Origin of the sequence: Trichococcus collinsii, assembly GCF_900107505.1 — a bacterium.
In the GTDB taxonomy this organism is placed as follows: domain Bacteria; phylum Bacillota; class Bacilli; order Lactobacillales; family Aerococcaceae; genus Trichococcus; species Trichococcus collinsii.
In genome coordinates, this window is record NZ_FNQH01000001.1 from 230687 (window position 1) to 346029 (window position 115343).

The 115343-nt window shown below is 45.6% G+C and carries 108 protein-coding genes (2 of these 108 running past the window's edge); 98 read left to right on the forward strand and 10 right to left on the reverse strand.

Translation table 11 applies throughout. The features are described 5' to 3' along the window. From citX to cls, 5 genes are all read left to right on the forward strand, one after another. Nucleotides 1–121, forward strand: partial view of a citrate lyase holo-[acyl-carrier protein] synthase gene (citX, locus tag BLV66_RS01165; protein ID WP_176974083.1) — the 3' portion only. Its footprint begins 443 nt before the window's first position; 121 of the gene's 564 nt are visible here — the last part of the coding sequence; its start codon lies beyond the left edge, outside the window; the stop codon is at nt 119–121. A gap of 224 nt (nt 122–345) precedes the next feature. Then, nucleotides 346–1386, forward strand: a complete 1041-nt coding sequence (locus tag BLV66_RS01170; RefSeq protein ID WP_086985323.1) for an aspartate-semialdehyde dehydrogenase — start codon at nt 346–348, stop codon at nt 1384–1386. Nucleotides 1387–2049: 663 nt separating this feature from the next. After that, entirely contained in the window at nt 2050–3729 is a 1680-nt protein-coding gene (locus BLV66_RS01175) for a ribonuclease J (RefSeq protein ID WP_086985322.1), read from the forward strand. Nucleotides 3730–3789: 60 nt separating this feature from the next. Then, on the forward strand, nt 3790–4392 hold the full coding sequence (locus BLV66_RS01180; RefSeq protein WP_086985321.1) for an energy-coupled thiamine transporter ThiT: 603 nt from the start codon (nt 3790–3792) through the stop codon (nt 4390–4392). 120 nt (nt 4393–4512) lie between these two features. Next, entirely contained in the window at nt 4513–5961 is a 1449-nt protein-coding gene (gene cls / locus BLV66_RS01185) for a cardiolipin synthase (RefSeq protein WP_086985320.1), read from the forward strand. A gap of 105 nt (nt 5962–6066) precedes the next feature. Here the strand turns inward: cls and BLV66_RS01190 are convergent, their stop codons facing one another. Then, nucleotides 6067–6411, reverse strand: coding sequence for a hypothetical protein (locus tag BLV66_RS01190; RefSeq protein WP_086985319.1), 345 nt, complete (start codon nt 6409–6411; stop codon nt 6067–6069). 538 nt (nt 6412–6949) lie between these two features. Between BLV66_RS01190 and BLV66_RS01200 the strand changes: the two genes are divergently transcribed. The 19 genes from BLV66_RS01200 to BLV66_RS01290 all read left to right on the forward strand — a co-directional run bounded on the left by BLV66_RS01200 (nt 6950) and on the right by BLV66_RS01290 (nt 26593). Further along, a complete protein-coding gene (locus BLV66_RS01200; RefSeq protein WP_086985317.1) occupies nt 6950–7270 on the forward strand; it encodes a hypothetical protein in 321 nt (106 codons plus the stop codon). Further along, the gene (locus BLV66_RS01205) at nt 7257–9221 is read left to right on the forward strand and encodes a V-type ATP synthase subunit I (protein ID WP_086985316.1); all 1965 of its coding nucleotides are present in this window, start codon (nt 7257–7259) and stop codon (nt 9219–9221) included. The genes BLV66_RS01200 and BLV66_RS01205 overlap by 14 nt, the downstream gene beginning before the upstream one ends. Before the next feature lie 28 nt (nt 9222–9249). Beyond that, on the forward strand, nt 9250–9726 hold the full coding sequence (locus BLV66_RS01210; protein WP_407701483.1) for a V-type ATP synthase subunit K: 477 nt from the start codon (nt 9250–9252) through the stop codon (nt 9724–9726). A 50-nt stretch (nt 9727–9776) separates the two neighbouring features. Then, nucleotides 9777–10367: a V-type ATP synthase subunit E gene (locus BLV66_RS01215; RefSeq protein WP_086985314.1), complete on the forward strand. Its 591-nt coding sequence runs from the start codon at nt 9777–9779 to the stop codon at nt 10365–10367. A gap of 12 nt (nt 10368–10379) precedes the next feature. Further along, nucleotides 10380–11387: a V-type ATPase subunit gene (locus BLV66_RS01220; protein WP_086985313.1), complete on the forward strand. Its 1008-nt coding sequence runs from the start codon at nt 10380–10382 to the stop codon at nt 11385–11387. Further along, a complete protein-coding gene (locus BLV66_RS01225) occupies nt 11377–11688 on the forward strand; it encodes a V-type ATP synthase subunit F (RefSeq protein ID WP_086985312.1) in 312 nt (103 codons plus the stop codon). Before BLV66_RS01220 ends, BLV66_RS01225 begins: the two co-directional genes overlap by 11 nt. 16 nt (nt 11689–11704) lie before the next feature. Continuing rightward, nucleotides 11705–13489: a V-type ATP synthase subunit A gene (locus tag BLV66_RS01230; RefSeq protein ID WP_086985311.1), complete on the forward strand. Its 1785-nt coding sequence runs from the start codon at nt 11705–11707 to the stop codon at nt 13487–13489. Next, the gene (locus BLV66_RS01235; protein ID WP_086985310.1) at nt 13482–14858 is read left to right on the forward strand and encodes a V-type ATP synthase subunit B; all 1377 of its coding nucleotides are present in this window, start codon (nt 13482–13484) and stop codon (nt 14856–14858) included. The genes BLV66_RS01230 and BLV66_RS01235 overlap by 8 nt, the downstream gene beginning before the upstream one ends. A gap of 6 nt (nt 14859–14864) precedes the next feature. Further along, the gene (locus BLV66_RS01240; RefSeq protein ID WP_086985309.1) at nt 14865–15500 is read left to right on the forward strand and encodes a V-type ATP synthase subunit D; all 636 of its coding nucleotides are present in this window, start codon (nt 14865–14867) and stop codon (nt 15498–15500) included. Nucleotides 15501–15744: 244 nt separating this feature from the next. Beyond that, nucleotides 15745–16356, forward strand: coding sequence for a guanylate kinase (gene gmk / locus BLV66_RS01245; protein ID WP_086985308.1), 612 nt, complete (start codon nt 15745–15747; stop codon nt 16354–16356). A 6-nt stretch (nt 16357–16362) separates the two neighbouring features. Continuing rightward, complete coding sequence (rpoZ, locus tag BLV66_RS01250; RefSeq protein WP_086628158.1) at nt 16363–16578, forward strand: DNA-directed RNA polymerase subunit omega; 216 nt, start codon at nt 16363–16365, stop codon at nt 16576–16578. 140 nt (nt 16579–16718) lie between these two features. Continuing rightward, nucleotides 16719–19124: a primosomal protein N' gene (gene priA, locus BLV66_RS01255; RefSeq protein WP_256327584.1), complete on the forward strand. Its 2406-nt coding sequence runs from the start codon at nt 16719–16721 to the stop codon at nt 19122–19124. Nucleotides 19125–19135: 11 nt separating this feature from the next. Then, nucleotides 19136–20089 carry a methionyl-tRNA formyltransferase gene (gene fmt / locus BLV66_RS01260; RefSeq protein ID WP_086985307.1) on the forward strand — a complete coding sequence of 318 codons (954 nt, stop codon included), beginning with the start codon at nt 19136–19138 and terminating at the stop codon, nt 20087–20089. After that, nucleotides 20079–21443 (forward strand): 16S rRNA (cytosine(967)-C(5))-methyltransferase RsmB, encoded by a 1365-nt coding sequence (gene rsmB, locus BLV66_RS01265; protein WP_086985991.1) that lies wholly within the window; start codon nt 20079–20081, stop codon nt 21441–21443. The genes fmt and rsmB overlap by 11 nt, the downstream gene beginning before the upstream one ends. Nucleotides 21444–21471: 28 nt before the next feature. Continuing rightward, a complete protein-coding gene (locus BLV66_RS01270) occupies nt 21472–22239 on the forward strand; it encodes a Stp1/IreP family PP2C-type Ser/Thr phosphatase (protein ID WP_086985306.1) in 768 nt (255 codons plus the stop codon). Further along, on the forward strand, nt 22218–24260 hold the full coding sequence (pknB, locus tag BLV66_RS01275; RefSeq protein ID WP_086985305.1) for a Stk1 family PASTA domain-containing Ser/Thr kinase: 2043 nt from the start codon (nt 22218–22220) through the stop codon (nt 24258–24260). Before BLV66_RS01270 ends, pknB begins: the two co-directional genes overlap by 22 nt. A 105-nt stretch (nt 24261–24365) precedes the next feature. Beyond that, a complete protein-coding gene (gene rsgA / locus BLV66_RS01280) occupies nt 24366–25268 on the forward strand; it encodes a ribosome small subunit-dependent GTPase A (protein WP_086985304.1) in 903 nt (300 codons plus the stop codon). A gap of 13 nt (nt 25269–25281) precedes the next feature. Continuing rightward, nucleotides 25282–25941 carry a ribulose-phosphate 3-epimerase gene (gene rpe, locus BLV66_RS01285; protein ID WP_086985303.1) on the forward strand — a complete coding sequence of 220 codons (660 nt, stop codon included), beginning with the start codon at nt 25282–25284 and terminating at the stop codon, nt 25939–25941. Beyond that, nucleotides 25931–26593 carry a thiamine diphosphokinase gene (locus tag BLV66_RS01290; protein WP_176974084.1) on the forward strand — a complete coding sequence of 221 codons (663 nt, stop codon included), beginning with the start codon at nt 25931–25933 and terminating at the stop codon, nt 26591–26593. Before rpe ends, BLV66_RS01290 begins: the two co-directional genes overlap by 11 nt. Nucleotides 26594–26698: 105 nt before the next feature. Here BLV66_RS01290 and rpmB read toward each other — a convergent pair whose 3' ends face one another. Beyond that, nucleotides 26699–26887 carry a 50S ribosomal protein L28 gene (gene rpmB, locus BLV66_RS01295; protein WP_068562155.1) on the reverse strand — a complete coding sequence of 63 codons (189 nt, stop codon included), beginning with the start codon at nt 26885–26887 and terminating at the stop codon, nt 26699–26701. 342 nt (nt 26888–27229) lie between these two features. On the opposite strand from rpmB, the gene BLV66_RS01300 reads away from it, so the two are divergent. The 40 genes from BLV66_RS01300 to BLV66_RS01495 all read left to right on the forward strand — a co-directional run bounded on the left by BLV66_RS01300 (nt 27230) and on the right by BLV66_RS01495 (nt 69646). Beyond that, on the forward strand, nt 27230–27592 hold the full coding sequence (locus BLV66_RS01300) for an Asp23/Gls24 family envelope stress response protein (RefSeq protein ID WP_086941655.1): 363 nt from the start codon (nt 27230–27232) through the stop codon (nt 27590–27592). Nucleotides 27593–27635: 43 nt separating this feature from the next. After that, nucleotides 27636–29306, forward strand: a complete 1671-nt coding sequence (locus tag BLV66_RS01305) for a DAK2 domain-containing protein (RefSeq protein ID WP_086985301.1) — start codon at nt 27636–27638, stop codon at nt 29304–29306. 98 nt (nt 29307–29404) lie between these two features. Beyond that, nucleotides 29405–31465, forward strand: a complete 2061-nt coding sequence (gene recG, locus BLV66_RS01310) for an ATP-dependent DNA helicase RecG (protein WP_086985300.1) — start codon at nt 29405–29407, stop codon at nt 31463–31465. A gap of 27 nt (nt 31466–31492) precedes the next feature. After that, nucleotides 31493–32533 (forward strand): phosphate acyltransferase PlsX, encoded by a 1041-nt coding sequence (plsX, locus tag BLV66_RS01315; protein WP_086985299.1) that lies wholly within the window; start codon nt 31493–31495, stop codon nt 32531–32533. Between the two features lie 111 nt (nt 32534–32644). Beyond that, nucleotides 32645–32884, forward strand: coding sequence for an acyl carrier protein (gene acpP, locus BLV66_RS01320; RefSeq protein WP_086985298.1), 240 nt, complete (start codon nt 32645–32647; stop codon nt 32882–32884). Between the two features lie 209 nt (nt 32885–33093). Next, a complete protein-coding gene (locus tag BLV66_RS01325) occupies nt 33094–34107 on the forward strand; it encodes an ABC transporter ATP-binding protein (RefSeq protein WP_086985297.1) in 1014 nt (337 codons plus the stop codon). Nucleotide 34108: 1 nt separating this feature from the next. Continuing rightward, the gene (locus tag BLV66_RS01330; RefSeq protein WP_086985296.1) at nt 34109–35050 is read left to right on the forward strand and encodes an ATP-binding cassette domain-containing protein; all 942 of its coding nucleotides are present in this window, start codon (nt 34109–34111) and stop codon (nt 35048–35050) included. Between the two features lie 2 nt (nt 35051–35052). After that, on the forward strand, nt 35053–36015 hold the full coding sequence (locus tag BLV66_RS01335) for an ABC transporter permease (RefSeq protein WP_086985295.1): 963 nt from the start codon (nt 35053–35055) through the stop codon (nt 36013–36015). A 155-nt stretch (nt 36016–36170) separates the two neighbouring features. Continuing rightward, nucleotides 36171–37007, forward strand: coding sequence for an ABC transporter permease (locus tag BLV66_RS01340; protein ID WP_245826672.1), 837 nt, complete (start codon nt 36171–36173; stop codon nt 37005–37007). Between the two features lie 15 nt (nt 37008–37022). Continuing rightward, the gene (locus tag BLV66_RS01345; RefSeq protein ID WP_086985294.1) at nt 37023–38795 is read left to right on the forward strand and encodes an oligopeptide ABC transporter substrate-binding protein; all 1773 of its coding nucleotides are present in this window, start codon (nt 37023–37025) and stop codon (nt 38793–38795) included. A gap of 198 nt (nt 38796–38993) precedes the next feature. Further along, nucleotides 38994–39683, forward strand: coding sequence for a ribonuclease III (gene rnc / locus BLV66_RS01350; RefSeq protein WP_086985293.1), 690 nt, complete (start codon nt 38994–38996; stop codon nt 39681–39683). 31 nt (nt 39684–39714) lie between these two features. Next, entirely contained in the window at nt 39715–43275 is a 3561-nt protein-coding gene (gene smc, locus BLV66_RS01355; protein WP_176974085.1) for a chromosome segregation protein SMC, read from the forward strand. Between the two features lie 15 nt (nt 43276–43290). Then, a complete protein-coding gene (gene yidA, locus BLV66_RS01360; protein WP_086985291.1) occupies nt 43291–44103 on the forward strand; it encodes a sugar-phosphatase in 813 nt (270 codons plus the stop codon). A 33-nt stretch (nt 44104–44136) separates the two neighbouring features. Beyond that, nucleotides 44137–45150 (forward strand): signal recognition particle-docking protein FtsY, encoded by a 1014-nt coding sequence (gene ftsY, locus BLV66_RS01365; protein ID WP_086985290.1) that lies wholly within the window; start codon nt 44137–44139, stop codon nt 45148–45150. A 223-nt stretch (nt 45151–45373) separates the two neighbouring features. Further along, a complete protein-coding gene (locus BLV66_RS01370) occupies nt 45374–45721 on the forward strand; it encodes a putative DNA-binding protein (protein WP_086628138.1) in 348 nt (115 codons plus the stop codon). Between the two features lie 20 nt (nt 45722–45741). Beyond that, nucleotides 45742–47154, forward strand: a complete 1413-nt coding sequence (ffh, locus tag BLV66_RS01375) for a signal recognition particle protein (protein ID WP_086985289.1) — start codon at nt 45742–45744, stop codon at nt 47152–47154. 92 nt (nt 47155–47246) lie between these two features. Beyond that, entirely contained in the window at nt 47247–47519 is a 273-nt protein-coding gene (gene rpsP / locus BLV66_RS01380; RefSeq protein ID WP_068560440.1) for a 30S ribosomal protein S16, read from the forward strand. A gap of 13 nt (nt 47520–47532) precedes the next feature. Further along, the gene (locus BLV66_RS01385) at nt 47533–47778 is read left to right on the forward strand and encodes a KH domain-containing protein (protein ID WP_086628136.1); all 246 of its coding nucleotides are present in this window, start codon (nt 47533–47535) and stop codon (nt 47776–47778) included. Nucleotides 47779–47937: 159 nt separating this feature from the next. Next, entirely contained in the window at nt 47938–48453 is a 516-nt protein-coding gene (gene rimM, locus BLV66_RS01390; protein ID WP_086985288.1) for a ribosome maturation factor RimM, read from the forward strand. After that, nucleotides 48453–49199, forward strand: a complete 747-nt coding sequence (gene trmD, locus BLV66_RS01395; protein ID WP_086985287.1) for a tRNA (guanosine(37)-N1)-methyltransferase TrmD — start codon at nt 48453–48455, stop codon at nt 49197–49199. Before rimM ends, trmD begins: the two co-directional genes overlap by 1 nt. 166 nt (nt 49200–49365) lie before the next feature. Further along, on the forward strand, nt 49366–49719 hold the full coding sequence (gene rplS / locus BLV66_RS01400; protein WP_086628133.1) for a 50S ribosomal protein L19: 354 nt from the start codon (nt 49366–49368) through the stop codon (nt 49717–49719). Between the two features lie 126 nt (nt 49720–49845). After that, complete coding sequence (locus BLV66_RS01405; RefSeq protein ID WP_245826649.1) at nt 49846–50280, forward strand: hypothetical protein; 435 nt, start codon at nt 49846–49848, stop codon at nt 50278–50280. A 37-nt stretch (nt 50281–50317) separates the two neighbouring features. Continuing rightward, nucleotides 50318–51127: a Cof-type HAD-IIB family hydrolase gene (locus tag BLV66_RS01410; RefSeq protein ID WP_086985284.1), complete on the forward strand. Its 810-nt coding sequence runs from the start codon at nt 50318–50320 to the stop codon at nt 51125–51127. Between the two features lie 32 nt (nt 51128–51159). Next, nucleotides 51160–51918 carry a prolyl oligopeptidase family serine peptidase gene (locus tag BLV66_RS01415; protein WP_086985283.1) on the forward strand — a complete coding sequence of 253 codons (759 nt, stop codon included), beginning with the start codon at nt 51160–51162 and terminating at the stop codon, nt 51916–51918. 64 nt (nt 51919–51982) lie between these two features. Then, nucleotides 51983–52327 (forward strand): metal-sulfur cluster assembly factor, encoded by a 345-nt coding sequence (locus BLV66_RS01420; RefSeq protein WP_176974086.1) that lies wholly within the window; start codon nt 51983–51985, stop codon nt 52325–52327. 129 nt (nt 52328–52456) lie between these two features. Beyond that, a complete protein-coding gene (clpB, locus tag BLV66_RS01425) occupies nt 52457–55078 on the forward strand; it encodes an ATP-dependent chaperone ClpB (protein ID WP_086985282.1) in 2622 nt (873 codons plus the stop codon). 159 nt (nt 55079–55237) lie between these two features. Beyond that, nucleotides 55238–55840, forward strand: a complete 603-nt coding sequence (locus BLV66_RS01430; RefSeq protein WP_086985280.1) for an NfeD family protein — start codon at nt 55238–55240, stop codon at nt 55838–55840. Beyond that, nucleotides 55837–56823, forward strand: coding sequence for a flotillin-like protein FloA (floA, locus tag BLV66_RS01435; protein ID WP_086628127.1), 987 nt, complete (start codon nt 55837–55839; stop codon nt 56821–56823). The genes BLV66_RS01430 and floA overlap by 4 nt, the downstream gene beginning before the upstream one ends. After that, nucleotides 56820–57473, forward strand: coding sequence for a hypothetical protein (locus BLV66_RS01440; protein ID WP_086985278.1), 654 nt, complete (start codon nt 56820–56822; stop codon nt 57471–57473). The genes floA and BLV66_RS01440 overlap by 4 nt, the downstream gene beginning before the upstream one ends. Before the next feature lie 21 nt (nt 57474–57494). After that, complete coding sequence (locus tag BLV66_RS01445) at nt 57495–58250, forward strand: sugar phosphate isomerase/epimerase family protein (RefSeq protein ID WP_086985276.1); 756 nt, start codon at nt 57495–57497, stop codon at nt 58248–58250. Nucleotides 58251–58442: 192 nt separating this feature from the next. After that, nucleotides 58443–59588: a tRNA guanosine(34) transglycosylase Tgt gene (tgt, locus tag BLV66_RS01450; RefSeq protein WP_086985988.1), complete on the forward strand. Its 1146-nt coding sequence runs from the start codon at nt 58443–58445 to the stop codon at nt 59586–59588. Between the two features lie 77 nt (nt 59589–59665). Then, complete coding sequence (gene yajC / locus BLV66_RS01455; RefSeq protein ID WP_218131784.1) at nt 59666–60013, forward strand: preprotein translocase subunit YajC; 348 nt, start codon at nt 59666–59668, stop codon at nt 60011–60013. Nucleotides 60014–60047: 34 nt separating this feature from the next. After that, entirely contained in the window at nt 60048–60329 is a 282-nt protein-coding gene (locus tag BLV66_RS01460) for a post-transcriptional regulator (protein ID WP_086985274.1), read from the forward strand. 624 nt (nt 60330–60953) lie between these two features. Continuing rightward, on the forward strand, nt 60954–63557 hold the full coding sequence (gene adhE / locus BLV66_RS01465; protein WP_086985272.1) for a bifunctional acetaldehyde-CoA/alcohol dehydrogenase: 2604 nt from the start codon (nt 60954–60956) through the stop codon (nt 63555–63557). Nucleotides 63558–63824: 267 nt separating this feature from the next. Further along, on the forward strand, nt 63825–64469 hold the full coding sequence (locus tag BLV66_RS01470) for a metal-dependent transcriptional regulator (protein ID WP_086985270.1): 645 nt from the start codon (nt 63825–63827) through the stop codon (nt 64467–64469). A 25-nt stretch (nt 64470–64494) separates the two neighbouring features. After that, complete coding sequence (gene dinB, locus BLV66_RS01475; protein WP_086985268.1) at nt 64495–65625, forward strand: DNA polymerase IV; 1131 nt, start codon at nt 64495–64497, stop codon at nt 65623–65625. Nucleotides 65626–65665: 40 nt separating this feature from the next. Further along, nucleotides 65666–66487, forward strand: a complete 822-nt coding sequence (locus BLV66_RS01480; protein WP_086985266.1) for a ZIP family metal transporter — start codon at nt 65666–65668, stop codon at nt 66485–66487. Nucleotides 66488–66645: 158 nt separating this feature from the next. After that, nucleotides 66646–67326: a metal-dependent hydrolase gene (locus BLV66_RS01485; protein WP_086985264.1), complete on the forward strand. Its 681-nt coding sequence runs from the start codon at nt 66646–66648 to the stop codon at nt 67324–67326. Between the two features lie 23 nt (nt 67327–67349). Further along, on the forward strand, nt 67350–68672 hold the full coding sequence (locus tag BLV66_RS01490; protein ID WP_086985262.1) for a DRTGG domain-containing protein: 1323 nt from the start codon (nt 67350–67352) through the stop codon (nt 68670–68672). 11 nt (nt 68673–68683) lie between these two features. Then, nucleotides 68684–69646: a DHH family phosphoesterase gene (locus tag BLV66_RS01495; RefSeq protein ID WP_086985259.1), complete on the forward strand. Its 963-nt coding sequence runs from the start codon at nt 68684–68686 to the stop codon at nt 69644–69646. A 66-nt stretch (nt 69647–69712) separates the two neighbouring features. Here the strand turns inward: BLV66_RS01495 and zwf are convergent, their stop codons facing one another. Beyond that, a complete protein-coding gene (zwf, locus tag BLV66_RS01500) occupies nt 69713–71233 on the reverse strand; it encodes a glucose-6-phosphate dehydrogenase (RefSeq protein WP_086985257.1) in 1521 nt (506 codons plus the stop codon). A gap of 264 nt (nt 71234–71497) precedes the next feature. On the opposite strand from zwf, the gene BLV66_RS01505 reads away from it, so the two are divergent. Beyond that, nucleotides 71498–72814 carry a DEAD/DEAH box helicase gene (locus tag BLV66_RS01505; protein WP_425445304.1) on the forward strand — a complete coding sequence of 439 codons (1317 nt, stop codon included), beginning with the start codon at nt 71498–71500 and terminating at the stop codon, nt 72812–72814. A 173-nt stretch (nt 72815–72987) separates the two neighbouring features. Here BLV66_RS01505 and BLV66_RS01510 read toward each other — a convergent pair whose 3' ends face one another. Beyond that, nucleotides 72988–73776: a DUF1189 family protein gene (locus BLV66_RS01510; protein WP_176974087.1), complete on the reverse strand. Its 789-nt coding sequence runs from the start codon at nt 73774–73776 to the stop codon at nt 72988–72990. A 141-nt stretch (nt 73777–73917) separates the two neighbouring features. Here BLV66_RS01510 and BLV66_RS01515 point away from each other — a divergent pair, with 141 nt between their 5' ends. The 7 genes from BLV66_RS01515 to BLV66_RS01545 all read left to right on the forward strand — a co-directional run bounded on the left by BLV66_RS01515 (nt 73918) and on the right by BLV66_RS01545 (nt 80104). Beyond that, nucleotides 73918–74526: a superoxide dismutase gene (locus tag BLV66_RS01515; protein WP_086985252.1), complete on the forward strand. Its 609-nt coding sequence runs from the start codon at nt 73918–73920 to the stop codon at nt 74524–74526. Between the two features lie 212 nt (nt 74527–74738). Then, entirely contained in the window at nt 74739–75194 is a 456-nt protein-coding gene (locus tag BLV66_RS01520; RefSeq protein WP_086985250.1) for a MarR family winged helix-turn-helix transcriptional regulator, read from the forward strand. An 84-nt stretch (nt 75195–75278) separates the two neighbouring features. Further along, entirely contained in the window at nt 75279–76370 is a 1092-nt protein-coding gene (locus BLV66_RS01525) for an ABC transporter permease (protein ID WP_086985248.1), read from the forward strand. A gap of 10 nt (nt 76371–76380) precedes the next feature. Next, complete coding sequence (locus BLV66_RS01530) at nt 76381–77058, forward strand: ABC transporter ATP-binding protein (RefSeq protein ID WP_086985246.1); 678 nt, start codon at nt 76381–76383, stop codon at nt 77056–77058. A 35-nt stretch (nt 77059–77093) separates the two neighbouring features. Next, a complete protein-coding gene (locus BLV66_RS01535; RefSeq protein ID WP_086985244.1) occupies nt 77094–77492 on the forward strand; it encodes a DUF2177 family protein in 399 nt (132 codons plus the stop codon). A gap of 38 nt (nt 77493–77530) precedes the next feature. Next, nucleotides 77531–79324, forward strand: coding sequence for a DAK2 domain-containing protein (locus tag BLV66_RS01540; RefSeq protein ID WP_086985243.1), 1794 nt, complete (start codon nt 77531–77533; stop codon nt 79322–79324). Next, on the forward strand, nt 79325–80104 hold the full coding sequence (locus BLV66_RS01545; protein ID WP_086985240.1) for a DUF1295 domain-containing protein: 780 nt from the start codon (nt 79325–79327) through the stop codon (nt 80102–80104). It abuts the gene before it with no gap. A 64-nt stretch (nt 80105–80168) separates the two neighbouring features. On the opposite strand, the gene BLV66_RS01550 is transcribed toward BLV66_RS01545, so the two are convergent. Continuing rightward, nucleotides 80169–82823 (reverse strand): YfhO family protein, encoded by a 2655-nt coding sequence (locus tag BLV66_RS01550; RefSeq protein WP_176974088.1) that lies wholly within the window; start codon nt 82821–82823, stop codon nt 80169–80171. Between the two features lie 264 nt (nt 82824–83087). Between BLV66_RS01550 and BLV66_RS01555 the strand changes: the two genes are divergently transcribed. Then, a complete protein-coding gene (locus BLV66_RS01555) occupies nt 83088–85136 on the forward strand; it encodes a peptidoglycan D,D-transpeptidase FtsI family protein (RefSeq protein WP_086985237.1) in 2049 nt (682 codons plus the stop codon). A gap of 96 nt (nt 85137–85232) precedes the next feature. On the opposite strand, the gene BLV66_RS01560 is transcribed toward BLV66_RS01555, so the two are convergent. Both BLV66_RS01560 and BLV66_RS01565 read right to left on the reverse strand, forming a co-directional pair. After that, a complete protein-coding gene (locus BLV66_RS01560; RefSeq protein ID WP_086985235.1) occupies nt 85233–85739 on the reverse strand; it encodes a hypothetical protein in 507 nt (168 codons plus the stop codon). A 13-nt stretch (nt 85740–85752) separates the two neighbouring features. Next, entirely contained in the window at nt 85753–86127 is a 375-nt protein-coding gene (locus BLV66_RS01565) for a DUF6115 domain-containing protein (RefSeq protein ID WP_143033075.1), read from the reverse strand. A 212-nt stretch (nt 86128–86339) separates the two neighbouring features. Here BLV66_RS01565 and rpmG point away from each other — a divergent pair, with 212 nt between their 5' ends. The 6 genes from rpmG to BLV66_RS01595 all read left to right on the forward strand — a co-directional run bounded on the left by rpmG (nt 86340) and on the right by BLV66_RS01595 (nt 90497). Continuing rightward, entirely contained in the window at nt 86340–86489 is a 150-nt protein-coding gene (gene rpmG, locus BLV66_RS01570; RefSeq protein WP_068560829.1) for a 50S ribosomal protein L33, read from the forward strand. 109 nt (nt 86490–86598) lie between these two features. Beyond that, nucleotides 86599–87144 (forward strand): 5-formyltetrahydrofolate cyclo-ligase, encoded by a 546-nt coding sequence (locus BLV66_RS01575; protein ID WP_086985232.1) that lies wholly within the window; start codon nt 86599–86601, stop codon nt 87142–87144. A 37-nt stretch (nt 87145–87181) separates the two neighbouring features. Beyond that, complete coding sequence (locus BLV66_RS01580) at nt 87182–87880, forward strand: rhomboid family intramembrane serine protease (protein ID WP_086985230.1); 699 nt, start codon at nt 87182–87184, stop codon at nt 87878–87880. Nucleotides 87881–87909: 29 nt separating this feature from the next. Continuing rightward, nucleotides 87910–88878, forward strand: coding sequence for an ROK family glucokinase (locus tag BLV66_RS01585; protein ID WP_086985228.1), 969 nt, complete (start codon nt 87910–87912; stop codon nt 88876–88878). 49 nt (nt 88879–88927) lie between these two features. Next, entirely contained in the window at nt 88928–90013 is a 1086-nt protein-coding gene (locus BLV66_RS01590; protein ID WP_086985226.1) for a YqgU-like beta propeller domain-containing protein, read from the forward strand. Between the two features lie 49 nt (nt 90014–90062). Then, nucleotides 90063–90497, forward strand: coding sequence for a rhodanese-like domain-containing protein (locus BLV66_RS01595; protein WP_086985224.1), 435 nt, complete (start codon nt 90063–90065; stop codon nt 90495–90497). Between the two features lie 479 nt (nt 90498–90976). Here BLV66_RS01595 and BLV66_RS01600 read toward each other — a convergent pair whose 3' ends face one another. After that, nucleotides 90977–91108: a DUF4044 domain-containing protein gene (locus BLV66_RS01600; protein ID WP_245826647.1), complete on the reverse strand. Its 132-nt coding sequence runs from the start codon at nt 91106–91108 to the stop codon at nt 90977–90979. Between the two features lie 187 nt (nt 91109–91295). Between BLV66_RS01600 and gnd the strand changes: the two genes are divergently transcribed. The 3 genes from gnd to BLV66_RS01615 all read left to right on the forward strand — a co-directional run bounded on the left by gnd (nt 91296) and on the right by BLV66_RS01615 (nt 95110). Beyond that, a complete protein-coding gene (gene gnd / locus BLV66_RS01605; protein ID WP_086985220.1) occupies nt 91296–92732 on the forward strand; it encodes an NADP-dependent phosphogluconate dehydrogenase in 1437 nt (478 codons plus the stop codon). A 172-nt stretch (nt 92733–92904) separates the two neighbouring features. After that, on the forward strand, nt 92905–93606 hold the full coding sequence (locus BLV66_RS01610; RefSeq protein WP_068560548.1) for a response regulator transcription factor: 702 nt from the start codon (nt 92905–92907) through the stop codon (nt 93604–93606). A gap of 22 nt (nt 93607–93628) precedes the next feature. Further along, nucleotides 93629–95110: a HAMP domain-containing sensor histidine kinase gene (locus tag BLV66_RS01615; protein WP_176974089.1), complete on the forward strand. Its 1482-nt coding sequence runs from the start codon at nt 93629–93631 to the stop codon at nt 95108–95110. A 102-nt stretch (nt 95111–95212) separates the two neighbouring features. On the opposite strand, the gene yidC is transcribed toward BLV66_RS01615, so the two are convergent. Both yidC and BLV66_RS01625 read right to left on the reverse strand, forming a co-directional pair. Further along, nucleotides 95213–96148 (reverse strand): membrane protein insertase YidC, encoded by a 936-nt coding sequence (gene yidC / locus BLV66_RS01620; RefSeq protein WP_245826646.1) that lies wholly within the window; start codon nt 96146–96148, stop codon nt 95213–95215. A gap of 59 nt (nt 96149–96207) precedes the next feature. After that, a complete protein-coding gene (locus tag BLV66_RS01625) occupies nt 96208–96483 on the reverse strand; it encodes an acylphosphatase (RefSeq protein ID WP_086985214.1) in 276 nt (91 codons plus the stop codon). 149 nt (nt 96484–96632) lie between these two features. Between BLV66_RS01625 and BLV66_RS01630 the strand changes: the two genes are divergently transcribed. The 16 genes from BLV66_RS01630 to BLV66_RS01705 form a co-directional block, all read left to right on the forward strand. Then, a complete protein-coding gene (locus tag BLV66_RS01630; RefSeq protein ID WP_086985211.1) occupies nt 96633–96929 on the forward strand; it encodes a DUF1033 family protein in 297 nt (98 codons plus the stop codon). A 210-nt stretch (nt 96930–97139) separates the two neighbouring features. Continuing rightward, complete coding sequence (locus BLV66_RS01635; protein ID WP_086985210.1) at nt 97140–99590, forward strand: DNA translocase FtsK; 2451 nt, start codon at nt 97140–97142, stop codon at nt 99588–99590. Between the two features lie 156 nt (nt 99591–99746). Beyond that, nucleotides 99747–100835, forward strand: coding sequence for a BMP family lipoprotein (locus tag BLV66_RS01640; protein WP_086985986.1), 1089 nt, complete (start codon nt 99747–99749; stop codon nt 100833–100835). A gap of 278 nt (nt 100836–101113) precedes the next feature. Continuing rightward, the gene (locus BLV66_RS01645; protein WP_086985208.1) at nt 101114–102688 is read left to right on the forward strand and encodes an ABC transporter ATP-binding protein; all 1575 of its coding nucleotides are present in this window, start codon (nt 101114–101116) and stop codon (nt 102686–102688) included. Further along, on the forward strand, nt 102681–103754 hold the full coding sequence (locus BLV66_RS01650; RefSeq protein WP_093114541.1) for an ABC transporter permease: 1074 nt from the start codon (nt 102681–102683) through the stop codon (nt 103752–103754). The genes BLV66_RS01645 and BLV66_RS01650 overlap by 8 nt, the downstream gene beginning before the upstream one ends. A 1-nt stretch (nt 103755) precedes the next feature. After that, entirely contained in the window at nt 103756–104715 is a 960-nt protein-coding gene (locus BLV66_RS01655) for an ABC transporter permease (RefSeq protein ID WP_086985205.1), read from the forward strand. 162 nt (nt 104716–104877) lie between these two features. Continuing rightward, complete coding sequence (gene yfmF / locus BLV66_RS01660) at nt 104878–106146, forward strand: EF-P 5-aminopentanol modification-associated protein YfmF (RefSeq protein WP_086985203.1); 1269 nt, start codon at nt 104878–104880, stop codon at nt 106144–106146. Further along, nucleotides 106139–107440: an EF-P 5-aminopentanol modification-associated protein YfmH gene (gene yfmH / locus BLV66_RS01665; protein ID WP_086985201.1), complete on the forward strand. Its 1302-nt coding sequence runs from the start codon at nt 106139–106141 to the stop codon at nt 107438–107440. Before yfmF ends, yfmH begins: the two co-directional genes overlap by 8 nt. After that, nucleotides 107437–108162, forward strand: coding sequence for an elongation factor P 5-aminopentanone reductase (ymfI, locus tag BLV66_RS01670; RefSeq protein WP_086985200.1), 726 nt, complete (start codon nt 107437–107439; stop codon nt 108160–108162). The genes yfmH and ymfI overlap by 4 nt, the downstream gene beginning before the upstream one ends. A gap of 86 nt (nt 108163–108248) precedes the next feature. Beyond that, the gene (locus BLV66_RS01675) at nt 108249–109124 is read left to right on the forward strand and encodes a helix-turn-helix domain-containing protein (RefSeq protein ID WP_086985198.1); all 876 of its coding nucleotides are present in this window, start codon (nt 108249–108251) and stop codon (nt 109122–109124) included. 29 nt (nt 109125–109153) lie between these two features. After that, a complete protein-coding gene (gene pgsA / locus BLV66_RS01680) occupies nt 109154–109732 on the forward strand; it encodes a CDP-diacylglycerol--glycerol-3-phosphate 3-phosphatidyltransferase (protein ID WP_086985196.1) in 579 nt (192 codons plus the stop codon). Nucleotides 109733–109896: 164 nt separating this feature from the next. Continuing rightward, nucleotides 109897–111153: a competence/damage-inducible protein A gene (locus tag BLV66_RS01685; protein ID WP_086985194.1), complete on the forward strand. Its 1257-nt coding sequence runs from the start codon at nt 109897–109899 to the stop codon at nt 111151–111153. Between the two features lie 105 nt (nt 111154–111258). Continuing rightward, complete coding sequence (gene recA, locus BLV66_RS01690; RefSeq protein WP_086985192.1) at nt 111259–112329, forward strand: recombinase RecA; 1071 nt, start codon at nt 111259–111261, stop codon at nt 112327–112329. Nucleotides 112330–112569: 240 nt separating this feature from the next. Further along, nucleotides 112570–114129, forward strand: a complete 1560-nt coding sequence (rny, locus tag BLV66_RS01695) for a ribonuclease Y (RefSeq protein WP_086985190.1) — start codon at nt 112570–112572, stop codon at nt 114127–114129. A gap of 142 nt (nt 114130–114271) precedes the next feature. Then, a complete protein-coding gene (locus BLV66_RS01700; protein ID WP_086985188.1) occupies nt 114272–115078 on the forward strand; it encodes a TIGR00282 family metallophosphoesterase in 807 nt (268 codons plus the stop codon). 73 nt (nt 115079–115151) lie between these two features. Beyond that, nucleotides 115152–115343, forward strand: the 5' portion of a protein-coding gene (locus BLV66_RS01705; RefSeq protein ID WP_086985186.1) for a YlbF family regulator. Its footprint extends 105 nt past the window's final position; only the first 192 of its 297 coding nucleotides appear in the window; it begins with the start codon at nt 115152–115154; the stop codon falls past the right edge of the window.

The following is a 115343-nucleotide window of genomic DNA, read 5'->3' on the forward strand; positions in this document are numbered from 1 at the left end:
GTGCATGGTTTGTGGGGATGAAGCATTCGAATGCGAAAATGCGAATGTGCACAGTAGGGACGAAATCCAGAAAAAAATTGAATCCATACTGCAGGAGGACGGAAGAGTCCGATTAGATTAAGAAACCTTATCCAGGAAATCCGTGTCACCATCGAAAAACAATAAAATAGGCAGCATTCAGCATTCCAAGCAGAGATCCCGGATAGGGTTTCTGCTCGGAATGTTTTTTATTGTAATCAAAAAATAGATTAAAAAATTCTAATAAAGTATGGTAAAATGCTTAAGTGAAGGATGTCCAAATCCTAAAAAAATAGATAATACAGAAAATGAATGAGTGAGGGATCGATGATGAAAGAGTATAATGTTGCCATTGTAGGTGCTACAGGTGCTGTTGGAGAAAAAATGCTAGGCTTGTTGGAAAATGCTTCTTTTAAGATAAAAAGTTTGAAGCTGTTGGCTTCTAAACGGTCTGTAGGTAAAGTAAAGACTTTCCGCGGACAGGAACTGCAGATTGAAGAAACAACCGATGACTCATTTGAAGGCATCGACATTGCCTTATTCAGCGCTGGGGGCGGCATCACGAAACAATTCTCCCCTGCAGCCATCAAAGCTGGAGCCATCGTCATCGACAATACGAGTGCTTTTCGTATGGATCCAGAAACGCCATTGGTTGTTCCAGAAGTGAATCCAGAAGACTTGCGCAAGCACAAAGGGTTGATCGCTAATCCAAACTGCTCCACTATTCAGATGGTGGTAGCTTTGCAGCCAATCCGCGAAAAATTTGGTTTGGATCGCGTCATCGTCTCCACATACCAAGCGGTAAGCGGAGCTGGCCTACATGCTTTGGAAGAATTGAAAGCTCAAACCCAAGCGGTCCTGAACGGTGAAGAACCGGTTGCAAATATTTTACCTTGTGGTGGCGATAAGAAGCATTTCCCAATCGCATTCAACGCTTTACCACAAATTGATGTGTTCAGCGAAGGCGGCTACACGTATGAAGAGTGGAAAATGATCAACGAAACCAAAAAAATCATGGGTGACAAGGACATCAAAGTTTCTGCAACTTGTGTGCGTATCCCCGTGATGTCTGGGCACTCGGAATCCGTCTATTTTGAAGTGGACGACAAAAATGTTTCTGTCGCAGATATCTGGGAAGTGTTGAAAGATGCTCCAGGAGTTGTGCTTCAGGATGATACAGCAAATCAAGTCTATCCTACCGCCCGCGAATCAGTCGGTAAGAATGAAACATTTGTCGGACGTATCCGTAAGGATGTGGATGTCGACAATGGTTTCCATATGTGGGTTGTTTCCGATAACCTATTGAAGGGCGCTGCCTGGAATTCTGTACAGATTGCCGAAAAAATGATTGAAATGGGCCTTCTTTAGAATTTTTAAATGCGAATTAGCTAGTCAACACCATCTGACGAAAATGAATATATCAAGACCTGTCAAAGGTTGGGCCGAAAAGGGTGTTTAATTTAGCACCGTTCTCGGTCCGTTCTTTTTGAGAGGTCTTTTTTCGTGCAGAAATTTATTTTATATTTTAACTTGTAGAGTGCTTCAATGTGAGTGTTTCATACACTTGCAAAATGTTTGATGCATCTAAGAAATTGTCTAGCGTTCCAAGCCTGCCTCTCGGAAATTAGATAAATTTGACCCATTGCGCTCTGCGATGCTCATTTGCGTGGGACTCTTAGGATTTATCCTTTAGAGTCCCAGTACAAGGTGACCGTAGGGAACGTTGCGAGGCCAGATTTCCTAAATTTCTTTCGAGGCAGACCAAGCTTGTCCCGCTTTTCTCACACTTTCAGAAAACCAAAACAGAAACTGAAGCAAATACTACAATTTTGCCAATAATCATGTATAATATAACAGAGAGGATATCGGTCACGTTTAGTCGAATGCGAAGAAAACGCATTCGCTTGTAGACCCTGAGGACAGCGCGGTAGAGCAGCAGTGCTGATTTTCAGGGACGAAAATACGGAGAAAGGCATTCAAACGATCAAAATAGATAACAGCATAGAAAGCTGAAAAATAAGAGGTGGTACAATGAGTAAAGTAAGAATAATTTCTCTCGGAGGTGTGAGAGAAAGCGGTAAAAACATGTATTTAGTGGAAGTGGACGATTTAATTTTTGTATTGGATTGCGGTTTGCTCTATCCGGAAAACGAATTGTTGGGAATTGATGTGGTCATTCCTGATTTCACGTATCTGGAGGAAAATAAAAATAAGATAGCAGGTATTTTCTTGACGCATGGGCATGCGGATGCTGTAGGAGCATTGCCTTATTTATTGCAGAATATCGATGCACCCGTGTTCGGTACTGGTTTGACGATTGCGCTGGCTAAACTGGCGGTTGAATCAACCGGATTGGCTACTGGCTTTGAGGATTACCATGTCATCGACGAGAACACTGAAATTGAATTTGAAAATACCAGCGTCCGATTCTTCAGAACTACACATACGATCCCTGATTCTGTAGGGATTTGTGTGAAGACGGAAGAAGGCAGCGTTGTCTATACCGGTGACTTCAAGTTTGATCAAAGCGCATCTCCGATGTATCGAACTGATTATGGCAAAATTACGGATATCGGCGAAGGCAAAGTTTTGGCGCTATTGAGCGATTCGGGAGATGCCGAGTCAACTACGGAAAATGTCAGTGACCGTAAGATTGAGGAAGAAATGCTAGATACCTTCATCAATGCTGAGGGACGAATCATTGTATCCTGTGTGGCAAGTAATATTTTGCGCATTCAGCAAGTTTTTGATGTCGCACTCCAAGCTAACCGTAAAATATTTTTGACAGGTCCGACTTTGGTTGAAACTATTGAGGTTGCTATGAAACTAGGAAAACTAGTCTTGCCGACTCCGGATTTGCTTGTAAATGTAAAAAATATCAATGATTACCGTGATGGGCAAGTCTTGGTGCTGGAAACCGGCAACAGCGGGGAACCGTTGGAAGCATTGCAGCGTATGTCCAAAGGTAGACATAAGCAAGTGAATCTTAAAGAAGGCGATTTGGTTTACATCACGACTACACCGTCGACAGCGATGGAAACAACAGTCGCAAAAACCAAAAATTTAATTTACCGAGCCGGTGCATCCGTGCGGGAAATATCGGGAACATACAAAGCTTCCGGGCACGCTTCGCCTAACGATTTGAAATTGATGATCAACTTGCTTAGACCTATGTATTTCGTGCCTGTCCAAGGGGAGTATCGGATGCAGGCTGCACATGCCCAGTTGGCGAATGAAGTCGGTATTCCGTTCAAAAACATATTTATCCCCGGCAAAGGCGACGTCATCGAATTTGCAAAAGGACGTATGCACATGACGGGACAGGTCCCAGCCGGTAATGTACTGATTGATGGCATCGGCGTTGGCGATATCGGCAATATTGTTTTGCGCGACCGCAAGCTGTTGTCGGAAGATGGCATCTATGTTGTTGTTGTGACGATTTCCAGAAGATTGAACAAAATTTTGTCGGGTCCGGAAATCGTTTCGCGTGGCTTCGTCTATATGAAAGCGAGCGAAGAACTTGTCAAAGAAAGTTCGAATATCGTCAGGGAAGTAGTAGAAGCTAATTTGCATACAAAAGACTTTGATTGGGCCAAGTTGAAACAAGAGATACGAGATTCGTTGAGTCGTTATCTTTTTGAAAAGACGAAGCGCAAACCGGTCATTTTACCGATCATCATGGAAGCATCCAATTATCAGAAGAAGAGCTGATGTCCCTTTGCCGTAAAGGCAATAAAACGGATCGTTGTTGAAAAGGAGAGATTCATCTTTATGGGTTCTAATAGTATGAAGGCTTGGATCGAGGCAGCTCTGTTTGCGGTCCTCGCAATCGCCTTGGCATATGTGGCCATTCCATTGGGAGAATACACTATTGTGCTTGCTTTGTTGCCGTTGCTTTTCATTTCTCTCCGCAGAGGAATATTACTTGGTCTGGTTTCAGGAACACTGACTGGCCTTGCTTTATTTGCGCTCAAAGGAGAGGGGGCGGATGTTGCCGCAGATATCCTGACCCAAGCAGCACCGTTCGTTTTCGTGGGCATCGCTGGTTTCTTTGCGAAATTCACGCAACGCACATTGAACAATAAACGTTTCCCGAATGCAGCTTTGAATATAATGACGGCATCTTTTTTCGGAACGCTTGTCTATTTTGTTTGGGCACTGATTTCTGACCTGTTCCTCAGCGAAGAAGCAGTTCCTGCTGGAGTTTCTGCTTTTGCACATTTTCTTCCGGAACAGACGCTATCGTTTGCGGCAACTTTTGCCTTCAGCGCAGTCGTTCTGGTGTTGATCGCAAAATTCGCGCCTAAAGCGTACATCCCAAAAGGCAGCCGTTTCCTGAGCAGAAAAGAAAAATCGAAACTGTTGAATGATTAAAAAATAAAAGGCGAAGGACGGATTTTAATTATCCGGACTTCGTCTTTCTGTTTTTATGGGCTCGTGTGCTATCATTAGTGGGTAAGCTATTTTGTCATTTTATTGATTTGGAGTGGTCATATGAGTATTTGGTCAATGATATTTACGGCAATCATCGTTTTAAATACAATCGGTGCAATCATCACCGTCTTTAAAGAAAAAAGGGACGTCGCAGCCACTTGGGCGTGGTTGTTGACGTTAAACCTGCTGCCGGTGGCGGGCTTCATCATCTATCTTTTTATAGGCAAAAAGATGTCAAAGGAAAACATCTATGATATGCGGACCCAAAAAAGCTTGGGGATGTCCCAGTTGGCGAAAGTCCAAATCGAAATGCTGGAGGATGAAGATCTAGCGCAAGGTTTGGTCGAAACCGACTATGCACAAAAAACAGCTATCCTGTTCCTGGAAAGTGATGAATCCATTTTGACTAAGGGGAACAAACTTGAAATATTTAAGAGCGGTGAAGGTGTGTTTGATGCGCTCGTGCAGGACATCTACAAAGCTGAAGATCATGTGCACATGCTTTATTACACTTTTCGCTCAGACGAGTTGGGTAAACGCGTTCTGGCGGCATTGGAAGATAGGGCGGCAGCCGGTGTGGAGGTTCTTGTCGTTTACGACGCGATGGGTTGCAGAGGGAATGATTCAAAATTTTTCAATAACCTTGAAAAATTAGGAGGAAAGACGGAAGTGTTTTTTGGATCAAAAATACCTTTCGTCAATTTGCGGATGAACTATCGTAACCATCGCAAAATAATGGTGGTGGACGCGAAAGTTGCTTATCTTGGGGGATTCAATATCGGTGACGAGTATCTGGGGAAAGGGGAACTTGGCGAATGGCGGGATACGCATATGAAAATAGAAGGCAATGCGGTCCTGACGCTTCAAAGTCGTTTCTTCATGGATTGGAATGCGGTTGCTAAGCCTAAGAATCGAAAAGATTACGCAGAGGCCTATTTCCCGATTGCCGATAAAAAAGGCGATACAGCCATGCAGATTGTAGCAAGTGGACCGGATGACGAAGATCAGACAATCAAAATGGGTTTCCTGAAGATGATCAGTCAAGCGAAAGAATCAATCTATATACAGACACCTTACTTTATACCTGACGAGAGTCTGCATGAAATGCTCAAGATTGCGGCATTATCCGGTGTAAGAGTCAAAATCATGATCCCTTCGAAGCCGGATCACCCTTTCGTCTATCGGGCAACGGAATATTTTTCCAAAGACATCATAGAGTATGGTGCCGAAGTCTATATGTATCAGAACGGTTTCCTGCATTCAAAAGTGATGATTGTCGACGATGAAATAGTATCGGTAGGCACGGCAAATATGGATGTGCGCAGCTTCAAATTGAATTTTGAAATAAATGCCTTTATTTACGATCGTCAAGTGGCTGAAGAATTGATCGCGAATTTTGATGAAGATCAGGAAAAGTGCATCCGTGCAACCCATGATTATTTCGCAAAACAATCGAGGTGGCGGAAATTCAAACAAGCTTTTTCCAGATTGCTGTCACCGATATTGTAGACCTCAAGCGTACTGGAAACGGAAAAAAGGAGTGCAAGGCATCAGTCTTTAACGGCATGCCTTGCACTCCTTTTTGTATATGAATATACCATCGACTAATAAGAATTAACCAAGTTGGATTGCCAATATTTGACTGATATTCAGCAGGTAAGTCACTTTTTTGTCAGCGGTTGTGAACATGACTTGTCTTTTCGGGGTTACCTGGGAATTGAATATGCCCCAAACCAATGTTCTTGTATATGATTTCGGTCCCTGTTTTTCTTCGATCACAACATACACAGGGGTGTGGTTTTCAAAGGCTTGATTAGCGAAACGGACAACTTGATGAATCGGCATTACTTTGTCCAGAATGGCTTCATTAATGGACTGGACGGATGAGAGTGGACGCAGATATGATTTTTTGGAAGGAGTCTGAGTATTATTGGATACCGGATAGATGTAGTTTTGCATGTTGGTTCCTCCGAACGTGTGTTTGTCTTGCATCCTCATTATAAGAACATCTGTTCTTTTTTGCAAGCTATTTATTTTACGTTCAACAAAATTTCAGGACAGCAGGCATGCAACTCAACCTGCAGTTTTGTCATTTCGGCCGCAAATGGCCCAAAATTCCCTCGTTACCAAGTAAAGTAGAGTCATGAAAAAAACGTGTTGGCCACACGTTAACTGTGAAGGAGGAAAAAAGATACTTTGATTGCTTGGAGGAATCGCTGTAAAAAATAAGCCGCAAAAGAGACTCCCCGAGGAGGGTTTGCATTTGATGCATGCTTCTTGGGGATTTTTGTTCACAAAATGTTCATTTTAATATTTTGAAAGAATTTGAGAAAGTTTCTTCCTATTAATGAAACTGCGGTGGTTGTTGAAAACGCTGGAAATGGCGTTCAATTAGATTTGAACGGCCTTTACATTAACTGTATAATGAAATTACTGATTGGAAAAAAGATTATTTTTCCGAAGGAGAATCAAATGAGGGACGGAGGTGGAATGAAAGATGCAAATATTTGATGAAGTAAAAAAGATTGAGCAGGAAGCAACGGATCTGGAATTGGATTATCAGAACAAACTGCGCAAACTGGAACAGAACACGCAAGATAAAATAGGCGAAATGAAAAGGAATATCGAAAAAGAATTAGCTACTTTTCAATCCGAAGAACTTGCAAAAAAATCAGAGCAACTGGCAATTCTCAAGAAAGCTTCCGCAGAAAGTGAAAAATCGGAAATCGAGAAGTTACAGACTCGGTTTGAAGCGAAAGAAGAAGAACTTGTGAATGCGGTAATTGGGGAGGTGATGAGGAAATATGGCAATCGCTAAAATGAAAAAAATTACTCTCATTTCTTTTCACGAAAAAAAAGAGCAGCTGTTGACGGCTATCCAGACATTGCAAAACTTAGAAGTCATCGATTTGCCTGCTGCAAAAGAAAATTTGCAATCCATGTCGCCTAAAGAACGAGAGACAATTGAACAAAACATCAAGAAGACTGAAAGTTATCTGGAAAATGTCACGGAAGCCTTATCTTTCCTGCAGTCAAATCTGAAGAAGGAGTCTTTGATCAAACAGTATACTACCCCGAGACAATCTCTGTCTTTGGAAGAGTTGGAAAAAGCTGTGAGCGAATTTTCTTCGGATGCTGTTCTGGACAAAGTGTTGGGACTGAAGGCTGAACAGAAGAAACTGGAGGATGACAAGAAACATCTGTATGAGCAAGAGGATTTTCTGCTTTTATGGAAAAAATTGTCATTCAATCCAAAAGACACTGCTGCATTTGAACATATCGCGGTCAAAGTGGGCACGATTCCTCAGACGCTATCCAACGATTACATCACCAGTGTGACTTCCAATCCCTTGGTCTACACGGAAGAAATCTTTCAGAACAAAGAATCATACGGAGCAGTGATTTTCTATGATCCGTCAAAAGTTATTGATGTAAACGCTCTGTTGGACAGCAACCATTTCCAACCGTTAGCGTACGAGTATGATTTGCCGCCTACAGAAGCATTGGCAGAGGTTCAAAGCCGCATTCAGGATAATCGTGAAGCAAACAAACAGTTGCTGGCGGATCTTTCCGACATGAAAACAGAAGAGTGGCAGTTAATGCTACTGTCCGAGTTCCATTATGCAAAACTGCAGCGGATAAAAAGCCAACAATTGCTTGTCAACGAGAAACATCTCTTTGTCATTCAAGGATGGCTTGAGGAAGATAAAGTCAAAGAAATCAAGCGGACATTGACTGAGACTGTGTCGGAAAATGAATACGCATTGACGGTTGATGATGCAGAGGGATCGGATGTTTCAGTTATTCCGACCGTTTTGAAGAACAATAAGTGGATTACTCCTTTTGAGAATATCACTGCCATGTACAGTCTGCCGAAATATGACGAAATAGATCCAACACCACTGTTGACGCCTTTCTACCTTTTGTTCTTTGGAATGATGATTGCGGATGTCGGATACGGTCTGTTGCTCCTTATCGGAACATTACTGGCATTGAAGTTTCTGAACTTCAACAAAAGCATGCGCAACAATCTGCTGTTCTTTCACATTCTGTCCTATCCATCCATCTTGTGGGGATTGGTCTACGGCTCTTTCTTCGGACTGGAATTGCCGTTTGTGCTCTTGTCCACGAGCAATGACGCCAATACGATTCTATTGATATCGGTAGTGTTCGGGGTCGTTCAGATTATGTTCGGTCTGGGCATCAAGACCTATTTATCTTTGCGCGACAAAGATCCGCTGGGCGCGATTTCCGGCAGTATTGGCTGGTTGGGGATTTTTGTGGGCCTCATCTTCATCCTGTTCGGGAAGATGCTTTTCCCGAGCCAAGTCCTTGTGACCGTTGGAGCAGCTGTCGCCATCACTAGCGCGGTCGCGATCGTGCTTGCTACAGCTATGGCATCCGATAACAAGGCGTTGGGTGCTGGTGCCGGATTATATAATCTTTATGGGATTACCGGTTATATCGGCGACATAGTCAGTTATACCCGTCTGATGGCTTTAGGGGTATCCGGGGGCAGTATTGCGGTTGCCTTCAACATGATCATTGATTTCTTGCCGGTGTGGGCAAAATTCACTATCGGTGCTGTATTGTTTGTTTTGTTGCACACCATCAACTTCGGTTTGTCCATGCTGAGTGCTTATGTGCACGGCGCTCGTCTAGCTTTTGTCGAATTTTTCGGCAAGTTTTACGAAGGTGGCGGAAGAGCCTTGGAGCCGTTGAAGACAGAAGAGAAATATATTTACTTAAAAAATAAAAAAGAAGCTTAACTATTGGAGGAATTATAAAATGGAAAATATGACATGGTTACAATATTTCATCGATAACAACGGCGGCATGATGTTCGCAGCTTTAGGCGTCGCTTTGGCGGTCGGACTGGCGGGAACGGGTTCGGCAAAAGGAGTCGGTATGTGTGGTGAAGCCGCTGCTGCATTGATTAAAGAGCAACCAGAAAAATTCGGTAAATCATTGATTCTGCAACTGTTGCCAGGTACGCAAGGTTTGTACGGTTTCGTTATCGGATTCTTGATTTATCTACAAATGTCTCCTGAAATGACTGTTGCACAAGGAATGTATTATCTGATGGCCGGTCTGCCTATCGCAATCACTGGTTTGACTTCAGGTATCGCACAAGGCCGTGTATCTACAGCAGGTCTGCAAATTTTGGCTAAGAGAGAAGAGCACAACACAAAAGGGATCATCTATGCTGCCATGGTTGAAACGTATGCAATCCTAGGATTCGTTACATCATTCTTGTTGGTATTGAACGCTTAATTCTCAAAAGCTCCAGAAGAATGAAAGAATAAGTAAGGAGATGAGAAAGCGTGAAAGATCTACAATCCTTGTCTGAACAGATCCTGAATAAGACAAAAGCAAAAGGACAAAGCAAACTGGAGGATGCTGAAAAAATTTCTGTCGCAAAGATAGAAGAGAGCAGATTGACTCTGGTTGAACAACAAAAAGCGCGCAAGGCTGCCATTTTGAAAAAAATTGCCAACGATTTTGATCGTGAGCAACAAACCTTGAAGAATAAAGAGCGCAACGCTGTTTTGAAAGAGAAACAGGTCATCCTGAAATCGGTCTTCCAGCAAGCTTTAGAAAAAATGAACACGTGGGATGAAACCCATTTTGCGCAATTCCTGAACGGGGTGCTATCTCAAGCTGACGATTCGAAAGCCTACAACATTGTTCCAGGCGCAAAATCGATCGCCCACTTTAAGGGGAAAGAGCTGCAGCAGCTGTTGGTCAAATACCCCGCTGTCAAGATTTCTGAGGAGTCTATTCCGAATAAAGCCGGATTCATCCTTCAGGAAAGTGGAGTCGACTACAACTATTGTTTCGATGATCTGATCGAAGATGTAAAGAACGACTTTGCAGCAGAGCTGGCGACTTTAGCATTCCAAGACAAAAAGTAAAGGAGGGGCACTATGCAAGAGATTGATTACAAAGGCGTCAATACGATACTTCGCACCTACGAATTAAAATTATTGACGGAAGCGGATTACGATCGGATGCTGAAAGCCTCTTCTTTAAAAGATGCCTTGGATGTTCTGAAAGGTACCGGTTATGAGTTTGACGAGAAAGAAACACTGGTGAACAAAAATTTCGAAGGTTTTCTCATGAAACATCTGGCGGAAGTCTATAAGGAATTGTTCAGCATCACGCCGGTTGCTGAGATTGTGGAATTATTCGCGTTGCGCTATACCTATCACAACCTGAAAGTGTTGTTGAAACAACGTTTTTCGGGTGAAGATTTGGAGCAACTGTTGATCCCTATCGGCAAATATTCCATCGGCAGTCTGAAGAAATTGGTCGAAACCGGAGACGGCAATGACGAACATCCGATTCTGATAGAAGGTGTTCAAGAAGCGCTCCGTGATTTCGATGAAGGTCATCGTATCGAAGCGGCCACTATCTTTATGGATACTTATTATTTCAGACATCTGCGCTCCATCAGCAATAAGCTCCAACATCCAAGCATCACGAAAATGGTGGACGGCATAATCGATCTCTATAATCTTTCGACCATGATCCGAAGCCTGAAACAAAGCAAGCCCCGCGGTTTTCTCTATACGGTCCTATCCAGTTCAGGTTCGATTTCGAAACGTGACTTGATTGAAGAATCGATAAATGGACCAAGCGCGGTCATGCGCAAGCGTTATTTTAGCAAAGAATACGGCACGCGCTTATCCAATATGATTTCTGAGACAACAAATGAAGTGGATACACAGAAGCTGGATAAACTCGTGGATGAACTGACCTATGAATTGGTGGCGGAAGGCTTGTACCAACCGTTCGGTCCGATCCCCTTATTGGGTTATCTGTTTGCCAAAGAGAAGGAAGTCACCAATATCCGCTTGATTTTGGTCGGCAAAGACAATCAGATAGAGGAACAAATATTGAGAGAGAGGATGCGACCTGTATATGGCTCATAATATTGCAGTTGTGGGAGATAAAGATTCCATCCTTCCTTTTAAGATTTTGGGTTTCGCAGTATTTGCATGCCATAATGCCCAGACTGCCCGTGAAACGGTAGATCGCTTGGCGATGGAGAATTATGGGATCATTTATCTGACGGAAGAAATGGCAAAAGAAATACCTGATACAGTGAGCAGGTATGACAGCAGTGTCCAACCAGCCATCATCCTGATTCCGAACCATAAAGGTACGTTGAATATCGGGAAAAGCCGCATTCAGGAGAATGTGGAAAAAGCAGTTGGACAGAATATCTTATAATTTGGAGGGGACTTTTTTGAAAAATGGAAATATAATAAAAGTTTCCGGACCTTTAGTTATGGCGGAAGGAATGGAAGAAGCGAACATCCAAGATATTTGCCGCGTCGGCGAATTAGGATTGATCGGCGAAATCATCGAGATGCGTAATGATATCGCATCCATTCAAGTTTATGAAGAGACTTCCGGTATTGGTCCTGGAGAACCGGTAATCACAACAGGCGAAGCTTTGTCGGTCGAATTGGGACCCGGCATCCTGTCGCAGATGTTTGACGGGATCCAGCGTCCTTTGCATACGTTCCGTGAAATTACTCAAAGTAACTATTTGGTGCGTGGGACGGATATCCCACCATTGAAGAGAGAAAACGTCTGGGAATTCAAAGCCACGAAGAAAGTCGGCGATCACGTCATAGCCGGTGATATTGTCGGTACCGTGCAGGAGACGAAAGTCATCGAGCACCGGATTATGGTTCCTTACGGCGTCTCCGGTAAGCTGACTGCCATCCAGGATGGCAGCTACACTTTGGATGACACGGTTTATGTTGTCGAAACGGAAGATGGCTCGAAAGAATTGACGATGCTGCAAAGATGGCCAGTCCGTCGCGGACGTCCATTCAAGCAGAAAATGAACCCGCACACGCCGATGGTTACCGGCCAACGGGTCATCGATACGTTCTTTCCGATCACAAAAGGGGGCGCAGCCGCTGTTCCGGGACCTTTCGGAGCAGGGAAAACCGTCGTACAGCACCAAATCGCAAAATACAGCGATGTGGATATCGTAATTTACGTCGGTTGCGGCGAACGCGGTAATGAAATGACGGACGTATTGAATGAATTTCCGGAATTGATCGATCCGAATACGGGCGAATCATTGATGGAGCGTACGATCCTTATCGCCAACACCTCCAACATGCCGGTTGCGGCGCGTGAAGCATCCATCTATACAGGTATCACGATCGCGGAATATTTCCGTGACATGGGTTATAGTGTAGCGATCATGGCTGACTCGACATCCCGTTGGGCAGAAGCCTTACGCGAAATGTCGGGCCGTCTGGAAGAGATGCCTGGTGACGAAGGCTATCCAGCCTACCTAGGAAGCCGTGTAGCAGAGTATTATGAACGGGCAGGACGAGTGTTGGCTTTGGGATCGGAAGATCGTGAAGGAAGTATTACGGCCATTGGAGCGGTATCGCCTCCTGGTGGTGATACCTCTGAACCGGTAACACAAAATACATTGCGCGTCGTTAAAGTATTCTGGGCGTTGGATGCCACGTTGGCACAAAAAAGACATTTCCCATCCATGAACTGGCTGACTTCCTATTCCCTTTACAATACCGAAGTCGGGGAATATCTGAATAATGCCTTACAGACAAAATGGTCTGAAATGGTTCAGCATGCCATGAATCTTCTGCAGGAAGAATCGGAATTGGAAGAAATCGTCCGTTTGGTCGGTATCGAATCCTTATCCGAAAAAGACCGCATGACAATGGCGGTCGCAGAATCGCTGCGTGAGGATTATCTGCAGCAGAACGCTTTCGATGATGTCGATACGTACACTTCCCGCAACAAGCAATTGGCGATGCTGGACATAATTCTGGATTTCGAAACAGAGGCCCGTGAAGCAATGCGTTTAGGCGCTTACTTCAATGAAATCATTGAGGGCACGGTTGAATTGCGTGACCGGATCGCAAGAAGTAAATATATCAGAGAAGAAGACCTTGCCGAAATGAAAAACATCAAGGCAGACATGAAGCAAAGATTGCATGAAATCGTTGCGGAAGGAGGGATGACGCACCATGCTTAAGGAATATAAAACAGTAACCGAAGTTGTAGGCCCGTTGATGGTTGTAGAGCAAATCGAGGGAGTCAAATTCGACGAATTGGTTGAAATCCAAATGCAAAATGGCGAAATCCGCCATGGTCAAGTTTTGGAAGTCAGCAAAGATAAAGCGATGGTGCAGATTTTTGAAGGCCCAAGTGGGATCAACATCAAAGACACCAAAGTCCGCTTCCGGGGAAAACCTCTTTCCATAGCTGTTTCTGAGGATATGGTAGGCCGTGTGTTCGATGGGATGGGCAATCCGATTGATGGCGGCCCGGAAATCATCCCGGAAATGAATTTGGATGTGAACGGACAGGCAATCAACCCTGTAGCGCGTGACTATCCGGATGAGTTCATCCAAACAGGTATTTCTGCCATCGACCATCTGAACACACTCGTAAGAGGGCAGAAACTTCCTGTGTTCTCCGGTTCAGGTTTGCCGCATAAAGAATTGGCTGCACAAATCGCGCGTCAAGCGACGGTTTTGAACAGTGACGAAAAATTTGCGGTTGTATTTGCAGCCATGGGGATCACTTTTGAAGAAAAAGAATATTTCATGGAAGATTTCCGCAAGACGGGAGCGATCGATCGCTCCGTCATGTTCATCAACTTGGCGAACGATCCAGCCATCGAACGTATCGCAACACCGAAAATGGCCTTGACTGTCGCGGAATATCTAGCCTACGAAAAGGACATGCACGTCTTGGTCATCATGACCGACATGACCAACTATTGTGAAGTTTTGCGTGAAATATCGGCAGCCCGCCGTGAAGTGCCGGGTCGCCGTGGCTATCCAGGATATTTGTATACGAACCTTGCCGCATTGTATGAGCGTGCAGGCCGCATCATCGGCAAAAAGGGCTCCGTGACTCAAATCCCGATCCTTTCCATGCCGGAGGATGACATTACGCATCCAATCCCTGATTTGACTGGATACATCACGGAAGGCCAGATCATCCTTTCGCGTGAGTTAAACAACTCCGGCTTCAAGCCACCGATCAACGTGCTGCCTTCGCTTTCCCGTCTGAAAGATAAAGGTACCGGTGAAGGCAAGACAAGAAAAGACCATGCTCCGACCATGAACCAGTTGTTTGCGGCTTACGCAAAAGGAAAACAGGCAAAAGAATTGGCCGTCATCCTTGGGGAGTCCGCCTTGTCTAAGACAGACAAACTGTATGTGCAGTTCACGAAACGTTTCGAAGAAGAATACATCAATCAAGGATTCTATACGAACCGCACGATCGAAGAGACTTTAGCTTTAGGTTGGGAACTATTGTCCATCCTGCCGGTAACAGAACTTAAGAGAATCAAGAGCGATATGATCGATGAGTTTATGCCGAAGGGAGAGTGATCGTCCATGGCTAGATTGAATGTAAAGCCTACCAGGATGGAACTGTCCAATTTGAAAGCGCGTCTGGTGCTATCCACCCGCGGCCATAAACTGCTGAAGGACAAACAAGATGAACTGATGCGTCAATTCATAAATCTGATCCGCGAAAACAATATCCTGAGGGATGAAGTCGAAAATGAGTTGACCGCCTCCATGCGTTCTTTCGTGGTAGCCAAGTCGCTTCTGAATGAGGCTTTCATTGAAGAATTGTTCGCTGTACCCGCTACAGCGGTGGAATTGGACATCCAAGAAAAAAATATCATGAGTGTTGTTGTTCCCCAAATGAATTTTTCGATAGCCAACAAAGATGAAAAATCAACGGATTTGCAGTACGGCTACGTAAACTCAAATGGTGAACTGGATGATGCGATCAAAAAAATCGAAGATATCCTTCCGAAATTGCTTAAATTATCGGAAATCGAAAAAACCTGCCAACTTCTTGCCAATGAGATTGAAAAGACAAGAAGGCGCGTAAATGCATTGGAATACAAAATGATTCCGCAGTTGCAGGAGACGATCCGTTACATTCAAATGAAACTCGAGGAGAACGAGCGATCAAGTATTGTCCGAATGATGAAAGTCAAAGACATGGGCGCTTCATGATGCCGCAAGAACAAGACCGGGATATCCTTGTCTTGTTCTTTTTTGTCTTTCCGGTGCTTTTGTGAGGCAACTGCGTCATGGGCAGGAGTACCGTTGCTGAAAACGGTAACTAACAAAATGTTGGCTGAAGACTCCAGTAAAGGTTTTAACCTTGACGAAATTGTGTTAAACTATGAAATAATAAACGGAATGCCACATTAGGCTGAACGATGCTGCAAAAATATAATTGGATGGTGGGCATTAAATGACAGAAAAAGGATTGTTGATTGTCTTATCCGGACCTTCGGGAGTAGGCAAGGGGACTGTGAGACAAGCAATTTTTTCTCGTGGTGAACGGGAGTTCATATATTCAATTTCCGCTACGACCCGCAAAGCGCGCGAAGGGGAAGTGGATGGCAAAGATTATTTCTTCAAAGAAAGAGAAGAATTCGAGAGAATGATCGCCGATAATGAACTGTTGGAATATACCGAGTATGTTGATAATTACTATGGTACGCCAATCGACTATGTAAGAAGAACGTTGGACACGGGAAAAGATATTTTTCTGGAGATCGAAGTTCAAGGTGCCATGCAAGTGAAGGAACGGATGCCTGAAGGGATATTCATCTTCTTGACGCCTCCCGATATGACGGAACTGGAATCACGGATCGTAAATCGCGGTACTGACGAGTCTCCGATCATCAAGCAAAGAATGGAAAAGGCTATTGAAGAGCTAAGTTTGATGCGTTATTATGATTATGCGGTAGAAAACGACACAGTAGAGAATGCGGTACAGAAAGTGCTTGGCATCATCCAAAGCGAACACTTGAAAGTTTCACGGATTCTGGATACCATCTGTGCGGATGAAAGGGAGTAAAATATTATGATGTTATATCCTTCGATCGATAAATTGTTGGAGCAAGTGGATTCAAAATATTCAATGGTCATTCTTTCAAGCAAGCGTGCGCACCAATTACACGATCGCTCAGAGCCTTTATTGGACACTTACCAGTCATTCAAGAATGTTGGACGTGCGCTGGAAGAAGTAGTTGCCGGCGAATTGGAAATCGATCCGAAATCCATCATCCCTGAAAGATAACAGAATAGGAATGAAAAAAGACTACTGTTTTTGAACTTCAAAATCAGTAGTTTTATTTTTTTGATGCCAAAAACTGCGACAAGACTTTATCGGCATAATTTAGTATTATAATGGTTAGAATATGAAGGGGAGGGCTTAATTTGCAAATTGCAAAAGTGATTGTCGATATACCTGCAATGCAGACCAATCGTCCCTTTGATTATGCGATCCCTCCTGCTATGGAGCATAAATTAGGCAAGGGCATGCGGGTTGAAGTGCCTTTCAACAAACGCATCATCCAAGGGTTCATAACGGAAATTTCTGATCATACCGATTTTGAAGGGGAACTGAAAGAAATCATCCAACCTTTGGATATCGAGCCGGCTTTGACCGAAGAGTTGCTTCTGTTGGGCGAGGAAATGGCGGAAACCGTTTATGCCTATCGGATCCATTGTTACCAGACGATGTTGCCGCCTTTGATGAAGGCGAAGTACGAAAAAGAAATAGAGATTGTCGATGAATTGGATGAGGAGACTTTCTATGGACTTTTTCAGGGGAAAAACAAAATGAGTTGGGAAAATGCCGTCGATCGCGGCATTTTGCCGCGACTAATCGAATTGAAGCGATCCGGGAAGATTGAAGTCAATTACATCCTCAAAAACCAAGCCAAAGCAAAAACGGTGCAAGTCTATTATTCCGATCTGGAAATGGACAGTCTGGAAGACGCATACCGCAGCTTAAAAAAATCGGCCAAGCAACAGCAAGCGTTGTTGGTGGCAATCATGTCCATGAACGGAACACCGTTGACGTCCAAGGAATACAAAGACCAATTCGAAATCGCTTCGAGCACGATCCGGACCGGAGTAGAAAAGGGATGGTTAAAAGCAGCGGACCGAGAAATACTTCGTGATCCCTTTAAGGATAGACAGTTCAAAAAAACTGAAGCGATGGCCCTTTCTGACGAACAAACGGCAGCATTTCAGATGATGTGTGCCAGCATCAAGGAAGAAAGGCACGAGATCTTTCTGCTGCAAGGCGTTACGGGAAGCGGAAAGACCGAAGTTTACCTTCAATTGATCGCTGAAGTGATCAAACAAGGCAAGACTGCCTTGATGCTCGTGCCTGAAATCGCTTTGACTCCGCAGATGGTCAACCACTTCAAGAGCCGTTTCGGAAACCGCGTGGCAGTGATGCACAGTGCGTTGTCATCGGGGGAGAAATATGACGAGTGGCGCAAAATCCACCGTGGCGACGCCGATGTCGTAGTTGGCGCGCGTTCTTCCATTTTTGCTCCGGTTGAGAATCTCGGCATCATCATTATGGATGAAGAACACGAGAGCACCTACAAACAGGACGAAAATCCGAAGTATCATGCCCGGAATGTAGCGATTTGGCGCGGGCAGCATAACCATTGTCCGGTTGTCCTGGGTAGCGCGACGCCCTCACTGGAATCGCGGGCCAGGGCACAAAAAAAAGTTTATACACTGGTCGAATTGAAAGGACGCTTCAATCAACGCGCGCTGCCCCAAGTCGAAATTGTCGATATGCGTGATGAGTTCAAAGCGAACAACCGGAGCAGTTTTTCCATGGTCCTGCAGGAAAAAATCACAGACCGTCTTCAGAAGAAACAGCAAGTTGTGCTGATGCTGAACAAAAGAGGCTATTCCTCTTTCATCATGTGCCGGGATTGTGGTTTCGTCCTCGAGTGCCCGAATTGTGACATCAGTCTGACTTTGCATATGGACAGCAAAACGATGAAGTGCCATTACTGCGGCCATGAAGAAGAAATCCCCCATACTTGTCCTAAATGCAAGGGGCACAATTTCCGTTATTACGGAACGGGAACTCAAAAAATCGAGGAAGAACTGCAGACGCTCTTCCCCGAGGCACGCATTTTGCGCATGGACGTGGATACCACCCGAAAAAAAGGCGGTCATGAGGCCATCCTGTCGGCATTCGGAAGAGGAGAGGCCGACATCCTGCTGGGCACACAGATGATAGCAAAAGGCTTGGACTTTCCGAACATCACGTTGGTGGGCGTCATCAATGCCGACACTTCATTAGGGCTGCCTGATTTCCGCTCTTCGGAAAGGACATTCCAACTTCTGACACAAGTGAGCGGTCGCGCAGGTCGCGCTGAGTTGTCTGGTGAAGTGGTCGTGCAGTCCTATAATCCGGATCATTACGCCATCCTTTTTGCCCAACAGCACAATTATGAAGGATTTTACCGGACAGAGATGTCGCTGCGGCACAAAGCGGGTTATCCGCCTTATTTTTATACCGCGCTCATCAGCGTCAGCAACCCTGACGAAAAGAAAGCGCAGCAGAAAATTTATGAAATCCATGAGATTCTTCAAAATAAACTTGAGCCTGACACGATCATGCTCGGGCCATCCAAAGGGTCCATCGCGAGAGTGAACAACCGCTATTATTTTCAGATATTGGTGAAATACAAACAGGAAACCAAACTACATCCGGCATTGAAACAGATATTGGATGAGTCACAAAAAGAAAATGCACGTGGGCTCTACATTTCAATCGATTCAGAGCCGGTCAATTTCTTCTAGGAGGTATATATATGAAAAAAATCATTTTTATGGGCACTCCGGAATTTTCAGTGCCCATTTTAGAGGCTCTATTGCAGCAGGATTATGATGTGATCGCAGTTGTCACACAACCAGATCGCCCAGTAGGCAGGAAGAAAATATTGACGCCTTCTCCGGTGAAGGAAGCCGCATTGAAGCATGGTCTGCGGGTCTATCAGCCGGAAAAAATTTCCGGTTCACCAGAAATGGATGAGCTGATTGCCTTAAAATCGGATTTGATAGTGACGGCGGCCTATGGTCAATTCCTGCCGGTTAAGCTCCTGAATGCTCCCCGTTTCCGCTCCATCAATGTGCATGCTTCTTTGTTGCCAAAATATCGTGGGGGCGCACCGGTACATTACGCCATCATCAATGGGGAAAAAGAAACCGGCGTGTCCATCATGTATATGGAGAAAAAGATGGATGCCGGGGCTGTTTTGGCGCAGGAAGCCATCCCAATCACCGAGGCAGATGATGTCGGAACGATGTTTCTGAAGTTGAGCGAACTGGGCAAAAATCTTTTGATCGATATATTGCCTGATTTTTTCCTAGGAAAACTCGTGCCGCAAGAACAAGATGAATCCGCAGCCACCTTTTCTCCGAACATCAAACGCGAAGAGGAGCGCATCAATTGGTCCAAAACGGCCGCACAAGTAGCCTTTCAAGTCCGAGGTATGCGTCCGTGGCCAGTTGCACATACGCTTTTGGACGGACAACGGATCAAAGTATGGGCTGGACAGGCTGTCGAGCTGACCACTGCCGATGAACCCGGAACAGTGATCGTAACAGACAAGCACGCTCTGTATGTAGCTTGTGGGGAGCACACCGTCTTCAAAATGACGGAACTCCAACCAGCCGGGAAAAAACGCATGTCAGCAGCAGACTACTTGCGGGGCAGCGCCTGCGAAATTCATGAAGGTACAAGGTTTGAAACGGATGGACAATAAACTTAAAAATAAAATCAAACACACAGTCCGTTATCTGGCTGTTGAAATATTGGAGAGCGTAGAGAATGAAGGTGCGTATTCCAATCTTCTTCTGAACAAAGTCATTCAATCCGAAAAGTTGTCACCGAAAGATGCCGGTTTATTGACTGAAATCGTCTATGGCGTCATCCAGCGGAAAATGACCTTGGATTATGGCCTTTCGGCATACATCAAAGATCCAAAAAAACAACTTTCTTGGGTAACTAATTTATTGCGCGTCTCTGCCTATCAGATGGTCTATTTGACGAAGGTTCCGGATCATGCCGTTCTTTTCGATGCGGTTGAGATTGCGAAAGCCAAGGGCCATGCGGGCCTCGCCAGTTATGTGAACGGTGTGCTGCGGAATGTGCAACGGAATGGGCTTCGTGATTGGAAAACGATCAGCAATGCCAAGAAGCGCATCAGTGTAGGGGCCAGTATGCCTAAGTGGCTCGTCGCTTATTTCATTGAAAAAATCGGTATCGAGGAAACCGAAAAAATGTCTTTTTCCTTATTGGAAGATCCATTCGTATCGGTTCGATTGCAGTCACAGGCAATGTCTCGGGAAGAGGCGATCGCGCTGTTGCAAACAGATGGCTATGACGTGGTCCCAAGTCCTGTTTCACCTTCGGGTATCCGGATCCGCGGCGGGAAAATCGTTGATTCCCCGTTATTCAAAGATGGCGTCCTTACAATTCAGGATGAATCGAGTCAGTTGGTCGCACCGGTAGGAGAGCTGGAAAAGGATTTTCTGGTTTTGGACAGCTGTGCTGCCCCCGGGGGAAAGACAACGCACATGGCCAGTTATCTCTCGGCTTCGGAAAACGGCAAAGTCATAGCCTTGGATATGTATGAGCACAAGATAGGCTTGATCAACCAAAATGCAGAGCGACTGCACGTAGCCGATCGCATCGAAACCCGCGTGATGGATGCCAAAGAAGCAGGCACAGCCTTTGCACCTGAATCCTTTGATGTCATCTTCGTGGATGCACCTTGTTCTGGGTTGGGTTTGATGCGCAGAAAGCCGGAAATCAAATATGTGAAAAATATGCAGGACTTTTTGGACTTGCATCAAGAGCAACTTCGGATCTTGGACTCAGTCAGTTCGTTGTTAAAAAAAGGTGGACGTTTGGTATACAGTACATGTACACTAACTAAAGAAGAGAATCAAATGACTGTCCAGACATTCATTGGAAATCATGCCGAATTTGCAATTGTCCCGATACACTCCGATTATTTGGATAAAAAATCTTTCACTCCTGAAGGATTTGTGCAGATATATCCGCATGATTATGGAACTGATGGATTCTTCATCAGCTGTATGGTAAAAAGGTAAACGATTAAGAAAGAATTGAGGGGAAAGAATGCAGATAGCCTTCAAAAGTGATAGAGGCAAAAATAGAGCAATCAATCAAGATTATGTGAGTTATTTCGTGAATGAAGCCCAGCAATCGCTCATGATTGTATGCGATGGCATGGGTGGCCATAAGGCTGGTGATGTCGCTAGCGAAATGGGGGTATCCCACCTGGGTGCAGCCTGGAAGGGATCCCGTTTCACGAACAGCGAAGAATTGTCCCGTTGGCTGATCGCCAACATCCAGCGCGTCAATGATCTGATTTTTCAAAAATCATTGGATTACAGCGACCTGGATGGAATGGGGACGACCTTGGTGGCTGCGGCCATCGTAGGCAAGGAAATTATTATTGCCAATATCGGCGACAGTCGGGCGTATGTCTTCAGAAATTATAAACTCCGTCAAATCACGGAAGACCATTCCTTGGTGAATGAATTCATCAAGTCAGGGGAAATAACCCCGGAAGAAGCGCAGCATCATCCAAGAAAGAACATTTTGACGCGTTCCTTGGGTGTTTCCAGGAAATTGGATATCGATATCATGGCCATGCCGCTTGTGCAGGGTGATATGTTGCTTCTTTGTTCCGATGGCTTGACCAATATGATGGATGATGAAGAGATCACCCAGATGCTGAAGGAATGGCTTCCGCTTGAAGAAAAAGTCCTTTCCTTGGTCGATAAAGCGAATGAGGCTGGCGGCTTGGACAACATCACCGTACTTTTGGCTGATTTTACGGATAGAGAGGGGGAACCGGTGTGGAGGCAGGAAAGAAATTAGGCGGTCGCTATAAAATCGTCCGACATATCGGAAGCGGCGGGATGGCGAACGTTTATCTGGGCCATGATTTGATTTTGGATCGTCCGGTCGCCATCAAAGTATTGCGTTTTGACTTCCGTAATAATAAGGATGCCCTGCGCCGTTTTCAGCGTGAAGCCCTCTCAGCCACACAATTGATCCATCCGAACATCGTAGGTGTATACGATGTGGATGAAGAAGATGAAGTGCAATACATCGTGATGGAATTCATCGATGGCACTGATTTGAAAAAATATATCGACATTCAAGGCAGGGTTTCCCCGGAGAAATCGATCCACATCATGCACCAAGTTTTGTCGGCTGTGGCGTTGGCCCACAAAAATCGGATCATCCATAGGGACATCAAACCACAAAATATTCTGATCGACAGTCAGGACCGCATCAAAATTACCGATTTCGGTATTGCTGTTGCACTATCGGAAACATCGATTACCCAGACGAATACGCTATTGGGCTCCGTCCATTACTTGTCTCCAGAGCAAGCCAGAGGCAGTATGGCCACTTCAAAATCAGACATCTACGCTTTAGGAGTTGTCCTGTACGAGTTGCTTAGTGGGACGGTTCCATTCGATGGAGAATCAGCTGTCAGCGTCGCCTTGAAGCATTTTCAGGAACCGATGCCTTTCATTCGGGAGAACCGTCCGGAGATCCCTCAAAGTTTGGAAAATGTCATTATGAAGGCCACAGCGAAAGAACCTCTAGATCGTTACGCTACCTGTGAAGAAATGATGGCGGATCTCGATACTTGCTTGAATGAGGAGCGCTTGCACGAAGCACCTTTTATGCCAGTATCGCTATTGCAAGAAACAAAAGTCCTCACACCCTTATCAGCTGAAGTAGTGGCCAAAGCGGACAGCGATAAAACGATTGTTTCGCCTCCACCAACTGTGAAGGCTGAACCAATCCATGAATACGAATCAGGGCGGGAGAGCGCTGGAGGCAAGAACAAACGAAAGAAATGGACATTCGTTCTCTTCGTGTTGTTGCTGCTGAGTCTGATTGCCAGCTTTTTCTTCTTCTTTTACAATAACCAGGAAGCAGATGCAGTGACTGTGCCGGATGTTTCCGATATGGATCAAGCCAGTGCGCGGCTTGCATTGGAAGATGTAGGATTGGTATTGGGGGATATTACGGAAGAATACAGTGATGAAGTCGAAGAAGATGCAGTCATTGAAACGTCACCCAAAATCGGTGCATCCGTTGAAGCTGGTGATGAAATCGACCTGGTCATCAGTCTGGGCGAGGAATTGTTCACGCTTCTCGACTATGAAGGGCAAGAGTATGACAGTGTTCTGGAAGACTTACGTAAAGAAGGCTTTACGATCGAAAGGACACATGAATTCAGCAGCGAAGTCGCTGCAGGCGACATCATTAGCCAGAGCTTAGAGCCTGGCGCGGAAGTGAAACCAAGCGAAACTACGCTGTCATTTCTGGTGAGTGACGGAAATGAATCCTATACGATGCGCGATCTATCTGGATATACTAGAAAGAGTGTCGAGGATTATGCAGGACAATACGGGCTCGCGTTGACGGTCACTGAAGCTTATTCAGATACGATTGCAGCAGGCTTGGTCGTAAGCCAAAGCCTTGCAGGCGGATCTCCCTTTGTATCCGGGGATGCCTTGAATGTGGTGATTTCGATAGGTCCTGAAAAGCCGCAAGTGGTGTCCTTCAGCCGTACCATCACGATTCCCTATCTCGCGGCAGCCGCACCGCAACCCGCTTCTGAGAGCAGCAACAGTCAAGGCAGTGAAAATGCCGACAGCAATGCGGCTGTCAGCAGTTCTTCCAACGAACCCAACCATATCGTCATTTATGTGCAGGACGAAGATCATGTCCTTAGTGATGTATTCCGTGAGTTCGATATAGCAGCGGATGAGGTCGTGACATTGAATTTCCGTATTCTGGAAGGCAGCTCCGCTTCTTACCGGATCGAAAGAGATGGCGAGGTCATCAACGAAGCTTCGGAACTTACACAATAGAAATGTATAGGCTACAAAAAATGACAAACATCAAAATGGTTTGTCATTTTTTTGTAGAACAGTGTAGAATAGAGAGAAAGAACTAAACAAGGAGGCGTTGTCGATTTGCAAAAAGGACAAGTCAGGAAAGCAATAAGTGGATTTTATTATGTGTATGTGGACGGTCAAACGTATCAGACGAGAGGAAGAGGAAACTTCCGCGTGAAAAACATGGCTCCGCTTATTGGGGATTTTGTCGATTTCGAAAGTGACAACTTAACGGAGGGTGTTCTGTTGGACATCTACCCAAGGAAAAATGAATTGATTCGTCCGACTGTCGCGAATGTCGATTTTGGCGTCATTGTGATGTCTGCGATCGAACCCGATTTTTCTTCCTATTTGGTGGATCGTTTCTTGGTTTACCTGGAAGCTAACAACATCAGTCCAATCATCTACGTTACAAAAATTGATCTGTTAAATGAAAAAGCTAAGAACGATATGCTGCAGTACAAAACTTACTATGAATCAATCGGGTACACGATGATTTTATCGGATTATCCCGAGGGAGCGTCCTCTTTGGAAGAGTTAGTTACGACCATGGGTAAAGGCGTGGCTGTATTTATGGGCCAATCCGGTGCCGGAAAATCCACTTTGTTGAATCAGTTGATGCCTGAATTGGATTTGCTGACAGGCGAAATCTCGACCGCCTTGGGCAGGGGGCGCCATACGACGCGGCATGTAGAGTTGCATCCTGTAGGGGAGGCTCTGATTGCTGATACACCTGGTTTCAGTACAATCGACTTGATCGATATTGAAGCGGTCGATCTGCCGTCCTATTTCCCGGATTTTGAAGCGCTGCGTGATCAGTGCCGATTCGGCGGTTGCATGCACATCAACGAGCCGAATTGCCGGGTGAAAGAGGCGGTTGCCTCCGGAGAGGTTGCCCCATACAGGTACGAACACTATCTGCAGTTCCATGAGGAAATCGTCGGACGCAAGCCGATGTACATAAAAAAAAATAAGAGATAAGGTGTGTGTGAAAATGAAAATTGCTCCATCCATATTAAGTGCTGATTTCGCGAATTTAGAGCGGGACGTCAAGTTGGTCGAACAAGCTGGTGCCGATTATATCCATATTGATGCCATGGACGGGCAATTCGTTGCCAATTTGACGTTGGGCCCAAATGTTGTGCAGGCAATCCGTCCGCACACAAAATTACCGTTGGATTGCCATTTGATGGTAAGCACACCTGAAAATCTGATCCCGGCTTTCGCCAGGGCCGGTGCGGATATCATCACGATTCACGCTGAGGCTACTGCCCACATCCATGGTGCGATCCAGATGATCAAAAATGAAAATATTGCAGCCGGCGTTGTCATCAATCCAGGAACAAGCGTAGACGTCATCAAACCCGTTTTGGGCGACGTTGATATGGTGCTCGTCATGACCGTCAACCCGGGCTTCGGAGGCCAAGGTTTCATTGAAAGCACCTTGGACAAAATCCAAGAGCTGGCTTCCTTGCGCGAAAAGCATGGGTATCATTACGAAATCGAAGTTGATGGCGGTATTACACATGAGACAATCGTCAAGTGCATTCAGGCGGGGGCGGATGTATTCGTAGCCGGTTCCTACATTTATGACGACGAAAATCCAGCAGCTGCCATCAGCCGATTGAAGGATGCTTGCCATAATGCGGTCTGAAAAAGTAGTGATTGTGGTTGGCGGAGACCAGACGGATGTCGCCGCCTTGATCCACCGCTATTCGAAAAGCCATCGGTTAATCGGTGCGGACAGGGGAGCGTTGACGCTTGCGGAACTGCTCACACATTTCGATGCGGCCATCGGTGATTTTGATTCCGTTAGCCCGGCAGAATTGGAAGACATCAAACTGAAAAGTCACATCTGCCGCATTCTGCCTGCGCAAAAAGATGAAACGGATACTGAGGCCGCCATTGCCTTTGCGATTGAAACGTTCAAGCCGGAGGAAATCATTCTTTTGGGTGCCTTCGGGGGGCGTTTGGACCATTTGATGAGCAATTTATGGTTGGCGTTCCATCCGCTCGTGAAAGGGATGGACGGTAAAATCAGCCTAATGGATCGGCATAATACCTTGCGGTTTTATATGCCAGGCAGTTATGTGCTGGAAAAAGAAACGGATAAAAAATATTTGTCGTTCATTGGCATGACCCCAATCAAACAATTGACCCTGACCGGAGTTGCTTATCCTTTGAATGGAAAAGATTATGCTTATCCGGTAGCATTGGTCAGCAATGAGTTTGAAGAGGCTGAGATGCACTTTTCTTTTGAATCAGGTCTTCTGGCCGTCATCCAAAGTGTTGACAAACGCAAATAAAGAAAAGAGGCCGCGATTTTGAAGGGGCCTCTTTCCTTTATTTAAACTTCAAATAAAAAAAGATGAGCTGGAATCATGGCATGGTCCCGGGGCTCATCTATATTTTTATACTCTTTCAACTTTACCAGATTTCAAAGCTCGAGCTGAAACCCATACTTTTTTAGGTTTTCCATCGACTAAGATACGAACTTTTTGTAAGTTAGGCTTGAAAGTACGTTTAGTGTAGTTCATAGCGTGGGAACGGTTATTACCTGAACGGCTTTTACGTCCTGTTACGAAACATTCTTTTGACATTTTCTTTCCTCCTTTGCTGTTACAGAAGCAAAGCTTCTTTCCAATTCATACACTTGATTAATTTATCATAATTCAAAAGTGAATGCAACTGTTTTAAAGGAAAAATACTTGACAGCTCTTTTTTTTATCATGTACTCATCAAATATCCACATTTGGTTGTCCTCATTGAGGATGGGACGGGAGATGAGAAAACTCTGAAAATATTTCGAAAAAAAGTCAAAAATGCCGTAAATCGATCGGAAATAAGAAATTTAATCGCAAAAAGTTATTTCTTTTGTATAAAATATGCTATCATAATTTGTAATTAACGATTGTGTGCATACATTAAGGAGGCTATTATAAATGGCAGTTAAAATCCAAACACAATATGGGATGGTTGACTTATCGAACGACGTAATCGCTACGGTAGTAGGCGGCGCCGCAACGGATAATTATGGCGTGGTCGGCATGGCCAGCAAAAATCAAATCAGAGATAATATCAGTGAAATATTGAAAAAAGAGAACTATTCACGCGGTGCCGTGATTCGCCAAGAAGAAAATGGAGTAGCTGTTGATGTTTATATCATTGTACTCTACGGAACAAAAATTTCTGAAATTTGCCGGAATGTTCAAACACAAGTCAAATATAATCTTGAAATGATGTTGGGCTTTTCCGCGAATACAGTGAATGTGTTCGTCCAAGGCGTCAGAGTATTAAAGGACTAAAGATTACAGATCACCATGCTTTATGGTGAAGGAGGATTATAAGGTGAAGAAAACTGAATTAACAGCGGAAGACTTTAAGGCGATGGTCGCAATCGGCGCCGAACGCCTTAGTGAGAATGCAGAATATGTGAATTCTTTGAATGTGTTCCCTGTTCCGGATGGAGATACGGGCACAAACATGAATCTATCATTCACATCCGGAGCTGAACGCGTCAGGCTGTCGAATGCTACAAAAATAGATCAATTAGGATCGGACTTGGCTAAAGGCTTATTGATGGGGGCTAGAGGGAATTCGGGCGTCATTTTATCCCAGCTGTTCCGAGGCTTTTCGAAGGCGATCGAAGGAAAAACAACCTTGAATACAACTGATTTTGCCGAAGCGTTTTCCCACGGCGTTGAGACAGCCTATAAAGCGGTCATGAAACCTGTGGAAGGCACCATTTTGACGGTTGCGCGTGAATCCGCCAAAGCCGGTATGAAAAAAGCCGAACATACGAATGATATCGTTGAGTTGATGGCGACCGTACTCAAAGTCGCGCAGATTGCGTTGGATAAAACACCGGATCTTTTGCCGGTATTGAAAGAAGTAGGCGTCGTCGACAGTGGCGGACAAGGCCTTGTATATATTTATGAAGGTTTCCTGGAATCATTGACTGGAGAAAAAGTGCCTTCTGCTGACAAAGTCACCGCGCAAGCAGACGTGACCGAGATCGCTCACCAAGAAAATTATCATAATGTTTCGCACTCCATTGCGACTGAAGATATCGAGTTCGGTTATTGCACAGAAATCATGGTCAAACTAGGCGAAGGCGAAACCGTGACAGATGTCTTTGACTACGACACATTCCGAAATCATCTGAACGAAATCGGGGATTCCCTATTGGTCGTTGCGGATGACGAAATCGTGAAGGTCCATGTGCATACCGAGTATCCAGGGGAAGTCATGAACTACGGCCAAAAATTCGGCTCTCTGATGAAAATCAAGGTGGATAATATGCGCATGCAACATGATGCAGTCCTTGAAAAAGCCGATACGCCCGCCAAAAAAATTGAAAAAGTTCCTTATGGTGTGATAGCAGTAGCTGCCGGAGAAGGTGTCCATGCCTTGTTCAAGAGCATGGGCGTCTCCACGATCATTAATGGCGGACAAACGATGAATCCGAGCACGGAAGACATCCTTAAGGCGATCGAAAGCACAAATGCCGAAAAAACAATCATTTTACCGAATAACAAAAATATTTTCATGGCCGCAGATCAGGCTGCCGAGGTTTCTGATGCAGATGTGGTTGTAGTGGCTTCGAAGACGATCTCACAAGGTCTTACAGCTATGCTTGCCTTCAATGAATCAGAGGACTTGGAAACCAATAAAGCCAACATGACGGCTGAACTGGAAAAGGTTGTCAGCGGACAGATCACGAATGCTGTTCGCGACACAGTCATTGACGGGTTGACCATCACCAAGGACGACTTCATGGGAATAGTCGACGGGAAAATACTGACTGCCGACAAGGACAGAAAAACTGCAACGATAGAAACACTGAAAAAAATGATCACGAACGACAGCGAAATCGTCACCATCATCTTCGGGGAAGACAGCGATGAGAAAGAAAGCAAAGAGATTGCGTCGGTCATCGAAGCTGAATATGACTTTTTGGAAGTGGAAGTGCAAGAAGGAAATCAACCGGTATACAGTTATCTTCTTTCTGTAGAATAATCTGAAAAAGCTGAACGAGTTTCTCTGTTCGGCTTTTCTTTTTCAAAAACGATTGGTCAGAGAAACTGTCCTGCTCCCGGAAGAAAGGAGGCGAACGGATGGAAGCAGAAGACAACAAGCAATTGGATATTTATGATCCAGTCGGGGAGTTGCCCCATGTAGGACCGAAGAGGGTCGAGGCGCTGCATTCGTTGGGTATCGATTCGATTTATGATCTGATCACACATTTTCCTTTCCGTTATGAGGACATAAAAGTCAAAACATTGGACGAAATCGAGGATTCGGACAAAGTGACGCTGAAAGGACAAGTCGTGACGGCTCCGGTCGTACATCATTACGGTTTTAAAAAAAGTAGACTATCATTCAAATTAGCCATCGAAGATGCCATTATCTCGGTAACCTTCTTCAATCAGCCTTACCTGAAGCAAAAAATCCTGCTCGAGGATGAGGTTGCAATCTTCGGAAAATGGGAACGCGCACGTCAAAGTTTGGCAGGTATGAAGATCCTAGGCAGTTCGAACGGACAGGATGATTATGCGGCCATTTATCACGTCAACAAGACGATAAAGCAACAGACCGTCCTGAATCTGATCAAACAGGCGATCGAGCTGTATTCTCCGGTCATTCCCGAGATTCTTCCGCAGCATTTGCTGAAGACATATCATCTGATGAGCCATCGGGAAGCTATCCGGGCGATGCACTTTCCCAAAAATGATGAAGAATCAGAACAAGCGAGACGGCAAATCATCTATCAGGAATTCTTCCTTTACCAGGTGCGCCTGCAATTGCTGCAGTTAAGCCGAAAAACCAACAATCGAGGCATTCCGATTCTGTATGATGTGGACAAGCTGAAGGGATTCATAGCGACTTTGCCATTTGAACTGACCGATGGCCAAAAGAAGGTCGTCAACGAAATATGCCGAGATCTGCGCAAACCTTATGAAATGAACCGGCTGTTGCAAGGGGATGTTGGGAGCGGCAAAACGATCGTAGCGGTGATCGCCCTGATGGCAACCGTCTTGGGCGGGTACCAAGGGGCTTTCATGGTTCCCACTGAGATTTTGGCGGAACAGCATTATCGCACCCTGCAGAGCCTGTTCGAATATACCGATGTCTCCGTTGCCCTGCTTACCGGCAGCACGAAGGCAAAGGACCGAAAAGAATTGTTGAACCGGCTTGCAGGAGGGGACTTGCATATCCTCATCGGGACGCATGCACTGATCCAAGAGGATGTCGTTTTTGCCAACCTTGGTTTGGTCATTACCGATGAGCAGCACCGCTTCGGTGTTCAACAGAGGCACAAGCTGAACGAAAAAGGGAACAACCCGAATGTTTTATATATGACTGCCACGCCGATCCCGAGAACATTGGCGATTACTACGATGGGTGAAATGGACGTTTCGGTGCTTGACCAGATGCCCGACGGCAGAAAACCGATCAAAACCATCTGGAACAAATCGGATAAGATTGAAAATGTGCTTGAGTTCATCCGGAAACAGATGGATAATGGACAACAGGCGTACATCATCACACCTCTGATCGAGAAATCCGAGTCGCTTGATGTCAAGAACGCGGAAGATGTGCATCAAGCCGTGACAGCCTATTACAAAGGGAAATACCAAATCGGTCTGTTGCATGGCCGTCTCAAGTCCGAAGAAAAGGATCAAATCATGCGCCGTTTCCAAAACAACGAGCTGCAGGTGCTGGTATCAACGACAGTCATAGAGGTCGGTCTTAATGTGCCAAATGCAACAGTGATGGTCATCCAGGATGCCGATCGATTCGGGTTATCCCAGCTCCACCAATTGCGGGGGCGAGTCGGCCGGGGAGACATAGAATCCTATTGTGTGCTGGTTGCAAATCCGAAAACCGATAACGGCAAGGAACGCATGCGCATCATGGTGGAATCGACTGACGGTTTTTACCTGAGTCAACGCGATTTGGAATTGCGTGGACCCGGCGATCTTTTCGGAAACAAACAATCTGGCTTGCCCGATTTCAAATCTGGAGACATCGTGAGGGATGCCGTAATCCTGGATATTGCTCACAATGACGCTATCCAAATCACGCGCGAACAAGACTTTGAAAGCAACCCTGCCTACGAAAGTTTGCGGGAAGCAGTCGAACGCGAAAAAGAGAAGTTGAAGAGATTACAGTGAAACTAACAAAAGTGAGGTATACAATCTATGAAAATCGCTGTCGATGCGATGGGCGGGGATTTTGCGCCGCAAGCAATAGTAGAGGGCATTTTAATGGCTGCCAAAGAATTTAATGATTTAGAATTTTTACTTTTTGGTGACGAAGCCAAAATTCGCAAAGCGTTAGGGACTCAATATGTTGAAGATGGGAAAATCACGATCATTCATACGACCGAAAAGATTGAGAGTGACGATGAACCCGTGAAGGCAATCCGCAGGAAAAAACAAGCTTCGATGGTGCTTGCTGCACAAGCAGTCAAAAATAAAGAAGCCGACGCATTGTTTTCGGCAGGTAATACGGGTGCGCTTTTGGCAGCTGGATTATTGATCATCGGCCGGATCAAAGGAATCGACAGACCCGGCTTGATGCCGATTCTGCCCGTCATTGGGAAGGAGAATGCACAATTCCTGCTGATGGATGCAGGCGCAAATGCTGACTGCAAACCGGAAAACATCTACCAGTTCGGCCTTTTGGGCTCGTATTATGCCAAGTTTGTGCAAGGCATCGACAACCCGAGAATCGCTTTGTTGAACAATGGTTCGGAAGCGACGAAGGGAAGCGAACTGTCCAAAAAAGCCTATACATTGCTGGAAGCGGACTCCGAAATCAATTTCACCGGCAATGTGGAAGCGCGGGAAATTTTGCTTGGCGCTGCGGATGTCGTCGTGACGGATGGTTTCACCGGGAACGCGGTGCTGAAAACGATGGAAGGAACGGCAATGTCCTTGTTGAAGTTGATTAAAGCCCAATTGCTTTCAGGCGGTCTGAAGACAAAAATCGGCGCAATGCTGATCAAGGATTCCTTTTCGGAAATCAAAGATACGATGGATTATTCGAAGCATGGAGGAGCCGTGCTGTTCGGATTGCGGGCTCCTGTCGTCAAGACGCATGGCTCTGCGGATAAAATCGCTGTCTACCATACAGTGAAGCAGATCCGTAAAATCATCAGTTCAAACGTTATCGATGACGTCGTGAAGCACTTTGATGAAATGAACGCCCAGCCTGTAAGCAAAACTGAGCAGGAATAAAAAAATATAGACAAAAGATTAGCGTATGGGTAAAATAGATGTGAGCCTTTACAAAATATTTTCAGTAAATGTGATGTAATTGGTTATGGAACGATAATGGAGGTGTAACGCTTGGCAGATACAAATACTTTTGAGCGAGTAGCCAAGATGGTTATTGAACGATTCGGTGTCGATGAAGCAAAAGTTACGAGAGAGTTGACTTTCCAAAACGACCTTGGGGCGGATTCATTGGATATTGTTGAACTCGTTATGGAACTGGAAGATGTCTTTGCTGTACAGATTTCCGATGAAGATGCTGAGAGGATAATCACAGTAGGAGATGCAGTCGACTACATCGATTCTCAAAAATAAGGATCGCAATAATTTAACGACAGAAGCAACGTTGACGGTTTTCAAATGCCAATGTTGCTTTTTTTTCAGGCCAAGAGGGCTGATTATGGCAGAAATATGAAATGCATTAAAACTGAATGAAATAGCGGTTGTTTTTGAATGTGCTTAAACGTATAATGTTAGGAGATATTTCATCAAGTTAGTTATATAAGCATGGAAGGAGGCGCACGATGGGACTTGGAAGACCTTTGCTGGAGATAAACGCATTACACACCGCATTCCGGATGCAGGAGAACTATTACGATGCAGTGGACGATGTTTCCTTCAGTCTGGAAAAAAATGAAATTTTGGCGATTGTCGGAGAGTCCGGCTGCGGGAAGAGTACACTGGCAACAACAATCGTCGGACTCCACAATAAGGCGAATACCCGAATTTCGGGAGAAATCATCTATCAGAACCTGAATCTCATCGATCTGAATGAAGCTCTTTATAACCGCATAAGAGGAAACGATATCGGGATGGTTTTTCAAGATCCTCTTTCGGCCCTCAATCCCTTGATGACGGTAAGTGAACAGGTAGAAGAAGTGCTGCTTTACCATTCCAGGATGACAAAAGAGGAACGTGCGCTACGTGTGAGCGAATTGTTGGTCCAAGTAAAGGTGGAGGATCCGGAAGGAACAGCCACACGCTACCCGCATGAGCTGTCCGGTGAAGCACGCCAACGGGTCGGCATTGCCATCGCTGTCGCCTGTGCTCCGCCGATAATCATCGCCGATGAACCGACGACATCTTTGGATGTTACTGTTCAAGCTCAAATATTGGATCTGTTGAGCGAAGTAAGGGACGACACGGGTGCGGGGATCATCCTGATCACCCATGATTTAGGCGTTGTAGCCGAGATTGCAGACAGAGTAGCCGTTATGTATGCGGGACAGATTGTCGAAACAGCCGCTGTCGTTGATCTGTTCACGGAACCGAAGCATCCGTATACGCGTTCATTGTTGCGTTCGATGCCGCAAGCCAGTGGCGCACTCGAATCGGATTCTGGGGAGCTGTATGTAATTCAAGGGGATGTCCCTTCCTTGCAGCAGTTGCCCAAGCAGGGCTGTCGTTTTGCCGGACGGATTCCATGGATTCCCTTTTCCGCTCATGAACAATCACCAAAAATGCACGAGATTTCTAAAGGGCACTTTGTCAGGTGCACGTGCCATGAGTCGTTCCGTTTTGAAGGGGAGAGTGAATAAGATGGGACTTTTGGAAATCAAAGATTTGAAGGTTCACTACCCGCTCAAGAGCGGCTTCTTATCCAGCAAAAGGAATCTTGCAGCCGTCGACGGCATTAGTCTGTCCCTGGAAGAAGGAAAAAATTACGGTCTGGTGGGCGAATCGGGGTCCGGAAAATCAACTGTAGGAAGAGCAATCGTAGGATTGGAGCGGATCACTGCCGGCCAAATCATTTATGAGGGCACTGACGTAACCGCTGCGATAGGGAAGCGGAAATCAGCGCACAAACGCAATGTCCAGATGATTTTTCAAGATTCGGGTGCGAGTCTGAATCCGAAAAAGCAAATTGGACAGATCATTTCTGAACCTTTGCATAATTTTGAGCAGTTTTCCCAGCAGGAAGAGCAAAAACGCGTGCTGGAATTGCTGGAAATGGTAGGGTTGCCGGAAGATGCGCTGCGGAAGTATCCTCACGAATTCACTGGTGGACAGAGGCAACGCATTGCATTGGCAAGGGCGGTTGCATTAAGGCCAAAATTTGTCATAGCTGATGAACCCGTTTCGGTATTGGATCTTTCCGTTCAGGCGCAAGTGCTGAATTACATGAAACGCATCCAAGAACAATATAAACTCAGCTATCTTTTCATTTCTCATGACCTAGGCGTCGTGAAGCAGATGTGCGATGAATTGGCCATCATGTACCGAGGAAGGTTCGTGGAATACGGAGACAGGCAGGACATCTATCTCAACCCGCAGCACATCTACACGAAACGGCTCCTTTCCGCAATTCCGAACTTGGATCCGGGCAACCGGGAGTTGCATAAGCGTTTGCGGCGGGAAATAGAATCAGAATATAAACAAAGCATGGAAAGTTATCTGGCGAAGGACGGTCGTGTTGGGGATTTGATCCCGTTATCGAAAACGCATCGGATTGCCGGAAAACCATCGAAAGGAGAGCGTTAACGATGTGGAACAGAATTCTGAGACGCTTCTTCTTGCTCATTCCGCAACTGTTGGCGTTCAGTTTATTGGTGTTTGCACTGGCGCAATGGATGCCTGGAGATCCTCTGACTGGGCTGATCATTCCGGGGATGGACCAGAGCAGCGTTGACGCGATCAAAGCGAGCGCGGTCCTGGACAATCCTTGGTACATTCGGTATCTGCAGTGGATCACAAATATGCTCAGCGGGGATTTCGGCCTCAGTTACACTTACCGGATGCCTGTGGAGGTTTTGATTGGCGCAAGGATTGGCAACACGCTCTGGTTGGCAGGGTCCTCACTCTTGTTATCGTATCTGATCGCTGTTCCGCTTGGCATTTATGCAGGGCGTTTTAATGGCTCTATGGGAGATAAAATCATTCGTTTTTTGAACAACATCAGTTTTGCGTTGCCAATATTTGTTGTTGCCTTGCTGCTTGTTTGGCTTTTTGGATTTCAACTGGAATTGTTTCCGACGCGGGGGATGCCCTTGTTGCCGGAAACGCAGGGTGTATTTGCCACTCTTTGGAATAGGCTCAACCACTTAGCTTTGCCGGCGCTCACTTTTGCCCTCTCCGCATCTGCAGGCAACATCCAGCGTTTAAGGTCGGGTATCATCGAGGCAAAGCAAGAAGATTATGTGCTGACGGCCCGCTCAAAAGGTGTTCCGGAGAGTATTGTGTATCGGAGGCACATTTTCAGGAACGCTAGTATGCCGGTAACTTCTCTGTTGGGCTATGACATTACCGGTTTCATAGGGAGCAGCATCTTTATCGAATACATCTTTTCCTATCCGGGTATCGGCCGATTGTTCATCAGTTCTTTAGATTCACGCGATTTCAGTGTCATTGTAGCCTTGTTGCTGATTTATGGGCTGGCTGCTTTGATCGGTACGGTAGTATCTGACATCATTTTGACCATTGCGGATCCGCGCGTCAGGATAAGATAGCAAGAAGAAGGGGGGATATGTTGAATACAGAGGAAGAAAAGAAAGCAGGAAGAATGGAAGAGTTGAAGACGGAGCTTGCCTCCATTGCGGCAGGCGAGAACCGTTTGGGCCACGAAGTGAATGAGGAAACCAAAATAGTTGTTGATTTCCGCGGTATGCTAAGGGAATTCCGAAAAGACAAATTGGCGGTCATTGCTTTTGGAACGCTCGTTTTGCTCTTGTTTTTGGTCTTTGTTGGCTCTCTTTTTTTTAATGAGAGTCAAGTCCTGCAAATAGACTTATTGAACAGGTACGCTTCGCCGGGGAAAAGCCATCTGTTGGGGACTGATGAAGCAGGACGGGATGTACTGGGCCAAATCTTGCTGGGAGCGCGCACCTCGATTGTGGCTGGGACCGCCGTGACAGTCTTGACCGGATTTATCGGAATAGGATTGGGTCTGTTGTCAGGCTATTACGGTGGAGTTCTGGATGTCCTGCTTATGCGATTTGTTGATTCCATCATGTTTCTTCCTGCAAGTGTATTGGTTCTCGTGCTGGTAGCCATCGTATCGGAATACAATTTTTTTACGTTCATATTACTTATGAGCGCATTTAGCTGGGCTGGGAAATCGAAGGTTTTTCGTAACCGGACGCGTGTGGAGGCCAAACATGACTATGTGCGAGCGTCCAGAACTTCAGGGACAAACGACTTGCTTATCATGGCCCGTGAAATTCTGCCTAATTTAAGTTCCCTGGTCATTATCAATACGACGATGTCCTTGGCAAGAAATATAGGGATGGAGATAGGTTTGAGTTTTTTGGGCTTAGGGTTACCATACAGCATGCCGAGCATAGGTAATTTATTGCGCTATGCCATTTCCCCCACAGTCTTTGAAAACTATGTATGGGTATGGTTACCAGCATCCATACTCATCTTTGCAGTACTGTTGTCCATCATTTATGTCGGACAAGCATTGCGGCGGGCGGCAGATGCTAAACAAATGCAAGGATAAGAAGGAGGATGAGGTATGCTGAATAAAATGATTGTTCCTTTCTTGTTGGCTACGCTGTTGACCGGTTGCGGAAACAAGGATATCCTATTGGAAACGGACGGAGACTTGTCCAATTCATCAGCTGTCATACAAGAATTCGATACTGTCATGAACAGCGATGCTCCTGCCATCGCCGGCGGAGTGTTGAAATACGCTCTGGTTGCCGAATCCTCCTTCCAAGGTATTTTCAGTCCCGTTTTTTCCGAAGATTCTTATGACGAAGAACTCATGGGTTTTTCCCATGAATCCATTTTTTCGTATGATGAGAAGTTTCAGCTTACGCAAGATGGCATGGCCACGTTTGTGCGCAATGAAAATTTAAAAACAGTATCGATCACGTTACGGGATAACCTGAAGTGGTCTGATGGAGCGGCACTTACAGTTGATGATATCCTGTATGCCTATGAGGTGATCGGGCATCCGGACTATGCCGGATCTCTTTATGGAGCGACTTTTGCGAATATCGTGGGCATGACCGCATACCATGAAGGCACTGCAGATACAATTGTCGGTATCGAAGTATTGGATGATACGCATCTCACCATCGCTTTCGAAGAATGGAATCCGTCCCTCATGCAGGCAGGAGGAGCCGTGTGGAGCCAACCACTACCAAGGCACCAACTGGAAAGTATTGCCGTATCCGAAATGATGAATGCCTTGCAACTGCGTGAACAACCGGTAGGAACGGGTCCGTTCCGGGTCAAAACCATTGTTCCAGGCGAGTCGGTCCTTTTTGAAGCTAATGAATATTATTGGAAAGGGAAACCGAAACTGGATAATATCCTTGTTGAAGTAGTCGGGGCGGCAACGGTCGTATCCGAAATGGAAGCAGGAAATTACGACATCGCTATCATGCCGGCAAGTTCTTACGAAAGATACAAGGATTTCGACAATATAACCTTGCTGGGCAGAGAAGAATTGGCGACAACTTACATCGGGTTCAAATTAGGTTCCCAAGATATTGAATCAGGCAACAACAACCTTAATCTGAGTTCAAAAATGGCGAATGCGGCTTTGCGACAAGCGATGGCGTATGCACTGGACAATGAATTTGTTGCTGCGGTCCTATTCGACGGGCTGCAGCAACCGGCAAACGCTATGATTCCGCCAGCCTTTGAAGGATTCAGTGAGAATGAGTCCATGGGCTTCAGTTACGATCCTGTAAAGGCCGTAGAGCTACTGGATGAGGCTGGCTATTTGGACAAGGATGGCGATGGTTTTCGAGAAACGCCGGACGGAGAGCCGCTCAAAATCAGCTTTGCGGCCGTGGCAGGTGGAGACGCTACGGAGACGGTTGTTGCCTACTATATCCAGCAATGGCAAGAAATCGGTTTGGATGTCTCGCTCGCTACAGGAAGATTGATTGAATATCAGAAGTTCCATGACATGCTTGCATCCGACAGTCCGGCTATTGATGTCTATCAAGCAACTTGGAAAACAGGTATGGATCCCAATCCGACCGAAATGTTTGGTCGTTCCAGTTCTCTAAATTATACCCGGTGGACTAACGAAAAGAATGACACCTTATTGGATCAGATCAACGCTGAGGCTACCTTGGACGAAAATGCGCGGATGGAAATCTATCGAGAATGGCAAGCATTGCTGTTTGAGGAAGTTCCTGTCATCCCTACTTTCTGGCGTACGCAGATTTTTGCTGTCAATAACCGCGTCAAGAACTTCAATATCCGCTATGGTGCAACCAGAGGATGGGAAACCATCGAACTGACGTCAGAAGACCCTATTCGGTAGCGTACGTTTAGTTTATTTATCAGAAATGAGGAAGAGGCCCGGACTTTCGTCTGAGCCTCTTTCTTATGAGAACGGACAGACTGTTCGAAAACGAAATTTACGTGCTTATGGCAAGCATTTGTCGTATAATGAAAAAGGACTCTATTTTCAAAAGTACCTTGACAGTAAGGAGTCCATTCAAGGAAAGGAGGGAACGAATTGGAAAAAATAGTCAAACAAATAGCAACTGATTTCTCGATTGTTTTCAGCAATGAGAAACTTTTGCATGAAGCATTTACCCATTCATCTTATGTGAATGAGCATCGTCATCTGGCATTGCAGGACAATGAACGATTGGAATTTTTAGGCGACGCAGTTTTGGAAGTCGTCATCTCCGATTATTTATTTCATACCTATGATATGTGGCACGAAGGGAAAATGACCCGTCTGCGTGCGCAGATTGTCTGTGAACCCAGTTTATCGGCCTTCGCGAAGGACTGCCATTTCGACTCCTATATCCGTTTGGGTAAAGGGGAAGAGAATATGGGCGGAAGGCAACGTCCGGCTTTGCTATGTGATGTATTCGAAGCATTCATCGGAGCCGTATACCTAGACCAAGGAATCGAAGCCGCCAGAAAATTCATTAATCAAGTCATGATCACGAAGTTAACAGAGGATGCTTTTTCACATGTGATGGATTACAAAACCAGCCTTCAGGAAGAACTGCAAAAAAATGGGGATGTGGATATACAATACATCCTCCTGAACGAAGACGGTCCGGCTCATGCAAAACAGTTTGACGTGGAAGTGCGAGCTTTCGGAAAAGTCATGGGCCAAGGACAAGGCCCAAGCAAAAAAGCAGCAGAACAGAAAGCGGCACAAAACGCTTTGGAATCTATAAAAAAATGAAAAGCAAGTTTCACCGGAAAGGATGTTATCTTTGCATCTTGAAAGAATAGAAATGTCGGGTTTCAAATCATTCGCCGACAAAACCGTAATCGAATTTGATGAAGGTGTGACAGCAGTTGTAGGGCCGAACGGGAGCGGGAAAAGCAACCTCTCAGAAGCTGTCCGCTGGGTGTTGGGGGAACAATCTGCAAAAAATCTGCGCGGGAAAAAAATGGACGACATCGTTTTTGCTGGATCGCAGACACGCAAACCTGTCAACATTGCGGAGGTTACCCTCATCCTGAACAACGAGGACGGATTCCTGCCGTTGGAATTCAGCGAAGTGAGTATCACGAGGAGATACAACCGCAATGGCGACAGTGATTGTTTCATCAACAAAAAACCATGCCGTTTAAAAGACATAACAGAATTATTGATGGATTCGGGCATCGGAAAAGACTCTTTTTCCATGATTTCGCAAGGGAAAGTGGAACAGATTTTTCAGAATAAACCCGAGGACAGAAGGATCATCCTTGAAGAGGCTGCCGGGGTAGCCAGATACAAGAACCGCAAAACGAGCGCTGAACGCAAGCTGTCCCAAACGGAGGAACATCTTAACCGGATTGAGGATATCCTGCATGAAATCAACAGCCAACTTGCTCCGCTGGAAATCCAACGGAAAACGGCATTGGCTTATGAGGATAAAAAAGCGTTACTTAGCGAAATCGAAATTGCTTTGACCGCTTCCGAAATTGAACGGCTGAACGCGCAGTGGCAAATGAGCAAACGCGAGCTGAGCGAGTACGACCGAAAAATCAGCACGGAAGAACGTTCGCTTGCGAGTACGCAGACTGCCTTGCAGCAACTGAAGCAGGAGTTGGATGTGTGCGAAGAACAGTTGGAAACACTGCAGACCGGCTACGTCACTGTCATCCAAAAATTAGAGCAGCTGGAAGGGCAAAAGCAAGTTTTCCAGCAACGGGCAATGTACTCTTCAAAAAATCAAGAAGAGCAAGCCCAGATCATCGCTGAAAAAGAGGCGCTGATCAAGATTGAAAAAGCTAATCTAGCGGCCTTGCGTACGGAGCTCGCGGCGAAAGTGGAAGCGAGGAAGGGGCTTTCAGCGAAGCGGGAGGGCCTGTCCGAAAAAGAAGCGCAGCTGACCCAAAATAAGGCGGAGCTTGTCCAGCAACTCCGGAACGATTACATTAACAGGCTGCAGGAGCAATCGAGCAACCGGAACACAACCGTCCATCTTGAAAAAGAAATGACGCTCGCAACTGAACAGGAACACCGCTTCCTTTCGAAAGGCGACGAACTCAGGAAGAATCTGCGCCAACTCAAAGCGAAACAGCAATCCTTGGATGAGGAATATGTCCAGTTTATTGAAGAAAATGCCAATCTGGAATCGGAACTGCAAGAATGCAAACAAAACAGCTTCCAGCTTGTCTCCAAGCTCCAACAACTGAACGCGGAGCTTGATACCGTAACCCGGAATCTGCAGCAGGCGGAAGCCCGGCGCGAAAGCCAACAGGAGTTGGACGACAGCTATGCCAGTTATTATCAAGGCGTAAAGGAAATGCTGAGGAGAAGGGAAAGCGTTGCGGGCATCCGTGGCCCAGTCGCCGAATTGATCCAAGTTCCCGAAAAATACACCTTAGCCATAGAGATCGCACTGGGAGCCACGATGCAACACATTGTGGTTGCAGATGAACGCACTGCTTCCCAATGCATCGGCATTCTGAAAGCCCAACACTTAGGACGCGCGACTTTCCTGCCGATGACAGTCATCCAAGGCAAGTCTTTGCCAGCATCTATACGGACGACCTTGGAAGCCAGCACCGGGTATATCGGCATCGCGAATGAGCTAATCGGGCATGAGGAAATGTACAAGGCAATCGTCAGCAGTCTGTTGGGGACAACGATCGTAGCGTCGAATATCCAGGACGGCTTGCAGATTTCCAAGAAATTACAGAGCCGCTATCGGATCGTGACCCTGGAAGGGGATGTCATCCATGCCGGTGGATCAATGACTGGTGGCGCGACAAGGCGTCAACAAGAGGCATCCTTATTGGCCCGTAAAAACAATCTGAATAAACTGACCGATTATGTGCAACAGTTGTCCGTCCAATACAATCAGCTGAAGCGGGAGCAAGAAAAATGGTCGCTGCAGCAACAAAGTCTTCAGACGGAACTGGACGACAAACGCCAGAAAGTGACCATAAAACAGTTCGAACTGCAGCAAAGGGAAGCTTCACTGCAGCAAGTGACAGCTGAAATCGCAACGAAAGAAAAAGAATCGGCCGCGCATGAATATGAAAAGCGCATGTTCTATGAAGAGAAAGAGGACAGACAAACACGATTGGCACAAGCTCAACAAAATTTGCTTGTCCTCAACAGCGAAATCGATCAGCTTCAAAAGGATATAGCGGAGTCCAGCTTGAATGAAGAGGAGCGCTTGAAACTTCTGCAGGATGTTCAGTTGAACCGTCAGCAAGCAGACCAAGAGCTTGCGGTGCTGCAGGAGCAGGAAAAACAATTGCGGCGTGATGTCAAACTGTCAACCGAACGCATCCAAACGGAGCAGGAAGCCATCACCGCGCTGAAAGGCAAGCAAGATCAAGTCGCCAAACTGGCCGATACGGAGACACTGACCATCCAAGAAATTACGACGCGGCTGAAGTCCACCACTGCAGAAAAAGCTGGATTCGATGCAGATTTGAGACAGCTGCGGGAGCGGAAAAAGCAAACCGAACAGAATCGAGCTGTTCAAGAAACCGAACAGAACGAAAAAAATAAAAATCTTCAAAAATTATGGAGTGAGCATGCCAAGCTGGAAACAAATGCTGGTCGCTATGAAATCGCCATCGATCATCACCTTGCGCATTTGAGCGAGGAGTACGGTCTCAGCTTTGAAGCAGCGAAACAGGAACATCAGTTAGCTCAAGAGCCTGAAGAGGCCGCCCGCCAAGTGAAAAAGCTGAAAAAAGACATCGAAGAGCTGGGTCCGATCAATATGGGTGCGATCGAGGAATATGATCGCATTTCGGAAAGGTTCACTTTCCTTTCGGAACAGCAGACGGATCTGCTTTCCGCCCGTGGGAACCTGCTCAATACGATGAATGAAATGGATGATGAAGTCCGCTTGCGTTTCAAGGAGACTTTCATTCAGATCAAAAAGCAATTCGAAAAAACCTTCCCCAAATTATTCGGTGGCGGAAAAGCGACGCTGGAACTGACGGATCCGAATGACCTGTTGGAGACCGGCATTGAAATTGTCGCGCAGCCGCCCGGCAAGAAACTCCAGCAGCTGAGCCTGCTCTCCGGCGGGGAAAAAGCCTTCACTGCTATTGCACTCCTCTTTGCCATCATTGAGGTCAAACCGGTGCCTTTCTGTATTTTGGATGAAGTGGAAGCTGCCTTGGATGAAGCGAATGTATCCCGTTTCGGGAAATATCTGGCAGCATCAACCGAATTGACCCAGTTCATCGTGATCACCCATCGCAAAGGCACGATGGAAGAGGCGGATGCATTGTATGGTGTGACCATGCAGGATTCCGGCGTATCCCGACTGGCATCAGTGAAATTTGAAGATTACGAAGACATAAGTTAAGGGGGATGAAGATAAATGATTAAATTGATAGCACTCGATTTGGATGGCACATTGCTGAATCCGGACAAAAAAATCAGTGAAGTAAATAAACAGGCAATCCAACGCGCCCGGGAAGCCGGCGTGAAGATTGTCCTTTGTACTGGACGCCCGCTTATGGGTATCAAAGACTATGTGGATGAACTGGATCTGCTTCAAACAGAAGATTACTCGATCACCTATAATGGCGGCTTGGTCCAAAAAAATAAGACATCGGAAATCATTTCCCAAAAAGTACTGAATTACGGGCAAATTGTGGAACTCTATGCCCTGAGCAAAGAGCTGAACATCCCGATGAACATGTTGGATCTGGAGTCTGTATACGAACCTGAGTATCCGGAAGGCAGAGAGTCCTTGTATAAGAGCCTGCAAAGCTCGAGTTTGCCGTTCGTTGAAAAAAAGATTGAAGACTTTCAGGAACAGCATGCGTTCAATAAGGTTGTTTTTTGTATCGCACCTGCTGTTTTGGATGAAGCAATCGCCAAAATACCGGCGGACTTCTACAGCAAATATTCGATGATGAAATCACGTCCGCTTCTGTTTGAAGTCATGCACCCCGAAGTCGACAAAGGCAATGGCATCGCGGCTTTATGCGATCATCTGGGCATCACTGCCGATGAGGTCATGGCTTGCGGAGATGAAGAGAATGATTTGGCGATGCTGGATTTTGCAGGCGTAAGCGTCGCGATGGGCAATGCTCCCGACAAAATCAAGAAACGGGCGAGCTTCGTCACGAAGACAAACGGGGAAGATGGCGTTGCACACGCAATCGAAACGTTCGTTTTTGCGTAAAATGAGGTTGCCATTAAGAAAGGAAGTGTTCAGATGGGATTATTTGATCGCATAAAACGCGCATTTACAGGTGAAGATGTCGTTCAGACACCGGTAACCGAAGAAAATAAGATTGTCATCGACAAATTCGACAAAGGCATGGAGAAGACGCGCAAAAGCTTTTCAGAGAAAATGAATGAACTATTCGCCGGCTTCAGAGAGGTGGATGAAGAGTTTTTTGACGACTTGGAGGAAACGCTGATATCCGCAGACGTCGGTTTTGATATGACGCTGGCACTTTCGGATGTGCTGCGTGATGAAGTCAAAATGAAGAACGTGCGCACTGGAGAACAAGTGAAGAATGTCATCATCGAAAAAATGGTTGAAATCTATGAAAAAGGCCAGACGGAATTGCCTACCATCAAAGTAAATGAAAATGGGCCGACCGTCATCCTGTTTGTAGGCGTAAACGGAGTGGGGAAAACGACGACCATCGGTAAATACGCTTATCAGTTGAAGAACCAAGGCAATAGTGTCTTGTTGGCCGCCGGAGATACTTTCCGAGCCGGCGCAATCGAACAGCTGGAAGTTTGGGGGCAACGTGTCGGCGTCCCTGTCGTGACGAGCGATGCGAAAAGCGATCCCGCTTCCGTCGTGTATGATGCGTTGAAGCAAGCCAAAGAAGAAAACTACGACTATCTGCTGATCGATACAGCGGGTAGACTGCAGAACAAAGTGAATCTGATGAAAGAATTGGAGAAGATCAATCGGATCATCGCCAGAGAAATACCCGGCGGCGCAACCGAAACGTTGTTGGTGCTTGATGCCACGACGGGTCAGAACGCTTTGATACAAGCGAAGCAATTTAAGGAAACGACGAATGTCACCGGCTTGATACTGACGAAGTTGGATGGCACGGCTAAAGGCGGTGTCATCCTGGCGATCCGCCAGGAATTGGATATACCCGTCAAGTTCGTCGGTCTGGGCGAAGGTTTGGACGATCTACAGGCTTTCGATCCGGAACAGTATATCTACGGATTAGTAAAAGATCTGCTTGAGAAAAAATAACGAAGTGGTTTGTCCATTCCAATGCGGCACACTTCAGAAGCAAAAGGTTACAGAAGCATGGTCAGGCCGGCAATCCCGTTGCGATTGCCGGTCTGATCTTACTTTTTGTTGCGGCAACACAGCGTCAGTGCAATTTATAGTTGACTAAGCCCCGCAAAATCGGTAATCTAATGAAGTGTAAAGTTTTTTTCTTGACAATCCGTACGAGAAGGAAGGTATTCTGATGGAACTGGAAAAAACCAATAATATGAATACTCTTTATGAATTCTATAATGTCCTGTTGACGAATAAACAGAAAGGCTATCTTTCTTTGTATTATGGCGATGACTATTCGTTGGGCGAAATCGCTGAAGAATTCGCGATAAGCCGGCAGGCAGTGTACGATAATATTAAGCGCACCGAAAAAATTCTGATGGATTATGAACAGAAATTGAAATTGGCGCAAAACTATAGCCTCCGAAACAAAAAATTGGACGAATTGGCGAACTATGCCGAAGAAAAATATCCCGCAGACAGAACTTTGCAGAGCTTGATCAATAATCTGGAAGAACTGGATGACAAAGACGAATAAACAGTAAGGAAGTGGCAAATATGGCATTTGAAGGGTTATCCGAGCGTCTCCAAGGCGCGATGACCAAAATCGGCAAAAAAGGTAAAATTACGGAAGCCGATCTGAAGGAAATGATGCGTGAAGTACGTCTGGCTTTGCTAGAAGCTGACGTGAATTTTAAAGTCGTAAAAGAATTCGTCAAAAAAGTGAATGAACGAGCATTGGGCTCGGACGTACTCGAATCGCTTTCACCGACACAGCAAGTCATCAAAATCGTCAACGAAGAACTGACGGAATTGATGGGCGGACAGCAGGAACCATTCCAATTTTCTGTCAAGCCACCGACTGTCGTAATGCTGGTCGGCCTGCAGGGTGCAGGTAAGACCACCACAGCCGGGAAACTAGCCAATTACATGAAGAAAAAAGAGAACAAACGTCCCATGTTGGTCGCAGCCGACGTCTATCGTCCAGCAGCAATCAATCAGTTGCAGACATTGGGCAAACAATTGGATTTCCCGGTGTATGCATTGGGTACCGAAGCCAATCCGGTTGATATAGCGAAGCAAGCAGTTGAGCAAGCCAAACTCGATGGACGCGATTTGGTCATCATCGATACGGCAGGACGACTGCACGTGGATGAAGTGTTGATGACAGAGTTGAAGAACATCAAAGCTGCCGTCAATCCTACGGAAATCCTGTTTACGGTAGATGCGATGACAGGACAGGATGCCGTCAATGTGGCGCAATCCTTCAATGAACAGCTTGGCATAACCGGTGTCATCCTTACCAAATTGGACGGGGATACACGTGGTGGGGCTGCGCTATCCATCCGTTCTGTAACCGGTAAACCGATCAAATTTACGGGTCAAGGCGAAAAGTTGGAAGACTTTGAACCGTTCTACCCTGAACGCATGGCTTCCAGAATCCTGGGCATGGGCGATCTGATGACGTTGATCGAACGGGCGCAACAAGATTTTGATGAGACAAAAGCGGCGGAAATGGCCGAGAAAATTCGCGAGAATACCTTCAACTTCAATGATTTCATCGAGCAGATGGATCAAGTCACCAACATGGGGCCGCTTGAGGACCTCCTGAAGATGATTCCGGGCATGAGTAACGTTCCGGGATTGGACAAAATGAAAATCGATCCCAAAGATGTGGCCCACATGAAGGCGATTGTGCTTTCGATGACGCCTGCTGAACGCGAAAATCCCGAGCTTCTGTCGCAGAGCAGACGCAGACGGATCTCGAAAGGTTCCGCAAGGTCATTGGCGGAAGTCAACCGTCTGATCAAGCAGTTCAACGAATCTAGGGAAATGATGAACAAGATGTCCAAAGGCAATTTTGCAGGGATGGAAGGTCTCCTTGGACAAGGACCAAAAGGCAAGATGGGTAAGATGGCCATGCAGCAAATGGCCAGACGGATGAACAAAAAGAAGAAAAAGAAAAAATAATTCCAAGTGTAAAGAGAAAACACTTTACAAGCAAATGGAAAACTGGTAATATATAAAAATGTGAGATATAGATATATGGAGGTGTTATATAAATGGCAGTTAAAATTCGTTTAAAACGTATGGGTTCTAAAAGAAACCCGTTTTACCGTGTCGTTGTAGCTGATTCACGTTCTCCACGTGATGGACGTTTCATCGAAAAAGTAGGTACATACAATCCAGTTGTTGAACCAGCTGAAGTTAAATTTGACGAAGAGTTAGTTTTGAAATGGTTAGCTGAAGGTGCACAACCTTCTGATACAGTTCGTAACTTACTTTCTCAACAAGGTATTATGAAAAAATTCCACGACTCTAAGTTAGCTAAATAAAAGGGTGGTTTAAATGCCTGAAATTTCAGATTTAATCCTGGCAATTGTCAAACCTTTAATCGTCCACGATGATAAGATGTCCATCGAAATCAAAGAGACAAGTGAGTTCATGGAATATCATTTGCATCTTGATGCCGAGGATGTCGGCCGTGTGATCGGGAAACAGGGACGTGTCGCTAGGGCGATCCGTACAATTGTATACAGTGTCAGAACCAAAGGCACAAAACGTGTCCGCCTTGTGATCGAAGGGGCCGAATAATCCGCTTCTATTGCGGATCCGGTCGTTTCCATTCGGTGGATGCCTAACTTAATAGCGAATAGATAGAAGCGGATGATGATACAATTGTAGCACTTATCCCTTCTATTTTATTATGTACAGAAACGTTGACAGTACGATTTATGTAAGGAGAGGTGAAAAATGGAAAAATTTTATGATGTCGGAAAAGTTGTGAATACGCAAGGGCTTAAAGGTGAAGTGCGTGTCATTTCCAGCACTGATTTTGCGGATGAACGTTACAAAAAAGGGGCTACGCTCTACTTGTTCCGCGAAAACAGTGAGCCAATCACTCTGAAGGTAGCCAGCCACCGCGTGCACAAGAATTTCAATATGCTGACATTCGAGGGGTACAATCGGATCGAAGATGTCGAACCGTTCAGAGGAGGAATCCTGCGAGTTTCCGAATCGCAATTGGAGGACCTTTCGGATCACGAGTTCTATTATCATGAGATCATCGGATTGTCCGTCGTCAGTGACTCCGGCGAAGAATTGGGTATTATCAAAGAAATTTTGCCGCTTGGGGCGAATGATGTGTGGGTTGTATCCAAACCAGGCCGAAAAGATTTATTGGTTCCGTATATCGCTTCCGTAGTGGAAAAGGTATCTTTGGAAGATAAACAAGTCACAATCCACATTCTAGAAGGAATGATGGACTGATGAAGATAGATGTATTGACATTGTTTCCGACGATGTTCGAAGGCCCTTTGTCCGAGTCGATCATCGGAAAGGCGATCGAGAGCGGGCGTGTTTCGATCACGTGCACGAACTTCCGCGATTATTCCGAAAACAAACACAATTCCGTCGATGATTATCCTTTCGGCGGCGGAGCAGGCATGCTGCTGCGGGCGCAGCCGATCGTGGACGCGCTGACGGACATCGAGGTCCAGTCTCCCGAAACCAAAAAAAGGATTGTCCTGTTAGATCCATCCGGAAAAACCTTCAATCAGGATCTGGCGGAAGAGTTTGCCGAAGAAGAGCACCTTGTCTTCATTTGCGGCCATTACGAGGGCTTTGATGAACGCATCAAGCAACACGTTACGGATGAAGTTTCGATCGGTGATTATGTTCTTACCGGAGGAGAATTGGGCGCGATGGTCATGATCGACGCTACAGTCCGCCTGTTGCCAGCAGTATTGGGCAATGAACAATCGAACAAGACTGATTCATTCTCGACCGGCTTGCTCGAGCACCCCCAATATACGCGACCGCGCGATTTCCGGGGGGATGTCGTTCCTGAAGTGCTTTTCAGCGGCAACCACCAGAAAATCGCTGATTGGCAAGAAAAAGAATCTTTGCGCAAAACCTGGCTGAGACGCCCGGAAATGTTGGGAAAAATCACTTTGTCGAAAAAACAGCAAGCCTGGTTGGCGGAGATACTGCTGGAAGAAAAGGCCGACAATTAGGCGCAATAGTGCACCTTAAATTTCAAACAATGTAAACGAAAAATACTTTACACGTCAAAATTATTGTGGTAGAATTCTACAGGTGAGCAGAGAGACTGCTCCATAATACGATATTCCGCTGTACAGAATGATTGTGTATGAATGTCGGTTGGAAGGAGAAAAAAACATGAGTCAATTACCATTGATTGAAGCAATTACACAAGGACAATTACGTAGTGATATTCCTACATTCCGTCCTGGAGACACTGTTCGCGTCCACGCTCGCGTAGTCGAAGGAACAAGAGAACGTATCCAATTATTCGAGGGCGTAGTCATCAAACGTCGCGGATTCGGAATCAGCGAAACATATACAGTACGTAAAATCTCCAACGGTATCGGTGTGGAACGTACATTCCCATTGCACACACCTCGTGTAGCTCAAATCGAAGTTGTTCGCTTCGGTAAAGTGCGTCGTGCAAAACTTTATTACTTGCGCGCATTACACGGAAAAGCTGCTCGTATCAGAGAAAAACGTCGTTAATATTCCGCATGACATATGGAAAGGTCTGGACTTCGGTTCCGGACCTTTTTTGTATACCGTGATAAGCGTATTTTCTGGGGAAAATATGCTATACTTGTAGCACCATATATGAAAAGAGTGATAGTTTTGACGATATTAGCAGCGCTTGATCAAAAGTTCCAAGAAAAAGGCATGCCACTGAAAAGTCATCCCATCCAAAATGGTCAGTATTTGTATCAAGGGAAATTCAATCTCGATAAAAAACATTCCTTGCCGTTTGGTGTAGTCATCGCTAAAGATGAGGCCGAAAGTGATTTTCAGATCAGTTACAGAAAATTGGCTTACCTGAATAATTATGCTGATAAAGTGAATCTGTTGGAACTGATCAATGAATTGAACCAAACCAAAACTTTTTATTATACACTTTGCCTGGCGGGGGATGGCGAGATTTTCCTTCGACTTTTAGGCCGCTCCACAACGGATGTCAAACCATTATACGAAATGCTCGTGATCGGATCAAATATAGCAAAGGTCATGACAGCAGAATTAAAAAGCAAATTTCCGTCGCTTGGGATCGAATAAGTATTCGTCTCTGTAGCGGCAAACCGCAGGAGGAATTATGAAACAAAAATTAATCGCTTTAGATTTGGATGGAACTACACTCAACAACCAGTCGTTGTTGAGCGATCGGACCAAAAAAGTGCTGGCAACATTGCAAAAAGATAATCATCTGGTTATGATCGCAACTGGCCGTCCTTACAGAAACAGCAAAGAGTTTTATGAGACGCTCAAGATGACTACTCCGTTGGTGAACTTCAACGGTGCTTTATGCCACAATCCCACTGATAGCAATTGGAGTAATTATTACCATAAGACGCTCAATAAAGATTTTGCGATGGATCTGATCGAACAACGTGAAGAAATGGGAATCGACTTCATCTGTGTAGAAGGTAAAAATAAACTGTTTGCATCCACCGCAACGTTGCCGGCAAACGAATATTTCCCGAAAAATCTTCTGGCGACGCAAATAACTTCTAAGGATACGCTTTCGGAAAACCCTACTTCGATGAATGTATTTTCGGAGGAACGGAATTTGGAAGCAATCCGTGACCGGATTTTGGCGCGTTATGGGAATTCTATTGAAATCCGCACGTGGGGTGGCACGATGCCCTGTCTTGAGATCGTATCCGCCGGTGTCCAAAAAGCGCTTGGTGTTGAAGTGGTCGCTAATAACTATGGCATCAAGCGGGAAGATATTCTTGCCTTTGGTGACGAGGATAACGATATGGAAATGATTCGCTTTGCCGGACATGGTGTCGTCATGCAGAATGGAATCGCGGCATTAAAGAGTATTGCCGACGATGTAACGATGCATACGAATCATGAGGACGGTTTGGCCATCTATCTGGAAAAATATTTTTGCCTATAGCAGCCAATCAGAGCTGAAAAAGAGGGATCCCATTGATCGTAATCGAAAGAAAAATCATAAATAATATACCGATTCTGGAAATTGTAGAGGAAGACAAGAAAAACAAGAATATTCCGCTCGCGTTCTTTTATCATGGTATCACGAACCAAAAGGAAAGAGGTTTGGAGCCGGGTTATGCATTAGCCAGCAACGGCATGAGGGTTGTCATCCCTGATGCCTATCGTCATGGTGAACGCAAAGATGAAGTCTATGCTGGTGAACCGGCGGCAGAGTTCTGGTCGGTAGTCTTGCAAAACATCAAGGAACTTCCTGATATTGTAGCGTTTTACATCGAAGCGGGATTGGCAAAAAGAGACAAGGTTTCGGTCACAGGACTTTCGATGGGAGGCATCACAACTTGCATCGCCTTGACGCAATATCCATGGATTCATTCGGCAGCCTGCCTGATGGGCAGTCCGGATCCGATTGGGTTATCCCATTGGGCATTGAAGTCTCGCTGGGTAGAAGGCTTTCCGCCGATTGATGACGAGAAAGTCAAAGCCTTGATGGCGCCTTTTAAAAGCCTGAGCCTCAAAGAACATCCGGAGTCGCTCGTGGACACGCCGTTTTACATATGGCACGGCACAGCCGACGAAAGCGTTCCGTACGAACAGATGGCTCAGTTCGTCAACTCCATCAGCGATGAAACGTTTGCGGATAACATTTGCTTCCGGACCACAGAAGGCTCAGGGCATCGGGTTCCTTATGCTATTTTCGAGGAAATGGCTGTATTTTTGGGGAACGTATATTAACATTGAATTTCTGCGCACAAACTGTTATCATCAAATTAATCCTGAAAGGTTAGAGGTGTATGCAATGACTGAAGAAATAAATCCCCAATATTCGCAAGAAGAATTGGAAAGCATAAAAGAACGCGTCTTAGCGGCGCTTGAACAAGTGATAGATCCTGAGTTAGGAATAGATATCGTCAATTTGGGTTTGATCTATGAAGTGGAGTTGGAACAGGATGGATTCTGTCTCATCAAAATGACGCTGACAACGATGGGCTGCCCATTGGCGGATGTCATCACCGATGAAATTCACCGTGCTTTAAAAAGTGTTCCTGAAGTGACCGAAACGCAAGTGAAATTGGTTTGGTATCCTGCCTGGACAACAGACAGAATGTCCCGATATGCACGCATTGCGCTAGGAATCCGATGACAAGAAGAGCAACAAAGGAAATCACCTTTGTTGCTCTTTTTTTCACGTTATCATTTGACCAATCCTGACCATGGCCGTATACTTGTCCTATAAAGCACCAAAGCAGTAGAATTTCGAGGAGGTACTAACATGGAAATGGAAAAAATGACGACAGCACTGCAGGAGACAATTGCGGAAGCGCAACGTATCGCCATGGTGCGCAAGCACCAAACCATCGATGTCGCACATCTGTGGAAAATATTTCTGCAGCCGGATAGTTTTGCGCGTAATTTTTATATTGATTCAGGGGTTGCAGTCGATGCGTTTGAATCGGCCATTGACAAAGAACTGGACAAATCAGTAGTGATTGAAGGGACTTCTGTGCAGTATGGGCAAACATTCAGCCAGAATTTGTACAACCTCTTTTTGGAAGCGGATCGCAAGCGATCAGAGCTGAAGGATGATTTCATCGCCACTGATACAGTACTTTTGAGCTTGATGACACTGAAAAATCATCCATTAACCAAATTTCTGGCAAATCAAGGCCTGACGGAAAAAATCATCGCCGAAAAAATCAAGGATATGAGAGGTGGAGACCGAGTGACTTCGCAGAATCAGGAAGATCAGTATGAAGCATTGGAAAAGTATGGCATAGATCTTGTGCAGGCGGTAAGAAGTGGGAAGCAAGATCCGGTTATCGGCAGGGACGAAGAAATAAGGGATGTAATCCGCATTTTATCGCGTAAAACAAAAAATAATCCGATCCTGATCGGTGAACCGGGCGTCGGCAAGACCGCAATCGTGGAAGGTTTGGCCCAGCGAATCGTGAAAAAAGATGTGCCGGATAACCTGAAGGACAAAACAATCTTTTCGTTGGATATGGGCTCATTGATTGCGGGAGCTAAGTACCGCGGAGAATTCGAGGAACGTCTGAAAGCGGTATTGAAGGAAGTGAAGAAAAGCGACGGTCGCATCATCCTTTTCATTGATGAGATCCATACGATCGTCGGGGCAGGGAAAACCGAGGGGAGCATGGATGCCGGCAATCTGCTGAAACCTATGCTGGCCAGAGGCGAATTGCACTGCATCGGAGCGACCACTCTGGATGAATACCGCCAAAATCTGGAGAAGGACAAGGCTCTGGAACGAAGATTCCAGAAGGTATTGGTGAAAGAACCGACAGTTGCCGATACAATCAGCATCTTGAGGGGATTGAAGGAACGGTATGAGATCCACCATAGCGTCAACATCCATGACAATGCCCTTGTTGCGGCGGCAACCTTATCCGATCGTTACATCACTGATCGGTTTCTGCCGGATAAAGCAATCGATCTTGTCGATGAGGCTTGCGCGAACATAAAAGTGGAAATGAATTCGATGCCCACCGAGTTGGATCAGGTGAGCCGCAAATTGATGCAACTGGAGATCGAAGAGGCGGCCTTGAAGAAGGAATCCGACGATCAGAGCAAGAAAAGATTAGCGACTCTGCAAGTCGAGTTGGCCGATCTGCGCGAAGAATCAAATGAATTGCGCATGAAATGGGGCAACGAAAAGGAAGAGGTCGAAAAGCTGCGTGCCAAACGGGAGGACTTGGAGGACGCGCGTAGACAGTTGGAGGATGCCGAGGCAAATTATGATTTGGAACGGGCGGCGGTTTTGCGCCACGGCAGTATCCCTCAGATGGAAAAGGAATTGGCGGCTCTTGAAAAAGAGAATGCAACCCGAAGGAATAAAGAAGGCAATCTGGTTCAGGAATCGGTCACCGAGAACGAAATCGCGACAGTTGTGGGACGGATGACCGGCATCCCGGTGACGAAGCTGGTTGAGGGGGAAAGGGACAAACTCCTGAAATTGGAGGAAACGCTGCATAAACGGGTCATCGGCCAAGAGGAAGCAGTGGAGAGCGTCACGAATGCCGTCCTGCGTTCGCGTGCCGGTCTGCAGTCGCCTAACCGGCCTATCGGATCCTTCTTGTTTCTGGGTCCTACAGGGGTCGGGAAAACGGAATTGGCGAAGGCCTTGGCGGAGAATTTGTTTGACTCAGATGAACATATGGTGCGACTCGATATGAGTGAATACATGGAAAAATTTTCAGTTTCCCGGCTCATCGGGGCACCCCCTGGCTATGTCGGTTACGAAGAAGGCGGCCAATTGACGGAAGCAGTCCGCCGAAGCCCCTATACGATCATTCTCTTGGATGAAATCGAGAAGGCACATCCGGATGTCTTCAACATTCTGCTGCAAGTATTGGATGACGGGCGTTTGACCGATTCGAAGGGGCGCGTGGTCGATTTCAAAAACACCGTGCTGATCATGACCAGCAACATCGGGTCGCAACTCCTGCTTGAAGGCGTGCAATCGGATGGAACCATCCCTGAAGAAGTGGCCGATGAAGTCATGAAAGTATTAAAAGGGGCGTTCAAGCCTGAATTTTTGAACAGGATCGATGACACCATCCTCTTTACGCCGTTAAGCAAAGCGGATGTCAAAAAGATCATCGTCAAAATGGTCAAGGAATTATCCGGACGACTGGCGGACAAACAGATCCAGCTTTCTGTTTCTGAGGAGGTTGCAGCCTGGATAGCGGATAATGCTTACGATCCAATTTACGGCGCTCGGCCGCTCAGAAGATTCATCTCAGCTGAGATCGAGAATCCCTTGGCGCGTGCCATCATAAAGGGCGATATCCATGAAAACCAGGCGGTCACGGTTACGTTGGTAGGCAATAAGGTCGGATTCCAGACCGTAAATCTTGATGAATTTCAACAATAATTTGACAAGTCAGCACGCAGAGAGGAAGTCCTGAAAGGGATTTCCTTTTGTTATTTTTGTATTTGCGGTAAAATGATAATATAAATTTTCTTATCTTTATCTTCAAGGATATGACTGTTTATTGTTGCTATCGGAACGAAGCCGAAGGAGGCGTTCATCTTGCTGTTTTTGGTTATCGGATTTCTGTGTCTGGTTTTTATGCTGTTCACTTCGAAGTATTATGTCTTCGGAGCTGCGGCCGTCCTGAGTTTTTTGTTGTATTTCCTGTATTTCGGGAGCGGGAACTGGCTGACTTTGCTACTGTTCCTGTTCGGAATCATGTTGTTGATTGTTGAATTGTTCATACCTGATTTTGGTTTGGTGGGGATTGCGGGTTTCCTGATGGTCGCAGCCGGCCTCTTTTTGAACAATGAACGTATTTTGGAAAGTGTGCTGGATGTCAGTTTGGCAATCATCATTTCCGGTGTGGCAACGTCAGTGCTGTTGAAAAAAGGTTATAAATTCTTGCCGGACCGCAGTAAATTGATTTTGGATACTTCCCTGAATCGAGAGCGCGGGTATTCGTCCAGCAAAGATTATTCCGAATTCTTGGGAATGATCGGCACAGCTACAACGACGTTGCGGCCAGCCGGAAAAGTCGCTATCGGAGGTGTGGTGCTTGACGTTGTGAGTGACGGGAAAATCATATTTGAAGGGAAGCGGATTCAGGTTATTCAGGTTGAAGGGGTCAAAATTACAGTGAAGGAGTTGGATGGAGAATGACAGAAGGATTGATAGGACTCATCTTTATTGCATTGTTTGTCGTACTGTTTTTATCTTTGTTTTTCCGCTTTGTGCCGGTTGGTCTATGGATCACGGCTTACTTTTCGGGAGTAAAAGTCAAAATTTCGAATCTGGTCGGCATGCGTTTGCGCCGGGTAATACCTTCTATGATCGTGCAACCAATGATAAAAGCCACAAAAGCGGGACTGATAATTGATATAAATGAACTGGAGGCACATCATCTTGCTGGCGGTGATGTGAATATGGTCATCGATGCGCTGATTGCGGCGCAGCGTGCCGATATTGATTTAGGTTTTGAAAAAGCGGCTGCCATAGATTTGGCGGGCCGTAACGTATTGGAAGCAGTGAAAATGAGCGTTAACCCAAAAGTCATCGAAACACCGATCATCGCGGGAGTCGCTATGAACGGGATTGAAGTAAAAGCCAAAGCAAAAGTAACGGTACGTGCCAACATTGAACGATTGGTCGGTGGTGCTGGCGAAGAAACAATCATCGCCCGTGTCGGCGAGGGGATTGTCACAACCGTCGGCTCTGCCAAGATGCACACTTCCGTCCTAGAAAATCCGGACTCCATTTCCCAAACGATCCTGAAAAAAGGACTGGATTCGGGTACCGCCTTTGAGATACTATCCATCGATATCGCCGATGTTGATGTCGGCCGTAACGTGGGCGCCAAACTACAGGCGGAGCAAGCGGAGGCAGACAAGCGTGTGGCCCAAGCGAAAGCGGAAGAGCGCCGTGCTTTTGCAGTCGCAGAAGAACAGGAAATGATCGCAGAGGTGCAAAGGATGCGGGCGAAAGTGGTCGAAGCCGAAGCGGAGGTGCCGTTGGCGTTGGCTGAAGCGCTGCGCAACGGAAACATAGGAGTGATGGATTATTATAAAATGAAAAATATTATAGCGGATACTGAAATGAGGAGCAGCATTTCAGAGTTTCCGGCAGATAGAAGCGAACCAGAATGACTAGCCTAACCTTTCTTTTACCGATCCTGTTGCCGATCCTTTTCCTGGTGTTCTTTCTCTCTATACTCATCTCGATAGTCAAACGGATAAATCGGCTAGCGGAGAACGCCAGACTTCGAGCGGGGACATCCCAAACAGCTGCCCTGCAGCAGACAGTTCGCCAGTCATTTGATGGTGCCGGAAATGAGAATGCGAAGCAACTGATCAAAAAACTGGCTACATTGAAGCCTGAGCAAGTCTATGGCTTTTTCCAGGAGCGTCTGCCCGAAAAATATCTGCGGGAAGTCAGCCGAATCTTGACCAACAGAAATTGGCGGAGGGAACTCCTGATTTTCGTTAACCGTGAGAATTTATGGCAGTTGCTGTTGCGCGCGAATCCGCCAAAAACAGGCAGCGACCAAAAGGACACGGAACCTGCTGATGAAACCATTGAAGTACAAGAGTTTACGGACTATAATATGGATCCTGCCGTGGGGTTGGCCGATGACTTTACTGTCTTTTCTGAAGACAAAAAGGAATTAAAGACTGCCAAAAGAATGGAGAAATCCACCATTCATAACAAGAAAAAATATGCCGGCAATCAAAAAGCATTGATGCGAGCCGTCATTGCCAAAGAAATACTCGATAGGCCGGACTTTGACCGCAAATAGGAAATTGAAGGAGACAGATGGATGCCCAGAGAGATCGGATTGAACACTTTAGCGTACATGAACAGAGCTGCGGACAATAAAGTGGAACAAAAAGAAATACTGAAGGAAATCAAGGAAATGGGCTTCCCGATTGTGGAAGTCAGAAGAGAATACATTCCGTCCGGCAAAACGGAAATGAAGGAAATAGCCCAGCGAGCCGCTGACTTGGGTTTGAAGGTATTCTATTCCGTCCCGGCAGAACTGTTTACAGCAGGCGCATTGAATGGACAACTGGGCAGCTATTTTGAGGAGGCCGCCCTATTGAACGCAGTCCAGCTGAAACTGACTTTAGGTGAATTCAGGGGATTCACAGACAAGCTGGCTGAAGAATTACGCGAATTATTGACGACCTATTCTATTCATTTGACGATCGAAAATGACCAGAGTACTGATAAGGGTAGCCCGGCTGTCCTGACGGGTTTCATTGCCGAAACCCGCAAAGCCTCGTTGGACATCGGACTGACTTTTGACACAGGCAATTTCGTTTACATCGACTGCGATCCCTTCGCCGCGGCAGAGCAAATGTGCGAAGCGGTAACCTACATCCACATCAAGAACGTTGCCATCACGGACAGCGGAATTGTTTTATCCGGACTGGAATCCGGGTTGGTGGATATGCGCCGTCTTTTATCGTTGTTCCCGGACTCGGTGCCGGCCAGCATCGAATATCCCTGCGGTGTCGGCGACCAAGTGACAAAAACCATCAGCACCGATTACAAAAAGATTCAATCTTGGTGAACGCCCCTTAAAAAGAACCATTATCTGTCGTTCCGATAGGGGGCTGACAATCATCGCAAGTCGATCAGAATAAGCGACAATAAATACAATCCGAAGCATCCGGATTGTATTTTTTTAGTTACGAATACAAGAAAGTAGTGTGCGATTGTGGTATACTGATTGCCGGATATCTATAAGAAAGAAGTGAATACATTGACTGAACCAGCGATTCGTTATCGCCTTATCAAAAAAGAAAAACATACAGGTGCACGCTTGGGAGAAATCATCACCCCCCACGGCACTTTTCAGACGCCCATGTTCATGCCGGTAGGGACTTTGGCCACCGTGAAGACGATGTCTCCTGAAGAATTGAAGGCGATGGGCTCTCAGATCATTCTGAGCAACACTTATCATCTCTGGCTCAGACCGGGCTCAGACTTGGTGGAAGAGGCAGGAGGGCTGCATAAATTCATGAATTGGGACAGAGGGATCTTGACCGATTCAGGCGGCTTCCAGGTTTTCTCATTAAGCCAGAACAGACAGATCACTGAGGCCGGTGTACATTTCCGCAATCATCTGAACGGTTCGAAAATGTTCCTGTCACCGGAAAAAGCGATCCATATCGAAAATCAACTGGGTGCTGACATCATCATGAGTTTTGATGAATGCCCTCCTTACAGCGAAAGCTATGATTACATCAAAGCATCGGTCGAAAGAACGACCAGATGGGCAGAACGTGGCCTTGAAGCCCACAAAAAGCCTAATCAACAAGGCTTGTTCGGAATCATCCAAGGAGCAGGCTACAAGGATTTAAGACTGCAGAGCGCCAAAGAACTGATTTCCTTGGATTTTCCAGGCTATTCGATTGGTGGACTTTCGGTAGGCGAAACGAAAGAAGAAATGAATGGTGTGCTGGATTACCTGACGCCAGTCATGCCTGAGGACAAACCAAGGTATCTGATGGGCGTAGGGGCGCCAGATTCCTTAATCGACGGCGTCATCCGCGGAATCGATATGTTCGATTGTGTCTTGCCTACCCGTATAGCGCGGAACGGCACATGTATGACAAGTAGTGGCCGCTTGGTTATCAAAAATGCGAAATATGAACGGGATTTCCGTCCATTGGATGAAAAATGCGATTGCTACACCTGCAAAAACTACACACGTGCGTATATTCGTCATTTAATCAAAGCTGATGAAACATTTGGCTTGCGCTTGACCTCGTACCATAATCTCCATTTCTTGATAAATCTGATGAAAAATGTGCGCCAAGCCATCATGGATGATAACCTGTTGGAATTTAGGGAAGCGTTCGTGGAAGAATATGGCTTCAACGTTGAAAATCCGAAGAAGTTTTAGCTTTTGGGTGGTAGTCTATCCTAAAGTTTGGTAAAGTGGATGATAGATAAAAATAATCCACAGATGGAGGAAAATGTATGGATACAGTAATCATGATTGCCTTTTATGGGGTGCTGTTCGGCGTAATGTATTTCATCCTGATCAGACCACAAAAGAAACAAGCGCAAAAAACGCAAGACATGCTGAGTCAAATCAAGCCAGGAGATAGAGTAGTCACCATTGGCGGCCTGCACGGAATTGTCGAAGAAATCAACTCTGCTGATAACACAGTCGTATTGGATTGCGAAGGGATCTTCCTGACTTTTGAAAAACGTTCTATTTCACGTATTTCAAAAGTGGCCACAATTACAACTGATGATGCAATTGTCGAAGATTATTCAGCAACAGAATCAGAGCAAGAACAAGCGGACAAAAACGAAGAGTAACACGATTTGATTCATCGGAAAGGAGGGACGGCGAATGCCGAATATATCTGAGAAGCAATATGCTCAATTGGAGCCTTGGTTCAAATTGAAAGCAACTGAGTTCAATAAACTGGGCTACGAGAACATCCAAGTCGACGATATCTATCGCTATTTCAAAGAATTTTCTTGGAAGCATACTGTCCCTCCGCATTATTACCAACAGATCCGGGATATCATGAAGACGACGGTAAACCACTACTTCGACTTCGTTGCTTTGGAAGCGCAAGTCTACAAGGTCTCTTCATTGGATGAAATGAATTTTGATGATTTCCTATGAAACGTTACACGCGAAAAGTACAATACTTCAGAGTATTGTGCTTTTTTTTAGGGCATATAACTTTCTGGCATTCATGATCAACCTTGATTTAATTAAACTGAACGATAACGTATGATTTGGAAAGCAAAACGTATTTTCGTATAATATCCTTGTGGGGTGATTGATTTTTTGATAGCATCATCAAAGCGGGACGAATTCAGCCCTAAAAATCAAGTGAAATATTTTTTTCACTCGAATATGAATCGCTAAATACAAAATAAGGAGGGTTTGACTATTAGTAAGCGGATTTATTCAGTTCAGTTGCCTCTAGATTGCATAAAACACTCGGGTAGGGACGCTTAGCGGCCATATATATTTTCGGTATAAAAATTATTTCAAAAAAACTTTTTTCCGCACGGATTCCGAACAATGATAATAATTTCACAATCAAAAGCTTGAGAAACTGACTGTTTCCATAAACTATTTGTGAAAACCAGCAGAGGCTAAAATATCCTTTGAACACGCTTACAGCGCCTATATGGAAAATACGTGAAGAATATCACATCTATTCGCTTTACAAACGAAATTCCATGAAATATAATAAGCATGTGAAAAGGATAACATACATTTTTAGGAGGATCTCACATGAGTAAAGAAAAAGTAGTTTTAGAGGAGAAAAAACCCATGATGACTGTAAAAGAAGAAATCAGCAACTACACTGGAAAAGCCCAAAAAGCTTTGACTCTATTTGAAGATTATACCCAAGAACAAGTCGACCACATCGTCCACGAAATGGCATTAGCTGCAATGGAGCAACATATGCCACTTGCAAAAATGGCAGTTGAAGAAACAGGCCGAGGCGTTTATGAAGATAAATGTATCAAAAACATGTATGCCGCTGAAAACATTTGGCATTCAATCAGAAAAAATAAAACAGTCGGAATCATCGAAGACAATAAAGTTGATCAAATCATGAAGGTTGCCGCTCCTGTAGGCGTTGTTGCCGGTATCATTCCGACAACCAACCCAACTTCGACAACAATCTTCAAAGCAATGATCTGTATGAAAACAAGAAACCCGATCATCTTCTCTTTCCACCCAAGCGCAGAAAAATGTTCGGCTGCAACTGCAAAAGTTGTTTACGATGCTGCCATCAAAGCAGGCGCACCTGCTGACTGTATCCAATGGGTAGAAGGCGTATCAATGGAAAAAACAGCTGAATTGATCAACCATCCAGAAGTTGCTGTCGTATTGGCTACAGGTGGAGCTGCAATGGTTAAAGCTGCTTATTCTACTGGTAAACCAGCATTGGGAGTTGGTCCTGGTAACGTTCCGGCTTACATCGAAAAATCAGCAAACGTTAAACGCGCTGTAAACGACATCATCGTTTCAAAAACGTTCGACAACGGTATGATCTGTGCTTCAGAACAAGCTGCAATCGTCGACAGCGAAATCTATGATGAAGTCAAAAAAGAATTCCAATTGCACAATGTATACTTCGCTAAACCTGAAGAAATTCAACAATTGGAAGACGTCGTGATGAATGATGCCAAAACTGGCGTGAGACCGAATGTTGTCGGTATGCACGCTCGTAAAATCGCTGAATTGGCTGGATTGAACGTTCCTGCAAACACCAAATTGTTGATCGCTGAATTACCGGGCGTCGGAGCAGAATACCCAATGTCAAGAGAAAAATTATCTCCAGTATTGGCTATGATGAAATCAGACAGTACAGAGCATGGCTTCGAACTATGCAAACAAATGCTGGATTTGGGTGGTTTAGGTCACTCGGCTTCACTGCATACTCGCCGCAATGATTTGATTGAGCAATTCGGAAAAGAAATGAAAGCTTGCCGCGTTCTTATCAACTCTCCATCTTCTCAAGCTGGTATCGGTGACTTGTACAACAATAATATCGCTTCATTAACTTTGGGTTGCGGATCTTACGGCAGAAACTCAGTTTCTCATAACGTTTCTGCATTAGATTTATTGAACGTGAAAACTGTTGCTAAAAGGAGAAATAATATGCAGTGGATTAAATTGCCAGAGAAGGTTTACTTCGAAGAAAATTCAGTTAGATACTTACGTGACATGAAAGATGTCGAAAGAGTCTTCATCGTCTGCGACGACGGCATGGTCAAATTCGGCTATGTGGATGTAGTCATCGAACAATTGAAACAACGCAACAACAAAGTATCTTACGCAATCTTCTCAGATGTTGAACCTAACCCGACAACAAACACTGTAAACCGTGGTACTGAAAAAATGCGCGACTTCAAACCGGATACAATCATCGCAATCGGCGGGGGTTCTCCAATGGATGCTGCCAAAGCGATGTGGTTGTTCTATGAGCACCCAGAAAGCGACTTCTTCGGCGCTAAACAAAAATTCTTGGATATCCGCAAACGTACTTACAAGATCAAGGACATGGAAAAAGCGAAACTTGTCTGCATCCCTACCACATCAGGTACTGGTTCAGAAGTAACGCCATTCGCGGTTATCACAGACAGCGAAACACACATCAAGTACCCATTGGCTGACTACGCATTGACTCCGGATGTTGCTATCGTGGATCCACAATTCGTATACAGTGTTCCTAAATCTGTAACTGCAGATACTGGTATGGACGTATTGACGCATGCCATCGAATCTTTTGTTTCCGTATTGGCAAACGACTACACTAAAGGTTTGAGCTTGCAAGCCATCAAACTGGTATTCGAAAACTTGAGAAATTCATACAACTACGGCGACCAAGAATCACGCGAAAAAATGCACAACGCTTCAACAATCGCTGGTATGGCCTTCGCGAATGCGTTCCTGGGTATTTCCCACTCGATCGCACACAAAATCGGCGGACAATGGGATCTGATCCACGGCCGTACGAACGCTATCCTGTTGCCGCATATCGTCCGCTACAATGCGCTCGATCCGCAAAAACATGCATTGTGGGCTAAATATGAGTACTTCCGTGCAGACGAAGACTACGCTGAAATCGCTCGTTACCTAGGCTTCAAAGGCAACACGACTGCTGAATTGGTAGAAGCTTTGGCTACTGAAATCACTAAATTAGGTCAAGATATCGGCATCAAGATGAACTTCAAGGATCAAGGCATCACTGATGAAATGCTTGATCGCGATGCGGACCGCTTAGCTGAATTGGCATTCGAAGATCAATGTACAACAGCTAACCCTAAACAACCACTGATCTCAGAATTGAAAGAAATCATCTACGCAGCCTACAAAGGTTAATAGTAGATAAAGGAAAGCCGGGACACGCTCCCGGCTTTTTTTGTTGTTCAAAAAATTTTCATGATCAGGTAACAGCTTGGGCACGCCGTATTGTCCGTTTTGTCCAACAGGTTTCGCCAATTTGTAGCCAGCCAACATATTCTGTTGCTGAAGCGGGGTATATACTGACACCGAACGGATTATTGTGGGTTTTAGGCTTGTAATCAAGTGAATTTGTCGTATAATATAAAATGTAGTTTAGGCAAACCTAAAAAGAGGAGGGAGCGCATGACACCGCATAAAGAGGATTATCTGAAAGTAATCATGGAATTGGGTGGAGACAAACAGCTTGTCAACAATAAGCAGATCGGACAAGCTTTATCCGTATCTGCCGCTTCTGTCACCGAAATGTCCGTTAAATTGCTCAAAGATGGCCTGATCAGCCACATCCCGTACCAAGGGGTGCAAATCACAGACAAAGGACAATTGATCGCAAATAAGTTGATTCGCAAACATCGGCTTTGGGAAGTGTTTCTCTCGGAGAAATTGGATTTCAACTGGGACGAAGTGCATGATGAAGCGGAACTGTTGGAGCATGTCTCATCGGATCGTTTGATTGATAGTTTAGATGCCTATCTAGGTTTTCCTAAATATGATCCGCATGGGGGCGTGATACCCGACAAAGAGGGTCGGATCGAAGTTTATGAAAGCAAACCATTGATCGAGCTGGAAGTCGGCAGCCGCTTCATCATCAGGGAAGTTGATGATGATCAAGAATTTCTGGCGTATTTGCTCAACAAGGATGTAAAGTTAAACGTTCCTTACCTTTTGACAAACGTGGAGCCGTACGAAGGCCCGTATACTTTTGAGGCGCAGAATCACCAGTCTTACCAAATCAGCTTCAAAGCGGCAAGTAAAATTCACGTTCAATAAAGCAGTTCAAAACAAGGAGAACAGTATGCAGATTGGGATCTTGACCTTCAAGGAACCCGAAAATGATAAAACTAGAAAAATTATCCATTTGGATATGGATGCCTTCTACGCTTCAATCGAGGAAAGGGATCATCCGGAACATCGCGGCAAACCGATCTTCATTGCGAATCATCCGAGAGATACAGGGCGCAAGGGGGTTGTGACTACAGCCAATTATGCCGCCAGAAAATTCGGCATCCATTCGGCGATGAGTGCGCAGAAAGCTTTTGAACTCTGCCCGGATGCCATCTTCATTCCTCCGCGCATGAGCTATTACAAAACTGTTTCCCAGCAGATCAGGGGGGTATTCGCGCGCTTTACCGATTTGATAGAACCTTTGTCGCTTGATGAAGCCTATTTGGATGTCACCAAGAATAAGCAGAATCTGTCCAGTGCGACAATGATTGCCCGACAAATCCAAAGAGAAGTCTGGCAGGAAACGGGTCTGACTTGTTCGGCCGGTGTCTCCTACAATAAATTCATTGCAAAGATTGCTTCCGACTTCCGGAAACCGTCTGGTATGACTGTTATCGCACCAACCGATGCAGCCGATTTTTTGCGGGGGCTACCCATCGAAAAGTTTTATGGCGTCGGCAAGAAAACTGTCGAAAAGATGAAGCTATTGGGCATCCATTCTGGAGAAGATCTCTATCTTTTTGATCAAAGTGAATTGATTTCAAAATTCGGCAAGCATGGATATATCCTGTATCAAAGGGTCAGAGGCATTGACAACCGAGCTGTGGAGCCCGAAAGAGAAAGGAAATCAATCGGGAAAGAACACACCTTTACACAATTCCTGACTGATGAGGAACAGGTCAGAACGGAACTGAAACAAATCGCTCTGGCTGTCCAAATAGCCCTGCACACCAATAAGTTGCATGGTCGGTCGATTGTATTGAAGATCCGCTACGCTGATTTCGATACCATAACCAGAAGAAAGACCCGTGTCGATCATTTTTCCCAAGCGGAGGATATTTTCCGTCATATCTGGGAACTGTGGTTGGACCACGGCACGATAGAACGGCATGTACGTTTATTGGGGATAACCGTCACACAGCTCGACCCCATCCATTATGAGAACATTCAGTTGCCATTATGGAATACGACGCATCTATAGAAATCATTCATCATTTCATTATAAAGGGGAGATAAAAATCATGTTAGAGTCATTCAGTCAATTAAATCCAATTATGCAAGCATTCATAGCGGGATTGTTCACCTGGGGTTGTACCATCATAGGTGCCTCGTTTGTGTTTTTCTTCAAATCCGTCAACCGCAAAGTTCTTGACGTCATGAGCGGATTCGCTGCCGGGGTCATGATTGCGGCATCATTTTGGTCATTATTGGCCCCATCAATATCCCATGCCGAAGAGAATGGCTACGGCGGCTTGTCGTGGGTTCCAGCAGCAATCGGTTTTTTGTTGGGTGGCGTGTTTTTACGTATGACGGATAAAATCGTCCCCCATCTGCACTTAGGTGAACCAATGGAACACCGGGAAGGTCCGCAGACACAAGCTTCCCGAAACCTCTTGTTGTTCCTTGCAATCACGATCCATAACATTCCCGAGGGCTTAGCAGTCGGAGTCGGTTTTGGAGCAGTGGCAGCCGGCATATCCGAGGATAATACGTTATTGAGTGCAATCGGTCTGGCAATCGGTATCGGCATCCAGAACATACCTGAAGGATCGGCCTTATCTATGCCAATCCGGGCTGATGGCAACAGCAGAATGAAGGCCTTCAATTACGGCCAGCTTTCCGCCATCGTTGAGCCAATTGCGGCAGTCATCGGGGCAGCCGCCGTCATATCGATGAGTGCGATTTTGCCGTACGCGCTTGCGTTCGCTGCTGGAGCCATGATTTTTGTTGTCGTCGAAGAACTGATACCGGAGTCGCAAACGAACGGCAACAGCGATATAGCCACGATGGGACTTATGGTAGGCTTCTCAGTCATGATGATTCTTGACGTCGCTTTAGGATGATGAATAATTTGTTAAAAGGCCTTCTATGCGGAAGGCCTTTTAATGTATGCAGAACAAACTAATCGCACTCGCTTTTAGTTGTACTAATAAACTGTTTCATGATACGATGAACACTGAATAATACAGTTTTTTTGTCAAAGAGAAAGGTGAGGAATCGCATGAAGATATCTTTTCACGGGCAATCCTGCGTATACATCGAAACAGCGGAACGAAAGCGTCTGCTGATCGATCCTTTCCTGTCAGGAAACCCACTGAGCGACCTGGATCCGGACAAGATACTTTGCGATGTGATCCTATTGACACATGCACATGGTGATCATGTCGGTGATACAGAAAGGATCGCGCGCAGAACAAATCCACTGATTATTTCGACTGTTGAACTAGCTGGCTATTTTGCCGCGAAAGGATTCCGGACACATGGCATGCAACCGGGCGGAGGGCATCTCTTCGATTTCGGTTATGTGAAACTGACACAGGCTATCCATGGGTCGGCAATGACTGTCGATGGCCTGCCTTATACATTTGGGTTGGCAACCGGCATCCTCTTGAACGCTGAAGGCAAAACAATCTATCATGCGGGCGATACAGCGTTGTTTTCCGATATGAAATTGATAGGGCAAGATTATCCAATCGATGTGGCGTTTCTGCCGATTGGAGACAACTACACGATGGGGCCTAAAGACGCCGCAAAAGCTGTGGCGTTTTTGGAACCCCGAATGGCAGTTCCAATCCACTACAACACCTTTCCGTTGATTAAGCAAGATCCAAATGATTTTTTGTCCCTTTTGGATGATGGAGTTGGCCTCATCATGCAACCGGGAGATTTCATTTCAATATAATAAATAAAGCAAGGGAGTGCACTATGGCAACGAAACACGAGCAAATCATTCAATATATCGAAACGCTGCCGGTCGGGGAAAAGCTTTCCGTCCGTACGATAGCTAAAAATTTGAACATGTCTGAAGGGACAGCTTACCGCGCCATCAAAGATGCAGAGAATATAGGATTGGTTTCAACTATCGAGCGGGTAGGCACCATCCGGATCGAACGTAAGTCGAAAGATAACATCGAAACGCTGACTTTCGGCCAGATTTGTAAAATCATCGATGGGGATATTTTGGGCGGCAAGAAAGGCCTTGATAAGACGTTGAGCAAATTCATCATCGGAGCTATGCAACGCGAAGCGATGGAGCGTTATATTTCACCCGGATCGCTAATGATCGTCGGTAACCGGAACGATATCCAGGAATTTGCATTAGAGAAAGGCGCAGCTGTACTGATTACAGGGGGATTCGATACGGATGATGGCATCGTTCATTTGGCTGATCAGGTCGAAATGCCGATACTGCGAACAACCTATGACACCTTTACCGTGGCGACGATGATCAACCGCGCCATGACGGATCAACTGATCAAAAAAGAAATTATGTTGGTGGAGGATATCTACACCCCGATAGATGAGACGAAATTTCTCTCGTTGGACGACACCGTTTTTCAATACCGTAATCTCAATACTGTAAGCACCCACTCACGTTTCCCAATCGTTAATCACAATATGCGCCTTGTGGGCATCATCACAGCGAAGGACATCCTAGGAAAAGCTGATACACTTTCGCTCGAACGGGTAATGACCCGGGATCCGATAGTTGCAAAAACGCACATGAGTGTAGCAAGTGTGGCGCACCGGATGATTTGGGATGGCTTAGAAGTAATGCCTGTGGTGAAAGATAATTTGCAGCTGCTGGGCATTATTTCGCGCCAGGATGTCATGAAGGCAATGCAGCTTGCGCAACGTCAGCCGCAAGTCGGCAACACAATCGAGGACCAAGTTGTAGAAAACCTATCCTTGACCAGCTCGGAAGAAGGAGACAGCTTACCTGCTTATCGCTTCAGAATCACACCACAAATGACGAACAGTCTGGGGACTGTGTCGTTCGGAGTGCTGAGCGAAGTTTTGGCGAGCACGACCAAGAAAATCTTGTATACCTTACAGAAACGGAATGCTGTCATCGAGCAGATGGACATCTATCAATTGAAGATGATCCAGATAGACAGCGTCATTGAGATACGTTCAAAAATATTGGAATTGGGTAGAAGATCATCCAAATTGGATGTCGAAGTCTATTTAGAAAATTCATTGGTCAGCAAAGCGATCGTCATTTGCCAACTGATGGAAAAATCCTAGGAGGTAAGTAAGTGGGAAATCCGATTTATGCAGATATAGTCAGTAAAATTCAAGAGTATGCCACCATCATCATCCATCGGCACCTGCGTCCGGATCCGGATGCGTTGGGGTCTCAGAACGGCCTCGCCAACTTGATCAGGCAAGCCTATCCTGAGAAAAAAGTATTCGTTGTCGGTGAAAATGAAGACAGCCTTTCCTATCTTGGTAGCATGGATAGCATCCCGGATGAGGCCTATGAGGGTGCTTTGGTGATTGTCACGGACACCGCGAATCAGCCCAGAGTCAGCGACAAACGTTTTGTCAAAGGGGATTATCTGATCAAAATCGATCATCATCCGAATGAAGATCCCTACGGTGATATTTGCCTTGTGGAGACGCAAGCCAGCAGCAGCAGCGAAATCATCGCAAAAATTTCTTTTTCAACTGGGGACAAGCTGCCGATGAACACTGCAGCGGCCCGGCTTTTGTATGCCGGCATCGTCGGTGATACAGGCAGATTCCTCTATCCAGCGACTACAGCAGTGACAATGGAAATAGCCTCCAAACTGATGCAGTTTGATTTTTCTGCTTCAGATATCAGTCAAATGATGAACACAAATTCCTTGAAAACGGCCAATTTGTCAGGATTCGTCCTGCAGAGTTTGACGATCAATGATGTCGGGGTCGCCAGCATCATCCTCTCCCAAGAAATACTTGGGAAATTCGGTGCGGTCGACAGCGACACCGCTCCGGTTGTCCCTTTACCGGGCACCGTAGAGGGCATTTTATGTTGGGGGATATTTGTGGAGCAACCAAACGGCACGTACCGCTGCAGACTGCGCTCAAAAGGCCCAATCATCAATGAGGTCGCCAAACGGCATGGCGGAGGCGGGCACCCGCTTGCGAGCGGAGCGAACGCGAAGGATGAGGCGGAGATAAACGATATCATTTTGGAATTGGAAGAGCTTGCGATCGAATGGCAGAACACGCATTGATGAAACAGACTTGAATCGAAAAAGGCCGGACAAAAGCGTCGTTTCGCTTTTGTCCGGCCTTTAGTTTTATTCGTTTTCCTGTTTTTCTTTGTAACTTTGACTCCAGTTGAATTCAGTCCAGTGGAATCCGTCCTGCTCAAGCAAAGCGTCACTTTCTTTGGGTCCCATCGAGTGGCTCTCATACGCGAAAAGGGTATTCGTGCAATCTTCTTGGGCGTCCCAAACTTTGCGGATCTCATCAACGAAGCGCCAAGATTGTGCGACTTCATCCCAATGGGAAAAGTTTGTCGGGTCGCCGTTCAGGCAATCCAGTAAGAGGCGTTCATAGGCTTCAGGGCTGTTTGCTTGCGTTTCCTCATCATAGATGTGGTGCATGCGGATATTCTTCATCTCGGTTCCTTGACCGACCCGTTTGGCGTTCAGGCGTAAGGAGAAGCCTTCCAGTGGTGAAACATGGATGGTCAGTACATTCGGTTCAGCGATTTCGTCGACGCCTTCAGTAGGGAAGATATTCATCGATACGTGCTTGAACTGGATATGGATGTATGTTTCTTTTGAAGCCATTTGTTTGCCGGTCCGGATGTAGAAAGGAACGCCTTTCCAACGGAAATTATCGACTAATATTTTGCCGGCAACAAAGGTTTCGGTTGATGAATCAGGATTGACGTTAGGTTCCTCCCGGTAGGGTTGCAACGCTTTTGCAGGGTTTCCGGCGTACTGGGCCCGGATAAAGTTGCGGTTCACCTCTTCGGGGGTGTTGTACAGACGCAAGGAACGAAGAGCCTTAATTTTCTCGGAACGGACATCTTCGCCTTGCAAGGACAGCGGCGGTTCCATAACCAACAAGGCAACGATCTGAAGGATGTGATTTTGCACCATATCGCGCAGAGCACCATTGTTGTCGTAGTAAGCACCTCGTTCCTCCACTCCGACAGTCTCGGAGAGGGTAATCTGAACATTGTCGATGTACTTATTGTTCCACAGCGATTCGAAAATCATATTGGAGAAACGGACGGCAGAGATGTTCTGCACCATTTCTTTGCCCAAATAATGATCGATGCGGAAGATTTGGTTCTCGTCAAATGATTTGCGCAGCTTAGTGTTCAGCGCATCCGCGGATTCGAAATCGCGCCCGAATGGCTTCTCGATGATCAAGCGGTTGAATCCGTCTTCTGTGATCAGTTTTTGTTCTTTCAGTTTTTCGGCAATGATGCCGAAAAATTCAGGAGACATCGCCAGATAAAAAATACGGTTTCCTGACAGCGAATACTTGGCATCCAAGGATTCGGACAAGACCTTCAATTTGATGTAGTGTTCCGAGTCGTTGACGTTGTGGGCGATGTAATAGAAATGGGCTGCAAAAGAAACAGCTTCTTCTTTATCCTCAGTCAAATCTTTGATGGAATCCAAGACCACTTCACGGAAATGTTCATCGGACCAATCTCGTCGCGCTGTTCCGATAACGGCAAAATTATCTTTAATAAATCCTTTTTTGTATAAGCGAAATAATGATGGATACAGTTTACGGTGAGCCAAATCACCAGTTGCTCCGAAAATAGTAAACAGAGCAGTATTTTGGGTAATCATTACATGCCCCCCTTTTATTATGATTAGATTCTATTCATTATATCATTATACTATTATCATATACGGTTGGCAATGAAAGAAAGCGTCTGTTTTCATGTTGACGGTATCGTTGACGGGCTGCTTTCGCTAGTTTGTATAAATATGTTGCGAATAAATTTATGCGTTTGATTTTCAAATTCTTATTTGAAATTAAGGTTTAAACCTTGCGCATGTGTTATAATGGTAAGGCATAAAATACGCAGAAGAAAAACAAGAGGTGTAAACGTGGAATTTAAAGACTTTCAATTGAAGCCATTTTTGCTGGAGGCAATCAGCAAATTGAATTTCAAAGAACCGACCGATATCCAAAAACAAATTATCCCGATCATTCGAACCGGCAAGAGCGTGATTGGTCAATCGCAGACAGGAACAGGGAAAAGCCATAGCTTCTTGCTACCCTTGATCGATGCCATCGACCCATCAAAAAATGAAGTCCAAGTTGTCATCACTTCACCTAGCCGTGAGCTAGCTGAACAACTGTATCAAACAGCCAGTCAACTGGTCTCAAACGCGCCCGAGGAAATCCGTATCGTCAGCTACGTAGGCGGCACTGACAAAAAACGTCAAATGTCGAAACTAGTCAACAACCAACCGCATATCGTCATCGGAACTCCCGGCAGGATCCTTGACCTGATAAATGAGCAAGCACTTAAGATCCATACAGCTAAAAAGATGGTCATTGACGAGGCGGATATGACGCTGGATCTAGGCTTCCTGCATGATGTCGATCAGATTGCCGGCCGTTTGCCGGAAAAACTGCAGATGCTGGTATTCTCGGCTACGATCCCAGAAAAACTGAAGGGCTTTTTGAAGAAATACGTCGAAAACCCTGTCGTTGTCCAATTGAAACCGGAACATATCATTGCACCGGCAATCGATAATCTGTTGCTGTCCACTAAAGGCCACGCAAAGATTGATGTTCTGTACCAAGTGTTGACAATGGGGGAACCGTATCTGGCATTGATTTTTGCCAATACAAAACAAAATGTCGAGGAAATCGCTGATGGACTGAGACAACGTGGCATTCAGCCGGCTGTCTTGCATGGCGATGTGCCGGCTCGTGAACGCAAACGCATCATGAGAAGAGTCCATAATATGGAGTATCAATTCATGGTGGCTACCGATTTAGCGGCACGCGGTATCGATATCGAAGGCGTTTCACACGTCATCAACTATGAATTGCCGAAGGACATGGAATTTTTCGTACACCGTACGGGCAGAACGGGACGCAGCAACTTAAAAGGAACTGCGATCACTCTGTACGCACCAGGTGAGGAAAAGGCAATCGACGATTTGGAGAAATACGGTGTTGTTTTCAAACCGGTCGCTATCGAAAAAGATCAACTTGTCGAAACTTACGAAAGAAAACGCCGTGAGATGAGAAACGCTCCAAGTCAATTGGAACCCGATCATCGCATCCGCGGCATGGTAAACAAAGCTAAGAAACAAGTGAAGCCTGGCTACAAACGTAAACTGAAAGAAAATATCGCCAGCCAACAGAAACGCAAAAGAAGAGCAAGCCAAACCCGCAACCACGGGTAAAAAATGAGAAAAGCTTCACGTGTAAGGCCTTCATCCGTTTTCCGAAGGCCTTATCCGTGAAGCTAGCCAACATTATAAAAAAAGAGGCCGCAGCAAGATGATCTTTCGATCATGTGCTGCGGCCTCTTTTTTGGCTGGGACCGGATGTTACTGAATAGTAACGGCTTCCCGTGCTATTCTTTGAGGGCTTTGTAGAAATAGAACATACCAATGAGAGCAATCGCTTCATCCTGAATCATCGGGTAGAGGCCGAATCCGTTCAATAGACTAAAGAAAACTAATGGGACTACGGAGGCTATAAGCGCCATCCTTAGTATTTCGCGGAAAGGGAGTTTTTTTCGCATAAATCCTATCAATACATTCGCGAACAGCGCGATTATCAATAGCGTCAGAAGCACACTGAATGAAGAAATGAAAAGACTGAACAAGAGCATGATCACGCCGGAAAAAAGCTGATCGCTGGAAAAATTGCGGAGCAACTTTTTGAACGACTGGTCCGTCAGGTCATCTGCCTGCTCATAGGGCAACCTGAACGGGACATCCTGAGCATAGAGGGTGAAAGCATCCTTTGAAAATACGAGACTGAGAATCAAAACAGGTGACGACATTTCTTTTTCGATTTCTCTCGGTGTGTAAACTTCCTGACTATCGAAAGCCAACAGGACTGTATCAGTTTTGTAAATGAATCCTTTTTCCGTAGCATTTTCCAACTGCAATTCGTTGTCGGAAATAGTGAATGAAGGTATTTTATCCGCTATCACACCTGCATCTGCCGAAAATTTTTGTAGTGTAGCGTACCCATCCAGAAACAGTGGGATGCTGACGGTTAGTGAGAGTAAGAAGAAGAGCAACAAGGCAGAGCCTTTTTTTAATGCTTTGGCATCCAACAAGTGTTTTGGATCCATAAAACTGTCTTTGACTAAACTGACGATTGAGATTGTGATCACCGCTTTCTGCATCATACTTATCCAGTCTATCGAAAATAGATTCATTTAGCAATCAAAAATTGCTACGGCTTCGAGGCATTATTTTTGATAAATTAAGTAATTGATGATACAGTGAAATTAGTCAGAAATCACTAAACTATTTAGGAGGAATTTAACATGGCTTTTACATTACCGGCTTTACCTTATGCGTACGACGCTTTGACACCATATATCGATGAGGAAACGATGCATTTGCATCATGAAAAACATCATAATACCTACATTACGAATGTGAACGCAGCTTTGGAGAAACACCCTGAGTTGGCCGAAAAAACGATCGAAGAATTATTGGCTGACTTGAACAGTGTTCCGGAGGACATCCGTACGGCTGTCCGCAACAACGGCGGCGGACATGCAAACCACAGCTTATTCTGGACTGTTTTGGCGCCTAATGCAGGTGGAGAACCTACAGGAGCTGTTAAGGACGGAATCGAAGAAGCGTTTGGCAGCTTTGATGCTATGAAAGAAAAATTCGCAGCAGCAGCAGTTGGTCGCTTCGGATCCGGTTGGGCTTGGCTAGTAGTTTCCGATGGTAAATTGGAAATCACCTCTACACCAAACCAAGATTCACCGATCAGCGAAGGCAAAACGCCAATTTTAGGTCTTGATGTATGGGAACATGCTTATTACTTGAAATACAAAAACGTCCGTCCTGAGTACATCAAAGCATTCTGGAACCTTGTGAACTGGAATGAAGTCAACAACCGTTTAGCAGCTGCAAAATAAGCAACAAAGTTATTGTAATCCGCTTAAAGGATTCAGGGCATCCGCTCTGAATCCTTTTTTTTTACTATCAAAATATTGTGATTCAGGGTTGGCTTCACTTTTGGGCACTTCCAAGGGCGATTGTTTTACTTTCCGGATTTTATCGCTTAATATATATCTTGTAAGATATATATTAAGCGATGAGAATCATTCGGAAAGGAGGCGGTATCAAGATGGAGGAATCTATTTTTGAAAGGCCGCTTGAGGATCAGCTTTGTTTCGAGGTTTATCGGGCTGCAAATGCTTTTGGCAAAATGTATAACCGTGCTTTGAAAGAATTCCATTTGACATTCCCGCAGTACCTCGTTTTGCTTGCTCTATGGGATGAAGACAAAGTACTGATCAAAAACATTGGGGAGCGTTTAGGGATGGGTATTGGAACATTGAATCCCATCTTGAATCGTCTCGAGAAACAAGGTTGGCTCACGAAAGAAACATCCCTTGTGGATAAGCGCGCTACAATCATTTCCTTGAGTAAAAAAAGCATCACTTCTAAGAGAACAATCCATTTAGCTCTTTTATCCGAAGTGAATGCCTGTAATCTCGATGGCGTCGATGGCGTATTCTTGATGAAACAGTTGAAAATACTGAATAACGCGATGAATCAGGCAGATGACGATGCAGGCTAGAACTGGACAATCATCCTGTTTGTGGCATCAAGATATTTTTCGTCAACTATAGATAAAAATTGAAGAAATGAAGGAGTTGCAACAATGTTCTTAGCTTGGAAAGAAATTAAGCATGCAAAAACAAGGTTTTCGCTGATCATCGGCGTCATGGTGTTGGTGTCCTACTTGGTGTTCTTTTTGGTGGGTCTTGCCTATGGTTTGGCCCAAGACAACCGAACCAGCGTAGATAAGTGGGATGCGGACGGCATCATTCTGACGGACGAATCGAATACAAACATCAACATGTCCATGCTCCCGAAAGGTGCAATCAATGAAGTTGTGGCTGATGAGGCTGCGGTAATCGGAATCGCGCCGAATGTCGTCAACAAAAAAGGAATATCAGGTGATGATGCCAAGATCGATACGACGTTCTTCGGAATCGAAGCGGATCAATTTCTGATGCCGGAAGTGATTGAAGGGGAAGCTTTCCAAAACGATGATGAGGTTGTCGCCGACATCAGTCTGAAGGAAGAAGAGGGCATCGAGTTGGGCGATGTCCTGCAGCTCGCGGGTTCCGACAAAGAAGTGACGGTTGTCGGATTTACGGAAGACGCCAGATTCAGCGTCGCACCGGTGCTTTATACTACGGTCAGTTCTTATCAGGAAGTCCGCTTTGAACAAATCGATGAATCGGATGAAGGGCGGGTCAGTGCCATCGTTGTTCGGGACAATGGTGATTCCATCGCGGATGTGGATACAGGAAGCGCGGACTTGAAAATCTATTCGATAGCTGACTACATCAGTGAAATTCCGGGTTACACTGCGCAAGTGTTGACGTTTGGACTGATGATCGGCTTTCTGATCGTCATCGCTGCCGTAGTGATCGGGATCTTCATCTATGTGCTGACTATGCAGAAAACCAGTATGTTCGGTGTGATGAAAGCGCAAGGAATTTCGAGCGGTTATATCGCAAAATCGGTTGTCATCCAAACGTTTTTATTGGCTGCTATGGGAGTCGGTATCGGGTTATTGTTGACGGGCGCAACGGCTATGGTGTTGCCGGCAGCTGTTCCTTACCAAACGAACCTTAATTTCCTGGGCATCATTGCGGCCTTGCTTGTCATCATGGCCATGGTCGGCGGCGCATTTTCAGTAAGAGCGGTAGTCAAAATAGATCCATTGAAAGCAATCGGATAGGAGTGAGCATATGAAATTAATCGAATTGATAGATGTATCCCGTTCATTCGGGGAAGGCGAATTGAGGATAGACGCATTGAAGGCAACCAATCTTGCTGTTGAAGCCGGAGAATTTGTCGCAATCATCGGGCCGAGTGGATCGGGTAAAAGTACATTTTTGACCATTACAGGTGGATTGCAGTCGCCTTCCGAAGGTCGGGTCCTGATCAATGGCAATCCATTCAGTGATGTGAGCGAGAAAAAACGAGCAAAATTGCGATTCGAGGAGATCGGATTCATACTCCAAGCTTCCAACTTGGTCCCGTTTCTGACTGTCCAAGATCAATTGCATTTGGCCAATAAAGTCGAACGTAGCAAAGTGGATAAACAAAAAAGGGATGACTTATTGAAAGAATTGGGCATCTTCGAATTGAAAAATAAATTTCCGAGTGACCTCTCCGGCGGCCAGAGGCAAAGGGTCGCCATCGCCCGTGCCCTCTACCATGACCCTGCTGTCATTCTTGCGGATGAACCGACAGCCAGTCTGGATACGCAAAAGGCTTTCGAAGTTGTGGAAATTTTGGCGAGGGAAACAAAGTTGAAAAAAAAGGCTACCATCATGGTGACGCATGATGAGCGTTTGATAGACTATTGTGATAAAGTTTATGTAATGAAAGACGGCATTTTGACAGAAAGAACCGGAAGCTGAAACAACAACGGGTAACGAAAAAGGAGGAACAAATGATGGACAGCATTAAATTGTATTTCTTGACATTTTTTGTGTTTTTTTTAGTGGATATTGTCTGGTTAGGCGTGGTATCCAAAAATATTTACAGCAAGTATTTGGGACACCTCATGGCTCCGAATGTCAATTGGGTGGCAGCAATAATCTTCTATCTATTGTTCATAGGTGGACTCGTATTTTTCGTGGTTCATCCAGCGCTTTTGAAAGAAAGTCTGCAATATGCCATTTTGGCTGGCGGTTTTTTCGGGTTGATCGCGTATGCGACGTATGATTTGACCAATCTGGCCACTTTGAAAGATTGGCCGATTACGATCACCCTGATTGATTTGGCCTGGGGAACGTTTTTGAACGCTGCAACTGCAGGCATTACATATGTTGCGGCACAAAGATTTCTTTGAGCAACCAAAAAAGCCTAAGAGCGGATAGGGGAGGACCAATGAATATTTCAAAATTGGACAGCGAAAATCTTTACTATTCTTTTGTGTCGGGTGCACAGGAGGTCATAAAAAATAAAAATAGCCTGAATGAAATCAACGTGTTTCCAGTCGCTGACGGGGATACTGGCAGTAACCTTTCTTCCACCATGCATGCGATCATCTTGGATGCGAGAATCTCCGGATCCGTTAAGGAAACGATGAACAGTATTGCAGATGCTGCTTTGACGGGTGCCAGGGGAAATTCAGGTATCATCATTGCGCAATACATCAACGGGATCTTTCTCAGTCTGATGGATGAGGAGACGATAACCATCCCTTCGTTTGCAGAAACGGTCAAAAAAGCGGTTCCTTATGCTTATCAGGCGATTTCGGATCCGGTGGAAGGGACAATCATCACCGTCATCCGGGAATGGGCGGATGCGGTGTACAGCCATAAAGACCTTTCGGCAAACTTCTCCGAATTGTTTTCAAAATCGATGATCACAGCCAACAATTCTTTGGAAGCGACAACTTCTCGTTTAAAAGTGCTTCAGGACTCCAGAGTCGTCGATTCCGGCGCGAAGGGGTTTGTCTACTTTCTTCAAGGATTTGCAACTTTTTTGCGCACCGGAAAGGTTGACTTGGAGGTCAGCGATGAACCGGAAGATCTTTCTTTCAATGAGGAATTGATCCATAGTCAAGGGGAGATACGCCATCGCTACTGTACCGAAGCGTTGTTGTCATCGGATTCGATTGATCTGGAAGCACTGAGAGCGGAACTGGCACTGTATGGTGATTCCTTGATTGTGGCAGGCAATAACCACAAAGCTAGAATCCATATTCACGCCAATGCGCCGGAACAAGTATTCCAGGTTTTGCGCAAAAAAGGCATTATCCTACAACAGAAGGCGGATGATATGGTCAGACAGAACGAATCAGCCTTTGACCGGAAATACGACACTGCACTGATCACAGATTCAATCGCGGACCTTCCGCAGGAAATGCTCGATCGCTATCAAGTGCACATGCTGCCGCTCAACCTGAATTTTGACAATACCTCCTATCTAGATAAGGTGACGATGACACCAGAACTTTTTTATCCTTTGCTGGAAGAAGCCATCGAATATCCGAAGAGTTCACAGCCGAATCCAATTGTTGTAGAGAAATATCTTGACACGGTGCTCTCCCATTACAATAAAGTCATTATTTTGACTGTTGCGAAAGAGCAGAGCGGAACCAACAGCGTGTTCCAAAATGCTGTCTCAAAAAAACTGCATGAAGGGAAAAAAATTGCCGTGATCGATTCGAAGCGGAATTCCGGTGCGGAAGGATTGCTTGTCATGAAAGCGGCAGAAATGATCGCGGCGGAAACTCCTTTTGATGAAATCGTTGGAGCGATTGAACACTTGAGGGAACGCACAAATATCTTCGTCAGCGTGAATAACTTAAAATACATGGTGAAATCCGGACGGTTAAGTAAAGTTTCCGGGTTAGCTGCGATGACAATCAATCTCAAACCTGTCGTATCTATCGATGCAGAAGGCAAAGGTTCGATAGCTGAGAAGGCGTTCAGCGAAAAAGGGAATGAAAAGAAGCTGTTCCGATTGCTGGAAAAGGTAAATGCACAGGAGCAGATTTCGAGATATGCGATCGTGCATGCCAATAATCCCGAAAAAGCTGAAGCCTATCGTAAGCGCAGCGTCGCCTTGCTTGGCAAGGAACCTGAGTATATCATGAACATCTCTACAATCGTCGGAATGAGTGCCGGTGTCGGCACTGTGGCGATTTCATATATGTGTGAGGAGGAATTATAGATGAATGCTTTTCTGTTAAGTGCTCTAGTACTATGGATCTTCTTTTCAATCATATTCATAGTCGCGCAATATCTTAATAATAATTCGATTGTGGACAGCTTTTGGGGACCGGCCTTCCTGTTGGTCGCAATCGTAACATTCCTGAATTCCGACGTCATCGGTTTGCGGGCGGTCGTGCTGTTGACAATGGTGGCAATCTGGGCTTTGCGGCTCTTTTTGTACATAACCGTCCGGAATTGGAACAAACCTGAAGATTATCGCTACATCAATATGCGGAAGCGATGGGGGACCTCTATGGTGCGTCTGAAGGCTTACGCACATGTCTTTGTTCTACAAGGAGTGCTGGCCTTTTTCGTATCTTTGCCGATTATCGTCACGAACACTTCGACTGATCAAGAATTGGCGCCGTTCCACTTTGCCGGCATCGGCTTGTGGATCATCGGATTCCTCTTCGAGACGATCGGGGATGCGCAACTCAAACGTTTTAAAGCCGATCCAAGCAACAAGGGCAAGCTGATGATGGAGGGCCTTTGGCAGTACACGCGCCACCCGAATTACTTTGGTGAGGCTGCGATGTGGTGGGGTATTTTTATAGTAGCGCTGAGTGGTCTGGGAAGCTTCTATATGATCATCAGTCCAATTATCATGACGCTGCTGCTGCTGTTCGTATCGGGTGTCCCGTTGCTTGAAAAGAAATATGCAGGCCGCGAAGATTTCGCAGCTTATACTAAACGGACAAATAAATTTTTCCCATGGTTCCCAAAAATGACCAAAAGCTGAACGACTTCGTTCAGCCCTGAAATAGACAAGAAAAGCGGCTGGAATTTGCTCCTAGCCGCTTTTCTTATTTAATTTTACGATATTTTTTCAATAATAAGGCACCAGCGATTGAAATGCCACTGATTGAAAGACCAGTTATCAGATAGGGGGTGCGGTACGTCAAAACGATGGTATGTTTGCCTGCGCTGATTGGCACCGCCAGTAGACCATTCAGCGCGGTTGTTGTTTTGGCCATTTCACCATCGATCGTCACTTCCCAGCCCTCGCTATAGGGGATTGTCGTCAACAATATTTCATTTTTATCCCCAATAGTGACGGAACCTGTGATGTGCGTCTGACTGAACGAGGAGATTGTCATGCTTTCCGCTTGGCGGGATGAAATGGTTTCCTCGAACAGATCTTTGTTCAATTCGTAAAGTTTCAGGTCCTGTACCCGAATCGAATCCTCGCGCAGTTCGATTGTAAAAGTGATGTTTTCACCCTGTTGGTTGCTTGCGATGTTGATGACCTGATCGTTCCGGAAGGTCGTATAATAATCCAACTTCACATTATTCACATAAAGTGTCGCATCATCGTCATCGATGCCCGCATCCAGAATCAGATAATAAGGATTGTCGCTCGTAGGCGTGAACTGGAATTCAATCCTGGAGATTGCACCATCCACAGACCGATAGTAGGTTGTGTTCTGTGCATCACCGGCAGCGGATGTGACATTCTGGAAAACGTTGGAATCGAACGGACGCAAGGAGAAATAAGGTTCGACGCTTTCCTGATTGTTGAAGGCATCCAGCAGCTGTTCCTGCATCAATATGGGTTGATCCTCGATCAAATCAAGTTCCAATACACTTTCGGAAACCCCAAATGCCAATGACAACGCATATGGATTTTCGTAGGTGGTGGATCTATCCGTTTCGGAATAAAAATTGTACTGGGTAAGATCCGGGCGGGTGGAGTTGCGGTTCAACCGATATAAGTTGTCGTTGATGTCATAAAATGTTTCCGGCAACTTCTTGTCCTGAATAAAATATTTCACGCCGAACAGTGCATCCGTAAACAATGTTCCGGTTGAGTAAACGATAAACCCGTTCCCGTCCGGAAAGCCCAATGATCCGAACAAGGCAGGAATCTCCTTTTCGAAAGTGGAGCTGAAATGATTGATTCCGGCATAATTGGCTTGAAAGCTGTCGTTTTTGGAGCGTTGGAACGTTTTTTCGATCCGGTAGAACGTGTCTTCGGGTGTCCGTACATCCGCCAACATCGTATTTAAATTCGTTTGATAATCGGAGAATTCGTCTTGCTTGACGTAGCCTAATCGAAACAAGTCAATGGCTGCGTTGGCCGTCATCTCAGCGGTAACCACGAAAAGCAAAGCATAGGCCAACCATTTTCTAGGCTGATCCCTGAGCATCAGCAACACAAGGACAAGGACAGAAATGACTGCCGTTATCAATACTTGGACAGGTTCCAGAAATTCAAAATCCTCTTTCAGGACATAGATGGCAGTGGCTGCATTCGCAATCAAAAGACAGCAGGCCAGCGAAAAGGGAAAAGGACGATAGGAACGCAACGCCCGAAAACCGTTCAACAGGAAAAAGAAGCAAACGGTGAATGAAAAACGGTAAGGGTACCAGATCGGGTATTGTCCGGCATGCCAAATTTTATTCAGAAACTGGACGTTCATCGCCAGAAAAAAGAGCACGGTCAGCGCAAGTGATGTGAACCGTTCTTTTTTTGAGAAGGCAGGATGAAAAAAATAATAGATATATGCTGTCAGAGCGACAGTGCCGATAAAGAGATTGGGATGTCCGCTGGGCATCTGGTCGAAATTGAAAGCCCCAATATAAAACTTTGAAACGACTTCGAAAGGATTATAGGCGAAACTCCAATCGATCAGATTATTGGCATAACTTGCTTTGCTCCCCAAGAGCGAATAAAAAGTTGGCAGCAACAAGACTGAGGCAAAACCAGCTCCCAACAAAGAACAACCAATGAATCTGGCTGATTGGGTGAAGAAGTGTTTCAGCTGCGCCTTCAGATTATTCGGGCCGACAACCTCTTGTCTGGAAAACGCGAAAAGGTAATAGAAGACCAGGAAAACACAAATCATGAATCCTATATAATAATTGGAAATCAACATCACTCCCAGAAATAAGCTGTAAGACAGACCACTTTCACCCGCCATCAGTTTTTCCAAACCAAGAATGATCAGAGGCAGGAAAACAAGCCCATCAAGCCACATGACGTTTAATTGATTGACGATGACATAACCCATCAAGGCATAACTCAATGCGAAGGATGGAACTAACAAACCTTTTCCTTCGAAGCGGGTAATCAACAGATGAGCAAAAGTCAAACCCGACACGGAAACCTTCATCAAAATCAAGAGGGTAACCGCCAAGGGCAACATGGACTGCGGAAACAACAGAAAAATCAAATTGAAAGGACTCATCAGATAATAAGCCCACAATCCCAGCATTTCTCCACCGAATGATTTTGTGAACGAAAAGAAAATGGCGGAAGGATCGGACAATAAGGTTGTGCGGTAATAACTGAAAAAATCCACATATTGCTGGCCGAGATCGACCGTCAGCAAAGTGCTATTGCCGAAAGGATAAACCCCCATGGTGGCATAAATGACCATCATTACAAATAAAGGCAATAAGAACGAAAGGAAAAGCATATTTTTTTGCGGGGATAGAGTTGTGAAACGCTTCAGCATGCTGCACATTCCTCCTTTGAACCGGAAATTTTTTGACGTTCCTGCAGAGTCGTCTGACCATGAGGGGGACGCTCCTGATAGTTGAAGCGAATAATTCACAAGTGCTTCTGCTATTTTAGCATATCCCGCTGGTTTTATGAAGAATCCAAACGTGTCTTGGCTTATCCAGCAAGGATACATGTTAAAAATTTGTTGCTTCGTTTGTAATACATGCTTTTTTTGCTATAATAGGTTGTCGAACTATGGTTTTAGGAAGGTGTAAAATTGGAAGATAATACCCAAAGCAAAAGGAAGAGAAAATCGCATATCCCGTTTCGCTTGAACCTGCTCTTTTTTATCGTGTTCTCGCTGTTTTCCGCAGTGATATTCCGGTTGGGATACTTGCAGATCGTCCGTGGAGATGAATTCGAAGCCATCGTGAAACGTACGGAAACGACACTTGTGACAGAATCAGTGCCGCGCGGTTTGATATATGACAGAGATGGCAATATACTTGTAGGCAATGAACCACAGCATTCCATAACCTATACCAGAGGGGCAAACACAACGGCCGAGGAAATGGCAAAGGTTGCCTCTTCGTTGGCGGGTTTGATAAACGTCAGCATTGAAGAACTGACGGAGCGTGATCTGAAGGATTATTGGATGGCCGTAAACAATGAAGTCATGTTGAAGCGTCTGTCGGATGATGAAAAGTTGTTGCCGGGTTCCGAATTGTATGAAGTGGAGCTAGCAAAAATAACGGTGGAAGACATCGCTTATTCTGATGAACAAAAAGAAATTGCCGCAATCTTTAAGCGGATGAACAGCGCGTATGCCCTGTCGACCACAAGCATCAAAAATAAGGATGTTTCGGATGAAGAACTGGCTCAGGTGAGCGAAAATCTGTCCGGTCTGTCCGGTGTGGATGTCGCGACAGATTGGGTCAGAATCTACCCAGAATCCGACTTGCTGAAGAGTATTTTAGGTGGAGTGACCAGCGAAAAAATCGGTTTACCGAGCGACCAAGTCGCCACCTATTTGGCAAAAGGGTACGCCAGGAACGACCGCGTCGGAAACTCCTACTTGGAGCAAGAATATGAATCGGTACTCTCAGGCACGAAATCGCAATGGGAAACGATCACGAATCAATCAGGTGAGGTTGTGACGCGAGAGGAATCCTACGAAGGAAAAGCCGGGGATAACCTGGTTCTGACTATCGATATCGATTTTCAAAAGGAAATCGAACAGATTGCTACTGAGTTCTTGAACAGCAATGTCGATTCCTACAACGATCGGGTGTACATAGTGGCATCGGATCCGAATACAGGTGAAATCCTGGGCATGACCGGGAAGCAACGCTCGACATCCAACGAAATTGTGGATGATGCATTGGGCGTCATCAATTCAAGTTACGGGATGGGTTCGGCTGTGAAGGGCGCGATGGTGCTGACCGGATACATGAGCGGCGTCATCAGCACGGACAACAATGTGCTCGTCGATGAGCCGCTGCAATTCCAAGGTTCAAATCTGAAAAAGTCAGTTTTCAATCCGTCCATCGGCAGCCAAGTCGCCATCAACGACATCGAAGCGTTAGCCCGCTCATCGAATATTTATATGGTTAAATTGGCGATGCTGATGGGGGGACAATCCAGCTATGAATCGGGAGGCACCTTGAATATTTCCGCAGATCTGATCGACGAGCTGCGCAGCTACTTTGCCCAGTTTGGCTTGGGTGTGAAGACGGGGATCGATCTGCCGAACGAAGGCAGCGGACTGACCGGATTCGATCAGGCGGCAGTTAACGTAGTCGACCAATCATTCGGACAGTACGATCTGTACACGACCCTGCAGTTGTCGCAATACATCAATACCATTGCTAATGGCGGCACCCGATACGCGCCGCAACTGGTTTCGGAAATCCGCAGCACGGATGCGAACGGATCACTGGGGGCTTTGGAAACCACCCTGGAGACAAAAGTAATGAACCAGGTCGATGTCGGCGCCGAAGCGATGGAACGTGTCCAACAAGGATTTTATCAAGTAACCCATAGTGCGAACGGGACGGCCTATTCAACATTCGGGAAGGACTCGAATAATGTTGCCGCTAAGACAGGTACGGCGGAGGCTTTCTATGACGGCAACAATGAGAACTTGAAGGGTGAAAGTGTCTTCAATTCCACCTTTGTCGGCTATGCACCCTTCGACAATCCGGAAATTACCGTAACTGTTGTGGTCCCTTATCTTAAATCGGAAACGGGTCGAGCTACACCGATAGCCAAGAAAGTTTTTGATGCCTACTTCAACACAGGGGATTACGCAGCAAAAGCCGAGTAACTGGTAGGATTGCGAGTCGAATAAACAAACAGAAGGTGCCGGAACAAGGATGTTAACATCCTTGTTCCGGCACCTTCTGTTTTCGTGGGCGGGCTATTATTCCAATGTGATCATATCGGCGATGACTTCATAGCCCATGTCCTGGGACAGTTGATACTCCCCAATATTGATTTTCATAACGAGATTACGGTCATTTAGGTACTGTTCAAAGACAGCGCGATCCGTGATGAGTCCCGCACTGACCAAATTGTCGATGACGACGGAAGTCGGTTGTCCGGAAGTGATGACAAACGTGACTAGCGTGTTCGCGGCAGGTGCAGCTGAACTTTCAGCAACACTCGCTGCTTCAGTCGGAGCACTGGATGCCACTGCAGCTTCCTCGGCAGGAGCGCTGCTTATGGCAGCCTCATTAAGTTGCTTCTGCACATCTAATTCTGCCAAAGTACTTTCATATTTCTCTTGATAATCCGTTGAATCGGCATTTGCTTCTCCGTTGAAGGTGCTGCCAGGGAGTGCTTCCGGATAGAAAAGCTGGAAGCCGGCCAACAGTACGGCAGATAACAAAAAACCGATGGATATAAAACGAAGCTTTTGTTTGTTCACTTTATTTTCTCCTCTATACGATTGATTGCTCTATGTAATTATCGACAACAAGTTGCACGGTGGTGATAGGGACGGACAGTTGCTCGGCAATCTCATCAAACGTTCTTCCGCTCGTATACAAAGTGATGATGTGTTGCTTAGTCAGGTTGTGTACTTTTTTGATGGTCTGCGAATCTTCGGAAACGGGTACTTCTTTTCCCAATTCCTCTTCAATAGCGATGAGTCGTTGCTTCAATTCATGGATTTCCTCCGTTAATTGTAATGTGTATTCACTCATCTCATCAGCAAATTTGCGATCATTATCTTTTACGAAAAATGATGCAAACAGTAATATGATTGCAATTGTCAGTAAGACAATCACGATGGTCCATTGTTCCATCTTTGTCACCTCAATTCTTCTTTTTGACGCCTGATAACATTCTAATGAAATTCGGGTGTTTCTGCAACCTTATCTGGGATTTTATTAGCTTAAAACTCAAAAAAAGTGGACTTATACAGAACTTGTTCAAAAAATAGTGGCATAATTTTTCTATAAGTGATACAATGAGAAACGCAGAAGATGATTCGATCTTCAATTTTTTTATGTTTGGAGGGAAGAATATGCGGTTAAATATTACATTGGAATGTACGGAGTGTAAAGAACGTAATTACTTATCAAAGAAAAACAAACGTAACAACCCGGACCGTCTTGAAGTGAAAAAATATTGTCCACGTGAAAGACGCGTGACTTTGCATCGTGAAACAAAATAATTAAAACGACAACAGGATATCCTGTTGTTTTTTTATTTTATCCGGAAAGGTGTTTTATAGTATGTAAATGGCGTGGGACAGACGACAGAGCGCTTAAGGAGGATTTACGATGAAAGAACAAATAAGAAAAGAGATGCTGGGGAAATTGAGAAGTTTGCCGTCCCAAGAACGCATCCGGATGGAGCGAGAGCTGACGACCGCAGTCTGCAGCAGCGACGAGTGGCGTGCTTCAAAGACGATTGGAGTCACCTGGTCGAATTTTCCGGAAATCGATACGCATAAAATCATCCAAAAAGGGCTTGAAGAAGGCAAGCGGATGGTCATTCCCTATTCCGGCAAGAACCGCGTGATGACTTTTCATGAATACTTGCCGGATACAGCGATGTCGAAGAGCAAGTTCGGTATCATGGAACCTGTCGATAAGAGCAACACGGTTCCACCTGAAGCAATCGATCTGCTGCTTGTTCCTGGATTGGCGTTCTCTGAAACGGGTTACCGCGTCGGGTTCGGCGGCGGCTACTATGATCGCTATCTGGCTGCATACAAAGGGCACACCTTGTCGATGCTGTTCCCGTTCCAATTGTTCAAGGATCCGCATTGGGAAATCGAAGCATTTGATGTGCCAGTCCAAAAGTTGTTGACAACAGCATTCTAGTATAAAATAGGATAATAATGGAAGGGAGCGTGTCACGATGCGGGCATATAATACCAAAAGATCCTATTTACCGGATCAATTCTCTGTAACACACTTGTTCTTGGCCATTCAGATCGTCATTTTCCTTCTGATGACCCTGAACGGGGGAAGCACTAATGTACTGACGCTTATCCTGTTCGGCGCCAAATTCAACCCAGCTATCGCGCAAGGGGAATGGTGGCGTTTGATTGCGCCTATGTTCATCCATATAGGCTTCACGCACATTCTGGTGAACAGCATCACCCTGTATTATTTGGGCACGCAGATGGAAAGTCTCTATGGTTCTTTACGTTTTGCGCTGATCTATCTCCTGAGCGGCTTGATGGGGAATCTTATGAGTTTCGCCTTCAATGATTCAATTTCCGCTGGTGCAAGTACCTCGCTTTTCGGGTTGTTTGCAGCTGCTATCGTTCTGGGCCGTCAGTTTCCGCACAACTCTGGGATCCAGCTTATGGCTCGGAACTTTACGATGCTGATTTTCCTTAATTTCTTCTTCGGTTTTTTTTCCTCGGCAGTCGATAATTTTGGGCATCTTGGTGGGGCAATTGGCGGGGCGCTTTCGGCCGTGTTCATCGCGATGCCGCGCACTGTCAAAAGCCAAAATGGACTGAGGCTTCTTTTTCTAGTCATTTATTTTGTGAGCGCTATATTCTTTGCTTATTCGGGTTTAATGCGGACCGGTTTTGCGTTATACTAGATACAAATTGAACAATTGGAGGAAATGACGTGTATAAAAAATTTATTGGTATTGATTTAGGCGGCACTTCAGTGAAATTGGCTATCTTAACAGCAGAGGGGGATATCCAGCAAAAATGGAGCATCCCCACGAACATAAATGATGAGGGGACGCACATCGTACCTGATATCATAGCTTCGATCAAACACCATCTGGATCTCTACCAACTTACTGCTGAGGACTTTCAGGCCATCGGCATGGGATCGCCGGGAGCAGTGGACCGTGAAGTGGGTACGGTTGAGGGAGCCTTTAACTTGAACTGGAAAACACCTCAGCCTGTGCGTGAAGCGATTGTGCGGGAAATAGGCATCCCTATTTTTATAGACAATGATGCAAACGTTGCCGCGCTTGGGGAAAAATGGCGAGGCGCCGGTGCGGATGATCGCGACGTCGTATTTGTGACACTTGGCACAGGTGTCGGTGGGGGAATCATAGCGGAAGGCAATCTAATCCATGGGACTGCAGGTTCCGGCGGCGAAATCGGCCACATGACTGTAGAACCAGGCGGATTTGACTGTACGTGCGGTAAGAAAGGCTGTTTGGAGACTGTCGCCAGCGCAACCGGCGTCGTCAAATTGGCCCGCAAACATGCGGAAGAGTATGCCGGCAACTCGCAGCTCAAATTCATCATCGATGATGGCCAGGAAATCACTTCAAAAATGATTTTTGATTTGGCGAAAGAAGGAGACGAGTTGGCGGTCCTAGTAGTCGATCGCGCTGCCTATTATCTTGGTTTGGCTTGCAGCCATATCGGCAATCTTTTGAATCCCGCTTACATCGTCATCGGGGGCGGTGTATCCGCAGCTGGGGAATACCTTTTGGAGCAAGTGAGAACTTATTTTGCTGAATTCTCATTTCCGAACGTCAAGAAGACTACGCATATCAAATTAGCCGCACTTGGAAATGATGCCGGGATAGTTGGAGCAGCTTATCTTGCGCTGACGGAGATCAGCAAATAGAGGCCTGAACATTTTCTGGAAAAGAAAATGCGGGAGGATGGAGGATGGCATGGGGAAAAAAGGACTAGCATGGTTCATTCTCACACTCTCAAGTGTTGTTATTCTGGCGGCCTGTACACAGCGTTTGACGTATCCCAACCAGCCTGGCGCAAGTGAGCCGAGCCTTTCTTCCGGCAGCGACTTCCCATCTATTTCCAAGGAGGAATTCCTTTATACGGTGGGCTGGCTTGACGACAAGACTATTCTTGTCGCGCTGGAATCAAATGGAGAGTATGGTTTGTACAGCCATGACCTGCTCACGGGGGAAGAACAGCTGATCCGGGCTTTTTCAGATCGGCTTGTTTTTGCTGCGCTTTCCGCAGACGGTAGGCGGATTCTGGTGCAAATCGCAACCCAACAAGGAAATAACGTCATGATGATCGACAAGTCAGGAAGATCACTAGCTGATTTTCATTTTTCGGAAGGGATTTTGACGAGCGTTTCCTGGAATCCGACAAACGAAGGGGAGCTGTTCCTTTCCGTCCAAAAAACTGTGGATAGGCCTGTCAATTACCTTTGGAATTTGGCTAATGAAGAATGGAAAGAGGTCCCGGATACAGAGGATATGCCGGTGTGGTATTCAGAAAATATGTATCTCCACATGAAAAGCGTGGCGGATGGCGCATCAGCATTGGTATTGAGTGATATCCGGCTTCCAGGCAAAGATACGGTCATTGATCGGGAAATACTCGCATACGGACTCGAAGGAGAATCCGTATGGGTAGTGACTCCTTCAGATTTCAATGAGGCGGAGCTGTTTGGCATTTCCTACTATCCGCTTTTGATTACCCAAGGCTATGTTACCCTGCCGCGCATCACCGATGGAAACGGACTTGTTATCCCAGAATTTACAAAAGGGATTGCCTCGGATGAAACGTTTGCTGTCATCCCAAAAGATGAGCCAGGGAGCGTTGATGGCATCATCTTCGAACTCGCAAAGATCGACTTTTCCGCAAACACTACAGAGGCGCTGACTGAAGTCGAGCGAATGGCTCCGGTTTCGGCATCGCCAGAATCGACCTATGTGCTTTACGGAAGGCGTTACGAGTACCTGTACGATGTGGAGCGCAATCATTGGATACAATTAGCGGAATAGAAAAAAAGCCGCTAAAACTGTAGCAATGTGCCTTCTACAAGTGTAAAATATGAGAGCAAGAGTATGGAAAGGATGGATTTATTTGAATTTAACAGGAATTGATATTTTTAATATCGCATTATGGATATTCATCATCGGATATGCCATCTATCAAGCTTATTTTTATTTTCAAAGAAAGAATGCAGCGACAACGCTGACTGCAGAGGAATTCAGAAAAGACCTGCGTAAGGCGCAATTGATCGATGTCCGCGAAAAAACCGAGTTCGACGCAGGTCACATATTGGGAGCGAGAAATATCGCTTACTCTGCTTTCAAACAACGTTACCAAGAAATCCGCAAAGATCAACCGATTTATCTCTACGATCAAAATTCTATGTTGAGTGGACGCTGCGCAGCAATTTTGAAGAAAAATGGCTACAAAAACATTTTCATCCTGAAGGGCGGCTATGCCGGCTGGGACGGTAAAGTCAAAAAAGGCATCTGAGTCATCCAAAAAGGTTCCCGGAATCAGCTAGTGGATTCCGGGAACCTTTTTGATATTAAAGTAAATTTTGATTTTTTTTAATCTGAAAGCGCATCACTGTAGGTGCTTCACAGGTTTGTAAAATACTGCATGTATCCAAAATGATGTCCAGCTCCACGGGTAAGCCCTTCGGAAAGGATAAAGGAATCCCTTGTCTCTACGAGCCAAGGATACCGTTCGACAAGGCAATAGTTCTTGTCACGTTGATTCCTTTGTTTCGGAAGTCTCTCAGCCTATTGCGCTCTACGATGCTCAGTTGCATGGCACGATTTATTAAATTGTCATGACTCTTGCGATTTCAATCGCTTGATCCTGTCATCAGGCCATCCAAATGATTGCGCAGTAAGGCCCTCTGATGTCGCACTGTGACATCAGAGGGCCTTGCCGATTAGGTCACGGTGTTTCCTCACTCAGGGCTGAACGAACCCGTTCCGCTTTTCTTACATATTTATGAACAAAGAGTACAAGACAGAAATGATCGACCCGCCGACCATGGCCAAAAGCATGATCCAAATGATGAATTTGCTGAATTTATTGATTTTTGAAGAGGTAGTACCAGTTTTCTTAGTCAATATTATTCCCACCTTTTGTAATTTACATGGCATAGTTTACAACAATAACATCTAAAAGTAAACGTTGGGGAACTAGGTAAAAGAAAAGAAAGCCATTATTTTCAATTGTTTGCTTTCCATTTAGGCGAATTTTTGTTAGGATTAAGATTATAGAATGATGTGTTTATCATGAAGGGAGAATTTATTTATGTCAAAACAGCAAATTGGCGTCGTCGGGATGGCCGTAATGGGCAAAAATCTAGCATTGAACATTGAAAGCAGAGGTTATTCCGTATCAGTATTCAACCGCTCCGGTTCAAAGACTGAGCAAGTGGTTGCGGAAAATCCAGATAAAAAACTGGTTCCTACTTATACAATCGAAGAATTTGTTGATTCTTTGGAGAAGCCAAGAAAAATCATGATGATGGTAAAAGCTGGGGAAGCAACCGACAAAACGATCCAATCGTTGCTGCCTCATTTGGATAAAGGTGATATCCTGATCGACGGAGGAAATACTTTCTACAAAGATACGATCCGCCGCAGCAAAGAATTGGAAAACTCAGGCATCAATTTCATCGGAACAGGTGTTTCCGGTGGTGAAGAAGGCGCATTGAAAGGCCCATCAATCATGCCGGGCGGACAACGCGACGCATACGATCTGGTTGCACCGATTTTGGAACAGATTTCCGCTAAAGCTCCGGATGGCGAACCATGTGTGGCTTACATCGGCAAAGGTGGCGCCGGACATTTCGTCAAGATGGTCCACAACGGAATCGAGTACGGGGATATGCAACTGATCGCAGAAGCCTATGACATCATGTACAAATACCTTGGCATGTCAGTGGAAGAGATTGCTGCAGTCTTCATCGAATGGAACAAAGGCGAGTTGGACAGCTTCCTGATCGACATTACTGCTGACATCTTGACTAAATACGATCCTGAAACAGGGAAACCAATGGTCGAAATCATATTGGACCGCGCCGGCAATAAAGGCACGGGTAAATGGACTTCTCAAAGTGCGTTGGACTTGGGTGTTCCGTTGCCGTTGATTACCGAATCCGTTTTTGCCCGTTACATTTCCGCTTTGAAGACAGAACGTGTCGCTGCCAGCGAAATTCTGACTGCCCCCCCTGTTACAGCTAAAGAAGGTCTTGATAAAGCAGCATTTGTGGAGAGCATCCGCAAGGCACTGTACTTCAGCAAGATCATGAGCTACGCGCAAGGGTTCGCTCAAATGCGTGTTGCCAGCGAAGAAAATGATTGGGATCTGAATTATGGCGAAATCGCTAAAATTTGGCGTGCAGGCTGTATCATCCGTGCGCAATTCCTGCAAAACATCACCGATGCTTACGGGAAGAATCCTGAATTGCAGAACTTATTGTTGGATGACTACTTCGTGGAAATCACGAAACAATACCAGGGAGCTGTACGTGAAGTGGTTGCTACGGCTGTGGTTGCAGGCGTTCCTGTACCGACATTCTCATCTGCAGTAGCATATTTCGATTCTTACCGTTCTGCGGTATTGCCTGCAAACATCATCCAAGCGCAACGCGATTACTTTGGAGCGCATACTTATGAACGCACAGACAAAGCTGGTTCTTATCATTTCGAGTGGGATAAAGAAGTGGAAGTTCCACAAGACTAAAGCGATATAGCGCCATTCTGGCCTACATTTATGTCATCCGAAGCCGTGCTTCGGATGACATTTTACTATCAGGATCATTTAATTAAGACTAATTCCCGACAGTATGTTAAAATAAAATGAAATTGTAATGGCATGTTGTTATTATTCAAATGAGATATTAGGGGAGAATTCTATGGAAAATAGAGACAAACAAAGAATATTGATTATCGAAGATGAAAAAAATTTGGCGCGTTTCATCGAGCTTGAGTTAAAACACGAAGGCTACGAAACGGAAATTTGCTACAACGGCAGAGCCGGCCTTGAAGCTGCCATGAACCAGGACTGGGATGTCATCCTTTTGGATCTGATGCTTCCTGAATTGAACGGCATCGAAGTTTGCCGTCGCTTGCGTCCAGTCAAAGATACGCCGATCATCATCATGACCGCCCGCGATTCCGTCATCGATCGTGTATCCGGTTTGGACCACGGAGCCGATGATTATATCGTGAAACCATTTGCTATCGAAGAACTCTTGGCAAGGGTACGTGCTTTGCTGCGCCGCATCGACATCGAAGAAGAGCAACGCAAGGTGAAGCAGACGACCGTGACATATCGTGATTTGACGATTGAAAAGGAAAACCGTGTCGTTCGCCGTGGCGACGAGCACATCGAATTGACCAAACGCGAATACGAATTATTGTTGATCCTGATGGAAAATATCAACGTTGTCCTATCAAGGGATGTATTGCTGAATAAAGTGTGGGGATACAAGACAGAAGTGGAAACAAACGTAGTAGATGTATATATCCGATATCTGCGTAATAAAATCGATGTAGCCGGCCAAGAAAGTTATATCCAAACGGTTCGTGGCACCGGATACGTTATGCGCTCATAATACTATGCGCAGAATCAATTATATGCCAACCAAAAAAAGAGGAAATCCCAAGTCCATTCGGTGGAAATGGGGTTTTCTTTTAAGTATAGCGTTCTTCCTACTGTACTTTCTTTCCGCTTTGCTGATGCTGAATGTCTATAAAAGCTATCATTACAACGAACAAAAAGATAGCGCTGAGAAGCTGTTGACTTCAGTCCAAACTGCGTTGTCTGAAATCGATACGAAGCTGTCCGTCAATAGCGTCGAAAGCATGTTCGAGAAAATTTCTGTTTCCACTGTGACGAAGGGACTCCAGTCTGTGGGGAACTACCCGTTTTTGGAGGATCTCAAGGACAGAGGGGCGAACATACGCGTATTCGATACAGATGGACAGTTGCTCTATGAGACGCAGAAGAGCTATACGACATTCATAAAAAATCCCGATACGTATTTGCGCGAGACAAAACTGAACGATCTTGAGGCGTTTGTCGGCGGCAGTCCAATCCTCAGCGAAGAAGGCTCCTTCCTGTTGGGGTATGTCCAGATCGTTTTCCGATTGAATGATTATCATAAAATCGTCTCACAGATGACGCGGTATTTCTGGTTGGTCACGGCAATCGTGCTCGTTTTGTCGGCGGCTGCCGGTTACGGCATCGCCATTTACTTCTTCAAGCCCATCAAACAGATGGTTGACACGATGGATGCGATAGAAGAGGATACGTTGTCGGAAACCCGGATCAAAATATCGAAAAGCAAGGACGAATTTACAGATCTTTCAGTCCATATCAACGGCCTTCTGGATAAAATGGCGCTGTATGTCACCCAACAAAAGCAGTTTGTGGAAGATGTCTCGCATGAACTTCGTACGCCGACAGCCATTGTTGAGGGACATCTGAAATTGCTGAACCGTTGGGGCAAGGAAGATCCACAAATACTGGATGAATCGCTTGCCGCATCCTTGACCGAAATCCAGAGAATGAAGACTTTGGTTCAGGAGATGCTGGATCTTTCCCGTGCGGAACAAGTCGAAATTCATTATAAAAATGAAGTGACACCGATCCGTAATGTCGTTCTGCATACGTTCCATAATTTTAAGATGCTCTATCCGGATTTCGTGTTCAATCTTGATGATGATCTGAATCGCGAAATCTATGTGAACATCTATCGCAATCATTTTGAGCAAATATTGGTGATATTGATGGACAATGCCGTTAAATATTCGACGGACCGGCATGAAATTCATCTTTCAATTTCCGAATCCATGTCCTATGTCCAGATTGCCATACAGGATTTTGGCGAGGGGATGTCCCAGGAAGATCAACAGAAGATTTTCTCGCGTTTTTACCGCGTCGATAAAGCCAGATCGCGAAATAAAGGCGGGAACGGCTTAGGTCTGTCGATCGCGAAAGAATTGTTGGAAGGCTACAAGGGTGACATAACCGTCGAAAGCGTATTGGGGCATGGATCTGTTTTCCGCATCCAGTTGCCGATACTGAAAAATTATACGCCTGATGAGGAATTATGAGTTCGCGACAGAGGAACGACCATTAGCAAAAAAAACGAGATACAAAAAAGCAGGAAGCGAACTCATACGTGAGCCGCTTCCTGCTTTTTTAGTTAGTTGAGATTAAAACTTTGATTGTTTGCCCGCGTTGCGGCCTTTTTTTCCATCCGTTGGTTGATTATTGTTGGACAAAGCTTTTACCGCTTGCGTAGGTGCTGAAGAGGAAGCCGGCTTAGCCATTTTCACGTTCTTCTTAACCGGACGATCCTTCATTTCTTCTTCAACTTGCTTCTGGATTTTAGGTTTGATCATGTGATTTTGAAGGGCGGTCTGGGCTGCGGCGAAAATACCGCCGGCCAGCCAATAAAGGGCCAACCCTGCTGGTGAAGACCAAGAGAACATGAGAATCATGATTGGGTTCATCAACATCATCGATTTCATCTGTGATTTGGTTTCCTGAGGCATGCCGATTGTGGAAACGTAGCCTTGGATTACATAAGCCACGCCCGCCAGGATTGCCAACAACGGACTGCTGACACCAAGGTTGATGCCAAGGAATGTGCTTGCAGAAATTTCCGGTGTCAGATTGACAGCTTGATACATTGCTGTAAAAATCGGCATCTGGATCAGAATCGGTAAGCAACCGACGCCACCTGTCATGCTGATGTTATTTTCTTTGTATAATGCCATCATTTCTTGCGAAACCGCCGCTTTTTCTTCAGGCGACTGTGCATTTTTTTGACGGAATTGGATATCTTCCAATTCTGGTTTGATATACTTCATTTTTTCTTGCTGTACCATCGTTTTTTTGATTTGGCTAAAGTTCAAGGGCATGATGGCCAAACGTACAATGATTGTGATGGCGATGATGGCCAGTCCATAATTACCGTTAAGCATTTCCGCTAGCATAACGATCAAATTTCCTGTAGGTACCACCAAATAATCATATATGAAGCCGGTTGGGTTTTTATTCTCATCATATTGCATGCAGCCTGTCAGAACCACTAACAAGGACATCATTTCCGCGGAAAGCAATAACTTCTTTTTAAGTTTCATCATTCACGTTCCTTTACAATTTTTCGATAACATTACCACTATACATGAAGGGGAAAATATATTCAATTGGTTACGCGAAAACTTATATAATTCTCAATGTTGGCGTCTTCATGGATGGCAAAGGCTTCGACTTTTCCACTTGGCGAGGGACTGCGCTTTACCGCTGCGATGAAGGCGTCTATTTTATCGGTCGGTCCGACGGCTTCGATATAGACACTCCCGTCATCCTCGTTCCTGACGATGCCAGCAATGCCGATTTGGTCAGCCACCATTTTTGTCATATAACGGAACCCGACGCCTTGGACCCGGCCACTTACGGTCATCTTGATTTTCTTCATTCAGATTACCTCCAAATTCTAGAATGAGCTGGCGCTGCAGCTTATTATTCTAGTTTACAGCCTTCCTCAAGAAGTTTCAATCCCGATACGTTGGGCGGGAATAATTTTCCGGGCTATGCTATACTTTTTACAATGAAGAAGGTGATAGTATGTACCAGGTAATACGAACAGAGGGAGAATATGAACCTTGGTGGTTTTTTGAAGATTGGATGGATTTCATTGTGGAATCGACAGAATATGCCGATTTCCAGGATGCGGTCGCTGCCTATGAGCGGGCTGCGGAAAAACTATCAACCGTCTACCCATTCAAAAAAACAAAGGAAGACTACCTGACTGCCTACTGGTCAGCCGGAGAAATCCGTTTTTGTGAGAATTGCGATGACGATGTACAATTGTATCATGGACTGATGCTGCTGCAGGACAGGAAAAAACTTCATCGAGAATAACGGATCAAATTCCAAAAAGCTTCTGCTGCCTGTATTGACGGGAAACAGGAGCTTTTTGTCTGCGTGGGTTGATTAAAAAATAGCCTCGTAAAGGCTTCGTTTTGTAGTATAATGAACCGATACGGGTAATCAAACGAACAATCTATGGCCCGCTGTTTTATTTAGACAAACAGTGGTTTTGAGTAAAAGTTAAAAAAGGAGTTGGCATGTTTGGCGAAAAGAACGACGACAACAAGAAAGAAAAAGAAGGCGACCGGGCAGAAGATATCCTACGAGCTTATCGGCGTGCTATTTCTTTTCAGTTCAGCCTTAGGGATTGGGCAACTCGGGTTTGCCGGTATAGCGTTGGCGAATTTTTTCCGTTTTTTTGTCGGCGAAACCTACCCGGTCAGTCTGGCGCTGTTCGGTGCCTATGGTCTGTACCTGATTTTAAGAGGAAAAGAACCCAAAATAAGAAAGAACTGGCTAATTAGCGGCATCCTGCTTTATTCAGCAGCGCTGCTTTATCTCCATTCACAGGCCTTTGAAACAGTTGTAACGGAGGGTGCGTCGGTCGTATCCGTTACGCTTGCGCGTTTTTTGACCGATGTCAGGCGAGCGGATACGGCTTCAGAGATGGGCGGGGGCTTGATTGGAGCAGCCTTCTATACTGGAACCCATTTTTTGGTTTCGCAATGGGGCACTTACATCATCATCGGACTGCTTGTATTTTTTGGTGTGGCGGTCATCTTTGGCTTCACGACACATGATGTCATGGAAGTCGTGCGCAAAGTTGCTTTGGTCTTCGGGCACAACAGTAAACGGGCAGTGCTTTACACGAAAGATAAAGTGGCCAGCTCGATCATAGATTCGAAAACTGTGAAAAAACCGACCAGGTCAAACAGCGTTCCGATCGACAAGAAACCTTCACTAGTCGAAAAAGCCAAAAATCAGATCAAAAGCGAATCGGCAGCGAAAAAATTGATGAAGGAAGAAGCGGAAGCTTTGAAAGCATCAAAAAATGAAGTATTTGCCGAAAAAGAGCGCGAACCCGTTCAGCTGAAAATCGACAGCTTCCAGAAGCAACTTGAAAAAGCAGCCGAACACAAATATGCGGACAATGAGAAGAACGCGTCCGCCCAATCGGCCAGCCTTGAAAAAACAACGGCTGGAGGCAGCGAGGAAGACATCAGCGGCGAGCTGGAGTTCGAAATCACTGCGGAGCAGGAGAACAGGGATTACCATTTGCCGCCGGTCACTTTATTGAATGAAATCAAAGCGATCGATCAATCGAATGAATATGCGACAATCGAAAAAAATGTCAAGAAGCTGGAAGAGACGTTCGCGAGCTTCGGGGTGGAGGCCAAAGTCACGAAAGCCAACCTTGGACCAGCTGTGACAAAATATGAGATCCAACCGGCAGTCGGGGTGAAGGTCAGTAAAATTGTGAGCCTCAGTGATGATTTGGCGCTGGCTTTGGCGGCAAAGGATATCCGCATCGAAGCGCCGATACCCGGGAAATCCTTTATCGGCATAGAAGTACCGAACAGTGAAGTCAGTGTCGTATCCTTCCGAGATGTCATGGAAGGTCAAAAGCACACCGACAAGCTGTTGGAGGTGCCGTTAGGCCGAGACATCTCCGGCGTCGTGCAGAGCGCGAATCTGACGAAGATGCCCCACCTTCTGATTGCGGGTGCGACCGGAAGCGGGAAATCAGTCTGCATCAACGGCATCATCACGAGTATCTTGATGAAAGCCAAACCGAACGAAGTGAAAATGATGATGATCGATCCGAAAATGGTGGAATTAAACGTCTATAACGGGATTCCCCACTTGCTGACGCCGGTGGTCACGAATCCACGCAAAGCGGCGCAAGCGCTCCAAAAAGTCGTAACGGAAATGGAAAGAAGATACGAATTGTTTGCCGGTACCGGTATGCGTAACATCGACGGTTATAACAATCTGATTGTTGAATACAATCTGGAAAATGGAGAAAACAATCCTACGTTGCCTTACATAGTAGTCATCGTGGATGAGCTGGCAGATTTGATGATGGTGGCCAGCAATGAAGTGGAAGATGCAATCACCAGATTGGCGCAGATGGCACGTGCTGCGGGAATTCATATGATTTTGGCAACGCAACGGCCGAGTGTCGATGTCATCACTGGCATCATCAAAGCGAACGTCCCATCCCGGATTGCGTTTGCTGTATCCAGTTCGATCGATTCCAGAACGATAATCGATGGCTCCGGTGCAGAAAAGTTATTGGGCAGAGGGGATATGCTCTTCCGTCCGATGGGTGAAAATAAACCGATCCGTGTGCAAGGCGCGTTCATTTCCGACGAGGAAGTCGAGCACATTGTCACTTTCGTCAAAAATCAGCAAGAAGCGAACTATGTCGAGGAAATGATGCCGACCGAAAATGTGACTTCTGCAAGTGAGGAGCCGGAGGATGAGCTCTTCGGGGAAGCTGTAGAATTCATCAGATCGGATGAAACGGCAAGCATTTCTAAATTGCAGCGGAGATTCCGGATCGGCTATAACCGGGCCGCACGGCTGATAGACGAAATGGAGGCAAGAGGGATCGTCGGGCCGGCTGATGGCAGCAAGCCGAGAAAAGTGAACATTAGCGAAGGGGTATATGAAAATAATACGGATATCCCCTTTGATTCCGAGGTTTAACCCAGAGCATTCCGACAAATATATGGATATTAAATGAAAAAACGATTACAAAAAAATCAATATTATTTATTTTTTACGAAATACATGATATGATATTTTTTGTAAGAAGCTTGTACTTACAAGTTTAAAAAATTGAAGTTTATTGGAGGGGTCATGGTGAAGAAGCAAAAATATGTTAGTTTATTGGCATTAGGTTTAGGTGTCAGCACAATCCTGGCAGCTTGCGGTGGCAACGGCGACACGGCTGACAGCAGTGCAACAGGTTCCAGCACAGCGGAGGGAACGGAAGATAACTTCACTATCGCAATGGTTACCGACGTCGGCGGCGTGGATGACAAATCATTCAACCAAAGCGCGTGGGAAGGCCTTGTTGCATGGGGCGAAGAGAACGGCAAAGAAAAAGGGATCGATGGATTTGATTATATACAATCAAATGCCGATTCGGAATTTGTTACGAACTTGAACACTGCCGTAAACAGTAATTTTGATCTTGTATTTGGTATTGGCTATAAGTTGAAATCGGCGATGCAGGATGTGGCAACGCAGAACCCGGACACAATGTTTGCCATCATCGATGATGTCATTGAAGGCGAAAATACTGTATCTGTATCATTCAAAGACAATGAAGCTGCTTTCTTGGCAGGTGTCGCTGCTGCTAAAACAACCAAAACCAACCAACTAGGCTTCATCGGCGGACAAGAGAGCGTTGTAATCGATCGCTTTGAAGCTGGCTTCGTAGCTGGTGCCCAATCCGTAAATCCTGATATAGATGTAAAAGTTGAATATGTCGGCTCGTTTGGCGATGCTGCAGGTGGGAAATCTAAAGCTGCCGCAATGTATGCAAGCGGAATCGATGTCATTTATCAAGCTGCCGGAGATTCCGGAAATGGCGTATTCTCAGAAGCTAAGGATATCGTAAAAGCTGATCCTTCAAAAGAAATCTGGGTAATCGGTGTTGACCGTGACCAAACAGAAGAGGGTTTGTTGACTCTTGATGACGGCACTGAAAGAAACCTTACTTTGACTTCAACGTTGAAGGGTGTAGGGACTGCAGCTAAGGATATCGCTACATTAACGATGAACGGCGAATTCCCGGCAGGAGAAGTGTTGAATTTCGGGTTGGCTGAAGAAGGTGTTGACCTGACTGATGGCCAGTTGAGCGAAGAAACGTTGACTGCAGTCAACGATGCGAAAGCACAAATTTTGGAAGGAACGCTGGCCGTTCCGGAAGCTCCAGAAAACTAATCACTTTTTAAAATCTTTAAAGAAGCAACTTGATTCCGGTTTGGGATATTGAGTTGCTTCTCTTTTTTTTTTCGCGCATAGTCCCCCAATAATAAATCGTTCCGCACAAATAGAAGGAACAAATGTTTATTTTTTGTGACAAACAAAAGTGGATAGGAGTTTGGAAATACTTTATAATAGGTGTGAAATAGTGTTTTACGGTATTATATTTTATAAGCGTGTCGCACTGCTGCACGAAGGAATGCATGCATTCAATTTTAGTAAGGGGTGGAATCAGCATGACAGAAGAAAATTATGTCATTGAGATGATTGGCGTAACAAAAGCTTTCGGCAATTATAAAGCAAATGATGATATTTTTCTCAGCTTGAAAAAAGGTGAAATTCACGCTTTGTTGGGTGAAAATGGCGCGGGTAAGTCGACTTTGATGAATATTCTCTCTGGTCTTTTGGAACCTACAAGCGGAACCATCAAGGTCAAAGGGCAAGAGGTCAAAATCAGTTCTCCGGGTGTTGCCGATAAATTGGGGATTGGAATGGTGCACCAACATTTTATGCTGGTCAAGGACTTCACGGTTACGGAAAACATCATTTTAGGCAGTGAGCCGAGTAGATTTGGTGTCTTAAATAAAAAGGCAGCTGCTGACGTGATTGCGGATTTGTCCAATAAATATCGCTTGGCAGTCAATCCTTCCGCCAAAATCGAGGACATCACGGTCGGGATGCAACAAAGGGTCGAAATCCTGAAAACATTGTACCGCGGGGCGGACGTCCTCATTTTTGACGAACCAACGGCAGTGTTGACACCCCAAGAAATTGACGAGTTGATGGCGATTATGAGGGAATTGACGAAAGAAGGCAAGTCAATTATCCTGATTACACATAAACTGGATGAAATCAAAGCCGTAGCTGATCGTTGCACGGTAATCCGCAAAGGCAAAAGTATTGGCACCGTCGACGTGAAGCAGACCTCCCAGCAAGAACTGGCCGATATGATGGTGGGGCGTTCCGTTCTGTTCCGCACAGTCAAAAAACCATCCCAACCGAAACAGGCCGTATTGGAAGTTGTGGGATTGACGGTCAAAGAGAGCCGTGGTCTGGAAGCTGTGCGTAATTTGAGCCTAACGGTAAGGGCTGGTGAAATCGTCGGAATCGCTGGAATCGACGGGAACGGCCAAAGTGAACTGATCCAAGCCATCACTGGCTTGCGGAAGGCCGAGAGCGGAATCGTCAAATTGAACGGAGAAACCATCACCAACTTGGCTCCGCGCAAAATCACCGAGGCTGGTTTGGGGCATATCCCTGAAGACCGACAAAAGTTCGGCCTGATACTGCCGATGCGTTTGGACGAAAATATCGCGTTGCAGACGTACTATCAAGAACCTTACAGCAAGAATTGCTTCCTGAATGACACCGCCATCGAGAACCACGCCATTGAATTAATCAGAGAGTTTGATGTGCGGACGCAAAGCGAAAAGTCGACAGCGGGTTCATTGTCCGGCGGAAATCAGCAAAAAGCAATCATCGCTCGTGAAGTTGATCGGAACCCTTCGTTATTGATTGCAGCCCAACCGACCCGAGGCTTGGATGTGGGAGCAATCGAATTTATCCATAAACGCTTGATTGAGCAAAGGGATAAAGACAAGGCAATCCTCTTGATGAGCTTCGAGTTGGATGAAATCTTGAATCTCTCCGATGTCATCGCCGTGATGTTTGAAGGTGAGATTGTGGCCTACGTCAAGCCTGAGGAAACTTCTGAACAAGAACTGGGCTTACTGATGGCCGGCTCTTCTTTGAAAAAGGCCCGGGAAGAATTGGAAAAAAACAAGGAAGAGGAGGGAAGCCTTCATGAGTAATCAACAAGGAGCCACTCGCATCCAGGGGATTATCATCCCTTTACTTTCAGTCATATTAGGGTTGTTGATCGGCGCAATCGTCATGTGGTCTTTCGGTTACGATGCCGTTGCAGGTTATTCAGCAATGCTGAAGGGAGCATTCGGATCGCCATTTTACATAGGCGAATTACTGCGTGAAGCTACTCCTTTGATTCTGGTCGCATTAGGTTTTGCGGTAGCCAACACAGCCGGATTCTTTAACATAGGTGTAGCGGGTCAAACTTTATTCGGCTGGCTGGCATCCGTCAGTGTCGCCCAGATGTTGCCTGAATTACCAAAAATCGTATTGTTGCCTTTATGCATTTTTGCGGGTGTTGCCGCCGGAGCGCTGTGGGCGGGTATCGCCGGAGTCTTGCGTGCCTATTTCAATACAAGTGAAGTGATCGTCACCATCATGTTGAATCACACAGCCTTATACATCAACAACCACATCGTCAGGAATGTTTTGACGGATTCCGGGGACTCTACAGCCAGAATCACAGAAAATGCTAGTTTAAGGGTTCCCTTTTTATCGGAAGTGACGCGCAATTCAACACCGCATGCCGGTATCTTCATTTCCCTTATCATGATTGCGGTAGTGTGGGTGCTGATGAAAAAAACAACGTATGGTTTCGAATTCCGTTCAGTGGGCTTGAATCCTGATGCAGCGGATTACGCAGGGATGAACGCCAAAAAGAACATTATTTTGGCCATGTTGATCAGCGGTGGGTTGGCTGGTTTGGGAGGCGCAATGGAAGGCTTGGGGAATTTCCAAAATATGTTTGTTCAAGGTGCGATGCCTGCAGTTGGATTCGATGGTATGGCAGTAGCCTTGTTGGGCATTGGGAGTCCTATAGGTATCCTGTTTGCTGCACTTCTGTTCAGTACGCTAAAAATTGGCGGAACGAGTATGCCACTTATGTCCGGCGTACCGGTCGAAATCGTCGATATCGTGATTGCGTCAATAATCTTCTTCGTCGGCGCGAGCTATATTATCCGACTTTTAATCAATAAACTGTCTAAAGTCAATAAAAAGGAGGTGGCGTGAGATGGACATGCTAGCGATTCTATCAATTATCGTATCCTCTGCTTTGATTTATTCTGCGCCGTTGATCTTCACAGGCCTTGGCGGAACATTCTCGGAACGGAGCGGTATCGTCAACGTGGGCTTGGAAGGCACAATGGTCATGGGAGCTTTCTCAGCCATAGTCTTTAATCTGAACTATGCCGACAATCTTGGCAAGATGACCCCTTGGGTTGCGTTGTTGGTGGCTGGGGCAGTCGGCATCTTCTTCTCGACCATCCATGCCGTTGCTACCATCAATCTAAGGGCGAACCATATCGTTTCCGGAACGGTCATCAATATGCTTGCCCCCGCGCTTGCAGTATTTTTAACTAAGGTTCTTTATGAGGGAAAAGGCCAGACCGCCTTCATCATCCAGAACTTCGGGAAAACCAGTTTCCCTATCTTGAAGGATATCCCAATCATCGGTGAGATATTTTTCACGAATACATCAGCTCCAGCCTATGCAGCAATCGCGACAGCGCTTGTCTGCTACTTCATCATCTTCAAGACGACTTTCGGTTTGCGCCTGCGTTCAGTCGGGGAACACCCGCAAGCGGCAGATACATTGGGGATCAACGTCTACGTGATGCGCTACGCGGGCGTGTTGATTTCCGGCTTTTTAGGCGGTGTGGGCGGCGCTATCGTCTCCCAGTCAATCAGCCTGAATTTTTCCGGATCAACGATTGCTGGTCAAGGTTTCATTGCCATGGCTGCAATGATTTTCGGCAAGTGGAATCCAATCGGAGTGATGGGAGCGGCGATTTTCTTCGGGTTCGCCCAAAGTTTGGGAGTCATCGGCAGCTATATTCCGGTCATCCAGAATATCCCTTCCGTCTATCTCCAGATTGCACCTTATGTCATTACGATCATTGTGCTTGTAGGTTTTATCGGTAAATCCAGAGGCCCAGCTGCCAACGGTACGACTTACATCAAGTCAAAGTAATCTCTTTCAGTGAGAAGGGTTGGCTCAACACGAGTCAACCTTTTCTTTTTGCGCTAGGCATGGGAGCAGAGTGGACAAGGAATGGCTTAATTGAAAAAAAACCGGAACTAGAGTATAGTTTTCCCTATCGACAAATAAAATAGCTTACAGGACGTGAAATGGATGGAATATAAATTAAAGCAAGGCGTTACGGCCTATATCGAACCTTCCGACAAATACAAAACCGTATTGATCCAGTACAAATTCAGGACGATCTTCGGCGGGAAAACTGCTACGGAACGTTCTTTAGTGAAGAATATGCTGGAAACGAACAGCAAACAGTATCCCAGCCAAAACGAGATGGATCTGAAAATGGCCAGCCTCTACGGTGCGACGCTGCATACGCAATCGCAGCGTTTCGGCAAACAGCACGTCGTGACGATGAGTCTATCCGTCGTCAATGATAAGTTCATCGGAGGCGATGATACACTTCTTGAGGAGGCGTTCGCTTTTCTAGAAGAAATCATCTTCAGGCCCAATGCTGAAGACGGCAAGTTCCACGAGAAGACGTTTCTTAGGGAGAAAGAAAATCTGCATAATTATTTCGAATCTCTGATCGAAGATAAGTCAGCATACGCGCGCACGCGCTTGAACCAAGTGATGTTCGAGGGAACGGATCAAGCGTATCAAGGCATAGGTGACGCCTGCTTCCTTAAGGATATCACCTCAACAAGCCTGTTCGAGCGCTATGCAGAGATGATCGAGTCGAATCAGCTGGATATCCTCGTTTCGGGCGATGTAGCGCCTGACCGGATATTGAATATATTGGCTGCCCAGAAGCTTGCGGACCGGGAAGAAACCGAAAAAGAGGTATTCTATTACCGTGAAATGAATACGGAACCCGTTGCGGCCAGTGAGGCTCAGGACATCAACCAAGGCAAGTTATTTTTTGGCTTCTCCTCACCTGTCTATTACATGAATGAGCATTATTTTGCCGGCTTGGTTTTTGATGGACTGTTTGGGGGATTCCCTCATTCAAAACTGTTCCAGAATGTCCGTGAAAAGGAGAGTTTGGCTTACTCAGCTTCAAGTGGCTTGGACTTCCTGCGCGGGGTCATGACTGTCGGCACCGGCATCGAGTTTGATAAACGGGAGCAAGTCGAGGAAATTGTTTTGGCACAACTGAAGGATATGCAAGCAGGGGATTTCTCGGATGACCTGATCGCTCAAACAAAAAGCATGCTGATCAACCACTACAAACAAAATGATGATTATCAGGGCCGAAGTTTGGCGAAACAGTACCAGGATATCCTGATTATAGAAAATCCTCTTTCGCAGGAGCAATGGATCGCCGGATTGAATGCGGTGACGAAGGAACAAATCATTGCTGTTGCGGAAAAAATGACTTTGCAGGCAATATTTTTCTTGAAAGGCGAGGCTACAGATGAATAAAGTACACTATGAGGCACTTAACGAAACCGTCTATACGGAAGTATTGGACAACGGCTTGCAGGTAGTATTGATTCCGAAAAATAAGTATTCCAAAACCTATGGCATCTTTACCACCGATTTTGGCTCGATCGATAACCAGTTTGTGCCGATAAACGGAGACAAGGAAATCAAAATTCCGGACGGCATCGCACATTTTCTTGAACATAAGTTGTTTGAAGGCGAGGACCATGATGCCTTTGAAGATTTCGCAAAATACGGAGCTTCAGCGAATGCTTTCACTTCCTTCACGCGGACAAGCTATCTCTTTTCAGCAACGGACAACATCCCGGAAAATACGAACAGCCTGCTTGACTTCGTTCAAGACCCACATTTCACGGAGGAAGGCACTGAAAAGGAAAAAGGCATCATCGCCCAAGAAATCCGCATGTATGAAGATAATCCGGGCTGGCAACTTTTTTACGGGTTGCTGCGTAACCTCTATCCCGAACACCCGCTCTCGGTGGATATAGCCGGAACGGTCGACAGCATCCAGGAAATCTCGCCGGAATTGCTGCAAATCTGTTATGACACGTTCTACCATCCATCCAATATGAACATACTGATGATTGGTAACTTCGCCCCCGAAGAAATGATGGAAACCATCAAACAAAATCAAGCCGGAAAAACATTTCTTCCCGCCAAACCGATCCAGCGCACCTTGCCACCGACCTCAATCCAGAACATCATTCCGTACAAAGCAATCGAAATGGATGTGCAGCGCCCGAAAGTGATGCTTGGTGTGAAAGGTTTGGATGCGGATGTCACCGGAAACCAAGCCGAAAAATACAAAATCTACGGCTCATTGTTGCTGGAATTGCTTTTCGGCCGGAGCTCCACACATTTCATTGAGCTTTATGACAATGGCTTGATCGATGACAGCTTCGGCTATTCCTTCAATTTGGATCGTTCTTTCCACTTTATGGCGATCGAATCGGATACGGAAGAACCCAAACTGTTGGAAGAAAAGCTGAAGCGGATTCTCTTGGAATGGGAAGCGGATGCTAATCTGACAAATGAGAAATTTGATTTGTTGAAGAAGAGCATGATTGGAGAACAGTTGCAGGCTTTCAACTCCCTAGAATACATCGCCAATCACTACAGCACGTTGTTGTTTTCCGGAGCCGAACTTTTTGAAGTCGTTCCGCTGATCGAAGAGACCAGTCTGGAGGACATCCGTAAATTTGCCGAAGGATATCTCAAAGAACAAAGCATGAGTACCTATGTGATTCTCCAGAAGGGAGCAAAACAGCAATGAAAGCTGCTTTGGTGACGGGAGCCTCCGGCGACATCGGGACTTCCATCGCAAGGGATTTGGCCGGTTCAGGCTGGTCGCTTTACCTGCATTATCATTCCAATCAAGAAAAAATCAATCTGTTGCTGACAGAATTGCAATCGGCCTATCCAGAACAGGAATTCTATCCGCTTTGCCTGGATTTTACCGATGAAGCAGGTGTTTCGACACTTGCTGACCATATTTTCTCGCTCCAAGCGATCGTTTTTGCGCACGGCACGACGGAATATGGGTTGCTTCAGGATATGACGTCACTGCAAATGGATGCCTTATGGGAAATGCACGTCAAAATGCCGATCCTGATCATACAAGCGCTGCAGGACAAAATCGCCCGCTCTCGCAACGGCCGCATTGTTTTCATCAGCTCTGTCTATGGAGAAGTCGGCAGCGGGCTCGAAGTGCTGTACAGCACCGTCAAAGGGGCGCAGATCGCCTTCGTTAAAGCCTACAGCAAGGAAGTTGCTTCATTGGGAGTAACCGTCAATGCCATCTGCCCAGGAGCGATTGATACGCAAATGAACGCGCATCTGGAAAACGATGAAAAAGAGGCTCTGCTTGAGGAAATCCCTCTTGGGAGGATGGGGAAACCGGATGAAATCAGCTTCTGGGTATCCCAATTTCTGAAGGAAGACAGCCGCTACATGACGGGGCAGGCCATTTACGTATCCGGTGGCTGGCTCAGGTAAAACAGCATTGGAACTCCTTGTGAAGGAATTTTATGGTATAATACCCATGGTAACTTCGGGATTTGCAAGTGAAGGCAGGTGAAGAAATGGTTCAAATTGGGGAAATACTAAAAAGTGCTAGACTTTCCAAAGGATACACATTGGATGATCTGCAACAGATCACTAAAATACAGAAGCGGTATTTGATTGCGATAGAAGAAGGCGATTTTGAAATTATGCCGGGCAATTTCTATGTGCGTGCCTTCATCAAGCAGTATGCTGATACTGTGGGCTTGGATGGCGATCGCTTGTTGGGGGATCACTCAAGTGTGATTCCGGAAATACACGGGAGCAGCCAAACGGAGGATTCCGGTTCTTTTTCTCCCAGTCGCTCCGAAACTAAAAGAGCTTCAAAAAAGACGAATTTTAATTATGGCGGTTCCGTCCAGAGCCAGTTGCCTACTTTTCTGTTGGCTGTGTCGGTAATTGCCATCGTACTTGTGGTCTGGAAGGCTACATTGAACGATGATGATGAGCAGGTTCAGATCGAAGTGGCTTCGAACATCAGCCAAACAATTATGGCATCGCAAGCGACGGTTTCTAGCGGTACAGAGCAGGCAGACAGCGCCGTTGTCGCAGAACAAACAGCGCAAGTGACCCTGGTCTCGTCTACCAATGGTTATGCGGAATATGACGTCACCAGTTTGTCGTTGCCATCAGAGTTGAAAATCTCGGCTGTGGCAGGAGGAAGTTCCTGGATCAGCGTAAGCGTGAACGGAATCGTCCAAGAGCCTTCAGGCATCGTAGGCAGTGAAAACCCGTTGACGGTCACACTACCGTTGAACACAAGCGAAATCGAAGTGGTAGTCGGCGTGATGCCTGCAACAATCATCGAACTGGATGGGACAGTTGTCGCGATGCCAGCAGATTATCAAGAGATTCAGACCCAAACCTTATCCTTTACCGTAAAAGGTGTGGAATAAGGCAGGGAACATTAAAGGAGTTGCAGAAGTTGAATTTACCTAATAAATTGACAGCGTTGCGGATTTTTATGATTCCGTTGTTCATGATCATCACTTTGGTTCCTTTCGATTGGGGTACGCTTGCGGTTGCCCAATCACAGATTGCCGTCAATCAGCTGGTCGGAGCCCTCATTTTTGCCATCGCCAGTTTTACGGATTGGTTGGATGGTTACATCGCCAGAAGGGACGGGTTGGTCACCAATTTCGGGAAATTTGCTGATCCATTGGCGGACAAGATGCTTGTCGCCACAGCCTTGATCGTACTTGTCGGTCAAGGGCTGGCCCCGTCGTGGGTCGTCAGCATAATCATCAGCCGGGAGTTGGCGGTAACAGGTTTACGCCTGTTGCTTGTGAAAGAAGGCGAAGTCATGGCAGCGGCATGGCCAGGGAAAATCAAAACGGCAACGCAAATGGTAGCCATCATTTTGTTGTTCGTGGATAATTTTCCTTTTCAGGCAACCGGCATTCCGGTTGCGGACATCATGTTGTATCTTTGCTTAGTTTTCACCATCTACTCAGGGGTGGATTATTTCGTCAAGAATAAACATGTTTTTGTCGGATCCATGTAATTTTCCATGTAATTTTAATAAATAAGAAGGGCTGGGTTGCATCAGATTGCAACCTGAACAAAAGGAAACGCGATTCTTTTGTGCCCTTCTTTTTCTTTATCTTTTTTATGCAATTGGAGTTTTTGTTTTATTTAAGCGAATACTATGGATGTGAGGGATTAAATATGAATGCAGAAATCATTTCAGTCGGAACGGAATTGTTGATGGGGCAAATAGTGAATTCGGATGCGGCGTTCATCGCCAAAGAACTGACCGGTTTGGGCATAGATTCGTATTTCCAGACGGTTGTCGGCGATAATCCGGGGAAAATAAAAGAAGTGATCAAAATAGCTGAATCAAGAAGCGACCTGTTGATTTTTACAGGAGGGCTCGGACCCACCCGGGATGATTTGACCAAACAAACCGTAGCGGAGCACCTTGAGGAAGAGCTTGTCATGGATGAAGCGGGGTTGACGCATATCCAGAAATGGTTTGAACGTTCGGGAAGGAGCATGACGAAAAACAATGAACTTCAAGCTTTAGTGTTCAGGAGCGGTAGTGTCTTCCCGAACCCGATTGGACAAGCGCTCGGCACCTATACCGAAAAGAATGGGACAGGTTATTTGCTGCTGCCAGGCCCGCCAAGAGAACTTGAGCAGATGTTTCTGCAATTTGTGAAGCCGTTCCTTTCCAGCAAGTATGAAGATCAGCAAGTCATTTCATCGAAGACGCTCCGCTTTTTCGGAATCGGTGAGTCCACCTTGACCACGGTTTTGGATGAACTGATCCGCAATCAGACCAACCCAACGATAGCCCCATATGCCGGGAAATACGAAGTGACCTTGAGACTCACCGCAAACGCTGCAACAGAAGTGATTTGCGGTGAGCTATTGGATGAAAAAAAAGCGGAAATATTGGCGCTTGTCGGAGAATATCATTATGGTGACGGCGACGAATCCAGCCTTGCCGAAGTTGTAGGCAAGAAATTGTTGAAGGTCAAAAAATCGATCAGCGCGGCTGAGAGCTTGACTGGAGGGCTTTTTCAAGCTGAACTTGTCAAGGTTCCCGGCATCAGCGAGGTCTTCGCTGGAGGCATCGTTTCTTACCAAGAAGGTGCCAAACAACAGGTACTCGGCGTTCCAGAAAATATTCTTGAGACATACGGAATGGTCAGTCCTGAGTGTGCGGTTGCGATGGCGGAGCGTGCGCGCGAACTGTTTAATACTGAGTTGGGCATTTCTTTCACAGGCGTTGCTGGACCTGATCAACTGGAGAACAAGCCAGCCGGGACGGTATGGATTGCCTTAAGCCAAAAAAATGGACCGACAGCCGTCCAAGGTTTCCGGTTTTCCCGTGATCGCCTCGGAAACCGGGAACAGGCAGTGATGCAGGGATTTGATATAATTCGGCGGAATTTGCTGGATTCTGAGTTTGAAGAATAAAAAAACGAACATCTGTTCACTTTAATCTTGCTTTTTTGCCCGGAACAGGATAGTATTACGTTGTGGTGTTAATGCATGCAAATGAAAGCTTGGAGGAAATAATAGATGGCTAATTTAAATGAAAATAGACAAAAAGCCTTGGATGAGGCTCTGAAAAAGATAGAAAGAAATTTTGGTAAAGGTTCGGTTATGAAGCTTGGCGAAAAAGTGGACACACAAATATCCACTGTACCGAGTGGTTCGTTGGCTCTTGATGTTGCGTTGGGCGTAGGCGGTTATCCGAGAGGCCGTATCATCGAAGTGTACGGTCCTGAATCTTCAGGTAAAACAACCGTTGCGCTCCATGCGATTGCTGAAGTGCAAAAGAAAGGCGGCGTTGCTGCCTTCATAGATGCTGAGCATGCTTTGGATCCAAAATATGCTGCAGCTTTAGGCGTGGATATCGATGAATTATTGCTATCCCAACCGGATACAGGCGAGCAAGGGCTGGAAATCGCTGACGCTTTGGTTTCATCCGGGGCTGTCGACATTGTGGTCATTGACTCGGTTGCCGCATTGGTTCCGCGTGCTGAAATAGAAGGCGAAATGGGAGACTCCCATATGGGTCTGCAAGCACGTCTGATGTCCCAAGCTTTACGAAAACTATCCGGATCTATCAACAAAACAAAAACGATTGCCATCTTTATCAACCAAGTTCGTGAGAAAATCGGCATCATGTTCGGCAATCCGGAAACGACACCAGGAGGAAGAGCGCTTAAATTTTACGCTACCATCCGTCTGGAAGTACGAAGAGCGGAACAGATCAAGAGCGGAACAGAGATTATGGGTAACCGCACAAAAATCAAAGTAGTCAAAAATAAAGTTGCGCCGCCATTCAGAACAGCTGAAGTGGACATCATGTACGGGGAAGGCATTTCCCAAGTCGGCGAAATCATCGATATGGCTTCAGAGAAGGATATCGTCAACAAGAGTGGCGCTTGGTATGCCTACAAAGGGGAACGCATCGGTCAAGGCCGCGAAAATGCGAAAAAATTCCTGACTGAGCATCCAGAGATGAGAGCTGAAATCGAGAAGCTTGTCCGTGACGAATATGGCATAGGCGATAAAAAAGCGGTAGAGGCAAAAGCAAAGGAAAAAGACGAGCCGGTTGGATCGGTAGATCTGTTGGACGAGTAATCAGTATTTTTGAAGAGGCCGGGACCAAAATCCGGGTCTCTTTCTTTTTTTTAAAACGTGAAATAGGGCAATATAGAAATAAGAATAAATGTATTTTGGTTATGTTACCGTTTTATCGTTGACATGTCAGTATTCTACGTTTAGAATGAATTTATTTGCATCGTTTCATTCTGCACATTGTAAAACTAATTTTTATTCATTTTTTTGACAACAAAATTAAATAGATACGGAGGTGAAACTATGGATATATGGACTTTAGCCTTCGCTATCATAGCTTTAATTTTTGGTGTCGTTGTCGGATATTTATATCGAAAATCGAATCACGAAAAAGAAATAGCTGGTGCCAAAAATACCGCTTCCCTAATTCTTGAAGATGCTCGTAAAGAAGCAGAAACAACAAAAAGAGAAGCTATGTTAGAGGCGAAGGATGAGAACCACAAATACCGCTCAGAAATAGAAGATGAATTGCGCGAACGACGCGGTGAGGTTCAAAAACAAGAAAATCGATTAATCCAAAGAGAAGAAAATTTGGATAGAAAAGATGCCAGTCTATCAAAACGTGAGCAATCTATCGAGTCAAAAGAGGATAATCTTGTCAAAAGACAAAACGCTTTAGTTTCTGAGGAAAATCGCATTCAAGCATTGGTGGAAGAGCAACAACATGAATTGGAAAGAATCGCTACCTTATCCCGTGAAGATGCAAGAAATATCATCATGCATGAAACGGAAAATCAACTTTCGCATGAAATTGCAGTTATGATCAGAGAATCTGACCAAAAAGCGAAAGATGAAGCAGATCGTAATGCGAAAAACATTATCCTGCAGGCGATTCAAAGAAGTGCAGCCGATTTAGTTTCGGAAGCAACAGTTTCAGTTGTTACATTACCTAACGATGACATGAAAGGCCGTATCATTGGCCGCGAAGGAAGAAACATTCGGACTTTGGAGACATTGACAGGTATTGACCTGATCATCGATGATACGCCAGAAGCTGTCGTATTAAGCGGATTTGATCCTATCCGAAGAGAAATTGCAAAAATGGCTTTGGAGAAATTAATTCAAGATGGACGTATCCATCCTGCAAGAATTGAGGAAGCAGTTGAGAAAGCCCGTAAGGATATGGATGAACGCATAAGAGAAATCGGCGAACAAGCAACTTTTGAAGTTGGCATCCATTCTTTGCATCCTGATCTGATTAAAATTTTGGGACGTCTGCATTTCCGCACTAGTTATGGACAAAATGTCCTAAACCACAGCATCGAAGTCGCAAAACTTTGCGGCGTAATGGCTGGGGAACTAGGCGAAGATATCAATCTGGCCAAACGTGCAGGTCTGTTGCATGACATCGGAAAAGCTCTCGATCATGAAATAGAGGGTTCACACGTTGAAATCGGCGCAGAAATCGCCCAAAAATACAAAGAAAATCCGGTTGTCATCAATGCAATTGCCTCACATCATGGAGATGTTGAAGCAAACTCAATCATATCAGTATTGGTCGCATCTGCTGACGCTTTATCTGCTGCTCGTCCGGGCGCAAGAAGTGAATCTCTGGAAAACTACATTCGTCGTTTGGAGAAACTGGAAGGAATTGCGAACAGTTTTGAAGGCGTAGCAAGCAGTTTTGCTATCCAAGCAGGAAGAGAGATCCGCGTCATGGTCAAGCCAGACCAACTTGACGATTCTCAAGCTATTCGTGTAGCTCGTGAGATTAGAAAGAAAATCGAAGAAGAACTAGATTATCCGGGACACATCAAGGTTACGGTTATACGCGAAACAAGAGTAATTGAATATGCCAAATAATGAAATACCAAACGGGACATCCTATTGTCCCGTTTTTTGCTTTTTATGGATATTCCGACCGACGGGCAGGGGTGCAACGGCTTATCTAAACAGACAAAATATGTTACTATAAAAAGACTAGAATTTAGAGAAGAGGCTGAAGATGAAAGTATTATTTATTGGGGATGTCGTAGGTTCAATCGGCAGACAGATGCTGCAGGATACACTCCCACAACTGAAGAAACATTACCGTCCGCAAGTGACCATTGTGAACGGAGAAAATGCGGCTGGCGGAAGAGGCATAACGGAAAAAATTTACAAAGAATTTTTGCAGACTGGTGTGGACGTTATCACCATGGGGAACCATACGTGGGATAACCGTGACATATTCGAATTCATCGGAACAGCCAACAAGATGATCCGTCCGGCTAATTTTCCAGAAGGCACTCCCGGCATAGGGTTTACAATCATAAAAGTGAATCAACTGAAGTTGGCTGTGGTGAACCTGCACGGACGAGTCTTCATGAACAGTCTGGATGACCCTTTCCGCAAAGCGGATGAAATCCTGGAGCAGGTCCGGAAAGAAACGAATTGCATCTTTGTCGATTTCCACGCCGAAACGACCAGCGAAAAACAAGCAATGGGCTGGTATTTGGATGGGCGTGTTTCTGCTATGGTCGGTACACATACTCATGTACAGACAAATGATGCGCGTATTTTGCCGGAAGGGACAGGCTATCTGACGGATGCAGGAATGACCGGGGCTTACGACAGTATCTTAGGCGTCGAAAAAGAAATCATCATTCAGAAGTTTCTGACGCAAATGCCGATTCGGCATGAAGTGCCCGAAAAAGGGAGAAAATTACTTTCCGGTTGCTATATTGAAATCAATGATCAAACCGGCAAGTGCGTAAAAATCGAGAACATCGTAATAAATGAAGATCGCCCATTTGGAGGGGAATTCTATTGAGCCAAGAACTGCCTATCGAAGGCCCGGCAGAAGCAGAATTGAATAGACTGATTGAAATACTGAAAAAAATGAAGTGATCGTCCGCTATCAAGAGGCCGAAGAAAATACAAAAGACAATCGGGTGTTGGAGCAATTGGTCGAAACCATCAAAAGCAAGCAAAAAGAAGTTGCGGCTTTTGAACATTATGCTAAGCCGGCAGCAGCAGAAAAAACAGCCGCTGAATTAGTGGAGCTGAATAAGCAATTGAAGGACAACATAGCGGTC

What these genes read in the sequence shown, in the direction of transcription:
- BLV66_RS01170 (WP_086985323.1), top strand. Translation starts at nt 346, where the DNA reads ATGATGAAAGAGTATAATGTTGCCATTGTAGGTGCTACAGGTGCTGTT.
- BLV66_RS01175 (WP_086985322.1), top strand. Translation starts at nt 2,050, where the DNA reads ATGAGTAAAGTAAGAATAATTTCTCTCGGAGGTGTGAGAGAAAGCGGT.
- BLV66_RS01180 (WP_086985321.1), top strand. Translation starts at nt 3,790, where the DNA reads ATGGGTTCTAATAGTATGAAGGCTTGGATCGAGGCAGCTCTGTTTGCG.
- cls (WP_086985320.1), top strand. Translation starts at nt 4,513, where the DNA reads ATGAGTATTTGGTCAATGATATTTACGGCAATCATCGTTTTAAATACA.
- BLV66_RS01190 (WP_086985319.1), bottom strand. Translation starts at nt 6,411, where the DNA reads ATGCAAAACTACATCTATCCGGTATCCAATAATACTCAGACTCCTTCC.
- BLV66_RS01200 (WP_086985317.1), top strand. Translation starts at nt 6,950, where the DNA reads ATGCAAATATTTGATGAAGTAAAAAAGATTGAGCAGGAAGCAACGGAT.
- BLV66_RS01205 (WP_086985316.1), top strand. Translation starts at nt 7,257, where the DNA reads ATGGCAATCGCTAAAATGAAAAAAATTACTCTCATTTCTTTTCACGAA.
- BLV66_RS01210 (WP_407701483.1), top strand. Translation starts at nt 9,250, where the DNA reads ATGACATGGTTACAATATTTCATCGATAACAACGGCGGCATGATGTTC.
- BLV66_RS01220 (WP_086985313.1), top strand. Translation starts at nt 10,380, where the DNA reads ATGCAAGAGATTGATTACAAAGGCGTCAATACGATACTTCGCACCTAC.
- BLV66_RS01225 (WP_086985312.1), top strand. Translation starts at nt 11,377, where the DNA reads ATGGCTCATAATATTGCAGTTGTGGGAGATAAAGATTCCATCCTTCCT.
- BLV66_RS01235 (WP_086985310.1), top strand. Translation starts at nt 13,482, where the DNA reads ATGCTTAAGGAATATAAAACAGTAACCGAAGTTGTAGGCCCGTTGATG.
- BLV66_RS01240 (WP_086985309.1), top strand. Translation starts at nt 14,865, where the DNA reads ATGGCTAGATTGAATGTAAAGCCTACCAGGATGGAACTGTCCAATTTG.
- gmk (WP_086985308.1), top strand. Translation starts at nt 15,745, where the DNA reads ATGACAGAAAAAGGATTGTTGATTGTCTTATCCGGACCTTCGGGAGTA.
- rpoZ (WP_086628158.1), top strand. Translation starts at nt 16,363, where the DNA reads ATGATGTTATATCCTTCGATCGATAAATTGTTGGAGCAAGTGGATTCA.
- fmt (WP_086985307.1), top strand. Translation starts at nt 19,136, where the DNA reads ATGAAAAAAATCATTTTTATGGGCACTCCGGAATTTTCAGTGCCCATT.
- rsmB (WP_086985991.1), top strand. Translation starts at nt 20,079, where the DNA reads ATGGACAATAAACTTAAAAATAAAATCAAACACACAGTCCGTTATCTG.
- BLV66_RS01270 (WP_086985306.1), top strand. Translation starts at nt 21,472, where the DNA reads ATGCAGATAGCCTTCAAAAGTGATAGAGGCAAAAATAGAGCAATCAAT.
- rpe (WP_086985303.1), top strand. Translation starts at nt 25,282, where the DNA reads ATGAAAATTGCTCCATCCATATTAAGTGCTGATTTCGCGAATTTAGAG.
- BLV66_RS01290 (WP_176974084.1), top strand. Translation starts at nt 25,931, where the DNA reads ATGCGGTCTGAAAAAGTAGTGATTGTGGTTGGCGGAGACCAGACGGAT.
- rpmB (WP_068562155.1), bottom strand. Translation starts at nt 26,887, where the DNA reads ATGTCAAAAGAATGTTTCGTAACAGGACGTAAAAGCCGTTCAGGTAAT.
- BLV66_RS01300 (WP_086941655.1), top strand. Translation starts at nt 27,230, where the DNA reads ATGGCAGTTAAAATCCAAACACAATATGGGATGGTTGACTTATCGAAC.
- recG (WP_086985300.1), top strand. Translation starts at nt 29,405, where the DNA reads ATGGAAGCAGAAGACAACAAGCAATTGGATATTTATGATCCAGTCGGG.
- plsX (WP_086985299.1), top strand. Translation starts at nt 31,493, where the DNA reads ATGAAAATCGCTGTCGATGCGATGGGCGGGGATTTTGCGCCGCAAGCA.
- BLV66_RS01325 (WP_086985297.1), top strand. Translation starts at nt 33,094, where the DNA reads ATGGGACTTGGAAGACCTTTGCTGGAGATAAACGCATTACACACCGCA.
- BLV66_RS01330 (WP_086985296.1), top strand. Translation starts at nt 34,109, where the DNA reads ATGGGACTTTTGGAAATCAAAGATTTGAAGGTTCACTACCCGCTCAAG.
- BLV66_RS01335 (WP_086985295.1), top strand. Translation starts at nt 35,053, where the DNA reads ATGTGGAACAGAATTCTGAGACGCTTCTTCTTGCTCATTCCGCAACTG.
- BLV66_RS01340 (WP_245826672.1), top strand. Translation starts at nt 36,171, where the DNA reads ATGCTAAGGGAATTCCGAAAAGACAAATTGGCGGTCATTGCTTTTGGA.
- BLV66_RS01345 (WP_086985294.1), top strand. Translation starts at nt 37,023, where the DNA reads ATGCTGAATAAAATGATTGTTCCTTTCTTGTTGGCTACGCTGTTGACC.
- yidA (WP_086985291.1), top strand. Translation starts at nt 43,291, where the DNA reads ATGATTAAATTGATAGCACTCGATTTGGATGGCACATTGCTGAATCCG.
- ftsY (WP_086985290.1), top strand. Translation starts at nt 44,137, where the DNA reads ATGGGATTATTTGATCGCATAAAACGCGCATTTACAGGTGAAGATGTC.
- BLV66_RS01370 (WP_086628138.1), top strand. Translation starts at nt 45,374, where the DNA reads ATGGAACTGGAAAAAACCAATAATATGAATACTCTTTATGAATTCTAT.
- ffh (WP_086985289.1), top strand. Translation starts at nt 45,742, where the DNA reads ATGGCATTTGAAGGGTTATCCGAGCGTCTCCAAGGCGCGATGACCAAA.
- rpsP (WP_068560440.1), top strand. Translation starts at nt 47,247, where the DNA reads ATGGCAGTTAAAATTCGTTTAAAACGTATGGGTTCTAAAAGAAACCCG.
- BLV66_RS01385 (WP_086628136.1), top strand. Translation starts at nt 47,533, where the DNA reads ATGCCTGAAATTTCAGATTTAATCCTGGCAATTGTCAAACCTTTAATC.
- rimM (WP_086985288.1), top strand. Translation starts at nt 47,938, where the DNA reads ATGGAAAAATTTTATGATGTCGGAAAAGTTGTGAATACGCAAGGGCTT.
- trmD (WP_086985287.1), top strand. Translation starts at nt 48,453, where the DNA reads ATGAAGATAGATGTATTGACATTGTTTCCGACGATGTTCGAAGGCCCT.
- rplS (WP_086628133.1), top strand. Translation starts at nt 49,366, where the DNA reads ATGAGTCAATTACCATTGATTGAAGCAATTACACAAGGACAATTACGT.
- BLV66_RS01410 (WP_086985284.1), top strand. Translation starts at nt 50,318, where the DNA reads ATGAAACAAAAATTAATCGCTTTAGATTTGGATGGAACTACACTCAAC.
- BLV66_RS01420 (WP_176974086.1), top strand. Translation starts at nt 51,983, where the DNA reads ATGACTGAAGAAATAAATCCCCAATATTCGCAAGAAGAATTGGAAAGC.
- clpB (WP_086985282.1), top strand. Translation starts at nt 52,457, where the DNA reads ATGGAAATGGAAAAAATGACGACAGCACTGCAGGAGACAATTGCGGAA.
- floA (WP_086628127.1), top strand. Translation starts at nt 55,837, where the DNA reads ATGACAGAAGGATTGATAGGACTCATCTTTATTGCATTGTTTGTCGTA.
- BLV66_RS01440 (WP_086985278.1), top strand. Translation starts at nt 56,820, where the DNA reads ATGACTAGCCTAACCTTTCTTTTACCGATCCTGTTGCCGATCCTTTTC.
- BLV66_RS01445 (WP_086985276.1), top strand. Translation starts at nt 57,495, where the DNA reads ATGCCCAGAGAGATCGGATTGAACACTTTAGCGTACATGAACAGAGCT.
- yajC (WP_218131784.1), top strand. Translation starts at nt 59,666, where the DNA reads ATGGATACAGTAATCATGATTGCCTTTTATGGGGTGCTGTTCGGCGTA.
- BLV66_RS01460 (WP_086985274.1), top strand. Translation starts at nt 60,048, where the DNA reads ATGCCGAATATATCTGAGAAGCAATATGCTCAATTGGAGCCTTGGTTC.
- adhE (WP_086985272.1), top strand. Translation starts at nt 60,954, where the DNA reads ATGAGTAAAGAAAAAGTAGTTTTAGAGGAGAAAAAACCCATGATGACT.
- BLV66_RS01470 (WP_086985270.1), top strand. Translation starts at nt 63,825, where the DNA reads ATGACACCGCATAAAGAGGATTATCTGAAAGTAATCATGGAATTGGGT.
- dinB (WP_086985268.1), top strand. Translation starts at nt 64,495, where the DNA reads ATGCAGATTGGGATCTTGACCTTCAAGGAACCCGAAAATGATAAAACT.
- BLV66_RS01480 (WP_086985266.1), top strand. Translation starts at nt 65,666, where the DNA reads ATGTTAGAGTCATTCAGTCAATTAAATCCAATTATGCAAGCATTCATA.
- BLV66_RS01485 (WP_086985264.1), top strand. Translation starts at nt 66,646, where the DNA reads ATGAAGATATCTTTTCACGGGCAATCCTGCGTATACATCGAAACAGCG.
- BLV66_RS01490 (WP_086985262.1), top strand. Translation starts at nt 67,350, where the DNA reads ATGGCAACGAAACACGAGCAAATCATTCAATATATCGAAACGCTGCCG.
- zwf (WP_086985257.1), bottom strand. Translation starts at nt 71,233, where the DNA reads ATGATTACCCAAAATACTGCTCTGTTTACTATTTTCGGAGCAACTGGT.
- BLV66_RS01510 (WP_176974087.1), bottom strand. Translation starts at nt 73,776, where the DNA reads ATGATGCAGAAAGCGGTGATCACAATCTCAATCGTCAGTTTAGTCAAA.
- BLV66_RS01515 (WP_086985252.1), top strand. Translation starts at nt 73,918, where the DNA reads ATGGCTTTTACATTACCGGCTTTACCTTATGCGTACGACGCTTTGACA.
- BLV66_RS01520 (WP_086985250.1), top strand. Translation starts at nt 74,739, where the DNA reads ATGGAGGAATCTATTTTTGAAAGGCCGCTTGAGGATCAGCTTTGTTTC.
- BLV66_RS01525 (WP_086985248.1), top strand. Translation starts at nt 75,279, where the DNA reads ATGTTCTTAGCTTGGAAAGAAATTAAGCATGCAAAAACAAGGTTTTCG.
- BLV66_RS01530 (WP_086985246.1), top strand. Translation starts at nt 76,381, where the DNA reads ATGAAATTAATCGAATTGATAGATGTATCCCGTTCATTCGGGGAAGGC.
- BLV66_RS01535 (WP_086985244.1), top strand. Translation starts at nt 77,094, where the DNA reads ATGGACAGCATTAAATTGTATTTCTTGACATTTTTTGTGTTTTTTTTA.
- BLV66_RS01540 (WP_086985243.1), top strand. Translation starts at nt 77,531, where the DNA reads ATGAATATTTCAAAATTGGACAGCGAAAATCTTTACTATTCTTTTGTG.
- BLV66_RS01545 (WP_086985240.1), top strand. Translation starts at nt 79,325, where the DNA reads ATGAATGCTTTTCTGTTAAGTGCTCTAGTACTATGGATCTTCTTTTCA.
- BLV66_RS01550 (WP_176974088.1), bottom strand. Translation starts at nt 82,823, where the DNA reads ATGCTGAAGCGTTTCACAACTCTATCCCCGCAAAAAAATATGCTTTTC.
- rpmG (WP_068560829.1), top strand. Translation starts at nt 86,340, where the DNA reads ATGCGGTTAAATATTACATTGGAATGTACGGAGTGTAAAGAACGTAAT.
- BLV66_RS01575 (WP_086985232.1), top strand. Translation starts at nt 86,599, where the DNA reads ATGAAAGAACAAATAAGAAAAGAGATGCTGGGGAAATTGAGAAGTTTG.
- BLV66_RS01580 (WP_086985230.1), top strand. Translation starts at nt 87,182, where the DNA reads ATGCGGGCATATAATACCAAAAGATCCTATTTACCGGATCAATTCTCT.
- BLV66_RS01590 (WP_086985226.1), top strand. Translation starts at nt 88,928, where the DNA reads ATGGGGAAAAAAGGACTAGCATGGTTCATTCTCACACTCTCAAGTGTT.
- BLV66_RS01595 (WP_086985224.1), top strand. Translation starts at nt 90,063, where the DNA reads ATGAGAGCAAGAGTATGGAAAGGATGGATTTATTTGAATTTAACAGGA.
- gnd (WP_086985220.1), top strand. Translation starts at nt 91,296, where the DNA reads ATGTCAAAACAGCAAATTGGCGTCGTCGGGATGGCCGTAATGGGCAAA.
- BLV66_RS01610 (WP_068560548.1), top strand. Translation starts at nt 92,905, where the DNA reads ATGGAAAATAGAGACAAACAAAGAATATTGATTATCGAAGATGAAAAA.
- BLV66_RS01615 (WP_176974089.1), top strand. Translation starts at nt 93,629, where the DNA reads ATGCCAACCAAAAAAAGAGGAAATCCCAAGTCCATTCGGTGGAAATGG.
- yidC (WP_245826646.1), bottom strand. Translation starts at nt 96,148, where the DNA reads ATGATGAAACTTAAAAAGAAGTTATTGCTTTCCGCGGAAATGATGTCC.
- BLV66_RS01625 (WP_086985214.1), bottom strand. Translation starts at nt 96,483, where the DNA reads ATGAAGAAAATCAAGATGACCGTAAGTGGCCGGGTCCAAGGCGTCGGG.
- BLV66_RS01630 (WP_086985211.1), top strand. Translation starts at nt 96,633, where the DNA reads ATGTACCAGGTAATACGAACAGAGGGAGAATATGAACCTTGGTGGTTT.
- BLV66_RS01645 (WP_086985208.1), top strand. Translation starts at nt 101,114, where the DNA reads ATGACAGAAGAAAATTATGTCATTGAGATGATTGGCGTAACAAAAGCT.
- BLV66_RS01650 (WP_093114541.1), top strand. Translation starts at nt 102,681, where the DNA reads ATGAGTAATCAACAAGGAGCCACTCGCATCCAGGGGATTATCATCCCT.
- BLV66_RS01655 (WP_086985205.1), top strand. Translation starts at nt 103,756, where the DNA reads ATGGACATGCTAGCGATTCTATCAATTATCGTATCCTCTGCTTTGATT.
- yfmF (WP_086985203.1), top strand. Translation starts at nt 104,878, where the DNA reads ATGGAATATAAATTAAAGCAAGGCGTTACGGCCTATATCGAACCTTCC.
- yfmH (WP_086985201.1), top strand. Translation starts at nt 106,139, where the DNA reads ATGAATAAAGTACACTATGAGGCACTTAACGAAACCGTCTATACGGAA.
- ymfI (WP_086985200.1), top strand. Translation starts at nt 107,437, where the DNA reads ATGAAAGCTGCTTTGGTGACGGGAGCCTCCGGCGACATCGGGACTTCC.
- BLV66_RS01675 (WP_086985198.1), top strand. Translation starts at nt 108,249, where the DNA reads ATGGTTCAAATTGGGGAAATACTAAAAAGTGCTAGACTTTCCAAAGGA.
- BLV66_RS01685 (WP_086985194.1), top strand. Translation starts at nt 109,897, where the DNA reads ATGAATGCAGAAATCATTTCAGTCGGAACGGAATTGTTGATGGGGCAA.
- recA (WP_086985192.1), top strand. Translation starts at nt 111,259, where the DNA reads ATGGCTAATTTAAATGAAAATAGACAAAAAGCCTTGGATGAGGCTCTG.
- rny (WP_086985190.1), top strand. Translation starts at nt 112,570, where the DNA reads ATGGATATATGGACTTTAGCCTTCGCTATCATAGCTTTAATTTTTGGT.
- BLV66_RS01700 (WP_086985188.1), top strand. Translation starts at nt 114,272, where the DNA reads ATGAAAGTATTATTTATTGGGGATGTCGTAGGTTCAATCGGCAGACAG.